This window comes from Chitinophaga silvatica (genome assembly GCF_003419895.1).
GTDB lineage: Bacteria > Bacteroidota > Bacteroidia > Chitinophagales > Chitinophagaceae > Chitinophaga > Chitinophaga silvatica.
Genome location: NZ_QPMM01000006.1, coordinates 57,672 through 173,014, shown reverse-complemented (window position 1 = coordinate 173,014; position 115,343 = coordinate 57,672). Strand labels below are relative to the sequence as shown.

Here is a 115,343-nt window from a genome sequence, read left to right as displayed (position 1 = left end):
GTGATAATCCGGAGATAAATGATCCATCATTTTCTCTACTGTCGTATTCAGCATTTCAGTAATAAAAACCACTGCAATAGCCAGAATAATAAACAGCCATTCTACTTTGGTAATCTTATACCAGCAACCGGCTGCAATTACTACAAGCGTTGCAATAACATGAATTTTAGCATGCGCCTCACTTTTTACAAAAGCAGCAATTCCATTGAATGCATAGCCAAAACTAGCCACCCGTTTGCTGATATAAGAACGAACCATTATAATTACTATTAATGAATAATACTCTTATTGTTTGTTTTGTTTCCTAACTGTTGCCAGTTAATTTTGGTACTAACATACATTACAACTGCAAGAATAAGGAAAAGACCAAGACTACCCATCAATAATGCCTGATCGTCGGCACTAATAACTACAAATATAAATCCGTAAAGCAAAGCTAAGGCCACGCCAATAGTAATTCCAATACGTTTACTTCTTAATGCAGCTGCCGTATATACAACAATCAGTCCTATTGTTAGTACACTAGCTATAAGGTACGCTAACATAAAGTTAATTTGTTCTGAAATAGAGATCAGTAATGTGTAAAAAATGCATAAAGCCAGTCCTATAAGGGTATACTGCAATGGATGAAGGGCCAGGCGTTGACTTAATTCAAGGAAATAGAAAATCAAAAATGTTAACCCAATGATAAGAATGGCATACTTAATTGCGCGGGTCGACATTTGATAGACTTCCGTAGGAAGAAAAAGTTTCACTCCGAAGTCGGAAGCATGAATATTAAATTTATCACCTACCCATGCCTGTGGGAAACTGCGGTTGAGATGCTGGGCTTCCCATGTGGCCGCAAAGCCATTTTCATCAACCCGCCTGGTGGCAGGTGGAAACGCTTCATCGAAAGATGGGTTAGTCCAGCTCGAATTAAGCGCTACTTTGGTTGTTTTACCGATAGGAGAGAATTTAACGGATTGAGACCCACGGAATTTCAGATCGAAATTAAAGTTTCCATTTAATGCGGCAGTATCTCCGGGGCTCATTGGAAAAGGAGCCTGGATACTGCTGCTAAATGGTCCTTCAGGCAAGCTATTGGGGTTAAACTGTAGTTTTTTGTCGTTCCAATTGAGCACTACCTGGTTGCCAATGCCATTCAAATCAGTCAGCTCAATGAGTAACACTGCTTTTTGCCAGTTAAGGGCGGAAGGAGAAACAGATAAACTGTTGAAGGCATCTGAGCTAAAGTTACCACTGAGCTGAAGTTTTGCATTATAAACGGCTACACTAAAAATTCCACGGCGAAGTTTTTCGGGGATTATTTCCCCATTGATTCTAAGATTCTCGGGCAGAATATAGGCATACTGTGTTTTTGTAGTATCTCCCAGATATGGGATAGCGATTACGGGGCCGGTTACCTGTTGTTCTTTTCCCCAGCTGTGGGAAATCTGTTCGGTAACTTCTTCCTGTCTGTTGTTCCGTTCCCGGATGATGCTGTCTACCATTGTTGTTGGTATAAGCAGCACCAAAACAAGAACTACAATTATAAATGCTTTGATTGCATAGCTATTGATATCAAAAAATGAACGGGGAGGGTTTGTTGAAGGTTCCATAATTTATTTTTTAAAAGTACTTTGTATTTCAAAGTATAAAGACAAAAAAAATTAACGTGTGAATTTGATCATATGCTCCAATGCTGCTAAATGGCCTTTAAAGGCTTTTTCACCAGCGGGAGTAATTGCATAGGTGGTATTGGTTTTTCGACCAATAAAGCCCTTATGCACTTTGAGATAACCGTTCTCTTCAAGGGTATTGAGATGAGAGGCCAGATTTCCATCTGTTACTTCCAACATCTGTTTCAGATCATTGAAATTCACCTCTTCATTTACCATTAGGATGCTCATAACACCAAGTCGGATACGGCTTTCAAAAATCTTATTTAAATTACCTATCGGGTTCATGATAAAAATTAAAGCGACAGTTTTCGTTCGTACTTCCACCACATCAGAATGCCATAGACGATGTGTAATAACCCGAAACCTAAAGCCCAAAAATACAGGCCTTTACGCAAAAAGAAAAGATTTATCAATCCTACTGCCGTTTCACATATCCCTAAGTAACGAACATCGGAAAAAGTGTACTTACTGGTATTGATCAATGCAAGGCCATAAAAAACCAGAGATGCCGGGGCTACCAATGCATCCACATGATTATAAATTAACCCTGCAATAAAAATACCTCCAACTCCCAAGGGGATCATCATGTTGATCAGCAATTTCCTGGCACTAAGATCCCAGAGGGATACCTTCATGCGTTTAACTCTTCTCAGTGTGAAAAAGGCACCGCTTCCCAAAGCTGCCAGCAAAACACCCAGCCCCAGTAAGATCAGGTTAAGCTTTAATGACTGGAAATCGGCATCGTTGTACCCATTTCGCTGCGTCCAGCGGTCATAATAGGCTTCAAACATCAGTTTGGCAATATAGGCACCAACTAAACCGCAAATGCCTGCACATACCCCACTCAATCCACTCAAGGATATGAATCGGCTGCTCCTTTCCATTATGCGTTTAATGTCTGTTATTGCTTCGAGATGTTGTTGATCATTCATATAAAAAGCACTTTGCAATACAAAGCTAAAACAAAATCTGATAATTCAAAATATAATTTTTCTTTATAACTACGTTTCCTTCAGGTTACCAGTATAAAGAATCGGGATAAATACTATAATATTGTCGAAGATTATGGTTGCCTGGAATAGAATATTAGTATTATTTATCGGTATAAGCGTTTGGAGCCAGTGCCTGTGGGCACAGCAATATAAGATCAGTGGGATTGTTAAAGATGCTCATTCCCAGGAAATTATCCCTTTCGCAACCCTCCAGTTTGTACATACTCAAACCGGAATGGTTAGTAATGCAGAAGGCAAATACTTATTCGAATTAAATGTTATCCCATCCGATTCCATACTGGTACGGGTAATGGGATACAATCTCCTCATTTTACCAGTCGACAAATCCCGTAAAGAACAAACCATCAACTTTGAAGTAACCCGCTCTGATGTTTCTCTACGCGTTCATGAAGTGAAAGCAAATGTCAACTGGGGCCTGATCCTGCTCCGGCAAATCATCAAACATAAGCCAGAAAATAACTACAATAAGCTCAATAGCTATAAGTATGAGGTCTATAATAAGTTGGAACTGGATATGAAAAACCTGAATAAAGAAAAACTTGGTAAAAACAGATTTACCAAACCATTTGCCTTTATTCTCGAAAATATAGACAGCACATCGGAAGACAAGCCATTCCTGCCCATCTTCCTCACAGAAACACTATCTGATTATTATTTTCAATCCAATCCCCGCAAAACAAAAGAAGTTATTAAAGCTGCACGCACTTCAGGAATTGATAATGAAAGCGTTACCAAATTCCTGGGAGGTATGTATCAAAATATAAACATCTACGATAATTTCATCCCCGTTTTCGACAAACAATTTGTAAGCCCTATCCATCACAATGGCTCTTTCTACTACGACTATTCCATTGCAGATACCCAATACATCAGCGGGCAAAGGTTTATCAAACTAAACTTTACGCCTAAACGTAAAGGGGAAAATACTTTTATCGGTGACCTATGGGTACACGATACTACCTACGCAGTTTATAAAACCACTCTTTCGGTTCCTAAAGACGCTAATATCAACTTCGTTCACCGTATTAGTATGGTACAGGAATTCAGACAACTGCCCGATAGCTCCTGGTTCCTCTTTAAGGATAAGTTTATCGCCGATTTCTGGGCCCCAAGTCCAAGACCCGGCAAGAACTTCGACTTCATAGGCCGTAAAACCACTACATATAGCGATGTTATTACCAACGATACTTCTGCTACCAATATCTTTGGCGACAGAAAATATCCTGAAAATATAGTTGTACTGGATAGTGCACGTATCAGAAAAGAATCTTTCTGGGTAGATAACAGGCCTGAAGACCTCAGCAGAAATGAAGAAGGTATTTATAAAATGGTAGATACCCTCCAAAAAATGCCGCTGTTCAAAACATACAGCAATACAATTAAATTCCTCGCCACTGGCTATAAACCTATAGGTCCAATTGAGTGGGGCCCATACTATTATCTGTTTTCTCAAAATAGGCTCGAAGGTTTCAGGTTAAGACTGGATTTAGGAACTACTCCTCAATTCAATAAAAATATTTATCTGTATGGCTACCTGGCATACGGATTTGGCGATAAAGTGTATAAAGGAAAAATGTCGGCGCTCTGGTTGTTGAAAAAGCATCCACGTACTTATTTATATGCCGCCTACACAAAAGATCTGGATAATGGTACTCACTATTATGATGAAGTTGGAACAGATAACATATTTACACTGGCAATCAGAAAGAATGGGGTACCTCAGAAATTCCTGATGGTTGATGAAAAACGATTCGAATTTTTTAAAGAATATTATAGTGGTTTTTCTCATCAACTTTCTCTGATTCACAAACAGGTGAGACCATATGATCCATTACCAACATCTGCTTATTATCCGAAAAATGCGAATGGACAAGACCCGCTTACCACTACGGAAGTAGAAGTAAAAATCAGGTATGCGTTTCAGGAAAAATTCCTGGAAGGCAACTATTACCGTATCAGTTTAGGTAGTAAATATCCAATTGCAGAACTGAAGCTGGCAGCAGGTATTCCGGGAATCGCACAAAGCGGACAACAATACCAGAAAGTAAGCTTTGGGGTTTCTGATTATTTTAAATTACCTCCTTTCGGATCTTTCTATTATAATGTTTTTGGTGGGAAAATTTTCGGAACAGTGCCTTATACTTCACTTGAAGTACATCCAGGAAATGAGATCTATTATTATAACAAATATGCTTTTAACATGATGAACAGATTTGAGTTCATCAGTGATCAATATGCCGGTTTCAATGTAGAACATACAATCGGCAATGGTATATTTACTTATATTCCCCTTATCAAAAAATTAAAATGGCGCCAATTCTGGACTGCCAAAGGTGTTATTGGTTCTTTATCCAATGCCAATAAAAATCTCAACCTATACAATGGTTTTCCGTTTAAAACACTGGAAGGAAATCCGTACCTGGAGCTAGGTACCGGCGTAGAAAATATCTTTAAATTCCTCAGGGTTGACTTCATCTGGCGCGTAACACCTGATGAAGTCACCGGTGAGCCTGCCAGCAAGCGATTTGGCGTATTTGGCAGCTTTAAGTTACAATTCTAAGTAAATACATTTTTTCGCAGAAACGCAAAGATTAATATTAAGGATTTTGTAGCTGACAGACATCTACACTATAATATTTACCTCCTATTTTCTTTGCTTCCTTTAGCCCTTTGCGTGAAACTCAGCAGCCTCACAAATTATACTGCACGCCCATTTAATTTCTTCGGGAGTAATAATTAATGGCGGAACAATTCGCATACATTCTGCAGCAAATAAAAACCAATCGGTTAATACTCCTTTGCTAATACAATAGTCGATTACTTTTTTATTAGTTTCGAAGTTCTCAAATTCAACAGCAATCATTAAGCCTACAGATCGCACAGCTTTGATTACAGGGTGTTTGAGGTGTTGCAGAAAGAGCGTTTCTTTTTCTTTTACTACACTAATAAGATTGGATTCGAGTAAAGCTTCAAAAGCTGCCAGTCCAGCTGCACAGTTAACCGGATGTCCTCCAAACGTAGTGATATGGCCTAATACAGGGCTATTGGTTAATGACCACATTATTTCTTTATTGGCGATAAAGGCCCCCATAGGCATACCACCACCCAATGCCTTACCCAGAAGCAGGATATCGGGAACTATATCAAATTGCTGAAATGCCCATAACGATCCATTTCTACCAAATCCGCACTGGATCTCATCCAGGATCAATAATGCGCCGGTTTCAGTACAACGGTTTCTGAGTGCGTGTAACCATTCCCGTTGTGGAGCATTTACTCCTCCTTCCGCCTGCACACTCTCGGCGATAACAGCAGCTGTATCGGTAGTAATTTCATTCAGTGATTCAAAGTCGTTGTAGGTTAATCGCCTGATTCCTGGTAGGAGAGGGCGGTAGGCATTACGCCAATATTCATCACCCAAAATGCTCAAAGCTCCCTGAGTAGAGCCATGGTAACTGCGATTAAACGATGCTATTTCAGTTCTGCCGGTAAAACGTTTGGCCAGTTTCATAGCTCCTTCAACTGCTTCTGCTCCTGAATTTGTAAAATACACACAGTTCAAAGTCTCCGGAAGATGTTTGGTAAGCAGGGTAGCATATGCTACCTGAGGTGACTGCACAAATTCGCCATACACCAATAAATGCATGTATTGCTGCACCTGGTCCTGCACTGCTTTTACAACAGCAGGATGGCAATGCCCCATATTGCAAACGCTGATACCTGCGATAAGATCAAGGTATTTTTTGTTGTTTACATCCCACATATACATTCCCTCTGCTTTCACAATTTCCAATGCTAAAGGAGCATCAGAAGTTTGTGCCACATGCTGCAAAAAAAGTTGCCTGTTATTCATATCGCATTTAAACTATTAGCTGCGAAGTTAGAAAACAACTGCTAATTAGTAATTGTTATATTTGTGAAGAACCATTTAAACTATCTATTATGGCATATATTATTCCTCTTAATGGTAAGACTCCTGAGATTCCTGAAGGCTGCTTTGTAGCGCCTAATGCAACTGTTGTTGGCGATGTAGTTGTAGGCAAAGGATGTACTATCTGGTTTAATGCAGTAGTACGTGGCGATGTTAATAGCATCAAATTAGGTGATAATGTAAATGTTCAGGATGGTGCAGTAATCCATTGTACCTATCAGAAATCCAAAACCATTGTTGGTAATAATGTATCTATAGGCCATAATGCTATTTTACACGGCTGTACAGTAGATGACAATGTTTTAATTGGCATGGGCGCCATTGTAATGGACAATGCAAGGATAGACAGTAACAGTATCATTGCCGCCGGTGCTGTTGTACTAAGTGGAACCCATGTGGAAGCCGGCACTATTTACGCTGGTGTTCCGGCCAAAAAAGTAAAAGATATAGATATGGCCCTGATCAATGGGGAAATAAACCGTATCTCTAAAAATTATCTGATGTATGCTTCCTGGTATGAGGAAGCAGCTACGAAATAGAACTTATTACAAAAAATAGCTATATTGCAGATAAATACCTATCTACCTATGAAGAGAGTTATTTATCTGCTTTTAGCAAGCAGCATCCTATTTCCGTCTTGCGCCTCGCAAAAAACAGGATGTCCTGCTTCTAACTACTACACTAAGGATATTAAGCAACAAAATCGTAAAGCAGGCAAACAAATGAGCCGTCTGTTTTAAAATCCCTGTTTATGCGAAAAGTTGTTGTTATTCTGATAATCCTGATTGGTTTTACAGCCTGCCATACCCAAAAGAAAGGATGTCCACAGCCTCGCCGGAACTGGGGTGCAGAAAAAGTGCTTGATGAATTGGGAAAACCGAAGCGTTAATCAGTAGGTTTCTTCCTGAATAGAATCCAGTATTGTGGCATAGCTGACATATCTGTCAACATCTATAATCCCTTCTTCCACGGCTGCTTTTACAGCACATCCAGGCTCATTTAAATGCAGACAGTTATTGAACTGGCACTGTGAAATAAATGGTTGCATTTCAAGAAAATAGTGGGATAGCTCAGTTTTGGGGATATCCACAATTCCAAATTCTCTTACTCCCGGAGTATCAATTAAACTACCACCAAAAGGCAAATCGTGCATTTCTGCGAAGGTAGTAGTATGTAAACCTTTACCACTCCATCCACTAACCTCTTTGGTTTTAATATCCAAACCCGGCATCAAATCGTTAATAAGACTGGATTTACCAACGCCTGAATGCCCGGACATCAGTGTGGTTTTATCTTTAAGTAAAGCCTCGAGTTCCGGAATTCCTTCCTTTGTTTTGGCAGATACCAGCAATACCTGATAACCTATGTTGGTATATAATTCTTCTATGGCCTCAAATTTCTCTAATTCCTTTTCCTTATAAATATCCATTTTATTGAATACCAGGATAACAGGGATATGATAAGCTGCAGCAGTTACCAAAAAACGATCTATAAATCCCTGGGAAGTACGAGGTTCCTTAACTGTGCATACTAATACAGCCTGGTCGAGATTGGCAGCTACAATATGCTTTTTGTTTTTGCCATGAGGTGAGCTTCTTACAATATAGTTTGTGCGGGGAAGAATATCCGTGATCATAGCATTCTTTGCATTGGCATCGCTATCATCAGCCTCAATAGTTACGTGGTCACCAACCGCGATCGGATTGGTAGAGGTAATATCATCATTCTTCTTAAAGATTCCTTTCATACGTGCCTGAAAGGTTTCTCCATCAGCTGTTTTAACTGTGTACCAGCTGCCCGTAGATTTATAAACTGTTGCTTGCAAGAATCCTTATTTTACTTGGAAACCCAAAGGTAAGAAATATATAGCTCGCGTTGCTCGCTGTTTCACACAGAGGCGCAGAGATTAATATTAAGTAGCATAAAGATTAAAGCGAGCATTATTAAGGAAAATCATATGAAATTCCTGAATAATACTCGCTTTAATACTTTTTATCTTAAAAAAATCCTTTGCGCCTTAATATTAATCTCTGCGCCATTGCGAGAAACAGTATACTACGGCAAGCTTCTGAATAAGCTATACCGAAGTACTACTTCCAGCAGAATACAACCCAATGCAATCATTGCCAGCGGGAAGAAATGCTCAGCAAATTTCTTGTAGGAAGTAATCTCTACTTTGGTTTTTTCTAACTGATCGATCTCATTATAAATACTCTTAAGATCGTTGGTATTGGTAGCTCTGAAGTACTTACCTCCGGTTTCTTTGGAAATCTTTTTCATGAGAGGCTCATCTATCTGTACATCCTGCATAACAGTTTGCACACTGCCGTCAGACATAGGCATTGGGAATGGTGCTTTACCAATTGTTCCAACACCTATAGTATAAACCCTTATTTTAAAAGCTTTTGCTATTTCCAATGCAGTAAGCGGATCTATAAGTCCGGTGTTGTTTACACCATCAGTAAGCAGAATGATTACTTTGCTCTTGGCATGACTATTACGCAGCCTGTCGACCGAGGTGGCAAGGCCCATCCCGATAGCTGTACCATCTTGTAGCATACCGCTTTTCACCTGCATGATCTGGTTTTTCAACACAGCATGATCGGTGGTGATAGGGCATTGGGTAAAACTTTCGCCGGAAAATACAACTAAGCCGATACGGTCGCTGATACGTTTATCCACAAATTCGGCAGCCACTCTTTTTGCAGCTTCCATTCTGTTTGGCTGCAGATCTTCTGCCAGCATACTTCCGGATATATCTAAAGCCAGTACAATGTCGATACCTTCACTATCGATACTTTCTGAAGTATTAGAGGTCTGTGGGCGAGCCAGAGCCACTATAAGTGCTATAATCGCCAATAATCGCAATATCAGTAGTAAGGGTCTGAAACGCACCTTCCAGGAAACAGGCAAGCCTTTGAGACCTTCAACAGAAGATACCATCATTACAGCTTGCTTCTTCTTTCTTTTAGCGTAGTACCAATAGGCTAGTATTGGCACCAGTAATAGCAGCCATAAGAAAGCCGGATAAGCAAATTCAATATTTTTCCACGTTAGCAGCTCCATTCTTTCTTAATTAAGGATTTTCGCTTTTAGGACTTTGTTCGGCCGGTTCTTCTTTTGGCCGGGTCCATTCCAATATTTCTTCAGCCTTAAGCATACACGCTTCATGTTCATCGGCCGTTGGTTCCAGTTTGGCAAATTTTGCCAGATCTGCAATGGCTAATAAGCTGCGAAGTTTATCGCGTTGCTGGTTCAATTTTGTAACAGGCTTGATATTGGCCAGGAGTTCTTCACTGGTCTGCTCCAGGGCCGCAATACCAAATTCATGTTCAAAATAAGTTCGAAGAATATCAGTTAAGCGGGTATAGTATTGTTTGATATCGCCTTGCTGCCAAACTTTTTCGTCTTTCAATGCTTTCAGATTATGTACGGCTACTTCATAAGGAGAAATAGTAGGTACTTTTTCTTCAGGCATTGGCTTCTTACGTTTGCTGAAATACAACCAGATTCCTAATCCCAGCAGTACAATACCTGCTCCTATTGCGATATACATCCAATAATCCATGATATTCCATGGCACTGCTTCAACCGCCTTAATCGGCTTAAAAGCTTTTGTAGTATCTACCGCAACAGTGTTTACATCAATCCCGATAGGTTGAGTAAATGCAGAATCACCGGCTGCTCCATTGATAACATCAAAACGAAGAGGAGGAAATTGCCAGTGGCCGGAGTCGAAACTTGTAATAGTAAACGTTTGATGCAGCAAGTGGCGGCCTCCATCCTGAACGGTGTCGAGAGGCGAGCGGGTAACGACTTCAAAATGTTCTATAGAGTCGGGCAATACAGGGAAAGCTACTTTAAAATTAGCATCATTGAATTGAGCCGGCGTTAAAATAGCAGTCAGTTGTAATTTTACCTGTTCACCAATCCGAATACTATTCGTATCTGTTTGGGCCATTACCGAAATTTGCTGGGCCATTAAGTGAAATGGCAGCAGCAAACCGAGCAGGCAAAATAAAAATATACGTTTGGTAACTTGATTATACATTGATCTTCTCTCCTTTTATGCTCTATTCAGGAAAAATGTCTGTAATGCTTTAACATAATCTTCATCTGTACGAATGCTCATAAGTTCAGCCCCACTTTTCAGAAATGCATTTTTACAATAATGAGAGTGTTGAAGAAACTGATGCTCGTAATGATGTCTGATTGCTTTATCGGAGGTATCGATCCATTGAGTAGCACCTGTTTCTGCGTCGGCAACCTGAATCATGCCAACATCAGGAAGTTCTCTATCTCGCTGATCATATACCTGTATTCCAACTACATCATGTCTTTTAGCTGCAATATTTAAAGCATCCTGATAATTCCCTGATAAGAAATCGCTGAGCACAAATACGATACTACGTTTTTTGGTAGCATTGTTAAAGAAGCGGAGCGTCTCTTTTATATTGGTTCCTTTTCGTTTAGGAGTGAATGAAAGTAATTCTCTAATTATGAAAAGAATATGTGATTTTCCTTTTTTAGGAGGAATATATTTTTCCATTCCATCACTGAAGAAAATCACTCCCACTTTATCATTGTTATTGATGGCAGAAAATGCCAATACAGCACATAACTCTGTAATAAGGTTTCTCTTATCCTGTTTTTTGGTACCGAAGGCCGAGCTTTCGCTTACGTCCACCAGTAACATTACAGTAAGTTCTCTTTCCTCTTCAAAAACCTTAACGAAAGGATGATTAAAACGAGCCGTTACATTCCAATCGATAGACCTTACGTCATCTCCGAAATGATAATCCCTAACTTCGCTGAACGACATACCACGACCTTTGAAAGCGCTGTGATATTCGCCTGCAAAAATGTGATTGGTAAGACCTTTAGTCTTGATTTCAATTTGTCTTACCTTTTTTAATATATCAGCTGTATCCACCAGGAAAAAAATTAAGCGTGATCAATATTGTTTGCTGAGAAGATTGCTTAAGGCACTTCAACAGCGTTCAGGATTTCGCTCAGGATATTTTCGCTGGTTACATTTTCAGCTTCAGCTTCATAGGTAAGACCAACACGGTGGCGCATTACATCAAAGCAGATATTGCGAACGTCTTCAGGGATTACATAACCTCTGCGTTTCATAAACGCATAAGCTTTAGCCGCCCATGCCAGGTTAATGCTGGCTCTTGGAGATCCACCGTAGGAGATCAGCGGTTTCAGTTTATTGAGCTTATAATCTTCCGGATGACGGGTAGCGAATACTATATCCAGGATATATTTCTCGATCTTTTCGTCCATATACACCTCACGAACCAGTTTTCTGGCTTCCAGGATATCGGAAGGCTGAATAACCGGGCGAATGCTTGAATTGGTATCTGGATTAAGATTTTGACGTATGATTAATTTTTCCTCTTCCTTCGTAGGGTAGCCGATTACTACTTTAAGCATGAAACGATCTACCTGCGCTTCAGGAAGGGTATAAGTACCTTCTTGCTCGATAGGGTTTTGAGTAGCGAGTACCAGGAACGGTTCATCTAATTTGAAAGTAGTATCACCGATGGTAATCTGGCGTTCTTGCATGGCTTCGAGCAAGGCACTCTGAACTTTAGCAGGGGCACGGTTGATCTCATCTGCCAGGATAAAGTTGGCGAAAATTGGTCCTCTTCTTACTACAAACTCATTTTTTTGCTGATTGTAGATCATTGTACCGATAACGTCGGCCGGTAAGAGGTCCGGGGTAAACTGAATCCGGCTAAATTTAGCGTTGATAGCTGATGACAGAGATTTGATAGATAAGGTTTTTGCCAGACCGGGCACCCCTTCCAGAAGTACGTGACCCTGGGCCAGTAAGCCGATAAGCAATCTTTCCACCATATAACGTTGGCCAACGATTACTTTACCTAACTCCATATTGAGTAAGTCCACAAATGCACTTGCCTGGTGGATCTTCTCATTTAATTGACGGATGTCGGTAGATGTATTTTCCATGCTATTAATTTTTCAGGTTTGCTAAAATAAACATTCTCTTGTCAATTAAAACTTATTACTATGTGAAGGAGCCGTTAAAATGCTGTTAAACTTGCCACAGTGGCCGATTTATCTTTAAATCCTTTTTTGGGGGCCAACCGAAATTAATAAAGAAGGCATATTTATGCAATAATTTCCTATAATGTACCTTTGCCGAAAGCAGCAATCAATCACCCATTAAAAAATTAGCTATGGAAGAATTTGAGCAGCGTTGGAAAGAAGTGGAGAAAATGCTGGCAGAAAGATTTGGTAAAACACCAAATATGGAAGCTATCTTGTTCCTCATTGGACTAAACGAACTTAATAGCCTTACAAAAAAGAAATATACCAAAGAACAGAAACAAGACTTAATGCATATAGCCGTTTGCTCTTTATTAAGCAGAAGCGGGTATTTCGAGCTGGAAGGTCTTGATAAGGATGGATGGCCACATTTTAAGGAGATACATCCGGTTCCGAAATTAGGGATGGAAGAACAGGAACACTTCCTCAAGGAGCACATTATTGATTATTTTACTGATCACGAAGTATAAAATATGCGCATGAAACGATTTCTACTTCTTTTTAGCCTGGTACTGATAGCCTCTTTTGCCCATGCCAAAAACAGGAAAGTAAAAGTAACTACACCTTATGGAGTCATGATCATTAAACTGTATGACCAAACCCCTAAGCACCGTAACAACTTTATTAAGCTTAGCAAAAAGCATTTTTATGATAGCACGTTATTTCATCGTGTAATCAAAAACTTTATGATACAGGGAGGTGATCCGGATTCCAAACATGCCAAGCCCGGAGCCTTGCTGGGAGAAGGTGATGTAGGATATACGATACCGGCCGAATTTCAGTTAGATCTGTTTCACAGGAAAGGAGCCCTGGCGGCGGCGCGGGAAGACAGGCCCGATAAAGCATCTTCAGGTTGCCAGTTTTATATAGTACAAGGAAAAGTGTTTACAGATCAGGAATTGGATAATTTAGAAAAGAACAGATTAGGGGGAAGAAAGATTCCGGTAGATCAAAGAACCATTTATAAAACAGAAGGTGGTTCTCCGCACCTGGATCAAAGCTATACTGTATTTGGGCAGGTAATTAAAGGGATGGATGTGATAGATAAAATAGCAGCTGTACAAACAGACGGAAACAACAGACCAACAACTGATGTGCCGATGAAAATCAGGCTTGTTAAGAAATGGCTGTTTTTCTAGCGATTTTTATTAATTCCGGCAATCTCCGTATTTTTATGGCTCAAAATCAAACTTGATATGAATTTTCCATCAAATCTACGTTACACCAAAGATCACGAATGGGTTTTATTAGAGGGTAGTACAGCTACTATCGGTATTACTGAATTTGCACAACGCGAATTAGGAGATATCGTTTTCGTAGATATCCCTACATTAAATAAGCGTATAGAGGCAGAACATGTATTTGGTACTGTAGAAGCAGTAAAAACCGTATCTGATCTTTTTATGCCTGTAACTGGTGTTATTGCCGGTATTAATGAAGAACTGGAAGGAACTCCTGAATTAGTTAATACAGATCCTTATGGCGATGGATGGATGGTTAAAGTAACAGTAGACAATCCGGATGATGTAAATGGATTATTAGATGCAGCTGCATACAAAGCTTTAATCGGAGAATAATTGATTCTTATTTTTTTCAAATAACCAGGACAACAGGGTACTCTAAACGAAACCTGTTGTCCTTTTTATTGTTATAACCTTTTGCCAATAATATAGCCGAAAGTCAGATATGAAAAAGACGCTGTACCATCTGCCAGCCATTGTATGGATATCGATAATATTAATCCTCTGCCTTATGCCAGGCGACGATGTACCTACCAATTCATTCCTTGAAAAAATTCATTTCGATAAAGTTGTTCATTTTGGGATGTTTGGAGGAATCGTATTTCTTATTGCCCTGGGAATCTTTTGGCAAAAACAAAAAGTTACCAACCTTACTCTTTTCCTATTGGTTGTTCTGGCCGCCTTATATGGTTTTGCAATTGAACTCATGCAAAAATATTGGGCAGTAGGCAGAAGTTTCGACCTGTACGATTTACTGGCTGATACGCTGGGGGCTATTGGCGGAGCAGTTTTTTTTAAACTGGTTATTCACTGGTACAAAACCAAAAACAGTAAGAAATAAAAATCCCTCCTGTAAACAGGAGGGAATATATATCTGCTTATGAGAAATAAGTGTATTCTATCGAATATCTTTATTGCTTACCTGCTTCTTTCTCCGCATCGGCCTTCATCTTATCATTTGCAGAGATAGAGAATTCGCAACGACGGTTAATAGCGCGGTTAGCATCTGAATCATTAGGTACTTTAGGTTGTGATTTACCATACCAGAAACCTTGGATACGCTTAGGATCAATACCCTGTGCTTCCAGATACTTAATCACAGATTTAGTTCTTTTTTCAGAAAGCGTCATGTTATAAGCATCTGTACCTTTATCATCTGTATGGCCTTCTACACGTACGTCTGTATCAGGATATTTATTCAGAATCTTTGCCAAATCCTTAACACTTTGCTGAGCCGCCGGAGACAAATCTGATTTATCAAATCCAAATAAAATTCCAGCATCAAAAGTTACATTAATCCCTTCGCCTACACGCTCCACAGTTGCATTAGGTATTTCAGTCTTGATTTCCTGTGCCTGTTTATCCATCTTCTTTCCAATCAATGCACCACCAGCACCACCTACTGCAGCTCCAATGATGGCTCCTAATGCTGTATTTCCGGCAGCTTTACCAATAATAGCGCCGGCAGCAGCACCACCACCTACTCCAATAGCAGCTCCTTTCTTAGTATTATCCATGCTTTGCCAGGTTTTACAGCTAAATAGCATGGTCACAGATAAAAGCATCGCTACCAGAACATTGAGTTTTTTCATCGTAAAAATTTTAAACATGAAGTTTTTTATGAATTAATTCTGTTGGCAAAATTAACTGAATTCCGGATGAAACAAATATTTTGCCAAATTGTTTATTCAGCAATAAATAATTGACAAACAATTCAATTAAATATATTGTAAATAAATAATTTGATACTTTGTAGTAAAATTATTACACAACTCAACCAAACAAATTCTTTAGCATTCCTCCTAATCCTTCATTAGAGTTATTGCTTCCTCCTTCTCCTTGTTTTTTTGCTCCATTGGATAATAAACTGGTAAGATCATCCAGATTTACTTTGCCATCTCCATTCTTGTCTAAACCTCCTGATAAACTTCCCAAAATTCCCTGCAGATTAAGCCCTTGTGCCGCTCCACCTGTCAATGAATTTAAAATACCTTCAAGATTAAAACTCTTGTCGGAAGAATCATTGGTCTTCTTTGTCAATGCCCCCAAAACTGTAGGGATCAGAGAAGCCGTAATTTGCTGCGCCATCCCTTTATCCAGATGCAGCTTTTCCAAAAGGGCAGACATAAAGTTGTTGGAAATCCCACTTACCAAAGGATTAGCAGTGGTATCTGCACTCCCATTAAAAAGTGCTAATACATCAGAAGCCTGACCATTGGCAAGGGCCTGTTGCAAACCTGTTGTAATAGACGTTGCCGCTGCTCCAATAACTGCTTCATTGTGTTCATTTGGAATAGCAGAATTGTTTACCACAGATGTTTGTGCATGTTCTCGAACGAGATCCATTAATTGATCTAACATGAAAAGTAAGTTTTAGGAAGAAAAGAATGGTGTCTAACAATTAGCGGGGTTGAAGTTACCGCCTTAATAAATGTAGGAATTTTCGGTAAAATAGAAGGATTTCTCGCAAAGTGGCTAAGGTTTTTAAAGAGGCATAAGAATATCTTATACTTCTTAAAAAAACTTACCCGCTTTGCGAGCTATATTTTAACTGCCTTGTTTCAGTTTTTCCGCATTTTCTGCAAATTGTAGTGCAGAAATCATTTCCTTAATCTCTCCGTTCATAAATGCATCCATATTATAGACGGTCATCCCGATACGGTGATCAGTTACACGGCCCTGAGGATAATTATAGGTACGGATCTTCGCAGAACGGTCGCCGGTCGACACCAAACTTTTACGTTGACTGGCAATAGCATCTTCATGTTTGCGCACTGCCGCTTCATAAATACGGGTACGCAGCATTTTCATTGCTATTTCACGGTTCGAGTGCTGGCTACGACCTTCCTGGCATTCTACAATCACTCCTGTTGGTATATGCGTTAAACGCACCGCCGATTCTGTTTTATTTACGTGCTGTCCACCAGCGCCTGATGAACGGAATGTATCCATTTTAATATCGGCTTCTCTGATATCCACATCCACCTCTTCCGCTTCCGGCAATACTGCTACAGTTGCGGCCGAGGTATGCACCCTTCCGGAGGCTTCTGTTGCCGGAACCCTTTGCACACGATGTACGCCGGATTCGAACTTCAAAGTGCCATATACATCTTCACCGCTTATTTCCAATACTATTTCCTTATATCCGCCAACTGAACCAGCATTTTCATTCAACAGGGAGGTAGACCAACCCTGTAATTCACAGAAGCGCAGGTACATACGGAATAAGTCGCCCGCAAACAAGCTGGCCTCATCTCCACCAGTTCCTGCACGAATCTCCAGAATGGCATTTTTCTCATCCTGTGGATCTTTCGGAATCAGAAGATTGCGAATCTCTTCTTCCTGAGCTACTTTCTGCTCCTGCAAGGTTTCAGTTTCCGCTTTTGCCAATTCACGCATTTCGTCGTCACCACTATCCAATACTTCCTTGTTAAAAGCAATATTATCCAGCGTGTTGCGGTAGGCATTATAAGCCTTTACAATCTTCTCAAGCTGACGGTATTCTTTACTCAACTGGCCAAATTTCTTGTTATCGCTAACCACTTCCGGGTTGGTTAACGCCAGCGATACCTGCTCGAATCGACCTTTTATAGCTTCCAGTTTGTCTATCATAATTATATTTGACTTTTGAGTTACTTCCAATAACCGGGAAAATAACGGAGTCAATTGGGATGCAAAATTAACATCATTAACTTAAATTAAACAGCAGGAGATTGAAACAGATCAAATTAAAAGGAAAAGATATATTTAACGGCGTTAAATTCCTGGGGTCAGAAAACGTACTGATCACAGACCAGACGGGCATTATAATCGATATTCTCCCTACCTCAAAAGCTGGAAATGATGTGCAGGAAGTAGACGGAATTTTATGCCCGGGCTTTATAAATACCCATTGTCATCTCGAATTATCCCATATGAAAGGGCAAATTCCTGAGCATACCGGGTTACCCGCCTTTCTTACCAAGGTAATGGAAACCAGAAATCAACCAGCTGATCTTGCCGAAAAAATTGATGCTGCCGAACAGGCAATGTGGGAGTCCGGTATCGTGGCAGTTGGAGATATCTGCAATACCACCAATACCCTGGTTAAAAAACAACAGGAAAGAATGTATTACCATTCTTTTGTCGAATGTATGGGAGTGGCCGATATGGCTGCAACCCAGCGCTACGATTATAGTATGGGGGTATTAAACTCCTTTCAGGAGATTGTGGGCCCTTTCAATAAATGCAGTATTGTGCCTCATGCTCCCTATTCTGTGAGCAAAACCCTTTTCAACCTGTTGGCTTCCACTCCGGACAATATTCCTGTGAGCATCCATAACCAGGAAACTGCTGCCGAAAATGAATTATTCCAACAGAAATCCGGTGCTTTCATCGATTTTTATAATCATTTTAAGATGAATGCCGATAGCTTCCAACCATCCAACACCAATAGCCTGGAAGCATTTCTTCCTTATTTCAATAATCAAAAAATCATACTTGTACATAACACCTTTACAACTGAAGCTGATGCAACCTTTGCTCAACGTCAGCTGACTGATGTTTGGTGGTGTTTATGCCCGAATGCCAACCTATACATAGAGAACAGGTTACCCGATATTCAGATGTTGCGAAAATTAAACTGTAATATTACGCTTGGAACCGATAGCCTGGCCTCTAACCATCAATTATCTATTTGGGAAGAAATCAGCACTATCCGCAGCCATTATCCGGAAATACCACTGGCTGAAATCTTGCAATGGGCCACTTATAACGGTGCTAAAGCACTGGGAATACAAGATAACTATGGCACTTTCAAAGTCGGTAGCCAACCCGGCATTATTTTAATCAATGAAAAAAGCAAAAGAATCATTTAAGTAAAAAATGAAAGAATTTCTTAATACGGTGATCTTAGATAATCCTGTAAGAGATTATCTGATGTTGATAGGCGTTTTATTATTTGTATCATTCATAAAACGATATATCTCTAAAGGCTTTGCTGCTATACTGTTTCGACTGGTAAAGCACTGGTCGCCCAACCTGGATGAAAAAGATTTTGTTAGCCTGTTGCTACGCCCCCTGGAATATTTCTTCCTCTTGGTCACTTTTATGGTGACGATAGATAAATTTACCTTCCCAACCGCCCTTAACGTTCATATCTACAATAAGATCAGACTTCAGGATGCAACAGACACCATACTAAGCCTGGCGCTAAGTATGAGCGTAATCTGGATTATGCTGAGGCTAATCGATTTTGTTGCATTGGTATTAAAACATAAGGCCAGCCTGACAGCAGACAAAACAGATGATCAGTTTGTGATTTTTTTCAGAGACTTTTTTAAAGCGATAGTTTTTATTCTTGGTGCCATTGCCTTTATTAAGATTCTTTTCGGAACAGGACTGGTAGAGAAGATCGTTGCGGGTCTTGGTATCGGTGCTGCAGCCCTGGCATTAGCTGCTAAAGAAAGTATAGAGAACCTCATCGGATCATTTATTATATTTTCAGACAAACCGTTCAGGGTAGGCGATACCGTGAAAGTAGACAGTTTTCAGGGAAGTGTTGAAAAGATAGGCCTTCGCAGTACCCGTATCCGCACCCTTGAAAAAACATTTGTAACAGTTCCCAATAAAAAGATGGTAGATAGTGTGCTCGACAACTTATCTCAACGCACGCAGCAAAGAGTGGCTTTGAAAGTGGAACTGGGAAGCGATATTCCTTCAGCCACGATCTATGCTTTTCTGCAGGAGGTACGATCATTACTTAAGAACAATCATAATATTCTTGATAACTATGTGGTAAACCTGAACGACTTCACGAAGGATACCTATGTGATTCAGGTGGTTTTCAACACTTATATCATTGATGGTAGCCAATATGCTGCATTACGGGAAAGTGTGAATTTATCTATCATCCAGTTATTGGAGAGCAAGGGAATTAGACTTCCGTCTACTTCTACCAATATTACTATTAACAATAAAGAATAACGTTGTTAGCAATAAAAAGATAAAGCCTGCCAGGATCTGGCAGGCTTTATCTTTTTATTAAAAGGAACCTCGGATTAGTTCTCTTTATCTTTTTCTTTTTTGCTGCTGTTGAGCAGGATGCGGCATAATTCTGCTTCTACAGTTTCTTTAGGAGTACCTACGATACGTCCTTCTTCTTTACCTTCTCTGTAAACGATGATGGTAGGAAGTTTTTTCACTTTATAATCTACCGGGGCATCTGTTTGCAATTTCTGATCGGCGGCAAACATTACGATTTGCTCTTCAGGGCTACCACCGGTGATCATTACTTTATAAAGTGCCGGAACAATATTTTTACTGGCATCATCCCAGGTGCTCATTACAACAACCATATTGAAGTTGGAACGATTGCTCTTAATATAATTGAGCATATTTTCATTAGGCTGATAATCGTTTACCCCTTTATAGAACCAAGCGGTAGATGGATCATTCATAAGGGTTTTCATATCTATTTTGCCCTTGATGGATTTTTCGTTCTGAGCCCAAACCAGGGTTGAGCACAACAAGCTACCACCCAGGAGTAAAGTTTTTAATCGCATAATGATTTTTTTATAATTGATCTTTCAATTCGGAAAGAAATCCTCGCACTTTTAGCAAAGCTTGTACCATTTCGAAATTTCGGGCTGCCAATTTATGATCTTCTTTTAATTTTTGCTTAGCACCCTCGATGGTGTACTTTCTTTCACGAAGAAGGTGATAAATAACTTTGAGATAATGAATATCCTCTTGTCTGAAGAGTCTATCGCCTTTTCTGTTTTTTTTAGGTTGAAGAATATCAAATTCGTTCTCCCAATAGCGTATGAGCGAAGTATTCACCTTAAACATGGCGGCTACTTCACTGATAGAATAATATTGTTTATCGAGTGTTAGTTTGTCCAATTCCATAATCAGATCTGGGTCATCTGAAAAATCTTTCAGTGATTTACGTCCCCGTTTCTTACCTGGTAGGGAAGGCGGAGTAATGGCAGCTTTAGGGCTGCTTGTCTTTACTTTAACTTTAGGCGTCGAAACCGCAGCTTCCGTTAGATGCGGTAATCCAGGTGTCGAGAATAGGTCTAGCTGGTGCATCGAGTAAAAAACAAGGTGACAAAAAACTTTTACACGATGAAGTTAAGCTTTTCGTGCTTGCTTTCAGCTAGCAGACCTGAGATTTTTTGGATGTGACAACAAATGAATGATCAATCGAATGACTGGTTGCCGGATCTGGCGAGTTTAAGCATTTTGTCGAACTGCTCAGGAGTGAGATCTGTCACGAAATAATATACAGGATCTACTTTTTCGCCATTTTTAATTACTTCATAGTGGCAGTGAGGCCCGGTAGATTTACCGGTGCTACCTACCCAACCCAGTACATCTCCACGCTTTACAGCCTGCCCCGATTTCACTTTCATTCTCAGCATGTGACCATACAGGGTTTTATAACCATATCCATGTCGTACTACCACGTGGTTACCATAACCAACATCACTTAAACTGGCTTCCTCTACTACACCATCACCGGTAGAATAGATAGGAGTGCCGCTGGGAGCTGCAAAGTCGAGCCCCGCATGATATTTCATTGTTTTATAGATAGGATCAATACGATATCCAAAACCGGATGCAATATGTTTTAATTCTTTATTGGCGACAGGTTGAATAGCAGGGATAGAGGCCAACATTTGCTGCTTATTCTTGATCATTTTATCGATTTCCTCGTAAGATTTCTCCTGTGCTTTAATTCTGTTTGTAAGTTCTTTCAATAAAACCCCTGTTGATGCTACTATTTCGGCACTGGCAAATGATTGAAGCTGCGACGCCTCTTCATCACGCTTTACTTTACCCATACGTGAACTATCCGGAACAGGTGATGCTTCGAAGATTACTCTGTAAATCTCATTATCCCGATCCTGCAGATCGGCCAATGTACCCTTCATTTCCTTCATACGGCCCTGCAATGCCTCGTATTTCTCCTTCATACCTTCCAGCTCGGAACGCAACGACTTTTCTTTTGGTGAATCCACCAACCGATAAGCCACTGAAAGAAAAATGGCACCAGTAACAATAGCTGCCGATAAAAAGCCCAATATCCTCAGGACTTTTACCCGCAACGAAACTACCAGCTTCTCGTATTTTAATGTTTGGGTGTTATAAAAATATTTTACCTTCTTCATGCACCGGGTGTACTTTATGCGCCATAATGCGCAAAACGCTATGACAGCAGATTTATTTCACGAGGCACAAACTGATGGATGCTAGAGTTTTAGTTGGCATTTCTGCTCCTCCCACATAAGTTATTTTAGGGTAATACAACCTGTTTTTGCATAATCTTACAGGTTTCAATATTTTTGCACTCCCCTTTAATACGGCGGGAAAATCAGGCGCACAAACCTAATGTAATTAGATTAAAACATCAACCTTTTGAATGTCTAATTTCTAACTACTTTGTAAGAGCTTGATAAACAAAGCACAAGCACCTCATAAACCGAGGTGTTTATATAAAATAAAAAATACATATTAATTCATACCAATATATATGACAGCGTCAGAAATAAGACAGCAATTCTTGGATTTTTTTGCGTCTAAAGGGCATCAGATAGTTCCATCGGCCCCAATCGTTATTAAAAATGACCCTACCCTGATGTTTACCAACGCCGGTATGAATCAGTTTAAAGACTATTTTTTAGGTAATCGCGTTCCTCCTCACAAAAGAGTAGCCGATACCCAAAAATGCTTGCGCGTTAGTGGAAAACAAAACGATCTGGAAGAAGTAGGTATAGATACCTACCACCATACCATGTTTGAAATGCTTGGTAACTGGAGCTTTGGCGACTATTTCAAGAAAGAAGCCATCGCCATGAGCTGGGAACTGCTCACCGAAGTTTATAAACTTTCAAAAGATAGATTATACGTTACAGTTTTTGAAGGCGACTCCAAAGAAAACATCCCTAAAGATGATGAAGCCTACAATTTCTGGAAAGAACATATCGCGGAAGACAGAATCCTCCTCGGAAACAAAAAAGATAACTTCTGGGAAATGGGAGATACCGGCCCTTGCGGACCTTGCTCCGAAATTCATGTCGACTGCCGGCCAGACTCGGAAAGAAAACTCGTAGATGGTAAAACCCTCGTAAATGCCGACCATCCACAGGTGATTGAAATCTGGAACAATGTATTCATGCAGTTCAACAGGCAAAAAGATGGTTCCCTGGTTACACTCCCTGCAAAGCATGTAGATACCGGTATGGGCCTCGAAAGGCTAGTAAGGGTCTTACAAGGCAAAACCAGCAACTACGATACTGATCTGTTTACCAATACCATCCACTTTACCGAAACATTAGTAGGTAAAAAATATACTTTCAGTGATGATAAAAAAGATGTTGCCTTCCGCGTAATCGCCGATCACGTTAGGGCCATCTCCTTTACCATCGCCGATGGACAGCTCCCTGCCAGCAACGGTGCAGGTTATGTTATCCGTCGTATCCTCCGCAGAGCCGTACGTTACTACTTCTCCTTCCTGGATGTAAGAAAACCGCTGCTCCATGAAATCGTACCAGTACTGGCTGCCCAGTTTTCCAATGTATTCCCTGAACTGGAAGCACAAGTCGATTTTGTGAAAAAAGTGATTTTTGAAGAAGAAAATAACTTCCTACGTACTCTCGAAAGTGGTATCCGCAGAATCGAAGACTTCATGCAGCATGCAACCTCCAAAGTAATTGATGGCGCTACCGCATTTGAACTCAACGATACTTACGGATTCCCATTAGATCTTACAAACCTGATTGCCGCCGAAAACGGATTCACAGTTGACGAGAAAGGCTTCGAAGTAGCTATGCAGCAACAAAAGGACCGTTCCCGCGCTGCTACCGAATTAGATACCGGCGACTGGGTTGTTTTGGATGAAACTCCCAATTCGATCTTTGTTGGTTACGAACAACTGGAATCCACTACCAAACTGCTGAAATACCGTACCGTTAAAGCAAAAGGTAAAGAACAGTTCCAGCTGGTACTGGGGCAAACTCCTTTCTATGCTGAAAGCGGCGGACAAGTAGGAGATCATGGTATCCTCCAGTTCGACGATGAAACCATCCACGTTTCTGATACCAAAAAAGAAAATAATCTGACTATTCATTTTGCAGATAAACTTCCTTCTAATCCTAAGGCTGTTGTTAAAGCTAAAGTAGATAAGGAAACAAGAGCAAATACAGAACGCCATCACAGTGCTACCCACCTGCTGCATTCCGCATTACGCCAGGTATTGGGTACACACGTCGCACAAAAAGGTTCTCTGGTGAATGCAGAAGCCCTGCGTTTCGACTTCTCTCATTTTGCTAAAGTTTCTGACGAAGAACTGGCGCAAATTGAAGCCATTGTCAACAAAAAAATCAGAGAAAACGTACCTGTTGTAATAAAGGAAATGTCTAAGGACGAAGCCCTGCAACTTGGTGCCATGGCTTTGTTTGGCGAAAAATACGGAGATACTGTAAGAGTGGTGATTATGGACCCTTCCTATAGCGTTGAACTTTGCGGCGGAACCCACGTTGGAGCAACAGGAGAACTCGGACAATTCAAATTTGTTTCTGAAGCCGCTGTAGCAGCAGGTGTACGTAGAGTGGAAGCCGTAACTGGTAGTAAAGCTGAAGCATATATCAACGAGCAACTGCAACAACTAAAAGAAATTAAGGCCACCCTGAAAAATCCAAAGGAACCAGTTAAAACCGTAGAAACGCTGTTACAGGACAAATCTTCTCTGGAAAAACAACTGGAAGCCCTGGAACTGGAAAAGGTACGTACACTGGCCAACAGTCTGCGCTCGCAGGCCGAGCAGATCAATGGAATCAATTTCCTTGGAAAAGTTGTGCATGTAAGTAATGCAGAAGGTTTAAAACAACTCTCTATTCAATTAAAGAGCGAAATACCTGACCATGTGTTAATTTTTGCAGCCAACATCGGAGGGAAAGCAAGCGTAGCACTAACAATTGACGAGAAATTAGTAGCCGATAAAGGCTGGGAAGCTCCGAAAATTATTAAAGAGCGTATTGCACCATTAATCAAAGGCGGAGGCGGCGGACAAAAAACTTTTGCTACCGCAGGCGGACAGGAAACCGATAAATTAGATCAGGTTGTTTCCGCTATCAAACAATTATTATAACTCTTTCATTATAAAGGCGCTCGTAATAAAAAAGACTATTACGGGCGCTTTTTTATTGCTCTCTGCGGTACAACAAAATCCAGCGCTATAGTGTAATCATTAGTATAACCCACTTTTTTAACTTTTTCTTACCTAACCCTCCCATTAATTTTGTCGGACTAGTTGATTTTTACTTAAACAAAATTTCGTTGTGATATGACCAGGTTACTACAACTCCTCTCGTTGGCGGGTTTTATATTCCTATTACCTGATACAACATATGCACAAACCAGGAGTAAACAAAGTACACAACTTGGCGAGTTTGATGAAATTGTGATCAAACACAAGAATTCTAAAAACGCCAGTGTTAATGTTGAAATTAAAGATGGTGAAGTGTTCGTGGATGGTAAAAAATTAGATCAGTTCTCGAATCCCGATATTTCTGTATTCAGGAGAAAGATTACTCCCAGGGATGGAAATGCTGTAAACTTCAATAATTTCAATGGTTTTGGAAATTTTGGATTTGCAGATGATGAAGAAAGCAATGAGATTATCCCAAATAAAGCTGTTTTGGGCGTAATCACAGAAAAGAAAGCGGCTACTGGTGTTACCATTAAAACAATAGGAAAAGGAACTCCTGCTGAAAAAGCGGGGCTAAAAACCGGCGATATTATTACTGCCATTGATGACGAAAAAATCAATGAACCAGAAGAACTATTCGAAAAAATAAGTGAATACAAGCCACAAGATAAAATTACAGTAAGCTATCTAAGAAGTGGCAAATCAAATAAAGTTGCTGTAACCCTTGGTGAACGCAAATCTGTAAAATCAGAAGATCTGGGTGTTTTTCCAGGTCCACGAATCTTTACATTACCTCCGGGAGGCGGAAATCGTGGCCAGGGAGGCGATTGGTTCAGCCTGGGCGATAATAGCACCAAACTAGGCTTGCAGGTACAAGATACTCAGGATGGAGAAGGGGCTGAAGTAATTAATGTTACACCGGATTCCCCTGCAGAAAAAGCTGGTTTCCAGGAAGAAGATATTGTTATTGAGTTAGCCGGTAAGCCAATCAAATCGGCCAGCGAGTTATCCAAAACCTACAAGGAAAATCAGGAGAAAACCGAAGTAACGGCGAAGGTTAAACGTGATGGACAAGTAGCGCCAATTTCAATAAAAATACCTAAGAAACTACATCGAGCAGATCTGTAGTTGTAAAATATTAATAAAACAGGCTGTTTCAGATTATTTCTGAAACAGCCTGTTTTTATGTTTGGTAATCGTTATTAATACCCAAAATTCTGGTACATTTTTTCCGGATTGAGTTTATACTCATCAAAAGGAATTGGAAAGTAGCGGTCTTTTTCTGTAAAGTTAGACAGTTTTGCATTTCCATAGTTGGCCTGTGACTTCTCTTTGAAAAAAGTAACCAGCTCCTTAGTAGTAAAGAATCTCAGCAGGTCGAACCACCTTTGGTGTTCGAATGCCAACTCTACTCTACGTTCATGTAAAATAGCCAGTTTCAGTGTTGGATACTTAGCCTTATAATCAGGGTCCAATTTTGCCACTGCATATAAAGGCATACCTGCTCTTTCACGAACCATATCCAGGAATGTAATAGCTTCAGCATCGTTACCCTGCAGCATATTTACTTCTGCAAGCATAAGTATAATATCGGCATATCTCATTATCGGCATATCATTTCCTCCATAACCATTAACACCGGCAGCATCGCTGGCATCACGATATTTGGTTACAAACCAATCCTGTACCTGCGTATTGGCAGCAAATTTTACAGAGAAAGTTTTCCTCAGATCATTTGGTTCATAATCGAGAATCAGATCATGCTTAACATTTCCACCAACACCCAATGCTTTCTTTTGTGAGTTGATAGTTTCTCCCAACGCCTGATTATTGGCAGCAATGCTGGAACCGTAAGTGATATCACCCTGTTTGTAAACAATCTGGAAAATCATCTCCTTATTGCCTACTTTCTTGCTAACATCAAAAACATCAGCATAAGAAATCTCACTCAGTTTACCGAACGCACGCATATTATAGGCAGCTGTCAGGTACGTTTTGGCATTAGTCAGGTTTTCGGCTTTATTGTTGTCAAAAGTCGTAGCCATTGTCAGATACACCTGTCCGAGTAGTCCATTGATTGCGGCTTTGGAAGCACGCCCAACACCCGCTCCGGTTTGCAGATCAGGCAGCTTACTTTGTAAGGCATCTTTTAAATCAGATACGATCTGTGCATACACCGTTGCCTGAGGCTGACGGTAAGTATTTGCAGTGATCTCTTCCGTACTGTTCAGTGTTTTTGTGATCAATGGCACATCACCCCATTTCCTTACCAGGTGAAAATAGATCATCGCACGTATAAACTTTGCTTCTGCCAGGTATTGAGCTTTAGTATCCTGGTTAGCAAAACTAACTTTATCGATGTTTGTGGTAATGGTGTTACATTGAGTTATAGTCTGGTATAAACTCAGCCAATGCCTTTTCAGGTATGTATTACCAGGAAGCAGGCTGAAGTCGTTGAACTGAAATGGTTCTCCGGCATTTGACTGCGCATCATCACGTCCGGTATCATCAGAACGTTCGTCGGTATATAAGCCACTGTTTTCTCCGATATTATCACTTCCCCTCAAGGTGCTGTATGCTCCGTTTACGGCCAGCAATACACTATTCTCGGATGTGAAGAAATCATTCACGGTAGTACCGTTTGGATTGTTCTTCTCTATAAAATCTTTACTGCACGATACCAGTGATATTGTAGCCAGCATTAATATGCTTGTATATCTTCTCATTGCTATTTTTTTGAATGGACTTTAGAATGTTAATTTAGCTCCCAGGTTAAATGTTCTTGCTAATGGATAGTTACCATAATCGACACCTGGAGTGAGGTTAACGCCGGCATTGTAATCCACATCCGGGTTATATCCTTTGTATTTAGTCCAGGTAACTACGTTATCAATACTTCCATACACCCTTATATTTTCAATACGTTTACCGAAGACTTTAGGAATAGTGTAGCCTAACGCGATGTTAGTAAGTCTCAGATATGAACCATCCTGTAAATAGAAGGAAGACAAACGAGTGCTGTTACTTTGAGTACCGGCTCTGGATGCACGATAGTTTAAACCGCTACCAGGCTGAGAAGGATTTCTGTATCTGTCGGCTACCTGCACATACTGGTTACCGGAACCTTCGAAGTTATACAGGTAATAATCCTGTCCGTCTAATATCTGGTTGCCATAAGACCCATTGAATGAAGCACGGATATCGAATGATTTATAGTTGGCAGAGAGATTAAAGCCATAAGTGAATTTAGCATAAGGGCTTCCGATTATTTGTTTGTCCTTATCGTTGATCACTCCATCATGATTTACATCTTCAAAGTAGAGATCACCAACTTTCAGCGGATTAGTGTTAGCAGCTGATGGTGCTACTTTGCCAAGCAGATCTTCAGTTACCCTACCAAGTACTTTATACCCATAGAACATACCAATAGGTTGACCCGCCTGTGTTATGTGTGTTTGATAAGAGCGTTCTGCACCTGTGGAGATAATAGAGCTGGCAGCTCCCAAATCCAATACCTTGTTACGGTTGATGGAAATATTACCGCCTACGTTAACACTGAAATCTTTCTTTCTGATAACCTGCCCATCCAGTTGAATGTCGAACCCTTTGTTTTGTACTTTACTATCTTTCAGGTTGGTCAGGATAGAAGAACTACCTGAAATAGCTGAAATAGGTTGGTTATATAACAGATTGAAGGAACGGCTCAGATAATAGTTAACAATAACGGATAAACGATTATCGAACACCGTAACATCCGCACCCAGGTTATATTGAGAAGTAGACTCCCATCCCAGACGCTGATCTTTTACGCCACCAATTGTTACAGCAGAAGCAATGGTGTTAGCTCCAAAAATGGCGCCGGTAGGAGAGTTTACAGTTTGAATGGCATTGTAGTTTCCAATGTTGTTGTTTCCACTTAATCCCCAGCTCATTCTTAATTTTACGCTTGAATTTCTACCAAGGAAATCGTTATACCAGTTTTCCTGTGAGAGGCTCCATCCTGCAGCAATAGATGGGAAAGTTCCCCATTTGTTCAGAGGTCCGAACCTTGAAGATCCATCTCTACGCATTGATCCTGTAAGGAAATATTTGCCGGCATAATTATAACTAATACGACCGAAGTAAGAAAGGAGGGTATTAGCAGATTTACCTGTATTGTTGTTATCTAATGTAAATAAACTTGGGTCGGCACCCTTGTCGGTGATCTCACCAATCAAATCGCTGGTGAAGCCTTTAGCTACCAATCTGATTTTATCTGAAGTAGTTTCCTGTGCAGAATATCCGGCCAAAGCGCTAAGACTATGTTTATTAAAAGTCTTGTTATAGTTTAGCGTGAATTCTGCCAGTTTATCTATCTGTGTCAGTGTTTGAGCAACAGCGTTTGCAGCAGCGATGGAAGATGGAGAATAAGGAGGATTACCGCCACCATTACTTAAACTGGTAGGAAGGTAGTAATCATATTTTTCGTTATAGAACTGTGTACCCAGGTTAGCCTTGAACGAGAGATTATCTATGATTTCATATGTTGCATTGGCATTGATAGTTCCTCTGTAGCCTAATCTGTTACTTTTGGTTTCCATTACAGAAGCCAGAGGGTTTTCAATTCCCTGGAATCCGAATTGGTTCGCCAATTCGTTCATACCATATTTAATATAATTTCCCTTGTCGTCAAATGCCGGTAAATATGGAATATACAGGAGAGAAGCCATCATTGGACTAAATCTTCCTTCTCCTACTTCTTTGCTTGAAGTTGAAGTATAAGATGCATTACCATTTATTTTCAGTTTTTTTGAAACATCAGCATCGATGTTAGAACGGAAGTTGATGGTTTTCATGCCGGTGTTAGACACGATTCCATTCTGATCCTGATATCCACCACTCATGTAGTATCTCACATCTTTCCCACCACCGGAGAATGAGAGGTTATGACGTTGAAACGGCGCGTTTCTGTAAAGTACATTTTGCCAATCTGTATTGTATTTTGCGTCGATACGTTTCTGATTTTTGAAATCGTAAATATCTTCCGGGATACTTACGCTGGAGCCATTACCAACTTTAGATATCCTGGTAGCATTATCATCTGAGAACATACCATCATTCCATGGTTTACCAGAATTTACAACCAGATCTTTATACGCATTGTTACGTCCATCGATCACCAGATCGATAAATTGGTTAGCATCCAACAATTTTACTTTTTTCTCCAGGTTGCTGAAACCAGCTTGTACATCGTACTGGAATCTGCCTTTGCCATCCTTACCTCTTTTGGTAGTGATCATCACCACACCACCGGAGGCTCTGGAACCATAGATAGCTGCAGACGCAGCGTCTTTTAATATGTCTATTGTCTCAATATCTTCAGGATTAATGAAGACGTTGTTACCAGCAGGATATCCGTCGATTACATACAAAGGATCCGAACTGGCAGTCAGGGAACCGATACCACGTACACGGATTTTAGTTCCGGCATATGGAGCTCCACTGGTTTGGGAAACCTGTACACCTGCCACTTTACCAACCAAAGCCTGACTAACAGTAGGTGCTGTAAGGTTAAGTTCTGAATTTTTCACACTGCTGATAGCACCAGTAACATCCGATTTTCTGATCTTTTGATAACCAATAGCTACCACTTCAGAAAGTTGACTATTACTAACCTTCATAACAAGATTGATCACAGATTTGCCATTTACTACAACTTCCTGTGAATCGTACCCTATATAAGTAAATACTAATGTTGTACCTTCTTCTACCGTAATTGAATATTGTCCGTTTATCTTTGTTACTGTTCCTTTCTTACTCTGTTTATCATAAACTGTTACACCAGGTAACGGTTGTTTTTGAGAATCTGTAACTACACCAGTAATCGTAATCTCCGATCTTTTCAGACGCGGGGCAGTGAAGGAATATTCATTCCCCATTGCCATTACCGGCAAATTGCACATCGTTACGAAACCGACAGGCAATAACAAGTTCCTGCAAACATTTTTCATGTTTGCGGTTAGACTAGTTAAACACATTTGATTTTTAATTAAATGATTTCTTGGTGTACTAAATCGATTTAGCTTTTTACGGGTGTAAAACTACTTTCTGTTTCTTAAGAGTTCCTATCTGCATCATTAACTTATCGTGAACAAACTGTAAACACATTTACTGCTTGCCATCCTTGTATAGTTTTGCATCATGTTTAAAATAAGATATACGATTACGTTATTATGCATATATGCGATCCCGTTTTATGCCAATGCTCAGAAATCATTACCCAATAGGCAGTACAGGTTATTTAGTGACACTGCTGATTTTGTTCAGCATAAAAATTTTTACCTGCTTAGTTTATTTACCGAATTACCGGAAGTAAGAGAGTTGTTGGAAAATGATAAAGTATTGAAAGGATTATCAATCCAAAAACAACAGCTGATAGATACAGCCCTTAAGAACTGCGGAAGCGATTATGCTTGTTATTCATCTTCTGTGATTATTAGTGATGCAGAAATAAAAACAGTAGGAGAAAGATTAGCTGCATTATATAAGACAGGGCAACCATTAGATAAACTAATAAAGGATCATCTGATTCCATCCGGATGTTACATATTGTATGCAGATCTTCCTGCGAAGGAAATGCTGGTAAAGGCCTGGGAGCAGGAAGCCCGCGCTGTGAATCATACCATTGCAGTATATGTAAACGGAGAAAAGCCTAATTATCCCAATATTGATTCCATCAGTTTTAATGTAAGGAAGAAAAGTTATTCAGAATTAGTTGCAGTAAACCTTCAGTTGGCCAGATCAACTCAGCATCCGTTGTTTTTCACATCATCAATGCAATTTGCATTGGAAGCACTTGAACTGAATGGAAGAAAAGAAGCTGCAGACTATGAACCAATGACAACCACAGTTAATAAAGCTGCTATTGCAAAAGTAGCAAATACCTCCTGGAGTAAATATCCATATTCAGTGATTCTTGTTCCGGGTGAAGGTCCTGAAGATAATATCACTGCATTGAGTGCAGGTGGAATGTTGAGGTGTCGGCTTGCTGCTAACCAGTATAATAAAGGAATGGCTCCGTTTATTGTTGTTTCAGGTGGCCGTGTGCATCCTTACAGAACAAAATATAGTGAAGCATTCGAAATGAAGGAATTTCTTATTAATGAATTGCATATCCCGGAATCAGCTATTATTATGGAACCACATGCCAGGCATACAACCACTAATATGAGAAACTGTGTCAGGTTGCTGTTCAGATACGGTATGCCGTTAGACAAACCTGCACTAACGGTTACTATTCCATCTCAAAGTTTTTACATCAGTGAAACATTGCTGGAAAGATGCAAAAAGGAATTAGGATATTATCCATATAAAAATGGTAAAAGACTATCATCAACTGAAATGGAGTTCTATCCAGACATTCTTTCTTTACAATTAGACAACGACGAACCGCTTGATCCATGAAAATACTAAACATAGTACTTGCACTAACAGGCTTGCTGGCATTCACCCACAATGCTCCTGAAATGAGTATCAGGAATAGTTATACGCTCGACTCCTTAGGCGCCTGCCAGGGTGTTTCTTTACAGAATGGTAAATATTTCCTCTATGGTGACAGGGAAGTAGGAGTAATGCGAGAATACAGGTTGGAGAATAATACACTCAAATATCAACACAAGGAATACCGCTTTACCAGCCAGGATAGTAATATTATCAAACATCCCACTGGAATAGCCTGGCATAAGGGGCTTCCTGTTTTTATAGGTAATTCAGTAAGATTAAATAAAGAAGGAACCAGCTGGAAAGCACTTATTTATTGTATTAACTGGGATGGATTTTTAAAAAACCGTACCCTTGATGGAAATCTGATAAACACTATACACGATGATATTTGCATACAGGGCACCAGGCCAGAGTATGTCGAGTATCAGGGTAAATGGTATGTAGCTACTGCAGATTATGGCGCTAAAGCCAATGAAGTACGGTTATATGATCCGGTTGCCTTACAGAAAGCATCAAAAACCACCGAGCAAGGAGTTTTGGTAACGAAGTTTAAATGTTCTCCATGGGTACAAAACCTGCATTGGGTGGCCAATAAAGGAATTTTAATTCTTATTCAGAACCAAACGGAAGGAAGAGGTTGGAGATTTACGTATGTGGATCTGAAACAGTCAATAGAACAGGGAAAAGAAAAAGTGCTGAAGATCGTAGACATTGAAAAACCTGATGAACTGGAAGGATTTACTCTAACAAATGATCCTGCAATCGGCATAGGGGTAAGTTCTTCAGGAAAAGATAATGTTAGCCAGATTGATCTGAAATGGAAATGATCAGGCACAAATTAGCTTAGCAGTAGTTTTTAGTAAAATAGCCTTGCAATTTTTTGCAGGGCTATTTTAGCTGGCTTAAAGTACCGATTTCACATAATCTCTTTATTAGGTAAGAAAATTTTGCATTTTTTCCGCATATTGAAATAGAGTTCCCTTCAATGGCCCAATACAATAACTAACACATAATCAATATATTATAAAAAAACAACTACCTCTATTACTTCATTATTTGTTTAATCATTTTCAGCTTATTCCCAAATGGCGGGTATTTAATCGGAACATCCAGCCATGTACCAGTTTTTAACATCCCTTTCAGATGAGTAAAAGTATCAAAGCTGTACTTCCCATGATAGCGCCCCATTCCGCTATAACCATGTCCTCCGAATGGCAGATCAGGATTCGTAAGATGTACAATGGTATTATTTATACATCCACCTCCAAATCTTAGCTGTTCTATTACCATACGCTCAACCTTCCTTTGCTTGGTGAATACATACATAGCTAAAGGATAAGGATGCTGCTGGATGGCTGCTATGGCCTGCGGAAGCTCTGTATACGTTAGTACTGGCAGCACTGGCCCAAAAATTTCTTCCTGCATTATAGGATCGGACCATTCAACATCTTCGAGAATAGTGGGTGCTATGTATAATTGATCCCTGTCTGTTTTTCCACCGTGCACTATGTGACCTTCTTTCAGGTAATTGGCTACTGTATCAAATCTCCGGGTATTGATCATTCGGGCATAATCCGGGCTTTTAGCCGGATCCTCTCCAAAAAACTTCACAATTGCATCTTTCATAGCATCAACCAATTGCTGTTTTACAGATTGATGTACGAGCACATAATCTGGCGCAACGCAAGTCTGGCCGGCATTCCAGTATTTTCCCCAGACAATTCGTTTGGCAGCTACCGATATATTTACCTTTTCATCTACCAGGCAGGGCGATTTCCCTCCCAGTTCAAGCGTTACCGGAGTTAGGTGTGGCACCGCCATTTCCATGATTTTTTTACCCACAGGAATGCTGCCGGTAAAGAACACATGATCAAAACGGTGACTCATCAGGCCAGGAATAACTTCGGCCCCATCACCCTGCACCACAGTAATATAAGCCGGATCGAATACTTCTTTAATCAATTCAGCTGTAACTACCGCAGTATTCGGAGCCAGTTCTGATGGCTTAATAATCGCACAATTTCCGCCGGCTATAGCCCCCAGTAGAGGACTGATAAGCAGCATAAAAGGATAATTCCAGGGGCCAATGATTAAAGTAAGACCTAAAGGCTGCTTATAAACCCGGCTGCTGCTGGGATACGTGACGAATGGAGAACTTACTATCTCTGGCTCCATCCAGCTCTTTAGGTTCTCCAACATATAATTAATCTCTTCATATAAAAAACCCACTTCACTACTATATGCTTCCACCGGGTGTTTGCGCAGATCGGCCTGGAGGGCAGACAAAATCCGCTCCTCAAATTTCTTAATCCCCTTTTTCAACAACTTTAGCTGCTGCCGCCGAAAAGAGTAGGGGAGAGTGGCGCCTGATTGAAAGTAATTTTGCTGCGCCTGATAAAGCTGACTAACCTGGGCCATATTAATCATAGGTAAAATTTATTGGTATCTATCTCAATTTATGGATTTATTGGCAGCGAATAGCCTAAAATCCCGGTATTATTTGAATATATTTGTGGGAATCAGTACGGAAATATGAGCGATATATATAGCAAATATGAAACGGTGATAGGGTTAGAAGTACATGCCCAATTGCTTACCGAAAGTAAATTATTCTGTAGCGACAGTGCCGCCTTTGGAGGCGCACCTAATACGCATATCAGCCCAATTACCATGGGCCATCCGGGAACTTTGCCCCGGATGAACCGTAAAGCAGCCGAATACGCCATTAAACTAGGATTAGCCTGCCACTGCGATATTGAAAAAGATAATTATTTCGCCAGAAAAAATTATTTCTATCCGGATTTGCCTAAAGGCTACCAGATTTCGCAGCATACTGCTCCTATTTGTAAAAGCGGATACCTTACTATTACAACAGATGCCGGAACCCGGCAGGTAAAATTAAATCGTATTCACTTAGAAGAAGATGCCGGCAAATTACTACACGATCAGGACCCTAACTACAGTTATGTAGACCTCAACAGGGCGGGTGTTCCTTTGGTTGAAATAGTAACAGAACCAGATATCCATAATAGTGAGGAGGCATATGCCTACCTGACAGAAATGCGCCGACTCGTTCGCTATCTTGAAGTCTGCGATGGAAATATGGAAGAAGGAAGTATGAGATGTGATGCGAATATTTCAGTCAGACTTAAAGGCGTTACCACTCTGGGCACTAAGGTAGAGGTTAAAAACATGAACTCTATTCGCAGTGTTAAAAGAGCTATTGATAATGAAGTAAAAAGACAGATAGATTTAATCGAAAGCGGTGGTACCATTGTGCAGGAAACACGTAGCTTCGATGCGGCAACAGGCAGCTCTTTCTCTATGAGATCCAAAGAGGAAGCTAATGATTACCGGTATTTTCCGGAGCCCGACCTGGCCCCTTTTCATCTGACCGATGAATTTATTAATCATATTAAAGCAACATTACCTGCTTTACCTGAAGAATTAATTGAACGATATACCTCCCAATTTGGTTTAACAGAGTATGATGCACGGGTGATTTGTGATGATAAAGCTACAGCACTCTATTTTGAAGAAGTCTTAAAAGAAACTTCCCATTATAAAGCTGCTGCGAACTGGCTGGCTGGCCCCGTTAAATCATGGTTAAACGAGCAATCAGGTGACATTTCACAATTTCCGGTAACGCCAAAACTATTGGCATCCCTAATCAATTTAGTTGATGCAGGAAAAGTTAGCTTCTCCATTGCTTCCTCTAAAATATTACCGGCAATGATTGAAGCTCCGGGCGAGCCACTGGAAATTGCAACAAAACTGAATCTGTTACAGGATACAAATGCAGATAATATTGCTCCAATTATAGATGAAGTATTGGCAAAATACCCCGATAAAGTAGCCGCCTTTAAAGGAGGTAAAAAAGGATTGATGTCTCTATTCGTTGGTGAAGTAATGAAATTATCAAAAGGGAAAGCAGACCCTCGTTTAACCAATGAATTATTGGCAGAAAGATTAAAAAGTTAGTTATTGAATAGGTCTTGAGAATGTTAAAAATTAATCCATGAAAAAAATCTTACTGTGGTTGGCCGCCGGAATTATTATCGCTGGCTGTAACACTCAATCGGAAAAAGGGGAATTCAAAATTGAAGGTCACCTAAGTAATGCACCTGTTGGACCAGTAGTATTGGAAGAACTAACCCTCGAAAATGTAAAGGTTGTAGATTCTACTACTGTGAAAGATGCAAGTGGCAAATTTACACTGAAAGGTAGTGTACCAGAGCAAGGACTTTACAGAGTTGTATTTCCTAATAATAAATTCATCCTGTTATCTCTCGATGCCGGTACAATGAAAATAGAAGGTGATCTTAACAAACCTGAAGATCTGAAATTCAGCGGTTCTGAGGCCACCAGCGAGTTACAACAATTCATGAAGGATATCAGCGCACAATCTATTACCTTAACTGAAGAGATGAGGAAATTGGACAGTTTGCATGGTACCATGCCTGATAGCCTGTTCCAAACAGAGGTTGCCGCTTTCCAAAAGAAGGAAAAAGATTTTGAAGAAGGATTCTTTTTAATGGCTGATAAAACTAAAAATCCTGCTAACGCAGTTTTTGCCCTTAGCCAGGTTAGAAGTGGTGAAGAGTTTCTGGCTCACAAACAAGTACTCACTAACCTCTCTACACGTTTCCCTAAAAACACGCTGGTTAAAAGCATGACAGATAAAATTGCTCAATTGGAGAAGTCTAATGCTACCGCCGGAGCTGCTGAAGAAAGTGATATGCCAGCTGGCATGAAAGTAGGAGAAGTTGCGAAAGATTTCAGCTTACCGGATGTTAATGGCAAATCAGTAAGTTTAAGTTCTTTCAAAGGGAAATATGTGCTGGTAGATTTTTGGGCAAGCTGGTGCGGTCCGTGCCGTCAGGAAAATCCAAACGTTGTTAGTGCGTATAATCAGTACAAGAATAAGAACTTCACAGTGCTTGGAGTATCTTTGGATAAGTCTAAAGACAAATGGTTACAAGCCATTAAAGATGATGGGTTGGCATGGCCACAAGTTAGTGACCTGAAACAATGGGATGCTGCTGTAGTTAGTTTATACGGTATCAATTCTATTCCTACTAATATGCTGCTCGATCCTCAGGGAAAAATCATCGCTGTTGGATTACGCGGTCCAGCTTTGGAAGCTAAGCTGAAAGAAGTAATTAAATAAGAAAGTTATATTCTTAATAAAATAGAAAAGGTTGGATATTGCTATCCAACCTTTTCTATTAAGAGTAAAAAAGCCTGTCACAAAAAAACGCGAATGAAAATATCATCCGCGTTTTTTGTTTTTTATGACTAGCTATTATGGGTGTACGACTGTTTGCGTTATAGGAGCAAATGACCCTTGATCTACTGAGAATGTTAGCTTTAGTGTCATGGTATTATTACATGCGTTAACAGTACCTGTTCCTACCACATTCCAGTTTGTATAACTATAACCATCAATTGTTGGTCCTAAGAACTGCTTATCTACTACCAACGTTTGTGATTTAGGAATTACCCTGATGGTTAGCACCATATTAGGCATTTCGGAATATCCTTTCAATTTAATAATACTATCTGTTACAGTTGCTGTTACAGGATAAGTAGCCTCTACCAGGTCAGGATCCTGTACCAGTAACTGTCCTCCGTTCCCTACATTTGCAAGGCTGTCGATATCCAAACTACAAACCTTAGCATATGTAAGTGTAGTATTGGCTCCTGGATTATTTAGCGCATCTGCGCCATAAGGGCTGATAGGCACTACTGTAGTACCATCCAAATAGTAATCAAATGCGTGTATTACCGTTCCATCCTGTAAAGTTACATCTGGACCAATGGTAAAATCATCTCCTACTGCTACCTGATCAGGAGTTAATCCAAACAATTGGGCTAACTGTGTTCCTGTTACATTTATTTTGGTAGGAAAGCTTGTAATATTTGCCTGTAGTGTTTTTACCACTTGATAATTACCGTTCATAATCACCTGCAGATCCATCTTTTGCGGAACCGGATTAGGGTAGTATAATCCGAGAGTAAATGCAGTAGAGAAAGCAGTGACATCCTGAATCAGTTCATCACCATTTGGATCCTGAGTAAGCAGTGGAAAAACCCCGGTCTGAATTCCTTCCGGAAGCTTAGGGTTATCGTTTTTCCGACAACTGTAGAAGCTCGTGACTACGGTTAATAATATCAATATGCTTGTTATTATCTTCTTCATAGAGTCATTTTTAAAGTGCGTGAATGCAGTTACTGTTTATCCCAGAAAACGAAATAAGAATCCGGAGTCTTTTGAGGCGGAGCGTTTGGATTTACGTTCAGCTCTGTTGCAGGCCAAGGCAATGATACTGGGTATTTGCGCAGGCAAACTACCCTAACCTTAGGCTGCGGAACTCCCGGATTGGAGGGATCTCCATTAATTGGTGGCTGAGCATATCCGCCCGGTGCCATTTGAGGATTATTAGGATCAAAAATGATTGGATAGCCTGTTCTTCTGTAGTCGGTATACTGATCACCGCTAAATCCAAAACTTTGGATCCATTTCTCCGTTATAATTATTTCAAGTCTTCTGGTCGCAGTAGTTGCTGCATCATATACTGCCAACACCTGATTGGTATATGCTGTATCAGGCCCGCCTACTAATTTTGGAATAGTCTGACCTCCGTTGGCCAGGTTCACTACATTATCTACCTGAGAGAAAGATTCGAGAATTGCGCTTTTTAATGTTGCACGGGCATCTCCGCCAATGAGGCCTACGTTCATCAACTCCGCTTCGATATATAATACATCAGCGTAGGTAAGCAAACGTAATGGAGCAGCACCGGTACCACTGGAAGCATTTACAACAATATGATCACCTTGGTCATAACGTCCGCCAACCGGATAAATACCAAAAACTGTCATACTCTGATCCTGTGACTTATCTCTGTTTGGACCAGTAGAACCAAAGTAGATGGAGATAAAAGCACTATCCCTATAATCGGTTCCAAGACCCTGAGATACGCCATCTACGGTATTCTGATTATAAAAATAGTATGGAATACGAGGATCGGTAATACCAGTGAAGATATTTGGATTAATACCTTTCAGAATTTCAAAGAACCATGGACTCTGATAGTGAGATTTCTGAGTGGCGAAATACTCGCTGAAACCAGGGTTTCTGTCATCTGGTGAAGGATTCTTTCCATACTTCATGAGAAAGCTTTGACTCCAGCTGCTAATGAGGTTCCCGCTATTAACCAGTGCTGTTACTTCAGCAGAAACATTAGTGGTTAATCTGATCTGATTATAGAGCTTTAACTTAATAGTGTTTGCTAATCTGATCCAGGCAGCAGGACTTCCTCCGTAGAATAAATCATCTGCAGAAGGTACAAGTTCATTTCCTCCGGTAGCCTGCAGTTCGGCAATCCCCTGATCCAGTTGTTTGAACAGATCAGTATATATATCCTGTCCTTTATCAAATTTCGGATAACGAAGACCGTTAGTTGCAAACTGATTAGCTTCAGAATAAGGAACATCCGCAAAAGCATCAACAAACTGACTCACACCATAGGCTCTCATTATGCGGCCAATTCCGGCGTAGATATGATTTCCCCCGGCTTCAGCCTGTGCAATCATCACGCTAATATTTTCCAGGCATCCCACATAATCAGGTAAACCATTTACACTCTGAGCACTGTAAAAATCATTCCATGAATTATTGATACTAAAATCAGTTCCGGTAGCGCCATACTGGTCCTGATCTTCCCTTACTGTTACCTGGTGCATGTATACAGATAATACTTCTGTTAAACCCCTGGCACCACGATTATCATTATTAAAGCCCATGTCGTAAGCCAAACCTTGTTGGGCAGCTACCAACATTTGTGGCAATGACGCTACAGTTGGATTGTTAGGATCTGTATTGATATCCAACCATCCTTTCTTACAGCCAACCATGGCTGCAAACGTGACTAGTAGTATATAGCTTAATCTTTTCATTGGTTCAATAGTTTTCGTGAATTAGAACGTCACTTTCAGGTTAGCACCAAATCTACGGGTGGTAGGAGCACCAGATAATTCAATACCTTGAACATTGGTAGAACCAAAGCTTCCGGCTTCCGGATTGAAGTGGCTATACCTAGGCATATATGGCGCATAAAACCAAAGATTACGTGCTGTAAAGGAGAGTGTTAAACTTCCGATTGGTGTTTTATCAAACCAATTTTTCGGAAAATCATATCCAAAACCTAATTCGCGGAAAGTCCACACTGTAGCATCGTATACATTCCATTCAGAAGCTGAGTTGATTGCGAAGCTTTCACCAAAATAGCTTTCGAATAAACTGATTTGAGTATGATTTGGAATTTCATTTCCGTGGCTATCCAGTATTGGAGTACCAGGAGAGTTAACATCTCCATAGTATCCAGGAATAATAATAACCTTTTCACGATCCTTGGTATCTAAGGTTACACCACGTCCAAGAAGCGAGCTAACTGTAGTTGAGTAAACATCTCCTCCTCTGGTCAGATCCCAGAGAATGTTCAGGAAAAACCCTTTATAGTTTACGGTGGTACTTAAGCCAGTTTTGAAATCAGGGTTAGGATCCCCAATCATTCTTTGATCCAGTGCGCGAATCAGAAGGCCGGAAGATGGATCGATCAGCAGATGTCCATTAGCATCTCTTGCATCAGCAGTACCACGGAGATATCCGTATGGTTTGCCAGCTTCCAGATATGGACTTATTGCATCCAATACTCCCTGAAGTTCCAACCTGTCGACACCTGGTTTCAGTTCTTTTACGATACTTCTGTTTTTAGTAAAGATCCAGTGGAAATTCCAGGTCACTTCTTTAGATCTTACAGCTACAACATTTAAATCTACTTCTATACCCTTGTTGGATAATTTTCCGTAGTTGTCAAACACCTGTGTAAAACCAGAAGAACCAGGGAGAGTAAGAGGTGCAATCAGGTTAGTAGAAATACGGCTATACCATGCGAAATCGAGTGCCACTCTTCTATCGAAAAACTCGAGGTTAGTACCTACCTCAAAGTCTGTGGTAAATTCCGGTTTCAGTTGGTTATTACCACCTACAGGGAATTGGATTACGCCAGATTGACCCAGGAAGGTTGAGTTTACATTAAAGATATTGGCCAGTTTGTAAGGATCGGCATCCCTACCTACTCTTGCCCAACCTGCTCTCAATTTACCGAAGGTTAGCACTTTACTATCCATCTTCAAAGCATCAGTAAATATCCAGCTGGCAGATACACTAGGATAGAAGTAGCTGCGATTGTCGGATGGTAGGGTAGAAGACCAGTCGTTACGGCCAGTTACGTTTACGAATAACCATTTTTTATAGTCAAAGTCCACCTCTCCAAAAAGCCCCCATAATCTTCTGCGATAAAAGACATCTTCGGTTGGAAGAACGCTCTTAGTATTACTGAGAGAGTAAATACCAGGAGCCACAATGTTTTTACCGGTGTAAATTTGAGATTTGGTGGTACGTTGGTTAACGTTATGACCTACTATGATTTTAAGACCGAAGTCTTCATTTTTAAGTTTTGGATTGAATGTACCGATCAGGTTAGACTCAATTTCAGTGAATCTATAGTTTTGTTGTACGATCTGACCAACGCCTTCAGCACCTCTGGAACCTATATCCACAATTTCCTTACGCAGGAAGTTTTGAGCGTTTATACCTAACTGATAGCTTGCGCTAAACCATGGAGTAATATCATCGTAGTTGAATTTCAACCCTGAAACATACCTGTCTGTTGCTGTATTTACAGTATTATGCAGGAATGCCCACAGTGGGTTATCGTATTGTGCAGGGTTGGTAGAAACTGGTTTTCCATCAGCAGTTTGGAATGGTAATCCGGCAATATTCCAGTTTCTTCCCAGGAAGAGGTTACGGGCAAAGGAGGATGTAGATCCATCTACCTGGTTTTCACCAAATGTACTACCGGCCTGGGCGCTGGTGCTATAGCTGAAGTTTCCGCTTGCAGTCAGCCCATTTGTTAACCTGGTAATACCACCGATAGCCAAACTACCTCTGTTGAAATCGGAATGTGGAACATACCCATTCTGGCTCAGATAGGAAGCAGTTACACTGACTGAAGATTTTTCAGTACCACCATTTGCAGTAACTGAGTTTTCAGACAGGAACCCGGTTCTGAACAGGTCTCTTACGTTGTTGGGAACTGCTTCATATTTCATGTTTCCTGAAGCAGGGAATAGTTCAGGAAATGCTTTCAGATAGGCAGGCCATACGGGTACAGAATCCTGTGAAGAAAAAGCAGAACCCCAGGAACCATTGGAGTTTGGATTATAGGTAAAATCACTACCTGTTCCATAGAGATTCTGATACTTAGGATAACTGGCTATTGTTTCAAAGGCGATGGAACTGGAATATGAAACTTCCAGTTTCTTACGTCCTATTGATGCACTACCTGATTTGGTAGTGATGATAATAGCACCGTTGGAAGCTCTTGATCCGTATAACGCAGCAGCAGCAGCACCTTTCAGTACTGTCATACTGGCAATATCGTTAGGATCGAGAGAAGATAAACCACTGGAATATGCACCACCGCCGGAAGTCTGGTTGGTAGTGGTAACCTGGTCATTATTATAAGGAATCCCATCTACTACGATCAGGGGTTCATTATTCCCAAAGAAGGAGGTATTACCACGGATTTGAATACGGGTAGCCGCACCCGGAGTACCTTGGGAAGTACGTATATCCACACCTGCTACTTTACCTTGCAGACCTTTCAACATATCAGGTTCTGATTTTTGTAGGATCTGATCTGGTTTTACAGTAGCAACGGAATAACCCAGAGAGTTTTCATTACGTTTTAACCCCACTGCAGTTACTACAACTTCGCCCAGTTGTTTTTTATCTGCTGCGAGAGTAACGTTTATTGTACTTTCTGTACCGACAGTTATTTCTTTAGTGAGATAACCTATAAAGGAGAATACCAATGTTTCACCATTAGCAACATTACTGATTCGGTAAGTACCATCACCAGAAGTCATTGCTCCTCTGGTTGTGCCCTTTACCACAACTGTTACACCGGGAAGAGGTGACCCGTCATTTGCATCAGTAACTGTTCCGCTAATCGTTCGGGACTGCGAGAAAGCGTTGAGAACGCCGCAGCATAAAAACAGCCATAGTAGTAGCTCTTTTTTCATAAGCGACTGGTTTTGATTGACTAAATAGAAGTTAACAAGAATTAAATTACGATAAAAAAAGCATAAATAATATCAGTAATAGATAAAATAATATCAATCAATTACTAATAAATTGTTATATATCGGAATGTAGATATTTGTTAAATAACAGCTAAATAACACGGAGGAGTTTGGATTTGTTGAGAAAAAAGCAGGTTAACCTGATATTTTTTTTATCTCTATTTATAAGAGATTCTTACAAAAATTTTTTTTGGGGTAAGGAAGGAAAACCAGCAAAAAAAAGAGGCTATACTTTTCGTATAGCCTCTTAAGTTTTTATGGACAGGTATAATATTAATATCCTGGATTTTGAACCATATTAGGATTGGTATCAATTTCTGTTTGAGGAATTGGATACGCCACTTTATCACCTGAAGGTTTAAGTTCACTAGATCTGAGAGCATTAGCATCAGGAATATCACGGGTATCGTTCTTACGGAACAAATCAAACATTCCGAAGCCTTCACCAACCAGTTCAATTCTTCTTTGCTTTTTGATTTCAGCTCTGATATCATCTTGATTTGAACTTACAAAAGGAGTAAGACCACGATTTGCTCTCAGGCTATTTACGTCAGCGACAGCAAGTCCTAAGTCTCCTTTTTCATTGTATGCTTCAGCACGGTTGAGCAGAACTTCGCTGATTCTTAAAACACGTACATTCACCAAACCTACCTGACCTTGGGCAAGATTACCTGAAAATTTCATCAGATAATTGTTTGCTCCATTATCCAAAGGCAAGATCTGTCCTTTACGTGCATCATTTTCCTCAAATAATTTCATGAATCCTTCAGTTAGTCTGATATCACCATATCCACCATTTGCCTGAGCAACATAAATATAACCGAAGTTGTTAGAACCGAGACCATTATTAACGGTGTTGCGAACAGAGAAGATTTCTTCACTGGTAGCACCATCAGCATTGAAGATATTTACTACTTCACTAGCTTTATACAGTTCGTATTTACCGATCAATTTACTTGATTCAGTAATTACATTATCCCAGCTTTTCATAGCGAGATAAGCACGACTCAGTAAAGCTGTAGCAGCGTCTTTAGAGCCTTTGAATACACCTGATTTACCAGGAGTACTGGTAGGTGCTTTTTCCTGTGCAACTTTCAAATCTGCGATGATAGCATTATAAGTTTCTTCCAGTGTACTACGACTTGGTTTATAAGCATTAGGATCGCTAACCGATGTTGTTACTAAAGCAATACCGGTATTTGGTGAGTTAACACCTACAGTTTGTGCCTTTTCGTTAGAATAAGGTCTGCAATACCTTCTTGCTAGGTCAAAATTCGCCAATGCACGCATGAAATAAGCTTCTCCACGAATAGAAGAGGTATTGCTATTTTCAGCGATCTGATTGATCAGTACATTTGCCTGGTTTACCACTCTGTAGGCATTCAGGAAAGTATTGGATTGTGGAGCAACCAACGGCGTATAAAGCAATTGGAACTCATTGAGAAATCTACTTGAGTTCTGGGATGTGATCTTCATATCCACACCACCCAAATCTGATACGACCATGAAATCACGACCATAATATTCGAGAGTTTGCATACGAGAATACATACCATTTGCCAGGATACGGGCATTTGCTTCCGTTACTGCATCTTTATCGCTCAGTGATGACTGTGGGTCCTGATCCAGTTTGCTGCAAGCAGAAAACATACCAGCAGTAGCCAAAGCCAATATTGAGAGTTTAGAATATTTAAACATAATCAATTCTTAAATTTTTGTTTTACTCAATTACAGACCCACGTTAATACCGAAAGTGAAAATCCTTGAAGTAGGATAACGGTAAAAATCTACACCACCATTAGATACAGCAACGTTTGCGGTACTGGTTGGAGCTGCAGGATTAGTATTCACATCAGGATCCCATCCTTTATACTTAGTTAAAGTAAACAGGTTCTCTGCTTGTGCATATACTCTTAAGTTTTGAAGTTTAGTTCTGCTTATCAGAGATTTAGGAAGGTTGTAACCTAAGGTTACATTTCTCAATTTAGCGTAGGAAACGTCTTCTAAGAAACGGGTAGAAGTGCTGGTAGAGCTGGTGCTGTTACCCCAAATAACTTTAGGTCTGTCGGAGATTTGGCCTTCATATTGCCAGTGATCCAACGCGTCTTTAGCCTGGTTACCGGTGGTATTGTTACCATCGCTCTCTAAATTAGCACGGTTTGAGTTGTAAGCTTTGTTACCTGCACTGAATGTAATAAATACAGACAGATCGAATTCTTTGTAATTGAATTTATTGGTGAACCCTCCGGTGATTTTAGGCAATGCCTGACCAGCATATTGTCTTGCTGCCTGAGAGTAAACAGTGGTAACTTTACCATCTTTATCGAGCCACTGTGCCGAACCAGTCTTAGGATCTACACCAGCCCATATTGGTAAATACCAGGAGCCAAAAGGCATACCAACTTCAATACGTTGACGAGTACCAGCAGGGATGAACTGATCACCACCTAATGATAATACTTTGTTTTTAAGTGTAGCAAAGTTTAAGTCGGAAGTCCAGGTAAAGTTTTTAGTAGCTACAGGAACACCACCAATGGTAATTTCAAAACCTTGGTTCATCATTTGACCAACGTTCATGTTCATTGTTGCGTAACCAGTAGTCATAGACAATGGTTTCTCAAGCAATAATGCAGAAGAACGTTTGTCGTAGAAACCGAAGCTACCAAATAAGCGTCTGTTCAGAACAGAAACATCGATACCTACATCGAAGAGGTTTTGTTTTTCCCATCCAAGGTTAGGGTTACCTGGTTGTTTCTGATAAGCAACAGATTGGCCATCGTAAGCACCCAACAGGCTAAACAGCGGTTGATAAGGGTAGTTACCCAAACCTTCAGCATTACCCATAACACCATAGCTAGAACGGAGTTTCAGGTCATTTAACCAGGAAATATTCTTTGCAAAATCTTCTTCAGTAATACGCCATGCAGCACCTATAGAGTAGAAGTTACCATAACGGCTGTCTTTAGGGAAACGGCTTGAACCATCTCTTCTATAGCTACCGCTTAGGAAATATTTGTTTTTATAGTCGTAATCTACTTTACCAATTAAAGCCTGGAAAGCATAGTTCAACTCATCACCAGCCATATCGAAATAGGTAGAACCAGCATCTGGTACCTGAGATGATTGGCTAGGGAAACCATTCTTAGCACTGTAGTTCCATACTCTGTTAGAGAACGAGTATTCATTACCTGCTAACAAACGGATATTATGATCTTTAGCAATGGAAAAGTTGTAAGTCAACAATTGTTGAGTAGTATACAGCCCCATATTGGTATTCACGTTATAGAGGTAACCACCATAGTTACGACCATCATATGAATTAGGAGAAGTCCATTGTTTCTCACGGATATTAGTGATTTCAGCATTTCCTTTCACTACAAAACGTAAACCGTCAATGATGTTATATCCTAAAGCAACGTTGAATACAGTTTGAGCAGTGTTGCTCTTGTTGTAGTTGTTTTCAACAGTGCTAAGGAAGTTACCACCACGAAGAACCGGACGTAAAGAACTAGGAATGCTAGACAAATCAGCCCAGGTAGTAGTACCAGGTTGACCAGCAGTATAACCATTGTAAGGTTTACCGTTAGCATCATAGGCTGGTATATAAGGAACGTTACCAAGAGCTCCCATCAATGGAGAAGAGTAGCTGTTACCAGCACTGGCACTTCTCATATCAGTATAGGAACCATTTACTTTGAAGCTCAGATCAAATTTATCATTGAATTTGTGATCTACATTCAAACGGCCATTATAGCGGCTAAAGTTTGAACCAATCAGGATACCTTCCTGTTTGAAGTAATCACCGGAAGCATAGTATAATGTTTTGTCATTACCACCGCTTGCATTAATACCGTAAGACTGAGTTTTACCAGTATGGAAAGCAAGACCAGCCCAATCTGTGTTTACATTCTTCAACATATCCGGACGGTTAGCCAATACTTGTTCTTCAGTATAAAGCTTAGAACCATCTTTGTTGGTAGCGTTTCTCATACCTTCACGTTGGTACTCCAGTAACTCTGCAGAACTCATCATTGGGATGCTGCGAGCTAAATTCTGGAAACCATACTTACCATTGAAGTTGATTTTGTTGGTACCTTTTTTACCACTCTTAGTTGTAATAACTATCACACCATTAGAACCGCGAGAACCATACAAAGCAGTAGCAGAAGCGTCTTTCAGTACTGTAATGTTTTCGATGTCGGCTGGGTTGATAGTAGAGATAACATCTGAAGTAGCAGTGTTTTGAGTGAAGTCACCAGACGATACAATTACCCCATCTACAACATAGATAGGAGCATTGCTGGCAGAAATAGAACCGATACCACGGATTCTTACTTCAGTTTTAGCACCCGGCTGACCGGAGTTGGTAGAAACTGCAACACCAGGAGCGTTACCTTGCAGCATCTGATTTACATCAGGTAATGCTACGTTGTTGATCTTTGCACCACTGATAGTAGAAGCAGCAATTGTAGAATTGACCTTCTTTTCTATGGTGTAACCAGTTACGATTACTTCTTCCAGACTCTTGGAATCTGTTTTCAGTGCTACATTCACAGTGGATACATTACCTGTAGCTACTTCTTTCTGCTCGAATCCGATGAAAGAAACAACTAAAGTAACATTACCATCTACCTGTAAAGTGAAAGACCCTTGCGGATTCGTAACAGTTCCTTTACTGGTGCCTTTAATTTGTACGGTGGCACCGGGAATACCTGAGCCATCTTTGGCATCAGTCACTCTCCCTGTTACAGTGCGACTTTGCGCATAGACCTGTCCGCCCAGGAATAGAACGGACAGGAGGAGAAATAGAACTTTCCTCATAAGCATGATTTTGTTTCCTTAACCTTAAAAAATAAAAAACAGTCTAAGACTTTTAAGCCTTAATAATTTTGGTTCCCGTAAATGAATCGAAAAAATATTTAGTAAACTAAGCTGGCGAGTTGGCAGTAATAGATCTTTCTATGTTTTGGCATCTTTTTTAATAGAACGCAATTGATTTATTACTTTTCTTGCAATTCATTCAATGAATCACACGAAAGTGTAATAAACTTCCTTCTCATAAGCAGTTTCCTTAGCAAAATTTCAATCGGCTTCAAATATAAACTTTCTTAACAAAAAATTAAGCTAGAAAAGTTGCCGATAACATTACGATAACAGTCTTTTAACTTTTCTTTAACAGATTATATAAAAACATAATGCGTAATGGCATGAAAATAAAACAAGCGGCAAGACTACCGCCTGTACTCATCAACCAAAATCTAAATCGAGATTAATGTTGCCCCACATAAATGGGGCTAAATATCTTAGGATAATGACAGTGGATAGATCTTTAACAACTCTATCAGCGCATTAAACAAGTCCTCGTTGCGATAATTAAACCGGTATTCACACTCTTTCAAATGTAAATACGCCGTATTACGGTTCAATCCTTTAAACTTCGCTAAACGATGCTTGGTCAGGCCCCAGAATGCATCCACATCATCCATCTGATGAGAATCAGTCGATTGACCTAATCGGTATAACCGATATTGCCCCAAGTCAACAACCCCGTTATACTTACGTAAACGCTCCGACGAACTTTGTGTTTCCAAAACAGAACGTCCCCGCGTTGCCGCATGAATCATAGAACGGGTTACATCGGGCAGAATCTCTGTATGGACTCTCTCTCCGCTTCTGCAAATACCGAAAATAACAGGCTTCACAACCTTGTCAACTTCCGTTTTCACAGCTACTAAAGTTTCTCCATCATTGTCTGCAGCCGATACTAATTGTCGAGGCTCAAAAGAAAGGATAGGGGCAGGCACAGGATGCAACGTCTCACAATAACGTGCAATCTGCTGTCTTAACTTCTTCAGATAACTATTGATCGTTACCCTACTTACGCCACTGATATTCGCTATCTGCGTGGCAGTCAGATCATCGGCAAACAGCCGCAAGATCTCCTTAAATTTGCGCTCAGATAAGTGAGCACCCTTTAAGTACTTATTTTTCATGAACTATGTGGTTAGAATGGCATTATAAACCTCTCACTTTTTACTTATATTATATGCTCATTTTTTACAAACGGCCATACAAGTATTTAAGCGCCTCCCACTAGATCAATTGACCATCTAACCCATACAGAGCCTGAATCTCTTATGAAATTTTCTCACAAAGGCGCAGAGATTAATATTAAGGGGCAAAAGATTTTTATAAAAAAGCGAATGTTTTTAAGAATTGCTGAGAAGTTTGTTCTAAACCAGAAACTAACCAGCAATTCTTAAAAACATTCGCGTTAATCTAAAAAAATCTTTTGCCCCTTAATATTAATCTCTGCCCCTTTGCGAGCAATCTAATCGCGATTCTCTATTCCCAACTCCGCAACATCAATATCCGCCTCGTCATCCAACGTCTTCCACAACTCTTTCTTCTTCGCCTTCTTCAACAATGCCTTCTCCATCCAAAGCAATAACGCCGGCAAAATTGTCAGATTCGTAATCATTGCCATCACCAACGTGAGGGAGGTTAACCATCCTAATGCTTTGGTTCCTCCAAAATCAGAGAAACTAAAGATCATAAACCCTGCAAACAGAATCGCAGATGTATAGATAATACTTAAGCCTGTTTCATGAATTGTTTGTTTCACCGTTGCACTAATATCAAATTCATTGCGCGGCAACTCCTGCTTAAAGTTTACCAGGAACCTGATAGTAACATCTATCGCAATTCCCAAAGCCACACTAAATACCAACACCGTAGAAGGCTTCAATGCAACTCCTGCCCATCCCATTACTCCGGCTGTTACAACCAATGGAATCACATTAGGAATCAATGAAATCAACAACATCCTCCAGGAACGGAATAAATAGAGCATACAGAACATGATCAGCACAAATGCCAATACTATACTTTCCATCAACCCATTAATAATAAAACGGGAACCTTCCTGAAAAATAACACTGGTACCCGTAAACGTTACTTTATAATGTGCCGTATCAAATATTTTTGCTACCTGTGGTTGTAATGAATCCAATAACTGAGGCAAACGTTGAGAACCTACATCCTTCATATTCACACTCAATCTCGCTACCTGCTTGGTACTATCCATATACGATGAAACAAGTTTGGTAAATGTTGAAGCTTCTCCTCCCGCATTAGCCGCTCCTTTCATTCTCAGGTAAGGCGCCAGAAATCCTAAATCGAATTGATTCGGCACCGCATAGTTAGAACTATCCCCGTTATAGTAAGCCTGCTTCGCAAACTTAATACCTTCCACAACAGACAACGGACGACCAAAATCCGGTTGCGCTGCAATAAACTGAGTTAGTTCATCTAACTTATTAAGAGTTGTCAGATTAATAACTCCGTTCTTCTTTTTTGTATCTACCGAAATCTCCAATGGCATTACTCCTTTGAAGTTCGATTCCAGAAACTTAAGATCTGTATATAGCTTATCAGTATGCGGAATATCATCAAGCATATAACCTACCGACTGCAACTTATTCATTCCTATTCCGGCAAGTATCAGCAACACAGCACTAACTCCATAAACCCACGGACGATACTTAAACACCAATGTGGTTAGGAAATCTAATATAGATATGAAGAAACGGTTTTCCAGGTAATTGGTATGCTTGCTTTTCGGTGGAGGTAAATAACTTAAAACTGCTGGCAGAAACACGAATGAAATCATGAAAATAAACATGATATTCATTCCGGCTACGGCACCAAATTCCTTCAAAATAGCACTATTTGTAAAACAGAAAACTCCGAATCCGATAGCTGCTGTAATATTGGTAAACAGCGTTACAATTCCCATGCGCTGTATCATATGCACCAATGCCCTCGACTTGTTCTGGTCTTTGGCATACTCGGCATGATACTTACTGAGAAAATAAACACAATTGGGAATTCCTATCACGACTATCAGGGAAGGGATCAACCCTGTTAACAAAGTAATTTTATATCCCATCAATACGATAGTAGCTACCGACCAGATTACTCCAATCGCCACCACAATCATCGACATAAGTACTGCACTGAAAGAACGGAAGAATGAGAACAATATGAGAGCTGTCAGCAGGAATGAAATCTTTAAAAATAATTTGAGTTCATCTGCCACTTTTACTGCCATTACTGTTCTGATCAGGGGTAATCCGCTTAAACGGACTTCCGAATTATGCTTCTCCTGAAAATTGTTGGCCAGCTTTGTAATCTCCTTTACAACATCCGTACGTTTAGGAGAATTAAATACGTCTTTATTTACATAAATAGCCATCAGGTATGCATGGCTATCGGGGTTATACAAAAGGCCTTTATAAAAGGGAAGTTGATAGAATTTATTAGCCAGACTATCTATTACGGCCTGATCCGATAAATCGCCGCTAAATAGTTGCCGGGCTTCCAGCTTTTGCGTGCTATCATTTTTAACAAGATTAATAGCCATTGGCACGCTCATAATATTTTCGACAGAAAAAACATTTTTCATGTCTTTATTGAGCTGCACATAATCCTGGAAGAAATCTTTTGAGAAGAATTTATCTGTTTGTACTGCCAGCATCAACACATTGCCATCTCCCCCAAATTTTTGCTTAAACTCCTGAAACTCAAGATACTTAGGATTATCTTTTGGTATGGTAGCCACATAATCGTAAGACATCTGCACTTTACTGGCATAATAACCCATTATCCCGGTACTGATAAATAGCAGAACAAGTAGTATTAATCTATATTTGAGCACAAAGCTGGCTAACCGTTGCCACATAAGGACTTCCAATTTTAGTAGGGCGTAAAGGTAAATAAAAATAGCCATTAGCTGTTAACCCCGGAATCGTATAACTGGTAGAAACAAACCTGTTTAATTCTCGTAAATTGCACTTTTATTGATACTTATTAAATGCTTCATAAAACGCGCGGCATCGTTCTTCGTGCGGTTAAGTATGGAGATACAAGCCTGATACTGAGTGTATTCACTGAGCTATTTGGATTACAATCATATATCGTAAATGGCGCCAGATCTTCCAAACCTAAAGCTGCAAAAGGGAATTTGCTTCAACCAGGCAATATCCTGGAAATGGTGGTATATCACCAGGATATAAAAAATATACACCGTATCTCCGAATTTAAATTGGGATACATATATACTTCTATACAACTGAACGTTGTAAAAAACACAGTTGCATTATATATTATAGAATTATTACAGAAATGTCTCAAACAGCCTGAGCAGCATCTGGATCTTTATTATTTTACTGAAAACACCCTGCAATTGCTAGATATGGCCCCCATGCCGGCTATAGCTAATTTACCATTGTATTATACCTTGAAAGTAGGGGAGCAGCTGGGATTTAAATTGAATGGCAGGTTCACGGAATATACACCGTATCTGGATTTGCAGGAAGGTAACTTTACCGACTTACCACCCCATCATAGTTATCATTTAGATCCGGATTGCAGCGAGTTAACAGATAAATTATTTCAGTGTGCCCAGATGCAGGATTTGATTACTGTTACGATGAGTAAGGATAAAAGGAGAAAACTGTTATATGCGTATCTCGATTTCTTCCAGCTTCACTTACCAGATTTTACGGAGATGCATTCTCCGCCTATTCTTCACGAAATCTTAGATGCCTGATCTGCTGCCTGTTTGCCCTGTTCTGTAAAAAATTTCAGTGCTACATCCTGTCCATCGAATTCGGCATAGGAAAAGTAATTTATCCAATCGCCGAGGTTAATATATCTGCTATTATCTTTTAGCTTGATGTCGAGCGGCAGGTGTCTGTGGCCAAAAATAAAGAAGTCGAAATGTTCTTTTTGCAACACTTCCTTACTGTAAATAGCCAACCATTCATTTTCTTCGCCCAGGAAATGTTCCAATTCCTGACCGGTTGCGGCCCGGCTTTTTCTGCTGAAATAATTGGCCAGAGAGATGCCCCATGAAGGGTGAATGGCAGAAAATAACAGGCGGCAAAAGGGGTTTCTGAATATCTTTTTCAGAAATTTATATCCATGGTCACCAGGTCCGAGACCATCGCCGTGTCCTATATAGAAATGTTTGGTGCCTATGGTGTAGGTTTGAGGTTCGTAGTAAACGGGGATATCCAGTTCGTCTTCAAAATATCCATTCATCCACATATCGTGGTTTCCAATGAATACGGAAATACCAATTCCTTTATCTCTGAGGGCGGCCAAACGTCCTAATACTCTGGTATAGCCTTTTGGGATAACGTGTTTGTATTCGAACCAGAAATCAAAAATATCACCTACCAGGAAGATGTGTGCAGCATCTTGCTCTATCTGATCAAACCATTGTAACAGGAGTTTTTCCCGCTGTCTGCTGGTTGCCGGATCTGGTACTCCCAGGTGGAAATCTGAAGCAAAATAAACTTTCTTGTTAGCTGGTAAATTGATATTCATCTCTTAAAAAAGTAATAGCCTTTAGTTATTAGCTTTTAGTATACCACCATGATATTACTAAAATCCACAACTAAAGGCTACAAGTTATTTCATCTATTCGTCTACTAAAAATACATACACCTCTTTGGGGCCATGTATTCCTACTACTAAAGTTTTTTCGATGTCGGCTGTCCGGCTTGGCCCTGTAGCAAAAGATATAGCTGAGGGTAAATCATTACCATACTTATCTTTCAGCTTACTGAGTGCATCTTTCAGATCAAAAACCAGTTGATGCGTATAGGCAACAATGATATGAACAGGAGCATATACCGGTAATGCGCGTCCGCTGGGTTGTGCAGCACTTAATGCCACGGTTCCTGTGCGGGCAATCAGGTATTCGCAATCGGTGATAGCTGCATCAGCTTCGTGCATGGTACCACGGTTCAGTGCCGATAATTCTTCCTGGTGAATGATCTTTAAAAGAGCAGGAGTCTGACAAAATACATTATGCCAATCTTTATGTTCACATAATGCTCTCAGGCTATCCAGCAATTCATTTTTGCTGCTGCAGAAAACGAATTTGCCCTGAAGGCGGGCAAATTCTTCGGCGAACTTCAATTCCAAACTCTCATTCTCCGTACGAAAAACGAACGAGTTGCCCTCCGAATTAGGGAAGGGCAACTGGACTGGCTGACTGAGGGCATTTCGCACTCTTTTCAGAATATTTTCCTTAGCAGGAGAAATCTTCATACCACTTTTAAGCATTAGCTGGTGAAGGTGAAGGATTAATGATATCGGATGGTTGAACCCCATCTGTAGTCAATCCTTCATTCAGAGGATGTTCTTTATGCGTATCAAAAGGGCGTTTACCGATCAGACGTTCTAAGTCGGCCTGGTAAAGCACTTCTTTCTTCAGTAATTCCTGAGCCAGCGCTTTCACCTGCTCCATTTTTTCGGTGAGCAGTTTTTTAGTTCTGTCATATGCCCCTTCGATGAGTTTGCGTACTTCTTCGTCGATCAGGCGGGAAGTTTCTTCTGAATATGGTTTAGTGAAAGATTGTTCGCTGTTTGGATCGTAGAACGATACATTACCGATTTTTTCATTCATACCATATACAGTAACCATTGCGTAGGCCATGCGGGTGATTACCTGCAGGTCGTTTTGTGCGCCGGTTGAAATTTTTCCGAATACCAGTTCTTCTACTGCACGTCCACCGAGGGTCATACAGATATCATCCATCAATTGCTCAGTGTTGTAGAGATATTGTTCTTTAGGAAGATATTGAGCATAACCTAAGGCAGCCACACCACGAGGCACGATAGTAACTTTAACCAGCGGGTTAGCATGTTCTAAATACCAACCGCAGATAGCATGACCGGCTTCGTGATATGCGATTACTTCTTTCTCTTCTGGAGAGATGATTTTATTTTTCTTTTCCAGACCACCGATTACACGGTCGATAGCATCGTTGAAATCTTCCATTTCTACCTGATTCTTTCCTTTACGGGCAGCGATCAATGCAGCTTCGTTACAAACGTTAGCTATATCGGCGCCTGCGAAACCAGGAGTCATGGAAGCCAGTTTCTTGATATCAAGATTTGGAGAAGTTTTGATTGGTTTCAGGTGTACTTCGAAAATGGTTTCTCTTCCGGCCAGATCTGGTTTATCGATAGAGATCTGACGGTCGAAACGTCCCGGGCGCAATAAAGCGCTATCCAGTACATCCGGGCGGTTGGTAGCAGCAAGGATAATGATACCGCTATCAGTTCCGAAACCATCCATTTCTACCAGCAACTGGTTGAGGGTATTTTCACGCTCATCGTTGCTCATCATTACGTTTTTACCTCTGGCACGTCCGATAGCATCAATTTCATCGATGAAGATGATACATGGTGCTTTTTCTCTTGCCTGTTTGAAGAGGTCACGTACACGGCTTGCACCCACACCTACGAAAAGTTCAACGAAATCGGAACCCGACATAGAGAAGAAAGGTACTTGTGCTTCACCGGCCATAGCTTTGGCCAATAAAGTTTTACCCGTACCCGGAGGGCCTACCAGTAAAGCTCCTTTAGGGATCTTACCACCGAGGGAAGTATATTTTTTTGGATTCTTGAGGAAATCCACAATTTCCATTACTTCTACTTTGGCTTCATCCAGACCGGCAACATCATTGAAGGTGATATTAACTCTGGTACCTTTATCGAAGAGAGTAGCTTTAGATTTACCAATATTGAAGATGCCACCCGGGCCACCGCTACCACCAGCAGGACCACCCATTTTTCTCATGAGCAAGATCCACAATCCTATGATCAGTATGATAGGTAACAGCAACTGGAAGATAGGTTCGAACCAACCGGTGCGTTCATCGTAAGATATTTTCACCTGATTTTCGATAGGAATACCTTCCTGGGCTTTATCAATGTCTTTTTTGAAGCTTTCTTCACTACCAATAGTAAAGCGATAGTGAGGGCCTGGGTTTTCGTTACCAAATTTAGTTTTACTAACCGGATTGAATTTCTGAAGTTTCAGAGAATCCGGTTTGATGTAGACTTCTACATACTTCTTGTTAACAACCACCAGACGATCAACGTCTCCTGGTTTCAGATAGTTGACCTGAAACTCCTGGAAACTGATTTCTTTGCTAGGAGATTTCCAATCTCCTGCTAAGTTCATTGCTAGCAGGGCAATGCCAATAAAGGCATACACCCAGTATATATTGAACTTCGGTCCTTTTTTAGGTGCTTTTTCTGAACCCTTGTTGAAGTTATTGCCTCCTTTTTCCATAATCTTACGCTCCTTTACGGATGTTTATTGCTAACAGAATAATATGAATAATTAACAATTGCTTTTGCTTAGTCTTCGGTGTGGTCCATTCTATCGGCATCGCTCCACATTTCTTCCAGATTATAGAATTTCCGGTTTTCAGGTTGGAATACATGCACTACCACATTCACATAATCAACCAATACCCATTGTTGTGAATTAAATCCTTCGTGTTTATATGGTGATTCAGATGTATATTTTTCTACTTCCTCCTCCACATAATCAGCGATCGCTTTCACCTGGGTGCCTGAATTGGCCTCACATAAAATAAAGAAATCGGCCACTGCTTCAGGAATCTGGCGTAGATCCAGGGATACGATATTTTCCCCCTTCTTATCCTGTATGGCCTTTATGATGGTGGTAAAAATTTCACTTTCTCTGGTCAGGCGTTGTTGCGCCTTCTTTCTAGTACTCAGAACGGTTAAGGGTGCCAATAAATCTCGTTTTTGTTAAAAATAATCTTTAATTGTCAAAGTTACTAAACAAGCAGTAATATAACATGTTTAATATCATTCACGGGGGCCAATATTTGTTAAGAAAATAATAAAATGAATTACTTTTCAGGCTGGAATTAAGACTAAAAAAGTTTCATGTGATTGGATACCCGTTTTATATACTAAACGAAGTGGATAGCACCAACAATTATGCCATGGAGATGGTAAATGCAGGCCATGTGACATCCGGAACTGCCTGGTTTACCACCAACCAAACTGCTGGTAAGGGAACCCGGGGTAAAACCTGGCTGGCAAAACCTGGCGATATCAGTGCTTTAAGTGTTGCCTTACAACCATCTATGCTGCCCCTTTCCAGACAATTTATGCTAAGCATCGCTGTGGCCCTCGCCGCCGCCGATTGCTTCGCCTCTTATGCAGGTGATGAAACCGTAATCAAATGGCCTAATGATATTTATTGGCGTGACAGAAAGGCAGGTGGAATTCTGATTGAAAACGTTTTGCGTGGCAATATCTGGCAATATGCCATTATTGGAATTGGTTTTAATGTCAATCAACCTTCTTTTCCGGCAGAATTACCCAATGCTGTGTCGTTATTGCAAATAACCGGACAAAAACGAGAATCGGTAGATGTAGCCAAAAATCTTTGCACTCATCTGAATACCAGAATCCAACAAATTCATCCATCAAATTATGAAGCCATGCTCGAAGAATATACTTCCCGACTTTTCAGATGGCAAAAACCTGCTATGTATAAAAAAGATAATGAGATCTTCATGGGCATCATCAGGGAAATACAACCCGATGGATACATGCGCCTTGAAAAAGAAGATGGCTCCATGCTTACATTAGGCTTCGGTGAAATTGAATTTCTTATTACCCGTTAATAGGCTGCATAATTTCCCTGCTTTTTACTCAATAATGCTCTAAACTTATTCTTTACTTCCGGCGAAAAATCCGACAGGAGGTAAACCTCCGTTTGCCAATCACGCTCCCTGGAATAAGGTGTTGCCAGTTTACCAATTGTTTCTATTTTGCCGATCAATTTCAGGAAGCCTGAATCCGGAGCATGCCCAACTCTCAGCACATAATGAATGGAATCTGTTTTAGGGAACCAGAACACATAATCGGCTTCCATTGCTACGGCAGGTGGAGTTTTCCCTTTATTGAAATAATTTAAAGCGCCTGCCTGACCATAATTATCACAAAGAATCAGGGCATTCTTTCTTTCATTTTCGGGAATTTTCTCCCAGGCCTGCTGCGCAAGTTCAGCCATTTCCCGCCACCCAAGCATATCTGCAAAATCCTGCGGAATTTCATGATCCTTTCCATCTTCCCATTTCAAAATACCCAGCATCCTATATTTTTCTCCTTCCCTGGCTATCTCTTCGGGGGTCAATACCGGAAAAATTGCCTTAAATATCAAAAAGAAAGGAAGTACAATAATTACTAACCAGGCAACCCGTCCGTAGCGGAAACGATTGAATAATTGCTCCCACCAGGTGCTCCCGAAAGCAAAAATTATTGGATATAAACCCAGTGAGTAGTAGCTCTTCGCTCTAAAATATACAAACAACGAAATGGTAATTGTAAAAATGATCAAAACTATCCTGTATGCTCTGAAGGGTTTATAAAATAATAAACTAATCAGGCCAGCCAGGATTAAAAAAGCCCCTCCGAGAAAGAAAATAAACTGATCGATGATAAATCCTATACGGCTTACATTCACCAACTGACTACTACTGAGTTCCTTCATGTGATGAATGACAGGAAACCCATGCCTGAACTGCCAGACCAAATTAGGAGATATGATGATAAGGGCTAATAAAACGCCAGCATAAAAAGCTCTTCTGGTAAATACTTCCCGGTATTTTGTTAATAATAACCCTGCTACTACTCCAAGAACCAGAAAAATAATGTTGTATTTATTCAATATACCAACACCTACAACTATTCCTATCCATATTAAATAAGTATCCTTGGGTTGACGGATATATTTCATCAAAAGCCAGAATACAATCGTCCAGCTTAGTATATCCACTGAATTAGGTTGATAAAAAATCTGCAACCGGGTCATGCCCGAAAAAAGAAATGTAAAAGCAGCCAACAATTGCGCAAAGATGCCACCTCCGGCCATTTCAATCATCTTCCACATCAGTAGCATTGTCAATGCCCCATAAAAGGCAGGAAAAAATCTTACCCAAAAAATTCCATTCCCTAACCATTGAATCAAAACTGAGTTCCAAGAGATAAACGGAGGAACTGAAATATATCCTCCGGCAAGATGATTTGCCATATCCAAATGCAAATACTCATCTCTTTGCAAATCGTAATTTGAGTTAACTACCCAATATTGTAATACAATTTTAGTCAACATCAAAAGAATCAGTATCCAGATCGGGGATGTTCTTGAGGGCGCAGTATTTATTGGCATGTAGGTGATATTAAAATAGAAAGCGGAAATACTACTTTTACAAGCTAGGTATTTCCGCTAAAATTATATCTTGTTCTTTGGCAATTGCGTAATCTCAGATTACATAGCATCATTTCAAAGCTCGAAACGATAACAAGATTTTGGTTGATAAAGGCGTTAACAAATTGTGAAATTTTTTCTATTTAATCAAAAATGAAATTGCAACTTAGTTGCAATAAATAATACAGACTCTCAAAAAAAGAATTACAATGATTAAATTTGAGTATGTCTAACCACAAAAGCACATCTATTGCATTAAGAACCATTGAAGACTTCAATGAAGCCGTTCTTCTTTACAGTCGCACTACTTTTCTTCCCCAAGCGCCATTAAAAGGCAGCTTTGCAGTGCATGAACGATCAGAGCATCCGGCAGTTGATGAAGTAGTGGCCAGTAGAAGAGACTATTATAAAATTACCTTGTTATCAAGCGCAAAAGGTACTATTACACTTGGCGATGAAACACTCTCCATGTCTGGCCCCACTCTTATATTTCTTAATCCACATGAAATAAAATCATGGGAATTTGAAGGGCCGGAACCTGTAGGGTATTATTGTCTTTTTACCGATCTATTATTCAGGAGCCATCCTGAGTACCAGGATAATTTATTGAATCACCCTCTGCTGCAAGTAGGCGCCAGAGGAGTGTTTTCATTAACCGTTGAGCAATGTGGATATTTAGAATCCATTTTTCGGCAGCTCATCCGTGAATACAGAGAAAATACTGCTTTTAAACTGGAAGCCATCGTAATATATCTGAAACTTCTCATGTTGGAAGGCAAACGACTTGTTGCCCAACGTCACGACTATTCCAGAACCCTTTCTGCCGGGCAGGTTCTGGCCAATAAGTTTACAGACAAATTGGAAAAGCAATTCCCGATCGACTCACCAAAGCGCCAGATAAAATTAAAAACAGTAAAAGAATTTGCCGCCGAGTTAAATACACATCCCAATCATCTCAATGCCAGCGTTAAACAAACTACCGGGCGTACTGTTAGTGAGCATATCCGGCAACGCATTTTGCTGGAAGCACGTTTATTGCTCATGCATACCGATTGGCAAATTGCTGAAATAGCTTGGTGTCTTGGGTTTGAAGACCCTGGTAATTTTACCCACTTCTTTAAAAACCATGGAGGTGTAGCCCCACATATCTACCGGGGAACTACAGTTCTTTGATTTTTACAATTAATACTTTACTACTTACAATTTAGTTCCCTGTATCTGCCCCTAATTTTGTTACACTAAATTTTAATCAATATGCAGTACAGAAAACTAGGAAATACAAACGAGTCAGTTTCAGCAATAGGACTGGGTTGCATGGGAATGTCATTTGCCTATGGTGATACCACAGATTTCAATGACACAGAGTCATTAGCTACCTTGGAACTGGCCCTGGAATTAGGTATCAACTTTCTTGACACCGCAGACTATTATGGATTTGGTTCCAATGAAATATTGCTGTCAAAACTCTTAGCTACAAAACGCGATAAGGTATTCATAGCTACCAAATTTGGTTTCCGTTTGAACGAAGAAAATAATACTACTTATTTCGATGGTTCTCCTAAATACCTGAAACAGGCCTGTGAAGCCAGTTTAAAACGACTGAATGTAGATGTTATAGACCTCTACTATGCTCACAGAATTGACGACAAAGTTCCAGTAGAAGAAATGGTGGGTGCAATGGCTGATCTGGTAAAAGAAGGAAAAGTAAAATATCTTGGATTATCGGAAGCCAGTAGTGAATCTATCAGAAAAGCAGTTGCCGTACATCCTATTGCAGCTTTGCAATCTGAATACTCTTTGTTTACCCGCGATGTAGAATCTGGTATCTTAAATACCACCAGAGAATTAGGTATCAGCCTTGTTGCCTATAGCCCATTAGGAAGAGGCATGACTACAGGCGCATTGAACAATAGCAAGCTGAGTGATGGTGATTTCAGAAAAAATCTGCCACGTTTCCAGGGTAATAACTTTGAGCAAAATCTCCAAACCGTTAATGCTTTGGAATCATTTGCCAAAGAAAAAGGAATCACGGCTGCTCAACTTTCCTTAGCCTGGTTACTCGCACAAGGAGAAGATATTATTCCAATTCCGGGCACTAAGCGCAGAAAATATCTACAGGAAAATGCAGCGGCAGCAGATGTTAAATTATCGGCAGCAGATCTTGAAACGATTGATCGTATTTTAAATGAACATGCGATTGCAGGAGAACGCTATTCAGAAGGAGGTATGAAACTGGTTAATCGCTAGGGCCGGAAGACATCTTGGGGCTGATCAATTATTGATCAGCCCTAATTTAAAAAAGTTACTTATTATTAGTAGGCAATTCTTTAGGTAGCCCCCATTTATTTAGTGATTCTTTTGCTTTTTCAAGCTTCTTTACAAAATATTCCTCCTCACTAAAATCTTTCATTGATTTACAAAGAGTAATATCTTTTTCTTTGCGAGTTTTTTTCTTTTCTTTCTTTGATAAAAACATAAAAATCTTCGCTTTAAATAATTAATAAAGTTAAAATTATTTCTTCACAATTAAAAAGGCTTCATAATTTTGAACTGGTTCAAATCTTCTCCATACATCATTAAATACACCATATATAATAAACAAATTTTCAACTTCAGAAAGATTAGCATTGAGCCCCATTTGATAAAGTCGGGTTCTTGCCGGAGTACTTCCTTGCGCAAAAATTGGCAAATTCCCATGAACGCTACAGTATGAAAGAATTGTCCAAGCTACTGTTGCCAGAACCTTGTTTTTATCTAAATTATTGGAAATTGATGAATCATCTACTGTCTGTTTTTCAACATTCCAATCACCAAATCCTAAATTGACAACCTGTTTTCCTGCCCAAACAAAGCCATGAATTGGTTGATAACTAACAATTTTTGTTATTGTCCCATTAGGACCAACACTTTGAAAAGAATAGCTGGTATGCGTTGGGTTTTTAAAACAATCGTATTTTTCCAGGTTCATCCCTAACTCTTTTTGAAGGAGGCTGCAATATATACATTGTTAGGTATCCTGTTTTATTAAAATATTATAATAATAGTAAAAGGAATAGGGCACTTTATTTGTGCCCTATTCCTTTTACTATTATTAATTAAATTATTTCGTTTTCTTATATCCCCAATCCTGCAACCACTTCACTATCTTCTCTTTATAGTCGCCCTGAATAAGGATTTCGCCATCTTTAACACTACCACCGGTTCCACATTTTGTTTTTAATTCTTTCCCTAATTTTTGCAGATCGTCTTCCTGTCCAACGAAGCCGGTTACTAAAGTTACCACTTTACCTGCGCGTTGTTTTTTATCTAAAATCACTCTCAGTATCTGCTCTGCGGGAGCAAGTGTATTAACCTCTTCTTCATGTTCTGGTTCAAATGAAAAGTTAGGATTTGTAGAGTACACTATTCCATTCCCGGAGTTATTTTTCTTTTTAGACATTGTCGTAAGATTTAAAGGTTATTTATTCACTACAATAGAGAGGGCAGCAGGTTGAATACGTATATTAACCGTACCATCAGTTGTAAGCGGAACTGAATCACCATCCACTTGCAGATATTTCAAATCATTGCTGCGGATAGTAATTTCTTTTCCAACATAGTGTTTAAGATAACGTGTTTTATCGATGTTTCCCATTAAGGAGAAAATGCTCATTGGCACTAATCCTAAAAGTCCAACTGGCGGTACAACGCAGAGGTCGAGATGCCCATCGAAGACATTGGCTTTTGGTGCCAGCTTAAATTCGTAGCCAAATTGATTTCCATTTGCAACGGTCAACAGAAATGCCTGTGTAGAAATTGAGTTACCATCTATTTCAATCTCATAGGTAGATGGATTGTAGCTATTGAAACTATTTACGACCAGCTTTGCATATCCACTAAGTCCACGCTTTGTTTTATGTCTGAACTGCTCTGCTACCAATGCATCAAATCCAACTCCGGCATTGCTCAGGAAGAGATGTTCGTTGGCGTATCCAACATCAATTTTGCGTTGTTTATTTGTAGCTATTAAGCCTAGTGCTTTATCTACATTTAAAGGAATCTTGAGTGCACGTGCCAGGCCATTACCACTACCTAATGGTAAAATTGCCATGGCGGTATTGCTACCTACAAGCCCTTGGGCGATCTCATTAATTGAACCATCGCCACCTACTGCAACAACAGTGTCTACACCATTCTTAACCGCTTCCCGGCCCAAATCGGTTCCATGGCCCAAATAGGCCAGGTATTCGATACTTACCGAATACTGATCAGCAGGAAAGTGTTTATTGATCGCGTTTCCAAGTTTCTTCTCTCTATCCGTTCCGGCCTTACGATTTATGATAAATAATATCTTCTTCAAAAGAACTGTTTTATAGTATAATGGCTTTTAGACTTAAGTCGAGACTTACTGCATGATGAATAATTGCACCTACAGAAATATAATCTACTCCTGTTTTTGCATACTCTTCAATATTCTCAATTGTTATTCCTCCTGATGCTTCGGTTTCATATTTACCATTAATCAATTCAAGAGCAGTAACAATATCGGCAGGTTTAAAGTTGTCGAGCATAATACGGTCTACCTGTCCAACAGCCAATACTTCTTTTACATCTTCGATGTTGCGGGTTTCGACTTCAATTTTAAGTGGAAGTTTTCTTTCTTTGAGATATGCCACAGTGTTGGTAATTGCAGGGGTAATGCCACCTGAAAAATCGATATGATTATCTTTAAGCATAATCATATCATACAGGCCCATTCTATGATTAACGCCACCGCCTATACGAACTGCTTCTTTCTCTAGTAACCGGAAGTTGGGGGTAGTTTTTCTGGTATCTAATATTTTGGTATGATATCCTTTGAGTTTCTCCACGTATTGATGGGTAAGGGTAGCAATACCGCTCATTCGCTGCATGCAATTGAGAATAAGGCGTTCGCCCATGAGCAGGGAATGAACTGCTGCTTCGGCTTCGAAGGCAATTTCGCCTGCTTTCATTGGTTCCCCATCTTTTTTGTAGGGGGTAAAAACGGTGAACATATCCAGCCATTTGAGGATGGCTTCTGCTACCTGCATACCGGCCATGATACCGTCTTCCTTTATTTTCAGAACGGCTTTGCCTTTGGCGGTAGGAGGTATACAAGCCATTGTAGAATGGTCTCCGCTTCCTATATCTTCTGTTAAAGCACTTCTAATGAAGGCATTCAATGCTGCTTCTTCTAACATAACTGACTAGATTATCCAGGCGTCCAAGTTAACAATCTTTCTACCCCTGGAGCTAAAATTTGTCAAAAATAAAAAGTGCTTCGCAATAAATGCGAAGCACTGGGGCTTTTCAATTAATTTATGTTGGCATTTTATTTATTCTCGAAGCGCAATTCATTGAGCACCATGGCAGTACCTTTCTTCTGAAGGAAAAAAGTCACGCGATAATTTCCGCCGCTGGTTGTCAGATTTCCAATTCCAAATTTGGAGTTATCCCCACCCTGGTGTACTAATTCAAAGGATTTAACCTGGTTTTTAGCAAAGAAATCCTTTAAGATAATTTCAGCCTGTGCTTTACTGTACGAATTAGATTTTCCGGCCATATTGATTTCAACGTTACTGTCGAAATACCGGGTTAAAGCGTTAACATCGCCTTGTTTCAGCGCAGCAGCAACGTCATCGATTGGCCCGGTAGCCACTGCAAAAACGGTTGATTTAGCAGATAATGTTAACGTTGTAAAAACACCTCCCAACAACATAATCCCCAGCACAATCAAAAGCTTCTTCATTGTCAGTTATTTTATTAAAAATGTGATTTCGCAAACACAAATTAAAAGCGAAAACTATGCCAAACGAGCTGCAAATCAACAAAATCACATTATCGTGGTAGCTATTAAGCAGTAAGTAATTAAGGTAGATTCAAATATAATATAGTTAAAATATATCATCGCCATCATCTTTCTATTTTTGAAATTATCTTACTTATTAGCCTTTAACTTTATTTTTGTAAAATATTTAAACCCTTTATAATTACTTTCACATCTTCTGTGTGAATTTTATTAAAATCTGATAGGATATGGAAAAAAAACGAGCCATTCTCATTATAATGGATGGATGGGGCGAAGGTAAAGTACCGTCTGCCGATGCAATTGCTCATGCTAAAACGCCTTTTGTAAGCAGTTTATACAAGAAATATCCACATAGCAACCTTGTTACCTGTGGCGAGGCAGTAGGATTACCTGATGGTCAGATGGGTAACTCTGAAGTTGGTCACCTGAATATAGGCGCCGGCAGAATCGTTTATCAGGAATTACAACGTATTAATGTTGCCATCAGAGATGGCGAACTGGCGAATAACCCGGTATTGTTAGAAACCATGGCGCACGCCAAAAAAAATAACAAAGCGCTGCATCTGATCGGCTTAGTTAGTGATGGCGGAGTGCATTCGCATATAGAACACGTAAAGGCATTGGCTACCATCGCTAAGGCAAACGGCCTCGAAAAGGTATTTGTACATGCCTTTACAGATGGTAGAGATACTGATCCTAAAAGCGGTTTGGGTTTCCTCGAAGACCTATCTGCACACCTCGATAAAACAGTAGGAAAAATTGCTTCTGTTACCGGCCGCTATTATGCAATGGACAGAGACAAGCGTTGGGAAAGAGTTAAACTCGCCTATGATGCTATGGTGAATGGTGTTGGTACGTTTACTCAGGACGTTCCTGCTGCAATTAAAGCATCCTATGCTGAAGGGGTGACCGACGAATTTATCAAGCCCATTATCGTTACTGAAGATGGTAGCACTCCAATTGCAACTATCCAGGAAGATGATGCTGTTTTATGCTTCAACTTCCGTACGGATCGTTGCCGCGAAATCTCTCAGGTACTTACTCAGGAAGCCTTCCCTGATTTCGGCATGTCACCGCTGAAACTCTACTATACTACAATGACCGAGTACGATAAAACCTATAAGAATGTACACGTTATCTTCGAAAACGATAACCTGAACATGACGCTGGGTGAAGTATTGGAAAAAGATGGGCTGACGCAGATCAGAATCGCTGAAACCGAAAAATATCCGCACGTTTCGTTCTTCTTCTCCGGTGGCCGTGAGAAGGAATTCAACGGAGAACGTCGTATGATTGTTTCTTCACCGAAGGTTGCTACCTACGATCTGCAACCGGAGATGAGTGCCTATGAAGTAACCAGCACCATCGTTCCTGAACTGGAAAAAAAATCAGCTGATTTTGTGGTTCTCAATTTCGCCAATGCCGACATGGTTGGTCATACAGGTGTTTTTGATGCTGTAATTAAAGCCGTGGAAACTGTAGACAGCTGCGTTGAACGCGTTGTTAATGCTGCATTGGCAAGTGATTACACAATATTCCTGACTGCCGATCACGGAAATGCCGATTTCATGATCAATTCTGATGGTTCTCCTAATACTGCGCACTCACTGAACCTGGTTCCTTTCTTTGTTATCAGCAAAGATTTTCAAGGGCCGGTTAAAGACGGTAAACTCGGAGATATTGCCCCTACCATCCTTAAATTCTTAGGGCTGCCAATTCCTAAGGAAATGACAGGTACAGTACTGGCGTAAAGATTCCTCGCAAAAGCGCAAAGATTAATATTAAGGCGCAAAGGATTTTTATAGAATTAAGGACTGTGGCGAATGTTTTTAAATTACTAATAAGTTTATATTCTAAAACGAAACTTATTGGAAATCAATAAAAATATTCGCTTCAGTCCTTTTTTGTCTTTAAAAAATCCTTTGCGCCTTAATATTAATCTTTGCGCTTTTGCGAGGAAAAATTTTTTACACGAGCTGTAACATTTCGTTTATGCCTCCCGTTTAACTATCGACCCCGAAAAGTCTCGGCTCTTGTAGCCGTAATATATATTTTTAGTGCTCTCGACAGATTTGCTCATGCATCGATGCGCCGTTTTCACGGCGCATTTTTTATGACCCACATTTAAGTATTAATTTTGCGCCTATGATAAAATATTGGTTAATAACAGCATTGTTTACAACGATTAGCCTGGCAGCATGCAATTTAAACTCGTCTTCTCCCGACAGAAAGGCAACAGATAAGTTTTTAAACCTGCAAGCCTATTTCCAAAATGAAAGTAAATATTTAGGATCAGGAAATTACACATTAAATAAATCAATTGTATTAAATAATAAGCAGGATCTAGTCAGTACGCCGGGCGACAGTACAGCTATCCACGACCTGTTTAAGCCGTTCATGGATGTTGATCTGAATAAACCCTCTCTGAGAGAAGAGTATGATACTTCCAGTATCTATGATCCTTTTTCCGGAAAAACCACGGTGATTTACAATTCAAAAGGGAAACAAACTTCTCCTTCTGAGATCACAATGGAACTTGACAAACAAGGAAATATCCAGCAGATCCATGTTCATTCCTATACTACCAATCTGGTGTATGAATACCGGCAGGATTTGCAATATCTGCAACACAAACAAGTTCGGATGACTACTTATCAAAAAATTGCATTTCTTCAACCTAAGATATTAGAGGCAGTTGTTAGCATAGCACCTAAAACAGGGAATTAGTTATGACAGGAGCAGAATTTCAACAAATTTCGCATACGATACCTGTAGATGCAGGTATTTATAAGTACTACGACAAAGATGGTACTTTACTCTATGTGGGCAAGGCTAAAAGCCTAAGGAAAAGAGTAAGTTCTTACTTTGTTAAAAATCATGATAATTACAAAACCAGGAAACTGGTTGAACATATCCATCATATAGAATTTACAATTGTAGATTCTGAACAGGATGCTTTCTTGTTAGAGAATTCATTGATCAAACAATTTAAGCCTAAGTATAATATCGAATTAAAGGACGATAAAACTTATCCTTACATTGTTATTAAGCATGAAGCTTTTCCAAGGGTTTTCCTTACCCGAAATGTAATTAAAGACGGTTCTGAATACCTCGGGCCTTTTACTTCCGTTGGTAAAGTCCGCGAACTGCTAGACATCATTAAATACAATATTCCACTCAGAACCTGCAATCTCAATCTCTCAGCCGACAATGTTCGTAAAGGAAAGTATAAAGTTTGCCTCGAGTATCATTTGGGTAATTGTAAGGGGCCCTGTGAAGGATTACAGTCTGAAGAAGATTATAGAGAAGGATTACAACAGGTAAGAAATATCCTAAAAGGTAATCTTAGCCCGATAGTTAATCTGTTTAAAGAACAGATGATGGAGCATGTTTCCAAAATGGAATTCGAAAAGGCTGAAATCATGAAGAAAAAGATCGAAAGCCTGGAAACCTATTCTGCAAAATCTACTATTGTAAATACCCGCATGGGCAATGTAGATGTATTCTCTATCATTAGTGAAGGCAACCATGCTTATGTGAATTACCTGAGAATTTTGAACGGCACTATTGCTGATACTAAAACAGTTACACTCGAAAAACAACTGGAAGAAACTGATGAAGAAGTAATGGTTTATGCTATTGCCTATCTCAGAGATGTTTTCAAAAGTATTACTCATGAAATCATTGTTCCGTTTGCGATTTCTTATCCTGAAAGTAGTGTTACCATTACAGTTCCCAAAGGAGGAGATAAAAAGAAATTACTCGAGCTTTCTGAGAAGAATGTAAATTATTTTAAGGAAGAATTATTTAGAAAGAAAATTCTTCATCTCGAAGGCAAGTCTGATTTTGAAAGGAAACAGGTGCTATACCAATTGCAAGCCGATCTGGAACTTCCTGTACTTCCAACGCATATAGAGTGCTTTGATAACTCTAACTTCCAGGGCAGCTATCCTGTGGCTGCCTGTGTGGTATTCAAAGACGGTGTTGCCTCTAAAAAAGATTACAGGCATTTCAATATAAAGACTGTTGAAGGAATTAATGATTTCGCTTCTATGAAGGAAATCGTTTACCGCCGGTATAATCGCCTGTTGGCAGAGCAACAGCCATTACCTCAACTTGTTATTATTGATGGTGGTAAAGGGCAATTGGGGTCGGCTATGGAGAGTATTCGGGCACTAGACCTGATAGGTAGCATGACCGTAGTAGGATTAGCCAAAAATGAGGAAGAAATTTTCTTTCCTGGCGATTCTGAAAGTATCAAACTACCATACAATAGTGAGAGCCTTAAACTTATCAGACGGGTCCGCGATGAAGTACACCGGTTTGGAATTACTTTCCATCGCCAGAAAAGAAGCAAGGGCACCTTTAAAAATGAACTCGAAAGCATTAAAGGTATTGGTCAGAATACGGCAACACAGCTGTTAAAAACCTTCCGTTCTGTTGCCAAAATCAAGTTGCTAACACAGGAGGATCTGGCAAAAGAGGTTGGTTTGTCGAAAGCTACCCTTATTTGGCAACACTTTCATAAGGCGTAGCAACACCTATAGCTTTTTCTGCCTGTAATACGTGCCTGCGGATATGAGCAATTAAAAACCCGAATGTATCTCCCAATGATAGTTTAATAAAACGGGAGAGAGAGGTAGGGATTTTAATTTTTTGTATGTTGATCTTTTCTGCACGCTGCAACAGTACTTCCATTTTATCTTGTTGCTCCAGGAATTCGTTCACTACAGAATTTGCATCTAAAGAAGCAGAAGGTCTGTGATCTTTTGGCGCCTGCATTTTGGATATTGACCCATCTGCTTTTGGTTCCATCATATTTGTGAACCAGGCACCCAAAATACCGCTTTTAAAATTTGGCTGCGCATGCAGGTTTGCTGCTTCAGCCTTTTCAATAGCCTGTTCTATTGCCGGTAAATAAACACGGCCATAAGAGTTTAAATGCTCAAGACATTGCAACGCATTCCATTTACCTGGTTGCGGTGCCTGCTGCAGATTATAGGCCGGAGTTGCGCTGGCATAAGATTCTACTTTGCAACGAATAACTCCTACTTTTTTTCTCAGATTCTGGAGATGTACCAGACTTTTTATGTGGGGCATATTATTGATATTTTGACACAAAACTAGGTCAGATGAACTTGAAAAATCTTTGTGTAGATCAAGATTTTTTAAAGCTTAATAGTATTGAGTAGTTTGCTAAAGGTAGCCGGATCTATACCCAGATAGCTGGCAAGGTATTTATGCGGAATGATTTGCAAAACATGAGGGCTACGCCCCAGCAGCGTTCTGAATTTCTTTTCTGCTGAATAGGAAATCAGTTCATTATAGCGCTCTAAAACACCTGCCATGGCATCAACTGTTCCCAAACGAGCCCATTTCTGTAATAAAGGGTATTGTTCGGTGAGTTGGTAGAAGTCGGCATAACTTAATCTTAAAAACTCGCTTTCCGTTAAGGTTTCCAGATAATAAGGAGTAGTTCTTTGTAATTGAAAAGAATCTAATATTCCTGAAAAGGAACCTTTATAGGTAAAAAGGATCGTTGTTTCTTTATCTCCTTCCAGGGAAAAAAGTCGTTGAGCTCCGCTTAATACAAAATATATAGATCTTTCTACATCTCCGGCAGCAGTCATGATTGTTTTGCGCTTGTATTGAACAGGTGTCCAACATCGCGCTAAAGCTTCCCATTCTGCCTGAGGAAGAGGTAAAATAGCGTTTGATATTTTATAGAGTAAGTCGAGCGACATATCCGAAAGATAACAAAAAAGCGAATGATCCGGGATCATTCGCTTTTTTGTTTATAAGGTGCAATTGATATTAATATTGCCAGAGATCCTGTTCTTTATTAAAGATACGGTCTTTAATTGCCTGACCTTCGAGGAGGCGCATAACGCCATCTTTAATATAGTCTTTGATTTCGCGGTTATAGGTATTGTTTTCCTTTACGATATAGCTACCGAAGAAGCGCATTTCGAAAAGGTCTTCCCAACTGATAGTAGAGGCGTCGTTGTTTTGGTTATAAACATCGTGTTTAGCCAGTACTGCGCGGCAGTCGGGATAGTACACCCAGAACAAAGGAATGGAAGCACGGATGGAACCATCTTCGTTTACGCGGGATACCATTGGAGCAATACCCAGTATGCGAACTTTAAGGGCAGAAGCTTCTTTGTCGAATACCCAAACTTCTTTGATTTTGTACTGTTTGATGGTACGAGGATCGAAGTCGTCGCGGGTGCTGACCATTTTTTCTTCGCCGGTTACAGGGTCAATACTTCTTACAGTTCTTTCTTCACCGCTAAGTTTATTCTGGATTTCGGAATAAGGCATCACGGTGGTGAAACGGTCGTCGATTGCGCTAAAAGCTTCAACCTCTTTATTTTTGATTGCGTCTAGCAGAATATTGATAAACAGTTGGTTAATACCGCTTTCATCTTCCACATTGTATTGGAATGGAAGGTTGATTTTTTCCCGCACGTCGATTACCTGCCAAACACGTTTTTCCCAGAATCTATCATCTTCGCGGATATAGTCATAGGCGATAGGAATACGTTCTCTTGCGAGGGCGCGTTCAACCACCCCGTCTACGCGGAGGGATTTGCGGGGAGTGTCAACTACCGGGCCACCTGCAGTAGGTGCACCGGAAGGAGGAGCGGCAGGAGGAGGAGCAACAGCGTTACCGGTAGCAGGATTCACTACAGAGGCGTCCTGTGTTGGTTCTGCATTGGTAGCGGTTCTACGACGAGTAGTACCACGACGTTGTGCATCAGCAGCTGTTGCCAGCATAACCAACAATAAGGTGCACCAACCAATTCTGTTAAATATTACTGCTCGCATAATTCAGTAATTAATGACCGTTAGTTTAATTTAAAGATAGTGCTAGGCATAGAACGAACAACGTTGTCCGGGCCTTTCACTTTTACGTTTTCAAAGAAAACCTCATCACCTGGGCGAAGTGCGCGGATAGACGCAGCAACGTTTCCTGGGAAGTAAGCAGAAGTAGCGTCACCTTCCTGGTATTCTTTACCTTTAGCAGAGATACCAACGCGATAACCTACAACTTCGTATTTCACACCTTCGAATTCAAAATCTTCCAGATCAGCGCGCAGACCACCTTGTACTTTAAAGTCGGCAGCTTTCATGCTACCACCTTTATTAGCACCAACTTTCAGGATTGGATCCGGAACGCGTTTTACGCGGAATTCTTTTTGACCGAGAGATTTGGTTTTACCATCAACATTAGCAACAACATTGATAACAGCTTTACCTGGTGAGGTAACAGTTACCACGTATTCGCCTGAGCCACGTTTGGTGATATTACCACCATTGATTGTAGCAGATACCTGTTCGGCAGGTACACCAGCAGCAGAGATAGAAATTGGGTTCTGCAGACCGATATACAATACGTTCATTTTATCTGCGGAGATGGAGGTGGTTGAAGCACCTACATTATAAGTTTCGGAAAAGGGATAGGACTCAGGAGCACCGCCGTTAGGGCTAGGAAGAGTGATGGTACCTGTGATTGTTTTTTCACCGATGCCGGCAGCAGGGATATTTACAGTTCCCAAACCGTCTTTAGCTTCGATAGACTGACCATTAACAATGATAGTAGGATTTACAGTAGTACTGTAGGCACCCACAGCGATGTTTGCGGTCAGCGTCTGACCAACCATCAGGTTTTTAGAATTCAGAGATACGAAAGGTCTTACTTTATCAAATTTGAAAGAGCTAGCCTCGATCTGACGGAATAAGTCATCAATGATAGCTGATTCAGAGTTTTTGATATCGTTTTGGAATTTACCCAGGATGGTAACAGCAGCAATGGTAGGCACCATGTTGAAATGGTAGGTAGTCCAGGTTTTAGGACCGCCACCATGACCGTCGTTGCTTTTACCTACTTCAATTTTCAGAGGTAAAGTTTTTTCAAATTGATCTTTTTTCTTAGGATCAACATAAGAGAGCAGTTGTTTACGCAGCTCAGTTAATTTTGATTCCAGTTCAGGACCTTTTTTATTATTTTCCATGATGCGGGTAGGGCCATCCAGGTCGGATTTGGATTTGATGTCACCATGTTCATCTAATCCACCACTTGCATCAATGATAGTTTTTTTCAGATCTTCAATGTATTCGTACATGCTAGCAGAGATCTTTTTTACCTGCAGTGCTTTCTCGCGGAAAGGTGCGGTTTTAGGACCGTTATCCTTCATCTGTTCATCAAACTGACTGTAGATGAAAGAGTTTTTATCGGCCAAAGATTTATTAGATGTAACGATAGAATCATTTACGATATTAAAAGCGTTCAATATTTCGGCAGAGACGTTCAACGCGAGCATGGCCGTTAAGACCAAGTACATGATGTTGATCATCTTCTGCCTGGGATCTTTAGGTAGTGCCATAGTTTGATTTCAGATTTAATTCAAGTTGATAATTGAAACTATTAGCTATACCTTATCTGCCACCGTTCATAGCAGCCAGCATGTTGCCGTAGATTGAATTCAGGTTGCCGAGGTTTTTAGCCAGCAGAGCAATTTGTTCCTGAGTTTTCTTAGCATCATCGATGCTACCGCTCATTGCTACTGAAGCATTCTGCAGATTGCTGTAGAATTTGTTCATAGCTTTCAGGTGGTTGTTGGTATCCTGCAGTTCCAGTTCATAGATTGCGTTAAGGGAAGCCAGGTTTTTGGTCATACCCTGCATTTGAACATGGAAATCTTTAGTTGACTCAGAAGCACTATTGAAAGAAGAAACAGCAGCAGCAGCAGTGGTATAAGCACTAGCTACGTTACCGATAGCGCTGGCAGCTTCTCTTGTTTTTTGAGTGTAATCACCAGTTGCAGCAACAACGTCACTGATGTCTCTCATTTTGTCAACTGTTGTACCTAACTTTTGGAAATTTTCGCTGAGGCGTTGCAGGTTAGCCGGAGTGATATCAGCTTCCTGAAGCATTTTGTCGAGGCCAGCCACAGCAGGGCTACCAGCAACAGCAACGGCTTGTCCTTCTGCATGACCGCCAGAATCTGGAACGAATGCATAAACGAAGAAGATGAGGGCTTCAGTGCTCAGACCTAAGATCAAAGCGATATCTGCTCCCTGCCAGTGTTGCAGTTTAAATAATGCTCCAATAATTACCACAGAAGCAGCAACGCATACAAAAAAATTCAGCCATTTAGCTTTGTTAGGATTCATAGCCATAGGTTAAAATTTACTGGTTAAAGTGTTTAAAGTTAAAGTCTGTATGGAATAGTTGATTCTCAACGATTTGATAATAATAGTATGTATCATAATACAAAGATTTAGTTTCTCTGGTTATAATTATACAGGCTATTATACATTTTGGTTTAAACTATCGGTGCTTTGCTCTTCTACTCAGGGCAATAGTACATCTAAATCCTACATATGATTTAGAGCTATCCTGATATTCATATGTTCTCGTACCTGTTTGCAGGAAGTAACCTACATCTTTCCAGGATCCACCTCTGATGGCTTTACGTTTCATTTTAGGAGGTGCATCGTCCGGAACATCCATTGTCAGATATGGGTTCATATCTGAAGTAAAGGAGTAGGCATTTTCATAAAAGATATCGGCTGTCCACTCAGCAACGTTTCCGGCCATATTATACAAACCGTAGTCGTTAGGCCAATAAGCGTCGGCACGTACAGTATAGAAACCGCCATCTTCAGGATAATTACCTCTACCAGGTTTAAAGTTTGCCAGTAAGCAACCTTTCTTATTTCTGATATAGTAACCTCCCCAAGGATAAGGAGTTTGTTCTCTACCGCCGCGGGCAGCGTATTCCCACTGTGCCTCAGAAGGCAGCTGGAATTTATCTTCAGTGAATAATTTATGGGCAGAACGATAATCTTCCCAGAACCGGCTTCTCCACTCACAGAAAGCAGTAGCCTGGTGCCAGTTAACCCCTACAACCGGATAGTTATCGAAAGCCGGATGCCAGAAATACATACGGGTCATTGGCTCGTTATAGGCGTAAGAGAAGTCTCTGATCCAGCAAAGAGTATCCGGATAGATAGGAACGTCTTTCTTCACGATAAAGGTAGAACGAGGTTTACCCGCATTCTCTCTCAGTTTAGCTTTATCCCAGTTAAATTTCTCCTGGTGGTAGATCAGTTTTCCAACGTCAATATCTTTACGACCGTACAACCGATCAGCTTCAGCATAAACCATAGCATCCAGTTTCTCAACTGTGCCTTTATCCTTATAATTGATTTTCTGTTTCCAGTCGATAATATCAACACCATCATCAGACTTTACATGGCCCAACAGAATGTGTGCAATAGAATCCTGCACCCAGTTCACAAATTGACGATACTCATTGTTCGTAATTTCAGTGGCATCCATATAGAAACCTGAAATGGAAATAGACTTGTTACGAGCGGTGTAAGCATAGTTTACATCCTCGTCACTGGGTCCCATGTGAAAAGTTCCAGCAGGAACATAAACCATTCCATAAGGTACGGGAGGGGTGTACTTTGGTCTTGGGCTCACGCCGATCAGTTGCCCTTGTGCGTTCTTAGGGCTTTTACTACCGCCACAGCCGGCCAGCAGGGAAACCAGCATTACTGCCAACAGACCTTTTACATAGTTAAGCTTCATAAGGGTAGCTTTCATCAGAATATGTTTTTCTATTAACCAGCCTGGTGCATTTTACCTGTATGCAAGGGAACACAACTCTCATTTTTCACCCGCTTTGTTTATATGAAAGATAGCAAATGTAACAATTAATTTTAATCCGTAGTGACTTTTTATCCAACTTTTTCAATTCCTTCAAATCCTATCTGTAAGTAGTTTAAACGCGTGTTTTAACATTTTATTATATAAAGACATTAACATTTATTGAAACGCTACCAAAACACAACCATTTATGGCAGCAAGTTACATAATAATTATATTAAATTAATAATTTCTTTTATATAATGCATAGGTTTAATGCAATGATAATCTTTGCATAAATACACCAATGTCTCATTTGCCCTCTCACGATCATTTAGTAACGGAATCGCTTCCACATTTTCAGAAGAGCCGACCAACACCCTAAACGGGATAAACCAGTTACCCGCTTCATTCATTCTTTCCAAAAATGATTGACCAACAATTGCCAGTTCCGGGGTTCCACGTACGAACTGTAATAACTGGATAGCCCAAACGCCGAAAGAAGTAGGATAACGTACGGTCGTTTGCGATATTGCCGATATAGCTCCCAAACACCTCTCAGACCATGCTCTTTGATCAAAAACAACAGAAAGATACCAAAGGTTCTGCATCATAATCGCATTGCCACTTGGCACTGCTCCATCATAAATCTCTTTCTTCCTAACTATAACGTCATTCTGCCCTTCAATTGTATAATAAAAGAAAAGTTGTTGCTCATCTCCAAAGTTCTCTATCACAAACTCTATGATACTCTTTGCTTTATGCAAATAATCCAGATTTCCAGTAATCTCCTGCAACGATATCAATGCCCTTATTAAATAGGCATAATCATCTAAAAAGGCCGGATATTTTGCCACTCCATTCTTCCAGGTATGCTTAAATGCCTTACCATCTGCAAAAGCTGTAAGCAACCATTCCATCTGCGATACGGCAATCTGCCTATACTCCTCTCTCCCCAAAGCCGAAAAAGCCTTGCAATAGGAGTGTATCATCAATGCATTCCAACCAAGTATTATTTTATCATCCAATCCCGGGCGAATCCGGTTATCCCTTACCGCCATCAGTTTTTCCCTGCAACCTTGCAACATAGCCCCCAAAACGGCTGCATCATACCCTTTTTCAGCTGCAAACTCCTCTAATGGCTGCTGCACCCATAAAATATTGGTATGCTCCCAATTACCTTCTTCACTCACATCATAATACTCGCAAAAAGGCTTCGCCTGTTCGCCCAGTATATGGTGGATCTCTGCTTTGCTCCAGGTATAAAATTTTCCTTCCACTCCTTCCGAATCCGCATCCAATGCCGCGTAGAATCCTCCCTCCGGTGCAGTCATTTCCCGGGAAATAAATTCCAGCGTATCCCTCACAGTTGTAGCATACGATTCCTTGCGGGTCAACTGCCAGGCATCACATAAAACATCTATCAGTAGGGCATTATCATAAAGCATCTTTTCGAAGTGAGGAGCCAGCCATTTCTCATCTGTTGAATATCTTGCAAATCCACCTCCCAGCTGATCATAAATGCCACCCTGCAACATTTTATCAAGAGATAATAATGCCTGCTGCAAAGACTCCGGGTGTTTATAAAAATGATGATACCTAAGTAAATAACTTATAGCAAAAGTTTGAGGAAACTTTGGCGCACGGCCAAATCCACCCCATCTGGTATCTCCCTGCTTTAATAAATTTTCAGTGATAGTATCGCACTGCTGTTTGGTAAACAGCTCTTCTACAGGTAGGTTCAGAACAGGGGATTGTAATCCAAATTGAGAAGATTGATGTATATGACTTACCAGGTTCTCTGCCTGCCCCTCTATTTCTTCACGCTTGTTGGTGAAGGCATCTGAAATAGAATGGAGTACGTCCGTCCAGGATGGGCGGTTATACATCTTAGTGGGTGGGTAGTAAGTACCTCCGTAAAACGGTTTTTTATCAGGAGTAAGAAAAACATTCAATGGCCAGCCACCTGCTCCTGTCATAGCTGTAAGCGCATCCATGTATATATGATCCAGATCCGGCCGTTCTTCCCTATCTATTTTTATGTTGATGAAATGCTCATTCATGATAGCTGCTGTAGCTTCATTCTCAAAGCTTTCCCTTTCCATTACATGACACCAATGGCAAGCAGCGTAACCGATACTAACCAATATTGGTTTATCTTCCTTTTTTGCCCGCTCCAATGCCTCTTCCCCCCAGGGATACCAGTTTACTGGATTATGTGCATGTTGTAATAAATACGGACTTGTTTCATTAATAAGCTTATTCATGGCTACCGGCTTGACTTTGCTACAAATATTAGAATTTTTCCAAAAGGAGCAAAAGCTCTTTTGGGTTATTGCAAGAAACAAAAAAAGCGCCTCTACTTTGTAGAGACGCTTCAATATTTTTAAAATTTTTTTTACTTCTTACCTAATGAGGTGAGGTATTGTTCCAATGCAGCTACCATAGAAGGTGCCTGTGGTTGCGGAGCTTTTACATCCAGTCTTAATCCGGCTTCTTCTACAGCAGCAGAAGTAGTAGGACCAAATGCACCAATATGTGTTCCGTTCTGCACGAAGCCCGGTACATTTTCAAACAGTGATTTTACCCCGGAAGGACTGAAAAACACAATCATATCATAGCTGGTAGCACCCAATACTTCCTTTACATCAGTAGATACCGTCTTGTAAAGGGTAGCAGTTGCATACTCGCACTTATTGGCTTTCAACCACTCCTCAATATCCTTTTTCTGGCTATCAGAGCTAGGGAAAAGGAATTTTTCATTGTCCTTATGTTTATTCATTACTTCCAGTACACCTTTGGTAGAACCATCGGCACCGAAAAACACTTTACGCTTGCGGTAAAGAATAAACTTTTGAAGATACAACGCAACAGCTTCTGTAATACAAAAGTATTTGCAATCCTGCGACACTTTAATCTTCATTTCTTCACATATCCGGAAAAAGTGATCTACCGAGTTACGACTTGTAAAAATTACGGCCGTATAGCCAGGAATGTCGATTTTCTGTTTTCTAAACTCCTTAGCTGGCAAACCTTCTACCTTAATGAACGGGAAGAAATCCAACTTAACATTGAATTTTTTCGCCAGGTCGAAATAAGGCGATTTTTCTGTTTCAGGCTTAGGTTGAGAAATTAGGATTGACTGAATTTGTTTACCTTGCAAATCTTTTTTTGGCCCGCCTTTTATCATACGTTTTTTGCTCTTGTGTTAACAATAGGCGATAATCAGGGATTACCAGTTAACCAGATATTCTGTAACACCTTGATCAGAATCAAAACCGGTGCTACTTCGAATGCGCAAAGGTAAAGAAAAAAATGCAATTTACTGAAAGATAGGTATTGTTTAACCAAGGAATATGATCTAATATACCTATAAACAACGAGTAACGCAATAAAAAATAAAGATATATAGAGGAAAGTATTGGCAATTTGCGGCTTACAGAATGCCATTATCACTAAAAATGGCACTAGTAAAATACCCAAAACCTTATTTATCAGAAAAAGGATAAAAATATATGCATCTGCCAATTCAGAATTTCCAAACAACCATCCACAAAATCTCAATACAATATATTTAACCAGGTAGATAATCACCACCAGCAAAATCAACCCCGGAATCAATAACCACGGCTCTGCCTGCGGAAAAATCTGAAGGTTGAACAACACCAGATATAAATACAACCCTAGCGAAATAGCAAAGAATGCATTTAATAAAAAGTTCGGAAACGGAGATTGAGACAACTGGTCTTTCAACTGCCGCTGACTCAATGTAGGATTCAAAAAGGCTCTGAAAAGATCCGCAAAATATTTACGATATGATAAACGGATAATACTCAAAAGCAACACAACTCCGGCAATCAGGTAAATCAGCCAATCGATATCGCGATATGGCCTTTCCGGATTAGTATCAACAAACCTGTTTCTCCCGGGTTTCAGGAAATCATTTGTTGATGCCAGCTTCTGCAGGTAAATATCGAAATCACTGGGTGGCAATACTTTAGGAGTAGCTTTTGCCAAGCTATCCGCCAGCATAGCTGTATCCTTTGGCACATTTACCGAATCAGGCTTTGGAACAGCAGCCTGTACGGTGGCCCGATGAGTAGAATCTCTTTTAACAGGAATAGTCCTGGCAGCCGGTCGGCCTGAATCTGCCCCCACACGTTGCTGCAATGGTTTATGAATCACCGTCTTAGGAACTTCAGGAACAGTACTATCAGCTGTTTGAGCCTGCAGTGGCCAATAAATCAGAAAAAAGAATAGCGACAATAACCAGTTTCGCACCAGGAAAATATTTTTCAATGACTTTATAATCGGTTTTTCACAAATTTCAATTTCCCTTTTTTAAGGGAATATAGCAGCAATTAACACCGTCCTGTTCACAAAACAAAACTGCAACGTAAATTTGTCGTTTGCAAAGATATTAAAATAGTCCATAGTTGACCGGTCCACAAGACCCATTACAACAAGGTATTAAAATACAGATGTCCGGCATTTATTTACATATCCCGTTTTGTAAACAGGCTTGCTATTACTGCAATTTCCATTTTTCCACTTCCCGACAACATCAGGAAGATATGGTAAAAAGCATTCTGCAGGAAATGGAATATCAGCAACATTATTTAAATGATGCTGAAGTAGAAACCATTTATTTCGGCGGCGGAACTCCTAGTTTACTCACTTCGGCGGAGTTAGGTTCTTTACTCAGCCGCCTGAGAGAATTATTTCCGGTATCTCCAAATGCCGAAATAACCCTGGAAGCTAATCCGGACGACCTTTCCATTGAAAAGCTTAATGAGCTTAAAGCTGCTGGAATCAACCGATTAAGTATTGGTGTTCAGTCTTTTCTGGAGGCCGATCTGAAATGGATGAACAGAGCCCATGATAGCGAACAAGCCATTAATTGCATTCTGAATGCTAAATCAATCGGCTTTGAGAATATCACCATAGACCTTATTTACGGAGGTCCGACCCTCAGCAATGAAAGCTGGGAAGAGAATGTGAAACGTGCCATTTCTTTAGGTATCCCGCATCTTTCCTGCTATGCATTAACCGTAGAACCAGGAACAGCACTCGATCATTTCATCAAAAAGAAAAAAATGGAAGCAACAGATCCTGATAAGGCTGCCCTTCATTTTGAAATGCTTATGAAATGGTTGAAAGAAGCCGGTTATGAACATTACGAGATTTCCAACTTCGCCCTACCCGGATGGCACTCAAGACATAACAGCAGCTATTGGCAAGGCAAACATTATTTAGGTTTAGGCCCCTCTGCCCATTCATTTAACGGGGTAACCCGACAATGGAATGTGGCAAATAATGCCTTATATATAAAAAGTATTGAGGCTGGTAAAGTACCTTTTGAAATAGAGTCGCTCACCACCAGCATGCAATTCAATGAATATATTATGACCACCCTGCGCACTTCTGCCGGTTGTAACCTGGAATGGGTGGCGGAGAAATTCGGAAGAGAATATGTACTGCATTTATTAGCCCATAGTCAGCCTTTTATCGTAGCTGGTAAAATGGAAAAAATAGGGGAGAGCTTAAGGCTTACTAATGCCGGGAGATTGTTTGCAGATGGGATAGCGGGAGAGTTATTTGTATAAAAGAAGAAGCCTCAGAATTAATCTGAGGCTTCTTCTTTTATTTCGTGTCAAAGGACTTACCATCCCAGAATATACGCGAAGATCAGTGGAGCCACGATAGTAGCATCTGATTCAACGATAAATTTAGGTGTGTGAATATCCAGTTTACCCCAGGTGATTTTCTCATTAGGAACAGCTCCTGAATAAGAACCATAAGAGGTAGTAGAGTCAGAGATTTGGCAGAAGTAAGACCAGAAAGGAACATCTGTCCATTCGAGATCCTGGTACATCATTGGCACAACGCAAATAGGGAAGTCACCAGCGATACCACCACCGATCTGGAAGAAACCAACACCTTTACCACCGGAATTTTGACGATACCACTCAGACAGGAAGATCATGTATTCGATACCGCTCTTCATTGTACTGGTTTTGAGTTCGCCTTTTATGCAGTAAGAAGCGAAGATATTACCCATGGTGCTATCTTCCCATCCCGGAACGATGATAGGAATATTCTTCTCGGCAGCAGCCAGCATCCAGCTGTTTTTAGGATCGATCTCATAGTTTTCTTCCATTACACCACTCAGAAGGAGTTTGTACATAAACTCGTGAGGGAAGTAACGTTCGCCTTTTTCTTCAGCATCCTTCCATATTTTGTGGATATGTTTTTGAATGCGGCGGAAAGCTTCTTCTTCAGGAATACAGGTATCGGTTACGCGGTTAAATCCTTGCTCCAGCAAATCCCATTCTTCCTGCGGGCTAAGATCGCGGTAGTTAGGTACTCTTTTATAGTGAGTATGAGCCACCAAATTCATGATATCTTCTTCCAGGTTTGCACCAGTACAGGAAATGATATCAACTTTACCCTGACGGATCATTTCTGCGAAAGAAATGCCCAGTTCGGCCGTACTCATTGCACCGGCCAAAGTCACCATCATTTTACCGCCTTCCAGCAGGTGTGTTTCATATCCTTTGGCAGCATCCACTAATGCAGCAGCATTAAAGTGGCGATAATGGTGCTGGATAAATTGAGAAACGGGTCCCTTGTTCATGTCATTTAATCATTTATACATTAACAGTCTGGCTAATAAAGCCTTAATAGGTGGCAAAGTTAAGATAATTTAACAGCACAGCGTATGATATATAAGTAAAGTGCCTCCGGTGAAAACCGAAGGCACTGTATTTTTAACACTACTAAAACTAAATCAGGCTTTTTTCATCTTTTTGGTAGTACGAGCATTGCCTTCTTTATCGGCTTTTACTGTTATCCAACTATCCTTACTTTCCATTGTGATATAGAATACTGTTACATCATCAGCTGAATATTCAACGGCTGAGTAAACAGTACAGTCGGCATACTTCTTATTCAATTTGGTGAGTACATTGATAGGAAGCTGACTGCCGGTCAGAAAGCGGGAAGTAGCCAACAGGCTGCCATCTTCGCGATAATAAGCTGTTACTTTACTACTGTTTAAGGTAAACTTTGCAGTGAAGGTCTGATTATCATCAGTATACCATTTTACATCTTTAGCTCCTACAAAGTATTCATTAAAAGAAGAAGAAATCTTCTTGCTAACAGTAGTTTCATATGCGTTCGCAAAAAGCGAATTTGTGCAGAGAACGAGAGAAATACCCAGGATTGCAACTAGTTTTTTCATGGCGGAAAAAATTTTATTGTTTGTTTTTTAATGTTTGTTTTTGATTTCGGATCAAAGCTACATCTGAAACAGGCCCTATGACAAGTGATACTTTACTGGTGGGAACACAAGATTAGTTGAGCTATCCGATAATGGACGTCCGCCTGCCCGGCAATGCACATTACACTATATAAATAAGCCATAGCCTATCTGTTGGTTCTACTTTGCCAATGTTGCATCGGCCAAGGTTAAGATATTGTTAAAATGGATAAATTTTAAGGAAGGAGCTTACAAATGGTAATTGAACATTTTTAACATTAATAGCTTGATAATTACCTTGTTATAACATCAATCAAAAAAAGCAACCGCACTCATCATAAATCATTACCTTGCTTTTATGAACCATTTAGCCCATGCATATTTATCATTCAGGCAACCTGCCTTAATAACAGGAAACCTGATTGCGGATTTTGTGAAAGGCCGGGCTCAGCTTTCAGCTTATGCACCGGATATTCAATATGGTATTACTATTCATAGGGCAATAGACACCTTTACTGATCAACATCCTGTAACCCATAAGGCCAAAAGGTATTTTACACCTTCCTGCGGGCTTTATAGCGGCGTGTTTGTGGATCTGATTTATGATCATTTCCTGGCTACCGATCCTGAACGGTTTACCGATGACTCGCTGCGCCAATTTGCCAAATACGTTTACAGTGTGATCAATGAGCGGAAAAGTGAGCTACCTGAAACATTCCTCCGGATGTTCAAATCCATGGAGGAGTTCAACTGGCTATACAACTATCATTATATCGATGGGATTTTCAGATCCATGAGGGGCATTGCCATGAGAGCGCAGTACCTGGATACTGACCCGAATATTATCTACGCTGTATTTATGGAGCATTATGAAGGACTGAAATTATGTTATCAGGAATTCTTCCCCGATTTACAAAAACATGTAGAAAATTTATTGCTGCAGGAAAACCGCCAATAGCTTGTTAAAAGGCTGTTTAGCTCTTTTTCTATTCCTTAAAAATAGGTAGGTTTGTCCAGTCATTTTAAATAGAAAAACCTTTCCGGATGAGAAAATTTCGTTTGATTGCCTTCTTTGCCTGCTTATTGAGCATTCAAGTATTTGCCCAGGATAAAAAAATGCCGCCTTTAGATGCGAGCCCGATGGATATGGCTTATTATCCGGTTATGTATCCCTACACTGTAAAAGTTAAAGGAGAACCAGGTAGTTTAGTCGCCAGGGTTATATATAGTCGCCCGCAAACCAAAGGAAGAGAAATATTCGGTAACCTCGAAGAATATGGAAAAATCTGGAGATTAGGCGCCAATGAAGCCACAGAAATTGAATTCTTCAGACCTGTTGTTATCGCAGGGAAAAACATTCCGAAAGGAAGATATACCCTGTATGCAATTCCAACAGAAAAAACCTGGACAATCATCCTGAATAAGGAAACTGATATCTGGGGAGCATTTAAGTATGATGCTAAAAAGGATGTAGTTAGAACAGCATTGCCAGTATTAGCCTTAGATACGCCGGTAGATGCATTTACTATGGTATTTGAAAAAGGAGATCCGGGTGCTAATCTGATTATTGCCTGGGATAAAGTGAGTGTAAGTTTACCGATTAAATGGTCTGATGCCGTTGCCGGTAAGAAAAAATAAAAAAAAGAAAGGCGGTAAGAATACCGCCTTAAGAATTTTAACCATATCCTATGAAAAACCTAAACGAATTTAATTCGATTATTCGTTTCTGATATATAGTAATTGGTGAACGATATAAAAATGTTCGTAACCGTCGGGTTTTATACGATCATATTATAATATTATAGGAAAAGGGCAAATATTCTTAATCGAATTTGCCCTTTTTTATATCTGCTCAGCTACCTCCCACAATCATAAAAACACGGTATATTTGGAAACCACCAAAAAAGTCAATTGATGGTTAAAAATCAGAGCGATATGAAATTAGGTACCAAACTAATACATGCCGGTGTTTCCCCAGACCCTTCTACAGGCGCCATTATGACGCCCATTTTCCAGACATCTACCTATGTGCAGGCCGCCCCGGGCGATCATAAAGGTTACGAATATGCCAGAACCCAGAATCCCACCAGGGATGCTTTACAGAATGCACTGGCAGCTATTGAAAACGGAACCCACGGTATTTGTTTCGGAAGTGGAATGGCAGCCATTGACGCAATTGTAAAACTCCTGAAACCTGGCGATGAAGTAGTGGCTACCAATGATTTATATGGTGGAACATATCGCATATTTACCAAGGTATTTCAACCATTAGGCATTCATTTCAGGTTTATTGATATGTCTGATGCTGCCACTATAGAACAGCATCTCACCTCTCAAACCCGAATGATCTGGATTGAAACTCCTACTAATCCCTTATTAAAGATTATAGATATAGCTGCCTGCGCTAAAATTGCAGCCAAACATAAAGCCCTGCTGGCAATTGATAATACATTTGCCTCTCCATACCTGCAAAACCCTATAGACCTGGGTGCCGATATAGTATTACATTCTGCTACCAAGTACCTGGGCGGGCATAGTGACGTAGTTCACGGGGCTATTATCGTTAAGGATGAAGCTTTGGCTCAACAGCTTTATTTCCTGCAAAACTCATGTGGAGCAGTTCCCGGCCCTCAGGACTGTTTTTTAGTGCTGAGAGGAATTAAAACCCTGCATGTAAGAATGCAACGCCACTGTGAAAATGGTGCAGCCATTGCCCATTTCCTGCGCAATCATCCGAAAGTCGACAAGGTTTATTGGCCAGGCTTTACCGATCATCCCAATCATAAGATTGCAGCCAAACAAATGCGTGGGTTTGGGGGAATGATCTCCTTTACTCTGAAAAATGACAGTATGGAAGCCGCCAACCAGGTGTTAAGCAATACTCACCTGTTTTCATTGGCCGAATCACTGGGGGGAGTAGAGTCACTAATCGGCCACCCGGCCAGTATGACCCATGCATCCATTCCGAGAGAAGAAAGAATTAAAAACGGACTGGCCGACTCCTTGATAAGATTAAGTGTGGGCATAGAAGATGTGGATGATTTGATTGAGGACCTGAATAAAGCTATCGGATAATAAACTGATTTTTAGCCTTTGATAGAATTGATTTCTATTCTTATCCGGTAAAAATTATCTTTACCAACGCGTACATTTTTGCCCTAACCATATCCCGGGGTTCCTGATTGCCTTTACCGGTGATAAGGTATACCTGCCGATACACCAATAATATTATGAAGATCCAGTTATTACGGGAATTCTTAGATGCCAAAGCCGACTATTACAACAAACCGGACTTTATTACCAATGATCCTATTAGCGTTCCTCATCGGTTCAGTCAATTACAGGACATTGAAATAGCAGGCCTGTTTGCAGCAATTCTCGCCTGGGGCAATCGCACCAGCATTATTAATAAATGCACGTTGCTGATGAAAATGATGGATAATGCACCTTACGACTTTATCCGCAATCACCAGCCCAGAGACAGAATGAATCTGATGTCGTTTAGTCATCGGACCTTCAATGGTCTTGACCTGATGTATTTTGTTGAATTTCTGCAGCATTATTACTCCAATGTAACTTCATTGGAATTTGCTTTCAGCGGTCATATCAGCGCTGAAGACGAAGATGTTGAAAATGCATTAATAGGTTTCAGAAAAGTCTTCTTTGCATTGGAACATCCCGAAAGAACGGGAAAACATATTGCAACACCAGCCAAAAACTCGGCCTGTAAGCGTTTGAATATGTATTTACGCTGGATGGTAAGAAAAGATGAAAATGGCGTAGATTTTGGACTATGGCAACATATATCACCATCACAACTTGTATGTCCGGTAGACATACACGTTAGCAGAGTAGCTGCAAGACTTGGACTAATATCAGAAGCCAAATCTGACTGGAAAACAGCTACTGAACTAACACATGAACTAAGGAAATTAGATCCCGACGACCCGGCGAAATACGATTTCGCACTTTTCGGGTTAGGTGTGATCGAAAAGTATGTTTGATCAAATTAAATAGTAATGAAAAAAATTCTCGGCTTTTTTATTCTCTCTCTTGCTTTTGTAAATGCCAATGCACAGGGTTCTGCCTATCTCGATTTAAACTATACCTTCCATAAAGGTGAACAATTCGAACTGGAACAAAAAAGCAGAAGCGAAACCTATGTAACTGTAAACAGTATAGTACAACGCACAACCCGCGACTACAACAATATCATTAGCATAGATGTAACTAATATAGAACCGGGAAAAACATTGCTTACTTTTCGGTATAAAGATCTGAAATTCAACTTCAATGCAAAAAATCACAACATTTTTGTAGATGCAAAAGTGACCAATGATCAGGAACCATTTCAGGCCGGTCTGAAAAAAATCCTTGATCAGCCATTCACAGTTGAAATTCAGACTACAGGAATTATTAATAAAGTAGATGGATTGGATGCCTTACTTGAAAAAGCTGATGATGCATTCAATAACCTGAAAAAAGACGAACAGGAAGCCTACAAAAAACTAATGCAGGACCAGTTTGGAACAGACGCTTTCCGCGGCTGGCTCGAACAATTACTTGTAATGTACCCTGCTCATGGCGTTAAAACCGGCACACAATGGGAAGAAAACGTTCCTATGCGCGGTGGCCTGGTAGGAAGAATAGACCTCTACTGGACACTCCAAACCTGGGATTCTCAGACAGCAAAGATTAATGGTACTTCTAAAATAAAAACAGATAAAGTACAAACCCTGAAACTGGATGATGACATTAAAGCAACTGCAGCAATTAGTGGTACTACCAGTTCTAATTACCTGATTAATCTTAGTAGCGGATTCCCTTCCATCTGTGTACAAAACACTGAAATGTCCGGAGAATACACCTACTTAGCCAAAAAAATGAAGAATTATAAGAAGGTACCGGTTAAGATTATAACCAATGCCTCCTACAAAATAAAACAAATGAAGTAATGACATCATTACCAGCAAAATATCTACAGGAAACAGTACTCTGGACACAGGATAATTTTCATATCAGTGTACCGGATAACGTTAGTTTTGATCAATTGCTGGATTTGTTGGCAGGAAAGCTGGAAACTATGATCAGTAATGATTTTCAGCAATTCGTTTATTTGCTCTACAGGGTAGATGTCGCAGAAAAAAAGGTAAAGCAATTACTGAATGAAGCTGCAGCAATGGGTATTGATCCTTACAGACCAATAGCTAGCTTAATTGTTGAGCGACAATTACAAAAAATAATTTCGAGGGCAACCTACAAACAACAGGATTTGCCGGATGATGAAGAAAGATGGTAATAAAAAAAGAAGGGAATATCCCTTCTTTTTTTATTAGAACATTAATTCCTTAACCTTCTCCTTGTCTTCCTTTTCCTTATTATCGAAAAAGGTTCCAAAAACATGATCCCAAATTGAAGAACTCACACCAAAACCTTTGTCTTCACTTTTATAATGATGCAGGTGATGGTTTCTCCATAATGGTTTCATAAATCGGAATGGAGGGTTCCAGGCATGTATGGCATAATGCATACTGCCATAAATGAGGTAGCCCAGCAAAAAGCCCGGGAAAAACATAAATGTGATCTGGCGCAGGAAAATATATTGTGCACCAAATATAACTGATGCTAAGATCAGACTTGGTACCGGAGGCATGAATAACCTTTGCTTATCTCGGGGATACTCATGGTGGTTACCATGCATAACATAAATAAAACGTTGCACTTTGGGGCTATCACTAGCAAAATGGAAAATGAATCTGTGCATGATATACTCAAAAAAAGACCAGAAAAACATGGCCCCAAAGAATATGGCTGCAACTGTTCCAACTTTAAACCCTAAAGCTGCATGGCTATAATACAACATATAACCAATAATGGGTAAATACATACCCCAGATCACTAATGGATGCGTTTTGGTTAGCATCTCCAGATACTGGCTTTCAAATAATCTTGCCTGTCCTTTGTTCTTAATCTTTTCAAACTTCATAACTCCCAAATTTTGAGTGCAGTTACGGGATATGAATAAAACCTTTCTAAAATACCTGACCGAAAATTCAAAAATGATAAAAAATTTGAATACAACGGCTTGATTGGCATGCAAAAATACAACGTTCATGTATTATTTCGCTCAATCCGCTAATTGATTTAGTTGGGTTAATTCCTCCCATATTTCATTTTGAATGACTGAAGGTTTGGCCTATACTTTCTTTTGCGCTCTAACTCATACTGATAAATGATTTCACCTATCTCTTTAAAAAACGGGTATCCTTCCTCCTCGTATTCATACTTGTTATCGTTCAATATCCCGTCGCGGTTAACATACAAAGTTCCCGTCAGCATAAATTCGATATCATGTTTAAAATCAACGATATAGGAAGCATCCGTTAAAAAACCATATGACCATCCAGCTTTATTAAATACACGAATAACAGATGGAATGTTCTGCTTTCCCGCCTTGAAAAAGAAGAACTTCGTAAAACTATCGTAGTACTCTGCGGTATCATATCGGGGCCAGGAAGTCTCCGAAGGATACTGAGACATAAAACGATATAACAAATCATAATCTTCCTTTCCTAAATCAAACCTTTCTCTTTCTGCAACAGAAGCCGGAAACATCACTGTTTGCAACATATGCTGCAATGATGTTAAAGGGAAAATATTGTGCCGGGTAAAATCCATAGGCTGCAGAACGAGTTGATCATTTTTATCCAAATACCCATTACCAATCAGAATCTGTCGGCTAAAATCAAATGTTAAAGTATCATATGCAGGAGGCTGCGAATAAATTAAGCGATCATCGCTAACAAACCTTATCGGATTGGTATTCCTGTTTTCCTCTTCCGTTAAAGGCATAAACCGCCTTAATATTCTGACGCCTTTATAGCCCTTTACCCCTATGCTCTCATTTACAGATTGCTGCCCAATAAACTCATAAAGCCTGTTATAGGCATCATTATCACTGATCAGAAATATTTTTTTAATGTAATGAGCAACTGAAGGCAATCCATTTTCTGCAGTGGTATCCTGTAATACCCTTACTTGTTCTGCTCTTATGCTATCAGTTAACATTGTTGTATTAGCATTCAGACCCGGGATCTTTAACTTTCTTAATTTCTCTAAAGCCAGCAGTGCTATCGGCAATTTAACCGTGCTGGCAGGATTAAAATATTGATTATCATTTACCGAAAAATAACGGTTCGTAAATGATGGAACGTTATGTTTATTTCTATCGATCTGCGTATAAATAAGCTGATATCTGAAGGAATCGGGATACTGCAATATATGCCTTAACCCCGGGGATGCTTTCTGCCAGATTAGGTTCCTTAATAATGAATCGTCGGGCACCTGAGCTACAGCTATAGAATAATAACAAATCAAACAACCTATCAGAAAACTGTGACGCATATACGATAGTTCGGTACATAAATATACCTTTTTTCGTTGGATAGAATGCTACCAATGATGCTGCATTAATCTTATATTTGGCACTTTCATACACCCAGAACAAGCAACTATATGAAACTTGTAAGTTATTTAAGAGAAGAATCAGATCAACTAGCCATTCTGCACGACGGCTTACTTTACAATACACAGGACTTGCATCCAGACCTGCCCAACAATATGGGCATGTTTTTAATGATGTGGGAAGATGTAATAGAAATCGCCCGCCAGGCCGATACAATGCTCAAAAATGGTAAGCATCCGGGCGGTGCTACCGGAATCCCTGTAAGTGCTGTTGAACTGCTTTCACCTGTTCCATTCCCAACTTCCTGCCGCGATGGATATGCATTCCGCCAACACGTGGCTGCAGCACGCAGAAACAGGAAAGTACCGATGATTCCTGAATTCGATCAATATCCGATTTTCTATTTTACCAATCATAATGCAATTCAGGGCCCCGGTGCAATCCCCTGCATGCCCGATCATTTCCAGAAACTGGATTTTGAACTGGAAGTAGCTATAGTAATCTGTAAACCAGGCAGAAATATTACAGCAGCTGAAGCAGATGACTATATCGGTGGTTATATGATCATGAATGATATGAGCGCACGTACCCTGCAAATGGAAGAAATGCTCCTGAATCTGGGGCCGGCAAAAGGGAAAGATTTTAGCACTGTTGTAGGCCCGATGTTAGTAACTCCCGACGAACTGGAACAATATAAAATACCTGCAAAACCAGGACATACCGGAAATAATTATAACCTGAAAATGACCTGCAAAGTAAATGGTATTCAGGTCAGTGAAGGCAATATGGGCGATATGGACTGGACATTTGCCGAAATCGTAGAACGCTGCGCATACGGAGCTAATATTTTGCCCGGCGATATCATTGGAAGTGGTACAGTAGGCACCGGATGCTTCCTGGAGCTCAATGGTACAGGAAAGCTCAATGATCCTGATTATAAAGAACAATGGCTGCAACCCAATGATGTTGTTGAAATGGAAGTAACTGGTTTGGGGCAATTAATTAATACCATTGCGAAAGAAGACAGTGATTTCTCTATCCTTGCATTAAAGAAAAAAGCATAATTATGCAGATAGATCCTTCACTAATTAAAACCAGCGAGCTACATGCCTATTTACTGGGTGCAGTAGCTCCACGACCTATCTGCTTTGCCAGCACCATAGATCAGGACGGCAGGCCAAACCTCTCGCCATTCAGCTTCTTTAACGTTTTTGGGTCTAACCCTGCTACCCTTATTTTCTCCCCGGCCAGAAGAGTCAGAGATAATACGGTGAAGCATACACTGGAAAATGTATATGCTACAAAGGAAGTTGTTATTAATGTGGTGAATTATAACATGGTACAACAAACCTCTTTAGCCAGTTGTGAATATCCGGCTGGAGTAAACGAGTTTGAGAAAGCCGGATTTACCCCTTTACCCTCTGAAAAAATTAAACCTTTCAGAGTAAAAGAAAGCCCGGTACAAATAGAATGTATCGTTAAAGAAATAATTGAAACCGGCCAGGAAGGTGGTGCAGGTAACCTTGTTATCTGTGAACCCGTAATGCTGCATATAAACGATGAGATCCTAAACGCCAACGGCAAAATTGATCCACACAAGATAGACCTTGTAGCCCGTATGGGAGGCGATTTCTATTGTCGTGCTTCCGGCGATGCCGTATTTGAGGTAGCCAAACCAAATACAAAACTGGGGATCGGCGTAGATGCCTTACCTGCCAATATTCGCAACAGCAATATTCTGACAGGCAATAACCTTGGTCAGTTAGGTAATGTTCATGAAATGCCGTTTATAGACCCGGCTTTCCATGACGATCATCTAAAAAATATCATTCAATATTACAGCGTAACGCCAGACGAGATGGAAAAAGAACTACATGCCTACGCTAAAACACTTTTAGACCAGGGTAGGGTAGAGGCAGCGTGGCAGGTGTTGCTGGCGGGGTGAGCTCGCGTTGCTCGCTTTTGTTTCTCGCAGAGAAGCAGAGATTAATATTAAGAGGCATAAGGATCGAAGCGAATATTTTTAAGAACTGCTGAATGGTTTCTATTTGTATTGAAACCTATCCGAAGTCCTTAAGACCATTCGCTTCGATCCTTATGCCTCTTAATATTAATCTCTGCTTCTCTGCGAGAAACAAGCGAGCCAGCGAGCTATTTAGCGCCGAATACTTTTTGCAGTAACTCAGTAGTTCTGGCAGCAGGATTAGCCCTGATAGACTGTTCCTCTTTACCAATCTGATCGAACAAGGCATTAACAGCCATAGTTGTTACGTAATCTTTCAGATCCGGATTTGCTTTTGTAAAGGTAGTAGGCAGCTTGTTATATGTATTTACGATATCAGTGTAATAACGGGTAGCAGCTGTACTATCCAGTGTTTTTTGAATAATAGGCGAGAAGGCCGATTTCAGCTCATCTGTAGTTTTGCCTTTGAAATAATCTGTCGCAGAAGTGTTTCCTCCTTTAATCAGATTAACAGCATCTGTCAGTGTCATTTGCTTGATAGCGTTCACGAAAATCGGAGCTGCATATCCTACAGCTTTTTCGGCAGAACGGTTGATCTGCAGAATTGCTTTATCTACCTGACTTCCCAGACCAATAGATCTTAAAGTATTTTCTATTTTAACAGCATCTGGAGGGAGCAATACTTTATAAATATCACTTCCAAAGAAACCATTTGTTTTATTAAGTTTAGCGATACCAGCGGAAACACCTTTTGAAAGCGCTTCTTTAATTGCAGAACCGGCATCTGATTCCGTTAAACTGGCAAGAGAAATAGTGGAGCTGCTGTTACTGGAACTATCTTTTTTAGTAGCTGTTTCTAATTTCTTTCCCAGCTTTTTTAACAACTGGGCATTACTAACTTGCGTAAGGAGTAAACATCCTAGCAATACCGATAATGAACGTTTAAGCATAGTATTATTATGAACTTTAATGTAAGTCAAATGTAAATATTATTCGCGTAATGTCAACAAAGGAATATGTGTTTGATAAGCCAGTTTTGAAGTTCTGCTTCTGGTGAAAATGCTTTGGAACAAACCACGTTTTTTAGGAATAGTGATGATAAGGTCTGCTTTGTTGGCATCTGCAAAATGCATTATACCCTCAACAATATTTTTATCATCAATAAAATGAAAAATCGGATTAAACTTTTCCAAAATAGTATCCAGCATCAATGTTTCGTAGGGCGTATCTGAATTGAAATTTTTATTCTTGTGATCAATATTTAACACGTGTACTTCGGCGTTAAACATATCAAGAAATTTGATTAACAAATCAATTGGGGTTGTTTCCACTATCTTTTGCAAATCTGTAGCAAATACAATTTTACTAACAGGTTTAAAAGTTCCCTGACCAGGCACTATTAAAACCGGATAATTAGTTGTTTTTACCACGTCAATTGTATTAGACCCCACCAGTACTTCTTCTAATTTAGTACCTCCTGTAATACCCATTACGATCAGATCTACTTCTTCACTTTTACATACTTCCTCAATGGTGGCTGCCAGTAAAGTATTATCTGCCCTTACAACTATTGCAATACCAGGATTGAGGAGATCCTGGAGTTCCTTCTGCATTTTTTCCAGACCCTCCATGCTCGCAGCTTTCAGATCGTCCGGATTCACCATCGGTACCATGGTAGGCACATCTGGGATAGGAACAATAAGCTCATAGGCATGGTACAACACAATGCGTGATGCACCATAATTATTTGCCAGAGAGATGGCATATACTGCAGCATTATAAGCTGTATCTGAAAAATCTGTTGGAACGAGAATAGTTTTCATATGCTAACTTTTTGATACGATGGCCAATAAACGATGTAACGTTTTAATAGCGCTTTTGTTTAATATGTGTTCAAATCCTCTTAAATAAAAAAAGAGCGAAGGTTATTAACCTCCGCTCTTACCGTTTAAATTATCTACAGATTGTAAATTTTTATGCCTGTTCAGGTCTCATCTGTGGGAAGAACAACACATCCTGAATGGATGGTTGATTTGTCATCAGCATTGTTAACCTATCGATTCCGATACCGATACCAGAAGTTGGTGGCATACCATATTCCAGGGCACGGAGGAAATCATAATCGATATACATTGCTTCATCGTCGCCTCTTTCCATCAGTTTAACCTGTTCTTCAAAGCGTTCGCGTTGATCGAGCGGATCGTTAAGCTCACTATAAGCATTAGCAATTTCCTTACCATTTACTATCAGCTCGAAGCGCTCAACCAATCCTGGTTTGCTACGGTGCTTTTTAGTTAATGGGCTCATTTCTACCGGATAATCTGTGATGAAAGTAGGCTGAACGTAATGTCCTTCACATTTTTCACCAAAGATTTCGTCTATCAGTTTAGACTTTCCGTATTTAGCATCTACGTGTATACCTAATTGTTTGCAAACGTCTCTGAGTTGTGCTTCATCCATTCCTGAGATATCGAATCCAGTATGCTCCTTAATGGCGTCATACATGGTTACACGGCGGAACGGAGCTTTGAAGTCGATAGTTTTCTCCCCTACCTGAACTTCAGTAGTTCCGTGAAGGGTAAGTGCTACTTTTTCCAACAGGGATTCAGTGGTACGCATCATCCACTCATAATCTTTATAAGCAGCGTACATTTCCATTACTGTAAACTCAGGGTTGTGGGTACGATCCATCCCTTCGTTGCGGAAATCCTTCGCAAATTCATAAACGCCATCAAATCCACCTACTATCAAACGCTTCAGATACAACTCGTTAGCGATTCTCAGGTATAAAGGAATATCCAGTGCATTGTGATGTGTAATAAACGGACGGGCAGTAGCTCCGCCAGGGATTGGTTGCAAAATAGGCGTTTCTACTTCCAGGTAACCCAGGTTGTTATAGAAATCGCGGATCGTTTGCATAATCTTGGTACGTTTGATGAAAGCATCTTTCACACCAGGATTAATTACCATATCTGCATAGCGCTGACGGTATTTGAACTCAGGATCTGAAACCGCGTCAAATACTTCTCCATCCTTTTCCTTTACAATCGGGAACGGGCGCAATGATTTGGATAACAGGGAGATTTCTTTAGCGTGAATAGAGGTTTCCCCGGTTTTAGTCACAAAAGCATAGCCTTTTACCCCAACGATATCACCGATATCCATCAGTTTTTTGAATACAACATCGTAGAAAGACTTATCCTCACCCGGACAAATTTCATCGCGTTTCAAATAAACCTGGATACGGCCAGTGCTATCCTGGATCTTGATAAAGTTTGCCTTCCCTCTATCATTAACACTCATAATACGGCCAGCCAGGCAAACGTCCTGGAATTTGTCTTTAGTTTCCTCCGAATAGTTATTTAAAATATTAACGGAAGTATCATTTACCGGATACTCGGCTGCCGGATAGGGGTCGATCCCTAAATTATGCAGCTCCTGCAGTTTTTCCCGGCGGATAATCTCTTGCTCAGATAATTGTGTCATGTTATTTATTCCCTATTGGAGTGCAAAAATAATAAAAAGGGCTGTAAGACTACAGCCCTCTTATTTTTTGACCATATCCTATGAAAACCAGCTTAAAGATAACGGGCATCACTGCTATTTATAAGCTTTCTTCACATTTGACATAAAATGGGGCGTAAATGGAGGAAAATGACCGATGGTTGGCAATATGCGCCGCCTAATGTAAAATGTTCACGCTATTATAGAGTTATGCTTATTTTCGCCAGCTAACTTTTTACAACAAAACCACCTCAGTTATATTATTTTTTTATGAGAAGCGAACGATGGTTTAAACCAACCACTATTCAGACACTTGCTTTACTGGTACTAACTGCCTCCAATTTGAGCGCCCAGCAAAAGCAAGACTTTACCTACGAAGAAGCCTTCAAGGATAAGCCAACTAATGTAACTAAGCCATTGCCCCATATTCCTAAATGGGCGGATGCTGAGCATTATATAGAAATGCGGCCTGAAGGTGGCAAAATGCAGGCATATTCAATAGACGCACGCACTGGTGCAGCCACTATTTACACAGCTCCTGTTTTAGGTCCTACTGTTAGCGTTGTAGACAATGATATCCTTTATAAAGGCATGGATGGTGTTAGCATCCGCTTAACCAATGATGCCGCAGAAGAAAAAAATCCAACTCTTTCTCCTGACGGTAAATACGTGGCCTACACCAAAAACAATGATTTATACAGTGTTGAAGTAGCCACTAAAAAAGAAACAAGGTATACCACTGACGGGTCAGATGTAGTATACAACGGATGGGCATCCTGGGTATATTATGAAGAAATTTTAGGCAGACCGACTAAATATCGTGCATTCTGGTGGAGCCCCGATAGTCGTAAAATTGCCTACATGCACTTTAACGACAGTAAGGTGCCGGTTTTCCCAATTTATAGTGAAAAAGGCCAGCATGGCTACCTCGAAAATACCCGCTACCCTAAAGCCGGCGATCCTAATCCTGCGGTAAAGTTGGGAGTAGTGCCTGTTACAGGAGGAGCAACCACCTGGGCAGATTTCAATGAAAACGACGACCAGTATTTTGGAACTCCTTTCTGGACAGAGGATAGCCGCCAGTTGTGGATTCAGTGGATGAACAGAGGCCAGGATAACCTGAAAATCTATAGCATCAACCCGGATAACGGTAGTAAAAAAGTAATCTATAACGAAGAGCAAAAAACCTGGATCGATTGGTTTGATGCCGTTCCATTCCTCGCCAATAACCAGGGTTTCTTGCTGCAAAGCGATAAAACCGGCTGGTCGCACCTCTACTGGCACAACATGGATGGCTCACTGAAAAAGCAACTTACAACCGGTAACTGGACTGTAAAAGAAGTGCTGCATATAGACGATAAAAACCTGGTAGTATACTTTACAGCACGTAAGGAAAAGTCGACCCGCTTCGATCTGTATAAAGTAAACATGAAATCGGGCGCAATGACCCGTTTAACAGCCGGGGAGTTCAACAACGTTATTAACATGGCTCCCGGAGGTAAATACTACATTAATACCTATTCCAACCTTCAAACCCCATCTAAAATGGCGTTGATGGATAGTAATGGTAAACTTATCAGGGAATTAGGCGATAGCAAGGGAAGTAATTTCGACAATTACAACCTGGCTAAAACCGCGCTTCAGACCTATACCACCAGAGATGGACTGGTATTACCGTTGACGATCACTATGCCGGTGCATATGGAAGCAGGAAAGAAATATCCGATTCTGATCAGTATTTATGGCGGACCAAATGCCGGTACTGTTTACGATACCTGGAAATTCAATGGCACCCAGCAATGGTGGGCGCAGGAAGGCGTTATTCAGGTAGCTATAGACAACCGCAGCAGTGGTCAGTTGGGCAAAATGGGAATGAATTATATCCATCGCCAGTTGGGTAAACACGAGATTGAAGATTACATGGATGCAGCAATCTGGTTGCGTAGTCAAACCTGGGCAGATCCCAACAAGATTTGCATGACCGGAGGTAGCTTTGGCGGTTATATGACCTGTATGGCATTGACCTACGGAGCTGATGTATTTAATTATGGAATGGCCAATTTTGCGGTTACAGACTGGAAGTTATATGATAGTCATTATACCGAAAGGTATATGGATACTCCCGCAGAAAACCCTGAGGGCTATAAGGCAACATCGGTAATGACATATGCAGATAAATACAAGGGGCTTATGCGTATTGTACATGGAACCATGGATGATAATGTGCATATGCAGAACGCTATCCAGTTGATTGATACACTGGAAAACCTTAATAAGCATTTCGAATTTATGTTATATCCTGGCGAGCGTCATGGATGGAGAAGTATTAAAAGTGCACATTCCAATAGCGAAAGCTATCGCTTTATCTATAATAATTTGCTGAACAAAGCATACCCTGCAAGTTTCACAAAGTAAAATCATTAATAATCAATAAGTTGGATTTATGAGTCTGGGAAACCGGATTTGTAAATCCAATTTTTTTTGATGTTGACTGATAGAAGGAGATATAAAAGTGGGAGGTCCTAAAATAGAAACAGGGCTGCAAGACTACAGCCCCGAAAAATTTTAACCATATCTTTATTGAAAAACCTAAACCAAAGGTGGCCGTTTTTATTGAATATAAAGTTCTGATTCTAGTGAATGATGCATTTTATCCCGTGAACGTCTCAAAAAAGAAGGTGAACGTATAAGACTAAAAAACGCTTCATGATAAGAATATATATAAGCAAAAAGTGCTAAGATATTGATTCATAAGAGAATCGATGTTTAAACACCTATCAGGGAGAATTTGGGGGGTAAGGAAATAAAAAAAGGGTGGTAAGAATACCGCCCTTGTAATAATTTTAACCATATCCTATGAAAAACCTAGAACAAAGATATATCGTCGAATTTTCTTCTGGGTTTCATTTCCGTGAACGATATATTATTGTTCGTAAACAGAGGATAATCGTTAATTAATTTTTATATTATTTTATTTGTAATATTATTAAAATTTAAAATTGAATATTATAACAATGTGTATGTTGATGTAAATCAATAAAACTATGCAATTCGCTGTCCGTTCATCACTTTTTTACCAGGTTGAAGCAGCGTCACCTCTTTTTCAGGCCCTACAGCACCCAATACCAAACATTCCGACATGAAGTTGGCAATCTGTTTTGGTGGGAAGTTCACAACCGCCACAACCTGCTGTCCCACCAACTCTTCTTTCTGGTATAATTGGGTAATTTGAGCCGAGGATTTACGCAAACCGATCTCCGGACCAAAATCGATCACCAACTGATAGGAAGGATTACGTGCTTTAGGGAAATCATTGACTTCCAGAATTGTTCCTACCCGCATTTCTACTTTCTCAAAATCAGCCCAATTAATTGTTTCCATGTTACTATCATTTTATGGAAAAATAGTAAAAACGCATTGGTTTCCAAATTTTTAGGCAGAAACATTCCCCATTATCAGGTCTATTTCTTCCATAATATTGAGTGTCAGGGAAGGATACAAATCAGCTGCTTTCAAATTCTCCGTCAGTTGAGTTTCTTTGGTGGCACCCAGAATAGCTGTAGTAACATTGGGATTACGAATACACCAGGCAATAGATAATATTGGCAGGGTAGTACCTAATTGATCTGCTACCTTTTCCAATTGCTTTACTTTATCGATCTTTTCCTTAACCAGGGTTTTATCTTTTAACCATTGAAATCCCTCCAGGCCTAAACGAGAATCAGGAGGTACATCATTATTGTACTTTCCGGTCAGTAACCCCGAAGCCAGCGGGCTCCAGATAGTAGTTCCCAATCCAATATTCCTATAAATATTCGCGAACTCAACTTCAACCTTCCGGCGATTAAATAGATTGTATTCCGGCTGCTCCATTGCAGGGCCAATTAAATGATTTTCACGTGCCACCATATGTGCTTCCATGATTTCCTGTGCGCTCCACTCGGAAGTGCCCCAATACAATATCTTACCTTGTTGCAGGAGAATGTTCATGGTCCAAACCACTTCTTCGATTGGAGTTTCAGGATCGGGGCGATGGCAAAAGAAAAGATCGAGGTATTCTACCTGTAATCGTTGCAGTGATTCGTGGCAGGCTTCAACAATATGTTTACGGCTCAGACCAATCTGATTGGGTTTATTTTCTTTATGTGCACCAAAAAAAACTTTACTTGAAACGTTGAAGGCACTACGTTCCCAGTATTTTTGCTTTAATACACGCCCCATCATTTTCTCTGATTCGCCACGGGCGTAGGATTCTGCATTGTCGAAGAAATTAATTCCGTTATCATATGCAATGCCCATCAATCTATCTACCAAATTATCATCTATCTGTTTATGAAATGTTACCCAGCTACCGAGAGAAAGGATGCTAAGCTGAAGCCCAGTGCGGCCTAATCTTCTGTATTCCATTTACTTCAGGTTTATAGTTAACAAAACATGATCACCACTTAGATAACAAGGATGGAGTATAAATGTTATGAACGGTAGAAATCATTACCAGATATTCTAATAACTGGCATAATTATTGAAAAATTAAGATCAAATTTTAGGTTAAAAAATAGGTTAAAGCGAAAGAACCCCACCTGCAGAGGTGGGGTTCTTTCGTTTATGCAATTAAGTTACTACTGTTGCGCCATACTAATAGCCTTTTCCAACACTTCATCCCGTTCTTCTGCGATTCCTTTCACACTTGGTTTTACCAATATATCCGGTACAATTCCAGTTAAATGATGTTTACTACCATCATGATTTTTTACTAGCATCCCTGTCCAGGAAACATTATAGCCTCCGGGTAAAGTAAAAGGATTAATATTCCCATTAGTACCTGCTGTTGGAGAACCGATGATTGTAGCTAATTTGAAATCCTTGATAAAACCCATATAACTCTCGGCATAACTGATTGCCTGGCCATCTGTCAGGAAATAAATCTTAGCGCTTAAATAGGGCGATTGGGGTTTAAGGTTCCATCCAAATCCTATAAAATCTGGTTCCTGATAATTTGGATAAATAATCTTTGGTACAAACATCCATTTAGTATCTTCTTCCTTCTTCAACAGATGGGTGATCAATTCATGATTACTGTTAGGATATCCTCGAAGATCACAGATGATAGCTTTTGCTTTTGTTAGATCATTCATCCGCGCCTTAATGGAGTCCATAGGCTCAGCATCCAGATCCAGGTAATAAATATCCGGTTTGATCCATCCTGCCGGAACTCTTTGTTTAGAACCTTTGACGTAAGCCTCCCAGGCGCTATTTCGTGTAACCTCAATAGTTACCTTGTTTCCCTTATGTAACAGCGTTAAATTATTAACAGGAAAATAAGAATCTCTGGAAAGTCTGGCAAACGCCATAACATCCTTGTATTGCGACGAACCTGAAACTCTCTCTTTCATCTCATTGATTACTTCTTCAACCGGTCGGCCATTAATTGCAGTTACTATATCTCCGGGAGCCACTCTATCAAGCAATGTGCTGTCGATTATCGATTTTACAACTACTTTATCATCCCCACGTGCCAGTATAACCGGCAGAAATTTCATCTCTCCACTACCTGGCAGGTATACCCTCATATGACCATCATGCAGTTTGCCGAGCATGCGTTCCAGGGTAACTCTGAAATCTTCAGCCGTTTTATCAGAAACTGAGGCCAGGAGGGTTGAGTGCAATAATTCATCTGGCTGTACGGAGGCATCATTCCAGTAAGGAAAAAAGTGGCGGAAGATATTCCAGGATATAATAACTCCGGCTAATCTTACGTCTAGTGAGTCGCCTGATCTTTTGTTACTTGCGAAGGAAATATATTTAGAATGCAGTGTTTCTAAGTCGTTGTTATCGGCAGTAGGATAGGTATGATCGTTATCTCCATATAATGCTAATGGAACCGAGCAGGATATTCCTGAAACCAGTGTTTGACGGATATACTCACCTGGCTTAGGGTATTTATCAAAAATAGGTTTGGCCAGCTTTCCATTGTCAAGGAATTCGGTAATACTGGAAATTAACAATGCCGATTTACCTTCTTTTTTCTCTTGTTGCTGGCAAATCAGCCGGTAGTTTGTTTTATTGGGAGTCCACCAATTATCTGGTTTGTTGTTTTCATCGTGATTCTCAAAGCTGCCATTTTCCAATGGCACTTCTTTCCAGTTATTTCCTTCCTTAACTTTCAGATGCAAATCATCTATCCAAACGTCTCCTTCTCCAATCAGCATAGCTCCAAGCACCAGCTGTTCTGCATCTTTGTCTATTATCCCTTCTATCGTATATTGTTTCCAGGTATTTTCGGAGGCCGGACGATTACCCATATTATCAAAGAAGCCGGGGCCATACTTTTTATCTACACGAGCAAATAGAGCACCCGTACCAACTGCATTTACTTTTAGCCAGCCCGTAAAGGAAAATGCCTTGCCACGAAGAGAATCTGTATTAATTGCAATAGAAGTAGGTGCAAAACCATCATTTCCTTCACTAATCTTAATTACAGGTCTGTTAATTCTTATGCTTTTATAGGTTCCGCTTTTTGCATTGTAGCTGTTTTTAACTCCCACACCAGTATGTTGCCATGCGACAATGTTATAGTCATTTTTGTTGATAGGATTAATATTAGGAAGAGAAGGTTCTTTGCCTTTATATATCAGGGCGGCCGGAGCAATTGGTTTGAATAGTTCATTCAGTACGCCCAACAATTGGTCATCATCTTTTGCACTCATTACTTTATTAACTCCATAAATGGCAAATTGATCCCAGGAAGTAGTAGCAGACTCATCCGATGGATGGAAATACTGAACATAACCATACATTTTTGCAAAGGCTGTCAGATTTCTTTCCTGTTGATCGGTTAACTGTGCCAGGGCAGGTTGACATACCAGGGCCAAAATGGCAAGGGAATAAAGGAATAGGGTAATCCTTTTTTTCATGTTCTTTTTGGGTTTTAGATTAATTAGATCCTGATCTAATATAACGCCTTATCTTCTTTGATATTTAACAAAAACCTAAACGTAAAGCTAAAAAATGAGGATTATTATCTTGATGGGGTGTATCAAAAAGGTAGAACTACATAGACAAAAAATCTCCTGGGTAACAGAATTAATAATTTTAGAAGAAGGTGTAAATACAGTATGGCAATACAGGTGAATTTGAAGTAACCAAAACTTTATCAACAGGTACCTAATTAAAAAAGCTGTATCATTTTTCTGATACAGCTTTCTGAATATTTTTAATCTCGTGGTTATTGTAATGAGGTAGAATCTTCCACGGTAATAGGTCCGCTTACTTTCAGGATCTTCTTCACGGTGAAATCTTCATTTGCTTCGAGGCCCCAGCCATGGAGAGAGTCGGTAGGGGTTTTAATAAATACTTCTTCTCTTGAATAGAAGATTTTTCGTTTAGAATCCCAGTTTAGTTCTTTGGTATCTAGTCTTTCTCCTTTTTTATTTATTACAATTACGCTATCGGAGAGGAATACATCTCCATCGTCTTCCAGGTATTTCCCTTTTTTGGCGGAAAGGGTGCTTTCCAGCCCAAGGGTATCGTTGTACATAAATACTTTTAATCCGCTATTGAATAATACGAAAGGAGGTTTATCCAGTTTGCGTTCCATAGAAGGAGCAACCAACCGGGCGGTCACTCGGCCACCCTGGCTAAACAGCACAACGATATCCTGCCCATTTTCCGTTGCTGCTTTTTTGGAATCCAGGTCCATAACGGCCTGAATGTCGTTTTCACAACTTGCGGCAGCTATAGCTATAATAAATAATAAAAATAATCTCTTAATCATCGGATCAATAATAGGCAAAGGTACAAAAGAGCTTTTAAAGCATTTTTTGATAAACTCCTAAAATTTGAAAAGCAGCAAAGAGATAATTTTATCCGCTCCTTGCTGCTTTAATATTTTTGATAACAGATTTACTGCTTAATCGTATTTACGTTTAATAAACCATTTATCGCTCAGCGTAAACCCGATGGTAGCGCGATAAACTGTTTCCTTGAGGATAGTTTCATTATTTCCACGGTGTGCCACTTCAAAAGCCACGTTGATCATACTATATTGGTTAGAGTATGGTAAACGGCGCACCGGAAGGCCGGCACCCACGGTAAAGCCTATAATAGGCATATTTTTACCATTGAAACGGAAATAATCCAGTCCATAATAGCCACCAAGACGATAAGCTACACGGTTCCAGTATCCGCTCAGGGCGTTGAGATTAGGAACGAATTGACCACCTACAGCCAGTTTCCAGGAATTTTGAACAGAATCCGGTTTGTCGAAGCTTCTGTACTGATCCCACTGGGAAGAGGTAAAATCGGCACCTACCTGCCATTTATCGTATTTTCTTAATACGAAACCTGCTCCGAATTCAGCCGGATAAACAACGGTTCCTATAGCACCTTTCGAATAATTTACTGTATCCTGGGTGATAAAGTTATCGCTGGTTGCATCATATATCATGGTTTCCTGCAATACTTCCTGGCGTGCGGTCATATCCTGTTTCAGGCTTCCGGTAGCTCCGAAAGTCAGATCCATATCTTTATTCAGCTTCGCTCTGTACTGAACACCCACTTTGTAGAAGAAGCTACTGTAGGTAGTACGAAGCATCTGATGAGATGCATAAATATCCGAAGTAGGGAATATCAGGCGGGTATTAGCTTCAACGTTTCCGAAGAGATAGCCAAGGTTTGCACCGATACTAAAGTTACCAATACGAACACCGGTACCAACATAGAACTGGTATAAACCACCACTTCCTTCATATCTGTTGGAGAGAGGTAATTTGAGAGTGTCGAAATACGTGCCGGTAGCACCTTGTTGTATGTTATAGGAAACACGGGTAACAGGGCGTAAACCGAAGTTTAATCCCCATCTGTTCCTGATAACCGGTACGCCCAATTGTAGATAGGAGAGAGTTCCAAAACCGGAAGTAAACTTAGCTCCGTTTTGGTTGATAGCTCTTGCGCCACCTTCTACACCTATGTCTAATGTTGTCAACATTAGATTATGATAACTGGCAGGGTTGATAAAATTCACTGCCTGTGCATCATTATAACCTTGAGAAATGCCACCCATACCACGGTTTACCGCATTCTGGTTATTGTTCAAATCCCCTAACCCATAGCGGGAATATGGTGAATTATCTTGTGCGCTTACCGAATTTGCCAACAGGAAAATTGTCCCGAACAAGCAAAGAATACTGACTTTTGTCCAATGCATTGAGTATCAGAATTGAGTTTAAGCCCTATTCTATTAAAAATATGGGTCTGCAAATATCTACTTTTTAAAGCGGGAAGCAAAAAAAACCAAAAAACAGCCTGTTAAATACAAGTTAAAGTTCCCTTATATAAGCCCTAAAATGCTTACCTGGTAAGCGTTTGAAAAATTTTAAATATCGCCGGCAGTAAGATTCTTAAAATGACCGTTTAGCCGTACCCGCTCCTTCAACCGTTCCATTTCGGCCATCATAGGAATTACTTTATACAAATGGCGCTTCAAATATTCTAGTCGCTGGGCTTCATATAAAAGTTGTAGCAACTCATATTCTTCATTCAATGACAATCCTGCATGGTGTGCCAAATCGTAGGCCGATAGCTGGTTATCTTCCTTCTTAAAGGTTTTATGAATCTGAAGTATTGTATGCAATTCTCTGACTCCCTGCAAAACCTCCCTTTGTAACCTGGTATTTGGCAGATCTTCATTATTTGGATAATTGACAATAGCCCCACCATATAATTTATCCGGAATCTGTTTTACCTGCTCCAGAATTCTAAATACATTCTCACCCACCGTAATTATGTCCATCTCCCCGTTCGGATACATCTTCTCAACTTTTTTGATATGCACAGTTGTTCCGTATTCCATTATTTTACTATCTATAACAGTCGGAATACCAAAAGATTTATTCTCTGCCAAACAGGAGGTAATTAATTGCTTATAACGAGGTTCGAAAATATGCAAGTTCAATTGTTCCCCAGGATACACTACAATGCCAAGCGGAAATATGGAAATAAAGTTCGTCATCAGTATAATATTACGTAATTACACTGACAACCAAAACGAAGTAAGCGGAGTTTTATATATCTTTCTTTAGAAGGATGCCTATTTTTGCTTTTAAATTATCAGCAAATCGAAAGATGTATCAGGAATATTTAACTGGTTTATTGAATGGAGATATAAGGTCGCTGGCCCGTTGCATTTCTCTTGTCGAAAATGAGGCAACAGGATATGAACAATTATTGGAACAACTTCCGGTGAATGACCATACGAAAGTAGTAGGCATAACCGGCCCTCCGGGTGCCGGAAAAAGCACACTTGTAAATTCATTGATCTCCTCTTTGCTGCATGACAATAAAAGTGTAGCCATTATTGCTGTTGACCCTTCAAGCCCATTTAATTTTGGTGCCTTATTGGGCGACAGAATCAGAATGAGTCAACATTTCAACCACCCAAACGTATTCATCCGCTCAATGGCCAGCAGAGGTGCGTTAGGTGGACTAAGCCCCAAAATTATTGAGGTAAGTGATCTGATTAAGGCAGCTGCCTTTGACTACCTGTTTATTGAAACAGTAGGAGTGGGGCAAAGTGAGGTAGAAGTTGCCGGAATTGCTGATACTACTGTTGTAGTGGTGGTTCCTGAAGCCGGCGATGAAATCCAAACAATGAAAGCCGGATTAATGGAAATAGCAGATGTATTTGTTGTTAATAAATCAGACAGAGCAAATGCTGATATTTTTGTAAAGAATTTAAGACTGTTAGCACACAGTAAACATCAGCCCGGAGGCTGGGAAATCCCGGTTGTTAAATCCGTAGCCACAAAAGATATAGGTATTACAGATCTCATCAACGCAATAAATCAACATCATATTACCATCACCGAACAACCCCAAAAACAATTAATCCTACTGGCCGACAGAGCATATCAACTCATTCAACATAAACGAATGAAAGACATCAACAAACCACAATTAATGCAGGAAATCAAAACATTAATTGAAAAAAAATCGTTTAACCTCTATCGTTATATTCAATCTAAAAATTAAGAAGCTATCATGCTCCATTCTTAACATTGGTGTAACATTGCTATTGTACATTTATAGGGCTAAAAATGCCAGTTTTCGAAATGCCTGATAGCCCTGTCCAATCACCGTTTGAAGCTCTCTTTACTGCCAACAACGAGAAAATATTTCGGTTTGCATTAAAACTGACAGGAGATCCTTTACGCGCTCAGGAAATTACCCAACAATGTTTCATAAAACTCTGGGAAAACATTCATAAAGTGCAGGAAGGACAGGATATTTTTCCCTTGCTATTCGTATACGTTAAACATATCGTAATCGATGAAGCACGCAAACACTACAGAGAACAAAAATTATTGTCAGAAGTAGCTGCCACCCAAATAACCGAACCCTCCGAAGAAACTGTAGACAAATACTACATCAGAAAAGAATTTGACCTGCAATTATCAAAAGCCATTGAACTACTTCCGGAACAAAGACGAAATGTATATCTTCTAAGCCGGCAGTCGGGCCTCAGCAACAAACAAATAGCCAATAAATTGAGCATCTCCGTTTCCACCGTTAAAAATCACCTTGGTAGCGCTCTTCAATCTATCAAACAACAAATGAATACGACCTTCGACCTGAATGATTAAAAATAAAAAGGGTTGCCTCTACAAAAGACAACCCCATTACAGTAATCAATCAATATACCTCTATAAGCCAATCACAGACGACGCCATAGTTCCCGACCTATCCGTCAGATTTACTATATAAAACCCCGGATATTGAGGCCTGGCAAACAAAAAATAGTAAGGACTTTTAGGTGTAGGAATAACCTCATTGGTAGCGGGATCTATCAGATAAGCACCGTAAGAAATGGCTGCCCCACGATCATCTTTATGTTTAAATGTGATAATCTCAGAAGATAAATGTTTATTCTTCAACCCTTTTACTACCAATTCATCCACAAAGACATTTCCAGGTTGTCTTATTGAAATAATCTTCAAATCTATTGTTGAGTATTTATAATAGTCACTCAGGTTACAATAGACTTGCAACTTTATAGAATCTGGACTTATATCCATTACTGGTACTGCAAATCCACTCATCCCCAATGTAGTACTGGCAAGAATTTTAAAGCTTAATGTATTGTTCATTGGAACTGTGATCACCGTGTCTGCAATCAAATCATTACTTCCTGCAACAGTGTAGCTCAATTTGCCAGATTGCCCTGCAGGTAAGGTAATTGATCTTACTCCACTCATCAAAGAATCCATGACAACGCCGTTCCATTTAATATTTATCATAGGAGTACCAGGTAAATTGGCCACTGTAGAGGAAACACTCCCGAAATACTTATGCGTAGGCATTTCACCTTTCCGACAGCTCATCACCACGATTAATGAAACTATCAGTATTAAAACATTCTTACTTTTCATTTATAAATCAGTTTAATATTTTTATTAGTATTCCTTACTTAATTAAAATCTATATGAAATAGTAGTACTAAACGCTCTTCCAGGAGTTCCTCTGAAATTGATAAAATCTTTACCCTCCTGATATTTCATATCTGATTTACCAACATCTTTCCATTGGTCGGGATACTCGTTAAAAGTTTTTTCATAGATAAGGTTGAAGCTATTCAACAGATTAGAGATGCTGAGTTTTGCTTCTAATCTATTCTTCAAAAACTTGAATGCTACTTGTGCATCCAGCGCTTTCAATGGTTGTTCGTATAAAGAAAACTGCCAGAGATCAGCTGGTCTGAAAGTTCTGTTAGTTACATAGTTATAATTCAGGCTCAAAGACACTATTGGCAGATCATAAAATAATCCGGCATTCAACATCAGATTACTTGCTCCACTTTGTGGTCTCGGTTCTTCATCGCCAACGGTTTCTTTAAGATGTAATTTTGCAATATCATCCGGGTCATGAGTTACCTCTGTTGAAAGTCTTCTTACTTTAGAATCCATATACGAGAAATTACCGTATACCGTGAGGTTCTTAAGCACAGGGAGTTTCGTAAAAGCAAATGATTTACGTAGTTCAACTTCCAGCCCTTTATTAACTGCCGATTTATTATTCTTCATTATATAAACCCTGTTGCCTCCCTGTTTATAAATCTCCATGGGATAAGCCATATCTTTTTGGTAAAGCGAAAAAGAAATTACATCTCCGGGAGCAGGATACCATTCATATCTGAAATCATAGTTCTTAATATTGGTAGAATGCACTACCCCTTCTGCCCAATAATCGCCACCCAATTCAAAATCATATTCACGGAAGTAAGAAAGTTCTCTGATATCCGGTCTGATAATACTTTCAGAATAAGCCAATCTGAAATTCATTGCAGGAGTAAGGCTGTATGTTAGGTTCGCTGAGGGAAAGAAACGAAGATTCGGTTCTCTGTTATATAGTTCACTTGCATCAATCGGTCGGCCAACTTGTCCGCTTTGCGCGTCTATTGTTTCCTGTAACATACTGTTTACATCATTCAGATTATAATACTCTGCTCTTGCCCCCCAAACCAATCTGAATTTGCCCCATTTATTATCCAACATAGCATACCAGGAACTTAATGTAACATTTGCCTTGAAGTCTTTACCTCCATCTGTCAGTTTAGTAGTGGTTGATGAATCTGTAAAATACTCATCCAGTGGAATGTAATACTCAGACCCCATGGCCCTTGATGATGAATTTGCTACATAAAAAGTCCTATCTTTATTCCAACCGGCCGATCCGATTTTTGCAATATTTTTAAGAGGTCCTAAGTCGAACGGTGCTGAAACAGCTATATCCCAGTTAAAATTCTTCTCTCTGGCACGGCTATACCAGCGCAGGGTACCTTCTCTACCAGTTGTATACGCACCTCTCACACTTAAATCGGTAACTGCATAAGTAGAATCCTTGTAATAATTTCCCATATAGAAGTGATTGTCTGGCCTTAATTTATCCAATGTTGTATAGCCTGCCAGCCACTTTACTTTTATACCTTTATTACCGATGAGATGCTCACCTTTCAACTGATTTTGTAATATTTTACTAACTGTAGTAATATCCTGTAAACGCATTGTATTAGGGCCTAAATCATCATGCGTACCATATCCCATAGTCAGTTGCTGATCTAGTACCTGCAGGTAAAGGCCCTGAAAACTGATTTTATGCTTTTTATTTCTGTATCCTACTCCCCATAATCCGTTAATATTAGTAGTGAATCCATATCTCGAACCATTAAACAGCAATGAATCTTTACCATCTCCTCCAGTTCCAAGCATAAAGCCATCGCGTGATGACGTTACATCCTGAGTTGCAAAAGTGTTTCTGTATCCTAGTGAGGCAACAAAACCGAAATGGTTATTGAATACCTTTCCTCCACTAAAATTAAAGTTGGGAGAAAGCGGAGCTTTCATGTAAGTAGGAATCCAGTTGTTCTCGAAAAATGGTTTGGATTTATCGGCTTTATCACCGGCAGCAACCAAATCTGCTTTGGTTTTCCAGTCAGTAGATCCCAGCCATGCGCGATGGGTCGAAACTTTAGCCAGGTATTCCTGACCTTCCAGTGGGAGCGAAAAAAATGTTTTACCGGTTGTTTTGTTGTTATAACTTCCGCCAATGGAAGCATTAAAAAAATCTTCAGTAGGAATATCGGTGGTATTTACTTCTATCAATCCACCTCCAAACTCAGCACTTCTATCTGGAGTCAGGGTTTTTACTACCGTAACATTTTCTATGATGTTTGTTGGTATAATATCGTAGTTGAAATTTTTTCTATTGAGCTCTGTGCTTGGCATTATCTGTCCGTTCAGAATTGCCTGATTGTATCTTTCACTCAATCCTCTCACTACCACATACTTATTTTCAAGAGTAGATAATCCGCTTACTCTTTTCAATGTTTCACCTACGTTCTTATCGGGAGTACGGCCAATCTGCTCCGCACTGATCCCATCACTAATTCCGGCATTATTCTTTTGAATAGCATATAATCCCTCAACAGAATTACGTTTATACGTTGCTGTTACAGTAACTTCCTTTAGTTTAGAACTGTTATTTTTCATTACAACATTCAGGGGCACTATAGCTTTAGAAGTAACAATTACATCTGTTACTGTCTTTTGATCGAAAGATATAAATGAGAAGGTAAGTGTATAGGTACCTGGTTCCAGCTGCAGATCAAATGTTCCATCGATATTGCTTACTGTACCCGTTCCATTGCTTGCCTGAATACTAACTCCGGGTAATGGTTCGTTTTTAGTATCCAGTACTTTTCCTGTAACCCTGCCATTAGCTCTGTTGGCAGGTTTATCGGCTTTCCCTTTCTTCAGTGCAATAGTTTTTGAAGTAGTTAGTTCTATGTCTATTGGTGCATTATTATCGAGATACTCCAATACAGTACTTACAGGTGTTTCAGCAAACTTAACGGCACCTACAGAGCATTGCTGCATAAATTCGGGATCATATACAAAGGTATAGGGTGTTTGTTGTTGCAATGCCTTAACAATATCCAGACCATTTGACTTATCGAACCGTATAGAAACTTTATCATTCAAGGATTTGTATGATTGGGCATAAATGCTGGTAGTAGCTATCGATAGTAGAAGTAAAGCCAGTGTTTTTACAGGCATACGCTTCCCTCTACAAAATCTTAGTAAAGATTTTTGCATAATTCTTATTTAAGAAAATTGATTAGTTTATTTTTTTATGTTGATCAGGAATGTGTGATCGTTTGTCTTTTTTAAATCGAGATTGTGTACATAAACCAATGCTTCCAGAATCTCATTTACAGAGGTATTTATCTTGAATTCTCCTGATACCTTTTTTGTTCCCAATGTTTTATCTGCCAATACAATTTCTTTATTGAACCGTTGGCTTAATCGCGTTACAGCATCAGCAAGTGAAGTTTTATTAAAGATGATCTTATCATTTTTCCAATCCAGGATTTCGTTGCTATCGAAAGGTTTGATGACAGGCCTGTCGTTTAACGCATGAGTGAGCATTTCACCGGGATGCAAAATCTTTGTGAATCCATTTTCATTTGTCACGGCTACCTTTCCTTCCAGCAGGCTTACCTGTATACTTCCATCAGCCAGGTTATTGGTAGCAACCTGGAAGGTGGTACCTAATACTTGTGTAGTAAGGTGACGTGTATGAACATTAAAAGGTTGATCTGATTGTGAAGCTACTTTAAACAAGGCTTCTCCCTGCAGCCAGATTTCCCGGCCCTGTTTATTGTATGTTGTATTAAAAGCAAGTTTACTATTCGCATTCAGCCAGATTTCAGAACCATCAGGGAACTTGTATAGTTTTGCCTTATTGCTGTTATTATAGATGGTATCTGTTGCCAGGGCAATGGTGGCTGTTTGAGCAGGTTTATTAACCAGGAAAAAACATAAAATACCGATTACTGATGCAGCAACTGCTGATGCAGCAGCATACCAAAGCTTGAATACTCTGGCTGGCGGATTATTAACCTCCATCCAGGTATTTACAAGCACTGCATCCAATTCTGGATGTTCCTTTTCTTCAAGGTATGCCTCTACCAATAGCTGTTCTTCCTCTGTGCAGGTGCCTTTAAAATACTTTTCCAGTATGGATTTGCTGATGTTCATACAAATAGAGTACGAATCAAAAAAGTAAATGGCCTATTGCAAATACCGGAGTTAACAATTTGGTAATGTTTGACAATTCTTATGCCTTATCTTTACTGGTATGGCAACATCGTATTTCGATCACATCAAACACATACTGGAAGGAGCAGCCAACAGTGAAAATGCTGGCCCCATGAAAGCATATATGAGAAATCAGTTCGAGTTTCTGGGCACTAAAACTCCTGAACGTAATGTGGCTTTCAAATCTTTGATTAGCAATCATGGTCTTCCGGCCGCAGATAGTATGCACCAGCTGATCACTAAGCTGTGGCAACAACCGGAAAGAGAGTATCAATATGTTGCAATGTCATTATTGGCAAAGATTCATAAACAGTGGACAGAAAAAGATATTGCATTATTTGAGTTTATGATTGTTAATAAATCGTGGTGGGATACGGTAGATGCTATAGCTACTCTACTGGTTGGGCCCTGGTTTAAAAAGTTTCCGGCATTTCAACCTGCTACAACAAATAAATGGATTGATAGTGATAATATGTGGTTGCAACGTGCTGCTATCATCTTTCAAAATGGTTACAAGAAAAGTACAGATGAGCAGTTGTTGTTTAGGTATATTATTCAATGTTCGGCCGACAAGGAATTTTTTATTCAGAAAGCAATTGGGTGGGCCTTGCGTGAATATTCAAAAACTAATCCGGCCAGTGTCAAAAAGTTTGTTAGTAATACTACATTGGCACCATTAAGTAGCAGGGAAGCACTAAAGAGAATTATTAAGTAAAAAATGCTATCTTCGCCCCATGCGTTTTACTTCATTTGGCATATCAATTATTTACGCAGTTTTCAACTACGGTCTCTGATCCTCCAGGGAACGATATTTCGCGCATTCTATTTCCTAAATTATTTATTTATTTTTTCACTTATAAATCTGGTATTATGCCTTGGTTATTCCTTGTCATTGGTGGATTATTTGAGATTGGTTTTACTGTATCATTGAAGTATTCAGAAAACTTTACAAAGCTGTGGCCATCAATAAGCTTTGCGATATGTATTAGTTTGAGCTTCTATTTCCTTAATAAAGCTATTAACGGTGGATTACCTATTGGTACATCCTATGCTGTGTGGACAGGTATTGGCGCTGCAGGTACTGCAATTGCCGGTATGTTGTTCTTTAAGGAGCCTGCAGTTTTCTGGCGTCTGTTCTTTTTAGTTTTATTGATTGGGTCGATTGTCGGATTGAAATTTGTTTCAGATAATCATTAATGTTTTGGGAAGAAGCATAAGGTTGATCTTATGCTTCTTCTATTTTATGTTTCTTTCTTAATATTAATAGAGGCAGGGAGTAAGAGACTATCGCAACCATTATAATTGGAAGCGTTACTTCCCATTTGTGCGTTAATTCCAAAGAAAAAATTATAGCAGCAACTACACCTCGAGAGGTTCCTGCCAGCATAGCAGTCATTCCTAACAACACAATGAGTCCTGCATCAATTTTTATTGCAGGAAATATTAATTGTAACAACACTCCTGCAAATAACGCAAAGGCCCCTCCGCTTAAAAGCAATGGAACAATACCAGTTCCTGTTTTAAAAAACGAGTTATATAAAATCCAGGAAAGCCATTTCAGAATGGCCAGGGAAAAAAGCATAAATAAAGTTACGCGGGCATGTAATAAAGCGTCTAAGTAGCTATATGTATTATTGACTCCCGAAGGAGAGTAGTAATAAATTAAAGTGAGTGCCAAAGCAGGAATTAGCAACCACCAATAGTTTTTTTGTTTCAGATAGTTTAGCGCTCTTGTTGTTAATTTTGTAAGGCTTATTGTTAATGTAGCCCATAATCCCATGATGATACCAATAGCAATGTAGATATTCCAGGTAAATTCATTGGATGTAATGGAAGTAGTAAATACCGGAATGGAATCGTGAATCAGGTAACTAAAAGCAGCGCCAATAGTGCTTCCTATAACTATGGGCAGTATGGAAACTATTGTCCATTCGAGCAGCCAAACTTCCAATGCAAAACAAAGAGCGGCAACAGGAGCGCCGAAAGCTGTAGCAATTACTCCTGCTATTGCGCTATAGTAAAAGATAGTTTGATCCTGTTTGGTGAATTTATTTGCCAATGCCTTACTAAAAATGAAGCCGGAGGT

At 40.0% G+C, this 115,343-nt stretch carries 100 protein-coding genes (2 of these 100 cut by a window edge); 37 read left to right on the top strand and 63 right to left on the bottom strand.

Annotated elements, in window-relative coordinates:
- The 4 genes in view from DVR12_RS11850 to DVR12_RS11835 are tightly spaced (at most 51 nt apart) and all read right to left on the bottom strand, a layout consistent with a single transcriptional unit that may run on beyond the window.
- Window positions 1-258 carry the 5' portion of a diacylglycerol kinase family protein gene (locus tag DVR12_RS11850; RefSeq protein WP_116975886.1) on the bottom strand. Its footprint begins 123 nt before the window's first position, so the window shows 258 of its 381 coding nt (coding positions 1-258); its start codon is at window positions 256-258; its stop codon lies beyond the left edge, outside the window.
- An 11-nt stretch (window positions 259-269) separates the two neighbouring features.
- Window positions 270-1,601 (bottom strand): cell envelope integrity protein CreD, encoded by a 1,332-nt coding sequence (creD, locus tag DVR12_RS11845; RefSeq protein WP_116975885.1) that lies wholly within the window; start codon window positions 1,599-1,601, stop codon window positions 270-272.
- Window positions 1,602-1,652: 51 nt separating this feature from the next.
- Window positions 1,653-1,949, bottom strand: a complete 297-nt coding sequence (locus tag DVR12_RS11840; protein WP_089763906.1) for a winged helix-turn-helix domain-containing protein — start codon at window positions 1,947-1,949, stop codon at window positions 1,653-1,655.
- 8 nt (window positions 1,950-1,957) lie between these two features.
- Window positions 1,958-2,596, bottom strand: coding sequence for a hypothetical protein (locus DVR12_RS11835; protein ID WP_116975884.1), 639 nt, complete (start codon window positions 2,594-2,596; stop codon window positions 1,958-1,960).
- Window positions 2,597-2,717: 121 nt separating this feature from the next.
- Between DVR12_RS11835 and DVR12_RS11830 the strand changes: the two genes are divergently transcribed.
- Window positions 2,718-5,237: a DUF5686 family protein gene (locus tag DVR12_RS11830; RefSeq protein WP_147323448.1), complete on the top strand. Its 2,520-nt coding sequence runs from the start codon at window positions 2,718-2,720 to the stop codon at window positions 5,235-5,237.
- A 102-nt stretch (window positions 5,238-5,339) separates the two neighbouring features.
- On the opposite strand, the gene DVR12_RS11825 is transcribed toward DVR12_RS11830, so the two are convergent.
- Entirely contained in the window at window positions 5,340-6,530 is a 1,191-nt protein-coding gene (locus DVR12_RS11825) for an aspartate aminotransferase family protein (protein WP_116975882.1), read from the bottom strand.
- An 89-nt stretch (window positions 6,531-6,619) separates the two neighbouring features.
- Here DVR12_RS11825 and DVR12_RS11820 point away from each other — a divergent pair, with 89 nt between their 5' ends.
- From DVR12_RS11820 to DVR12_RS27575, 3 genes are read left to right on the top strand one after another with little or no spacing between them, the layout of a single operon-like run.
- Window positions 6,620-7,147 carry a gamma carbonic anhydrase family protein gene (locus DVR12_RS11820; RefSeq protein ID WP_116975881.1) on the top strand — a complete coding sequence of 176 codons (528 nt, stop codon included), beginning with the start codon at window positions 6,620-6,622 and terminating at the stop codon, window positions 7,145-7,147.
- Between the two features lie 48 nt (window positions 7,148-7,195).
- The gene (locus DVR12_RS27580) at window positions 7,196-7,348 is read left to right on the top strand and encodes a hypothetical protein (RefSeq protein WP_158563259.1); all 153 of its coding nucleotides are present in this window, start codon (window positions 7,196-7,198) and stop codon (window positions 7,346-7,348) included.
- Between the two features lie 11 nt (window positions 7,349-7,359).
- Entirely contained in the window at window positions 7,360-7,497 is a 138-nt protein-coding gene (locus tag DVR12_RS27575; RefSeq protein ID WP_158563258.1) for a hypothetical protein, read from the top strand.
- Here the strand turns inward: DVR12_RS27575 and rsgA are convergent, their stop codons facing one another.
- The 5 genes from rsgA to DVR12_RS11795 all read right to left on the bottom strand — a co-directional run bounded on the left by rsgA (window position 7,498) and on the right by DVR12_RS11795 (window position 12,590).
- Entirely contained in the window at window positions 7,498-8,433 is a 936-nt protein-coding gene (rsgA, locus tag DVR12_RS11815) for a ribosome small subunit-dependent GTPase A (protein WP_116975880.1), read from the bottom strand. It abuts the gene before it with no gap.
- 230 nt (window positions 8,434-8,663) lie between these two features.
- Window positions 8,664-9,674: a vWA domain-containing protein gene (locus DVR12_RS11810; RefSeq protein WP_199417091.1), complete on the bottom strand. Its 1,011-nt coding sequence runs from the start codon at window positions 9,672-9,674 to the stop codon at window positions 8,664-8,666.
- Between the two features lie 10 nt (window positions 9,675-9,684).
- Complete coding sequence (locus tag DVR12_RS11805) at window positions 9,685-10,659, bottom strand: cell envelope integrity protein TolA (protein WP_116975879.1); 975 nt, start codon at window positions 10,657-10,659, stop codon at window positions 9,685-9,687.
- A gap of 15 nt (window positions 10,660-10,674) precedes the next feature.
- Entirely contained in the window at window positions 10,675-11,541 is an 867-nt protein-coding gene (locus DVR12_RS11800; protein ID WP_199417090.1) for a DUF58 domain-containing protein, read from the bottom strand.
- Window positions 11,542-11,588: 47 nt separating this feature from the next.
- Complete coding sequence (locus DVR12_RS11795; RefSeq protein WP_116975877.1) at window positions 11,589-12,590, bottom strand: AAA family ATPase; 1,002 nt, start codon at window positions 12,588-12,590, stop codon at window positions 11,589-11,591.
- A 230-nt stretch (window positions 12,591-12,820) separates the two neighbouring features.
- On the opposite strand from DVR12_RS11795, the gene DVR12_RS11790 reads away from it, so the two are divergent.
- The 4 genes from DVR12_RS11790 (at window position 12,821) to DVR12_RS11775 (ending at window position 14,771) form a co-directional block, all read left to right on the top strand.
- Window positions 12,821-13,159, top strand: a complete 339-nt coding sequence (locus DVR12_RS11790; protein ID WP_116975876.1) for a hypothetical protein — start codon at window positions 12,821-12,823, stop codon at window positions 13,157-13,159.
- 9 nt (window positions 13,160-13,168) lie between these two features.
- The gene (locus DVR12_RS11785; RefSeq protein WP_116975875.1) at window positions 13,169-13,828 is read left to right on the top strand and encodes a peptidylprolyl isomerase; all 660 of its coding nucleotides are present in this window, start codon (window positions 13,169-13,171) and stop codon (window positions 13,826-13,828) included.
- Between the two features lie 57 nt (window positions 13,829-13,885).
- Complete coding sequence (gcvH, locus tag DVR12_RS11780; protein WP_116975874.1) at window positions 13,886-14,266, top strand: glycine cleavage system protein GcvH; 381 nt, start codon at window positions 13,886-13,888, stop codon at window positions 14,264-14,266.
- Between the two features lie 109 nt (window positions 14,267-14,375).
- Window positions 14,376-14,771 (top strand): VanZ family protein, encoded by a 396-nt coding sequence (locus tag DVR12_RS11775; RefSeq protein WP_116975873.1) that lies wholly within the window; start codon window positions 14,376-14,378, stop codon window positions 14,769-14,771.
- Window positions 14,772-14,841: 70 nt separating this feature from the next.
- Here DVR12_RS11775 and DVR12_RS11770 read toward each other — a convergent pair whose 3' ends face one another.
- The 3 genes from DVR12_RS11770 to prfA form a co-directional block, all read right to left on the bottom strand.
- On the bottom strand, window positions 14,842-15,522 hold the full coding sequence (locus tag DVR12_RS11770) for an OmpA family protein (protein WP_116975872.1): 681 nt from the start codon (window positions 15,520-15,522) through the stop codon (window positions 14,842-14,844).
- A 181-nt stretch (window positions 15,523-15,703) separates the two neighbouring features.
- Complete coding sequence (locus tag DVR12_RS11765; protein WP_116975871.1) at window positions 15,704-16,291, bottom strand: hypothetical protein; 588 nt, start codon at window positions 16,289-16,291, stop codon at window positions 15,704-15,706.
- A 186-nt stretch (window positions 16,292-16,477) separates the two neighbouring features.
- A complete protein-coding gene (prfA, locus tag DVR12_RS11760) occupies window positions 16,478-17,542 on the bottom strand; it encodes a peptide chain release factor 1 (protein WP_116975870.1) in 1,065 nt (354 codons plus the stop codon).
- 101 nt (window positions 17,543-17,643) lie between these two features.
- On the opposite strand from prfA, the gene DVR12_RS11755 reads away from it, so the two are divergent.
- Both DVR12_RS11755 and DVR12_RS11750 read left to right on the top strand, forming a co-directional pair.
- Window positions 17,644-18,786, top strand: a complete 1,143-nt coding sequence (locus tag DVR12_RS11755) for an amidohydrolase family protein (RefSeq protein ID WP_116975869.1) — start codon at window positions 17,644-17,646, stop codon at window positions 18,784-18,786.
- Between the two features lie 7 nt (window positions 18,787-18,793).
- Entirely contained in the window at window positions 18,794-19,894 is a 1,101-nt protein-coding gene (locus DVR12_RS11750) for a mechanosensitive ion channel family protein (RefSeq protein ID WP_116975868.1), read from the top strand.
- A gap of 74 nt (window positions 19,895-19,968) precedes the next feature.
- Here the strand turns inward: DVR12_RS11750 and DVR12_RS11745 are convergent, their stop codons facing one another.
- From DVR12_RS11745 to DVR12_RS11735, 3 genes are all read right to left on the bottom strand, one after another.
- On the bottom strand, window positions 19,969-20,472 hold the full coding sequence (locus DVR12_RS11745) for a thioredoxin domain-containing protein (protein ID WP_116975867.1): 504 nt from the start codon (window positions 20,470-20,472) through the stop codon (window positions 19,969-19,971).
- 10 nt (window positions 20,473-20,482) lie between these two features.
- A complete protein-coding gene (locus tag DVR12_RS27885) occupies window positions 20,483-21,001 on the bottom strand; it encodes a MerR family transcriptional regulator (protein WP_233522377.1) in 519 nt (172 codons plus the stop codon).
- A 110-nt stretch (window positions 21,002-21,111) separates the two neighbouring features.
- Window positions 21,112-22,083: a M23 family metallopeptidase gene (locus DVR12_RS11735; protein ID WP_116975866.1), complete on the bottom strand. Its 972-nt coding sequence runs from the start codon at window positions 22,081-22,083 to the stop codon at window positions 21,112-21,114.
- 362 nt (window positions 22,084-22,445) lie between these two features.
- On the opposite strand from DVR12_RS11735, the gene alaS reads away from it, so the two are divergent.
- Together alaS and DVR12_RS11725 are read left to right on the top strand one after the other, a co-directional pair.
- Window positions 22,446-25,061: an alanine--tRNA ligase gene (alaS, locus tag DVR12_RS11730; RefSeq protein WP_116975865.1), complete on the top strand. Its 2,616-nt coding sequence runs from the start codon at window positions 22,446-22,448 to the stop codon at window positions 25,059-25,061.
- A 195-nt stretch (window positions 25,062-25,256) separates the two neighbouring features.
- Window positions 25,257-26,249 (top strand): PDZ domain-containing protein, encoded by a 993-nt coding sequence (locus DVR12_RS11725; protein ID WP_116975864.1) that lies wholly within the window; start codon window positions 25,257-25,259, stop codon window positions 26,247-26,249.
- A 74-nt stretch (window positions 26,250-26,323) separates the two neighbouring features.
- On the opposite strand, the gene DVR12_RS11720 is transcribed toward DVR12_RS11725, so the two are convergent.
- Both DVR12_RS11720 and DVR12_RS11715 read right to left on the bottom strand, forming a co-directional pair.
- Entirely contained in the window at window positions 26,324-27,847 is a 1,524-nt protein-coding gene (locus DVR12_RS11720) for a RagB/SusD family nutrient uptake outer membrane protein (RefSeq protein WP_116975863.1), read from the bottom strand.
- A 21-nt stretch (window positions 27,848-27,868) separates the two neighbouring features.
- The gene (locus DVR12_RS11715; RefSeq protein ID WP_233522371.1) at window positions 27,869-31,111 is read right to left on the bottom strand and encodes a SusC/RagA family TonB-linked outer membrane protein; all 3,243 of its coding nucleotides are present in this window, start codon (window positions 31,109-31,111) and stop codon (window positions 27,869-27,871) included.
- A 190-nt stretch (window positions 31,112-31,301) separates the two neighbouring features.
- On the opposite strand from DVR12_RS11715, the gene DVR12_RS11710 reads away from it, so the two are divergent.
- Complete coding sequence (locus DVR12_RS11710; protein WP_233522363.1) at window positions 31,302-32,564, top strand: YdcF family protein; 1,263 nt, start codon at window positions 31,302-31,304, stop codon at window positions 32,562-32,564.
- Window positions 32,561-33,430, top strand: a complete 870-nt coding sequence (locus DVR12_RS11705) for a hypothetical protein (RefSeq protein WP_116975862.1) — start codon at window positions 32,561-32,563, stop codon at window positions 33,428-33,430. The genes DVR12_RS11710 and DVR12_RS11705 overlap by 4 nt, the downstream gene beginning before the upstream one ends.
- Before the next feature lie 217 nt (window positions 33,431-33,647).
- Here DVR12_RS11705 and DVR12_RS11700 read toward each other — a convergent pair whose 3' ends face one another.
- Window positions 33,648-35,030 carry an aldehyde dehydrogenase gene (locus DVR12_RS11700; RefSeq protein ID WP_233522354.1) on the bottom strand — a complete coding sequence of 461 codons (1,383 nt, stop codon included), beginning with the start codon at window positions 35,028-35,030 and terminating at the stop codon, window positions 33,648-33,650.
- 105 nt (window positions 35,031-35,135) lie between these two features.
- Here DVR12_RS11700 and gatB point away from each other — a divergent pair, with 105 nt between their 5' ends.
- Window positions 35,136-36,584, top strand: coding sequence for an Asp-tRNA(Asn)/Glu-tRNA(Gln) amidotransferase subunit GatB (gatB, locus tag DVR12_RS11695; RefSeq protein WP_116975861.1), 1,449 nt, complete (start codon window positions 35,136-35,138; stop codon window positions 36,582-36,584).
- A 37-nt stretch (window positions 36,585-36,621) separates the two neighbouring features.
- Window positions 36,622-37,773 (top strand): TlpA disulfide reductase family protein, encoded by a 1,152-nt coding sequence (locus DVR12_RS11690; RefSeq protein ID WP_233522352.1) that lies wholly within the window; start codon window positions 36,622-36,624, stop codon window positions 37,771-37,773.
- A 135-nt stretch (window positions 37,774-37,908) separates the two neighbouring features.
- On the opposite strand, the gene DVR12_RS11685 is transcribed toward DVR12_RS11690, so the two are convergent.
- From DVR12_RS11685 to DVR12_RS11655, 7 genes are all read right to left on the bottom strand, one after another.
- Entirely contained in the window at window positions 37,909-38,805 is an 897-nt protein-coding gene (locus DVR12_RS11685) for a hypothetical protein (RefSeq protein ID WP_116975860.1), read from the bottom strand.
- Window positions 38,806-38,834: 29 nt separating this feature from the next.
- Window positions 38,835-40,565 carry a SusD/RagB family nutrient-binding outer membrane lipoprotein gene (locus DVR12_RS11680; RefSeq protein ID WP_116975859.1) on the bottom strand — a complete coding sequence of 577 codons (1,731 nt, stop codon included), beginning with the start codon at window positions 40,563-40,565 and terminating at the stop codon, window positions 38,835-38,837.
- A 21-nt stretch (window positions 40,566-40,586) separates the two neighbouring features.
- Entirely contained in the window at window positions 40,587-43,757 is a 3,171-nt protein-coding gene (locus tag DVR12_RS11675; protein WP_116975858.1) for a SusC/RagA family TonB-linked outer membrane protein, read from the bottom strand.
- 333 nt (window positions 43,758-44,090) lie between these two features.
- Window positions 44,091-45,515, bottom strand: a complete 1,425-nt coding sequence (locus DVR12_RS11670) for a RagB/SusD family nutrient uptake outer membrane protein (protein WP_116975857.1) — start codon at window positions 45,513-45,515, stop codon at window positions 44,091-44,093.
- A gap of 30 nt (window positions 45,516-45,545) precedes the next feature.
- The gene (locus tag DVR12_RS11665; RefSeq protein ID WP_158563257.1) at window positions 45,546-48,638 is read right to left on the bottom strand and encodes a SusC/RagA family TonB-linked outer membrane protein; all 3,093 of its coding nucleotides are present in this window, start codon (window positions 48,636-48,638) and stop codon (window positions 45,546-45,548) included.
- Window positions 48,639-49,120: 482 nt separating this feature from the next.
- On the bottom strand, window positions 49,121-49,810 hold the full coding sequence (locus DVR12_RS11660; protein WP_116975855.1) for a hypothetical protein: 690 nt from the start codon (window positions 49,808-49,810) through the stop codon (window positions 49,121-49,123).
- Window positions 49,811-50,148: 338 nt separating this feature from the next.
- Window positions 50,149-52,560 carry an efflux RND transporter permease subunit gene (locus DVR12_RS11655; RefSeq protein ID WP_116975854.1) on the bottom strand — a complete coding sequence of 804 codons (2,412 nt, stop codon included), beginning with the start codon at window positions 52,558-52,560 and terminating at the stop codon, window positions 50,149-50,151.
- 132 nt (window positions 52,561-52,692) lie between these two features.
- Between DVR12_RS11655 and recO the strand changes: the two genes are divergently transcribed.
- On the top strand, window positions 52,693-53,430 hold the full coding sequence (recO, locus tag DVR12_RS11650) for a DNA repair protein RecO (RefSeq protein ID WP_116975853.1): 738 nt from the start codon (window positions 52,693-52,695) through the stop codon (window positions 53,428-53,430).
- Here the strand turns inward: recO and DVR12_RS11645 are convergent.
- The 4 genes from DVR12_RS11645 to rsfS all read right to left on the bottom strand — a co-directional run bounded on the left by DVR12_RS11645 (window position 53,409) and on the right by rsfS (window position 57,449).
- Window positions 53,409-54,212 (bottom strand): UDP-2,3-diacylglucosamine diphosphatase, encoded by an 804-nt coding sequence (locus DVR12_RS11645; RefSeq protein ID WP_116975852.1) that lies wholly within the window; start codon window positions 54,210-54,212, stop codon window positions 53,409-53,411. The two genes, recO and DVR12_RS11645, sit on opposite strands and share 22 nt — an antisense overlap.
- A gap of 93 nt (window positions 54,213-54,305) precedes the next feature.
- Window positions 54,306-54,941 carry a LutC/YkgG family protein gene (locus DVR12_RS11640; protein WP_116976214.1) on the bottom strand — a complete coding sequence of 212 codons (636 nt, stop codon included), beginning with the start codon at window positions 54,939-54,941 and terminating at the stop codon, window positions 54,306-54,308.
- Window positions 54,942-54,948: 7 nt separating this feature from the next.
- Window positions 54,949-56,976: an ATP-dependent zinc metalloprotease FtsH gene (gene ftsH, locus DVR12_RS11635; RefSeq protein ID WP_116975851.1), complete on the bottom strand. Its 2,028-nt coding sequence runs from the start codon at window positions 56,974-56,976 to the stop codon at window positions 54,949-54,951.
- A 68-nt stretch (window positions 56,977-57,044) separates the two neighbouring features.
- Window positions 57,045-57,449 (bottom strand): ribosome silencing factor, encoded by a 405-nt coding sequence (rsfS, locus tag DVR12_RS11630; protein ID WP_116975850.1) that lies wholly within the window; start codon window positions 57,447-57,449, stop codon window positions 57,045-57,047.
- A gap of 158 nt (window positions 57,450-57,607) precedes the next feature.
- Between rsfS and DVR12_RS11625 the strand changes: the two genes are divergently transcribed.
- Window positions 57,608-58,354, top strand: coding sequence for a biotin--[acetyl-CoA-carboxylase] ligase (locus DVR12_RS11625; protein ID WP_116975849.1), 747 nt, complete (start codon window positions 57,608-57,610; stop codon window positions 58,352-58,354).
- Here DVR12_RS11625 and DVR12_RS11620 read toward each other — a convergent pair.
- Window positions 58,351-59,844 carry a glycosyltransferase family 39 protein gene (locus tag DVR12_RS11620; protein WP_158563256.1) on the bottom strand — a complete coding sequence of 498 codons (1,494 nt, stop codon included), beginning with the start codon at window positions 59,842-59,844 and terminating at the stop codon, window positions 58,351-58,353. The genes DVR12_RS11625 and DVR12_RS11620 overlap by 4 nt on opposite strands.
- 321 nt (window positions 59,845-60,165) lie before the next feature.
- Between DVR12_RS11620 and DVR12_RS11615 the strand changes: the two genes are divergently transcribed.
- A complete protein-coding gene (locus DVR12_RS11615; RefSeq protein WP_116975847.1) occupies window positions 60,166-61,113 on the top strand; it encodes a helix-turn-helix transcriptional regulator in 948 nt (315 codons plus the stop codon).
- 81 nt (window positions 61,114-61,194) lie between these two features.
- Window positions 61,195-62,187 carry an aldo/keto reductase gene (locus tag DVR12_RS11610; RefSeq protein WP_116975846.1) on the top strand — a complete coding sequence of 331 codons (993 nt, stop codon included), beginning with the start codon at window positions 61,195-61,197 and terminating at the stop codon, window positions 62,185-62,187.
- A gap of 55 nt (window positions 62,188-62,242) precedes the next feature.
- Here the strand turns inward: DVR12_RS11610 and DVR12_RS27570 are convergent, their stop codons facing one another.
- The 6 genes from DVR12_RS27570 to DVR12_RS11585 form a co-directional block, all read right to left on the bottom strand.
- The gene (locus DVR12_RS27570) at window positions 62,243-62,416 is read right to left on the bottom strand and encodes a hypothetical protein (protein ID WP_158563255.1); all 174 of its coding nucleotides are present in this window, start codon (window positions 62,414-62,416) and stop codon (window positions 62,243-62,245) included.
- A gap of 36 nt (window positions 62,417-62,452) precedes the next feature.
- On the bottom strand, window positions 62,453-62,908 hold the full coding sequence (locus DVR12_RS11605; RefSeq protein WP_116975845.1) for a DUF6934 family protein: 456 nt from the start codon (window positions 62,906-62,908) through the stop codon (window positions 62,453-62,455).
- Between the two features lie 132 nt (window positions 62,909-63,040).
- Entirely contained in the window at window positions 63,041-63,379 is a 339-nt protein-coding gene (locus tag DVR12_RS11600) for a translation initiation factor (RefSeq protein ID WP_116975844.1), read from the bottom strand.
- A gap of 18 nt (window positions 63,380-63,397) precedes the next feature.
- A complete protein-coding gene (locus DVR12_RS11595) occupies window positions 63,398-64,279 on the bottom strand; it encodes a diacylglycerol/lipid kinase family protein (protein ID WP_116975843.1) in 882 nt (293 codons plus the stop codon).
- Between the two features lie 10 nt (window positions 64,280-64,289).
- Window positions 64,290-65,141: a carboxylating nicotinate-nucleotide diphosphorylase gene (gene nadC, locus DVR12_RS11590; RefSeq protein ID WP_116975842.1), complete on the bottom strand. Its 852-nt coding sequence runs from the start codon at window positions 65,139-65,141 to the stop codon at window positions 64,290-64,292.
- A gap of 131 nt (window positions 65,142-65,272) precedes the next feature.
- A complete protein-coding gene (locus DVR12_RS11585) occupies window positions 65,273-65,689 on the bottom strand; it encodes a DUF4783 domain-containing protein (protein WP_116975841.1) in 417 nt (138 codons plus the stop codon).
- Window positions 65,690-65,976: 287 nt separating this feature from the next.
- Here DVR12_RS11585 and gpmI point away from each other — a divergent pair, with 287 nt between their 5' ends.
- The 3 genes from gpmI (at window position 65,977) to uvrC (ending at window position 70,284) form a co-directional block, all read left to right on the top strand.
- Window positions 65,977-67,500, top strand: coding sequence for a 2,3-bisphosphoglycerate-independent phosphoglycerate mutase (gene gpmI, locus DVR12_RS11580; protein WP_116975840.1), 1,524 nt, complete (start codon window positions 65,977-65,979; stop codon window positions 67,498-67,500).
- A 394-nt stretch (window positions 67,501-67,894) separates the two neighbouring features.
- Window positions 67,895-68,476 carry a hypothetical protein gene (locus tag DVR12_RS11575; protein ID WP_116975839.1) on the top strand — a complete coding sequence of 194 codons (582 nt, stop codon included), beginning with the start codon at window positions 67,895-67,897 and terminating at the stop codon, window positions 68,474-68,476.
- Window positions 68,477-68,478: 2 nt separating this feature from the next.
- Entirely contained in the window at window positions 68,479-70,284 is a 1,806-nt protein-coding gene (uvrC, locus tag DVR12_RS11570) for an excinuclease ABC subunit UvrC (protein ID WP_116975838.1), read from the top strand.
- Here uvrC and DVR12_RS11565 read toward each other — a convergent pair.
- The 9 genes from DVR12_RS11565 to DVR12_RS11525 all read right to left on the bottom strand — a co-directional run bounded on the left by DVR12_RS11565 (window position 70,256) and on the right by DVR12_RS11525 (window position 80,711).
- On the bottom strand, window positions 70,256-70,849 hold the full coding sequence (locus DVR12_RS11565) for a DinB family protein (RefSeq protein WP_116975837.1): 594 nt from the start codon (window positions 70,847-70,849) through the stop codon (window positions 70,256-70,258). The genes uvrC and DVR12_RS11565 overlap by 29 nt on opposite strands.
- Before the next feature lie 68 nt (window positions 70,850-70,917).
- A complete protein-coding gene (locus tag DVR12_RS11560) occupies window positions 70,918-71,493 on the bottom strand; it encodes a Crp/Fnr family transcriptional regulator (RefSeq protein WP_116976213.1) in 576 nt (191 codons plus the stop codon).
- Window positions 71,494-71,563: 70 nt separating this feature from the next.
- On the bottom strand, window positions 71,564-72,580 hold the full coding sequence (gene porN / locus DVR12_RS11555) for a type IX secretion system ring subunit PorN/GldN (RefSeq protein ID WP_116975836.1): 1,017 nt from the start codon (window positions 72,578-72,580) through the stop codon (window positions 71,564-71,566).
- A 20-nt stretch (window positions 72,581-72,600) separates the two neighbouring features.
- Window positions 72,601-74,139: a type IX secretion system motor protein PorM/GldM gene (gene porM / locus DVR12_RS11550; protein WP_116975835.1), complete on the bottom strand. Its 1,539-nt coding sequence runs from the start codon at window positions 74,137-74,139 to the stop codon at window positions 72,601-72,603.
- 52 nt (window positions 74,140-74,191) lie between these two features.
- Window positions 74,192-74,929, bottom strand: coding sequence for a type IX secretion system motor protein PorL/GldL (porL, locus tag DVR12_RS11545; protein ID WP_233522351.1), 738 nt, complete (start codon window positions 74,927-74,929; stop codon window positions 74,192-74,194).
- A 157-nt stretch (window positions 74,930-75,086) separates the two neighbouring features.
- Entirely contained in the window at window positions 75,087-76,370 is a 1,284-nt protein-coding gene (gene porK / locus DVR12_RS11540; RefSeq protein WP_233522349.1) for a T9SS ring complex lipoprotein PorK/GldK, read from the bottom strand.
- Window positions 76,371-76,645: 275 nt separating this feature from the next.
- Complete coding sequence (locus tag DVR12_RS11535; protein ID WP_116975833.1) at window positions 76,646-78,679, bottom strand: thioredoxin domain-containing protein; 2,034 nt, start codon at window positions 78,677-78,679, stop codon at window positions 76,646-76,648.
- Window positions 78,680-78,810: 131 nt separating this feature from the next.
- Window positions 78,811-79,575: a uroporphyrinogen-III synthase gene (locus DVR12_RS11530; protein ID WP_233522329.1), complete on the bottom strand. Its 765-nt coding sequence runs from the start codon at window positions 79,573-79,575 to the stop codon at window positions 78,811-78,813.
- 62 nt (window positions 79,576-79,637) lie between these two features.
- Window positions 79,638-80,711: a DUF4271 domain-containing protein gene (locus tag DVR12_RS11525; protein WP_116975831.1), complete on the bottom strand. Its 1,074-nt coding sequence runs from the start codon at window positions 80,709-80,711 to the stop codon at window positions 79,638-79,640.
- 137 nt (window positions 80,712-80,848) lie between these two features.
- On the opposite strand from DVR12_RS11525, the gene hemW reads away from it, so the two are divergent.
- The gene (gene hemW / locus DVR12_RS11520; protein ID WP_233522321.1) at window positions 80,849-82,018 is read left to right on the top strand and encodes a radical SAM family heme chaperone HemW; all 1,170 of its coding nucleotides are present in this window, start codon (window positions 80,849-80,851) and stop codon (window positions 82,016-82,018) included.
- Window positions 82,019-82,074: 56 nt separating this feature from the next.
- Here hemW and DVR12_RS11515 read toward each other — a convergent pair whose 3' ends face one another.
- Window positions 82,075-83,049 (bottom strand): deoxyhypusine synthase family protein, encoded by a 975-nt coding sequence (locus tag DVR12_RS11515; protein WP_116975830.1) that lies wholly within the window; start codon window positions 83,047-83,049, stop codon window positions 82,075-82,077.
- 153 nt (window positions 83,050-83,202) lie between these two features.
- Window positions 83,203-83,655, bottom strand: a complete 453-nt coding sequence (locus DVR12_RS11510) for a hypothetical protein (protein WP_116975829.1) — start codon at window positions 83,653-83,655, stop codon at window positions 83,203-83,205.
- A 376-nt stretch (window positions 83,656-84,031) separates the two neighbouring features.
- Here DVR12_RS11510 and DVR12_RS11505 point away from each other — a divergent pair, with 376 nt between their 5' ends.
- The 6 genes from DVR12_RS11505 (at window position 84,032) to DVR12_RS11480 (ending at window position 88,972) form a co-directional block, all read left to right on the top strand.
- Window positions 84,032-84,631 (top strand): acyl carrier protein phosphodiesterase, encoded by a 600-nt coding sequence (locus tag DVR12_RS11505; protein ID WP_116975828.1) that lies wholly within the window; start codon window positions 84,032-84,034, stop codon window positions 84,629-84,631.
- A gap of 86 nt (window positions 84,632-84,717) precedes the next feature.
- A complete protein-coding gene (locus DVR12_RS11500; RefSeq protein ID WP_116975827.1) occupies window positions 84,718-85,311 on the top strand; it encodes a DUF2911 domain-containing protein in 594 nt (197 codons plus the stop codon).
- 276 nt (window positions 85,312-85,587) lie between these two features.
- A complete protein-coding gene (locus DVR12_RS11495) occupies window positions 85,588-86,748 on the top strand; it encodes a cystathionine gamma-synthase (RefSeq protein WP_116975826.1) in 1,161 nt (386 codons plus the stop codon).
- A 155-nt stretch (window positions 86,749-86,903) separates the two neighbouring features.
- The gene (locus tag DVR12_RS11490; protein ID WP_116975825.1) at window positions 86,904-87,677 is read left to right on the top strand and encodes a TIGR02757 family protein; all 774 of its coding nucleotides are present in this window, start codon (window positions 86,904-86,906) and stop codon (window positions 87,675-87,677) included.
- Window positions 87,678-87,692: 15 nt separating this feature from the next.
- Window positions 87,693-88,628 carry a DUF6263 family protein gene (locus tag DVR12_RS11485; RefSeq protein ID WP_116975824.1) on the top strand — a complete coding sequence of 312 codons (936 nt, stop codon included), beginning with the start codon at window positions 87,693-87,695 and terminating at the stop codon, window positions 88,626-88,628.
- Entirely contained in the window at window positions 88,628-88,972 is a 345-nt protein-coding gene (locus DVR12_RS11480) for a hypothetical protein (protein WP_116975823.1), read from the top strand. Before DVR12_RS11485 ends, DVR12_RS11480 begins: the two co-directional genes overlap by 1 nt.
- Window positions 88,973-89,005: 33 nt before the next feature.
- On the opposite strand, the gene DVR12_RS11475 is transcribed toward DVR12_RS11480, so the two are convergent.
- Together DVR12_RS11475 and DVR12_RS11470 are read right to left on the bottom strand one after the other, a co-directional pair.
- Window positions 89,006-89,659, bottom strand: coding sequence for a sterol desaturase family protein (locus tag DVR12_RS11475; protein ID WP_116976210.1), 654 nt, complete (start codon window positions 89,657-89,659; stop codon window positions 89,006-89,008).
- Window positions 89,660-89,826: 167 nt separating this feature from the next.
- Window positions 89,827-91,077 (bottom strand): serine hydrolase, encoded by a 1,251-nt coding sequence (locus DVR12_RS11470; RefSeq protein ID WP_116975822.1) that lies wholly within the window; start codon window positions 91,075-91,077, stop codon window positions 89,827-89,829.
- 111 nt (window positions 91,078-91,188) lie between these two features.
- Here DVR12_RS11470 and DVR12_RS11465 point away from each other — a divergent pair, with 111 nt between their 5' ends.
- Together DVR12_RS11465 and DVR12_RS11460 are read left to right on the top strand one after the other, a co-directional pair.
- Complete coding sequence (locus DVR12_RS11465) at window positions 91,189-92,202, top strand: fumarylacetoacetate hydrolase family protein (RefSeq protein WP_116975821.1); 1,014 nt, start codon at window positions 91,189-91,191, stop codon at window positions 92,200-92,202.
- A gap of 2 nt (window positions 92,203-92,204) precedes the next feature.
- Complete coding sequence (locus DVR12_RS11460) at window positions 92,205-93,083, top strand: flavin reductase family protein (protein WP_199417088.1); 879 nt, start codon at window positions 92,205-92,207, stop codon at window positions 93,081-93,083.
- 206 nt (window positions 93,084-93,289) lie between these two features.
- On the opposite strand, the gene DVR12_RS11455 is transcribed toward DVR12_RS11460, so the two are convergent.
- The 3 genes from DVR12_RS11455 to lysS form a co-directional block, all read right to left on the bottom strand.
- Window positions 93,290-94,051, bottom strand: coding sequence for a DUF4197 domain-containing protein (locus DVR12_RS11455; RefSeq protein ID WP_116975819.1), 762 nt, complete (start codon window positions 94,049-94,051; stop codon window positions 93,290-93,292).
- A 39-nt stretch (window positions 94,052-94,090) separates the two neighbouring features.
- Window positions 94,091-94,924, bottom strand: coding sequence for a universal stress protein (locus DVR12_RS11450; protein ID WP_116975818.1), 834 nt, complete (start codon window positions 94,922-94,924; stop codon window positions 94,091-94,093).
- A 151-nt stretch (window positions 94,925-95,075) separates the two neighbouring features.
- Window positions 95,076-96,587 (bottom strand): lysine--tRNA ligase, encoded by a 1,512-nt coding sequence (gene lysS / locus DVR12_RS11445; RefSeq protein ID WP_116975817.1) that lies wholly within the window; start codon window positions 96,585-96,587, stop codon window positions 95,076-95,078.
- Between the two features lie 288 nt (window positions 96,588-96,875).
- Between lysS and DVR12_RS11440 the strand changes: the two genes are divergently transcribed.
- Window positions 96,876-99,020, top strand: coding sequence for a S9 family peptidase (locus DVR12_RS11440; RefSeq protein ID WP_116975816.1), 2,145 nt, complete (start codon window positions 96,876-96,878; stop codon window positions 99,018-99,020).
- Between the two features lie 627 nt (window positions 99,021-99,647).
- Here DVR12_RS11440 and DVR12_RS11435 read toward each other — a convergent pair.
- The 6 genes from DVR12_RS11435 to DVR12_RS11410 form a co-directional block, all read right to left on the bottom strand.
- Entirely contained in the window at window positions 99,648-99,986 is a 339-nt protein-coding gene (locus tag DVR12_RS11435) for a tRNA-binding protein (protein ID WP_116975815.1), read from the bottom strand.
- Window positions 99,987-100,037: 51 nt separating this feature from the next.
- A complete protein-coding gene (locus tag DVR12_RS11430; protein WP_116975814.1) occupies window positions 100,038-101,012 on the bottom strand; it encodes a potassium channel beta subunit family protein in 975 nt (324 codons plus the stop codon).
- A 212-nt stretch (window positions 101,013-101,224) separates the two neighbouring features.
- Window positions 101,225-103,519 carry a S41 family peptidase gene (locus DVR12_RS11425; RefSeq protein WP_116975813.1) on the bottom strand — a complete coding sequence of 765 codons (2,295 nt, stop codon included), beginning with the start codon at window positions 103,517-103,519 and terminating at the stop codon, window positions 101,225-101,227.
- Window positions 103,520-103,830: 311 nt separating this feature from the next.
- A complete protein-coding gene (gene lptC, locus DVR12_RS11420) occupies window positions 103,831-104,379 on the bottom strand; it encodes an LPS export ABC transporter periplasmic protein LptC (RefSeq protein WP_116975812.1) in 549 nt (182 codons plus the stop codon).
- A gap of 135 nt (window positions 104,380-104,514) precedes the next feature.
- On the bottom strand, window positions 104,515-105,780 hold the full coding sequence (locus DVR12_RS11415) for a hypothetical protein (RefSeq protein WP_147323447.1): 1,266 nt from the start codon (window positions 105,778-105,780) through the stop codon (window positions 104,515-104,517).
- 198 nt (window positions 105,781-105,978) lie between these two features.
- Window positions 105,979-106,614 carry an LON peptidase substrate-binding domain-containing protein gene (locus DVR12_RS11410; protein WP_116975810.1) on the bottom strand — a complete coding sequence of 212 codons (636 nt, stop codon included), beginning with the start codon at window positions 106,612-106,614 and terminating at the stop codon, window positions 105,979-105,981.
- A 113-nt stretch (window positions 106,615-106,727) separates the two neighbouring features.
- Between DVR12_RS11410 and meaB the strand changes: the two genes are divergently transcribed.
- Complete coding sequence (gene meaB, locus DVR12_RS11405; RefSeq protein WP_116975809.1) at window positions 106,728-107,633, top strand: methylmalonyl Co-A mutase-associated GTPase MeaB; 906 nt, start codon at window positions 106,728-106,730, stop codon at window positions 107,631-107,633.
- 65 nt (window positions 107,634-107,698) lie between these two features.
- A complete protein-coding gene (locus tag DVR12_RS11400) occupies window positions 107,699-108,244 on the top strand; it encodes an RNA polymerase sigma-70 factor (RefSeq protein WP_116975808.1) in 546 nt (181 codons plus the stop codon).
- Window positions 108,245-108,304: 60 nt separating this feature from the next.
- Here the strand turns inward: DVR12_RS11400 and DVR12_RS11395 are convergent, their stop codons facing one another.
- Genes DVR12_RS11395 through DVR12_RS11385 form a run of 3 tightly spaced genes read right to left on the bottom strand, consistent with a single transcriptional unit; the run spans window position 108,305 to window position 113,197 of the window.
- Entirely contained in the window at window positions 108,305-109,030 is a 726-nt protein-coding gene (locus tag DVR12_RS11395) for a hypothetical protein (RefSeq protein ID WP_116975807.1), read from the bottom strand.
- 42 nt (window positions 109,031-109,072) lie between these two features.
- A complete protein-coding gene (locus DVR12_RS11390; protein ID WP_116975806.1) occupies window positions 109,073-112,252 on the bottom strand; it encodes a TonB-dependent receptor domain-containing protein in 3,180 nt (1,059 codons plus the stop codon).
- 27 nt (window positions 112,253-112,279) lie between these two features.
- Window positions 112,280-113,197, bottom strand: a complete 918-nt coding sequence (locus DVR12_RS11385; protein WP_116975805.1) for a FecR family protein — start codon at window positions 113,195-113,197, stop codon at window positions 112,280-112,282.
- Window positions 113,198-113,297: 100 nt separating this feature from the next.
- On the opposite strand from DVR12_RS11385, the gene DVR12_RS11380 reads away from it, so the two are divergent.
- Both DVR12_RS11380 and DVR12_RS11375 read left to right on the top strand, forming a co-directional pair.
- Complete coding sequence (locus DVR12_RS11380) at window positions 113,298-113,972, top strand: DNA alkylation repair protein (RefSeq protein WP_116975804.1); 675 nt, start codon at window positions 113,298-113,300, stop codon at window positions 113,970-113,972.
- Window positions 113,973-114,127: 155 nt separating this feature from the next.
- Window positions 114,128-114,454, top strand: coding sequence for a DMT family transporter (locus DVR12_RS11375; protein ID WP_116976209.1), 327 nt, complete (start codon window positions 114,128-114,130; stop codon window positions 114,452-114,454).
- Window positions 114,455-114,482: 28 nt separating this feature from the next.
- Here the strand turns inward: DVR12_RS11375 and DVR12_RS11370 are convergent, their stop codons facing one another.
- Window positions 114,483-115,343, bottom strand: partial view of a chloride channel protein gene (locus tag DVR12_RS11370; protein WP_116975803.1) — the 3' portion only. Its footprint extends 312 nt past the window's final position; only the last 861 of its 1,173 coding nucleotides appear in the window; its start codon lies off the right edge, out of view — the gene reads right to left on this strand; its stop codon occupies window positions 114,483-114,485.

Coding starts and splice junctions, on each gene's coding strand:
- creD (WP_116975885.1), bottom strand. CDS start 1,601: ATGGAACCTTCAACAAACCCTCCCCGTTCATTTTTTGATATCAATAGC.
- DVR12_RS11840 (WP_089763906.1), bottom strand. CDS start 1,949: ATGAACCCGATAGGTAATTTAAATAAGATTTTTGAAAGCCGTATCCGA.
- DVR12_RS11835 (WP_116975884.1), bottom strand. CDS start 2,596: ATGAATGATCAACAACATCTCGAAGCAATAACAGACATTAAACGCATA.
- DVR12_RS11825 (WP_116975882.1), bottom strand. CDS start 6,530: ATGAATAACAGGCAACTTTTTTTGCAGCATGTGGCACAAACTTCTGAT.
- DVR12_RS11820 (WP_116975881.1), top strand. CDS start 6,620: ATGGCATATATTATTCCTCTTAATGGTAAGACTCCTGAGATTCCTGAA.
- DVR12_RS27580 (WP_158563259.1), top strand. CDS start 7,196: ATGAAGAGAGTTATTTATCTGCTTTTAGCAAGCAGCATCCTATTTCCG.
- DVR12_RS27575 (WP_158563258.1), top strand. CDS start 7,360: ATGCGAAAAGTTGTTGTTATTCTGATAATCCTGATTGGTTTTACAGCC.
- DVR12_RS11810 (WP_199417091.1), bottom strand. CDS start 9,674: ATGGAGCTGCTAACGTGGAAAAATATTGAATTTGCTTATCCGGCTTTC.
- DVR12_RS11805 (WP_116975879.1), bottom strand. CDS start 10,659: ATGTATAATCAAGTTACCAAACGTATATTTTTATTTTGCCTGCTCGGT.
- DVR12_RS11795 (WP_116975877.1), bottom strand. CDS start 12,590: ATGGAAAATACATCTACCGACATCCGTCAATTAAATGAGAAGATCCAC.
- DVR12_RS11790 (WP_116975876.1), top strand. CDS start 12,821: ATGGAAGAATTTGAGCAGCGTTGGAAAGAAGTGGAGAAAATGCTGGCA.
- DVR12_RS11785 (WP_116975875.1), top strand. CDS start 13,169: ATGAAACGATTTCTACTTCTTTTTAGCCTGGTACTGATAGCCTCTTTT.
- gcvH (WP_116975874.1), top strand. CDS start 13,886: ATGAATTTTCCATCAAATCTACGTTACACCAAAGATCACGAATGGGTT.
- DVR12_RS11775 (WP_116975873.1), top strand. CDS start 14,376: ATGAAAAAGACGCTGTACCATCTGCCAGCCATTGTATGGATATCGATA.
- DVR12_RS11770 (WP_116975872.1), bottom strand. CDS start 15,522: ATGAAAAAACTCAATGTTCTGGTAGCGATGCTTTTATCTGTGACCATG.
- DVR12_RS11765 (WP_116975871.1), bottom strand. CDS start 16,291: ATGTTAGATCAATTAATGGATCTCGTTCGAGAACATGCACAAACATCT.
- prfA (WP_116975870.1), bottom strand. CDS start 17,542: ATGATAGACAAACTGGAAGCTATAAAAGGTCGATTCGAGCAGGTATCG.
- DVR12_RS11750 (WP_116975868.1), top strand. CDS start 18,794: ATGAAAGAATTTCTTAATACGGTGATCTTAGATAATCCTGTAAGAGAT.
- DVR12_RS11745 (WP_116975867.1), bottom strand. CDS start 20,472: ATGCGATTAAAAACTTTACTCCTGGGTGGTAGCTTGTTGTGCTCAACC.
- DVR12_RS27885 (WP_233522377.1), bottom strand. CDS start 21,001: ATGCACCAGCTAGACCTATTCTCGACACCTGGATTACCGCATCTAACG.
- DVR12_RS11735 (WP_116975866.1), bottom strand. CDS start 22,083: ATGAAGAAGGTAAAATATTTTTATAACACCCAAACATTAAAATACGAG.
- alaS (WP_116975865.1), top strand. CDS start 22,446: ATGACAGCGTCAGAAATAAGACAGCAATTCTTGGATTTTTTTGCGTCT.
- DVR12_RS11725 (WP_116975864.1), top strand. CDS start 25,257: ATGACCAGGTTACTACAACTCCTCTCGTTGGCGGGTTTTATATTCCTA.
- DVR12_RS11720 (WP_116975863.1), bottom strand. CDS start 27,847: ATGAGAAGATATACAAGCATATTAATGCTGGCTACAATATCACTGGTA.
- DVR12_RS11715 (WP_233522371.1), bottom strand. CDS start 31,111: ATGAAAAATGTTTGCAGGAACTTGTTATTGCCTGTCGGTTTCGTAACG.
- DVR12_RS11710 (WP_233522363.1), top strand. CDS start 31,302: ATGTTTAAAATAAGATATACGATTACGTTATTATGCATATATGCGATC.
- DVR12_RS11705 (WP_116975862.1), top strand. CDS start 32,561: ATGAAAATACTAAACATAGTACTTGCACTAACAGGCTTGCTGGCATTC.
- DVR12_RS11700 (WP_233522354.1), bottom strand. CDS start 35,030: ATGATTAATATGGCCCAGGTTAGTCAGCTTTATCAGGCGCAGCAAAAT.
- gatB (WP_116975861.1), top strand. CDS start 35,136: ATGAGCGATATATATAGCAAATATGAAACGGTGATAGGGTTAGAAGTA.
- DVR12_RS11690 (WP_233522352.1), top strand. CDS start 36,622: ATGAAAAAAATCTTACTGTGGTTGGCCGCCGGAATTATTATCGCTGGC.
- DVR12_RS11685 (WP_116975860.1), bottom strand. CDS start 38,805: ATGAAGAAGATAATAACAAGCATATTGATATTATTAACCGTAGTCACG.
- DVR12_RS11680 (WP_116975859.1), bottom strand. CDS start 40,565: ATGAAAAGATTAAGCTATATACTACTAGTCACGTTTGCAGCCATGGTT.
- DVR12_RS11675 (WP_116975858.1), bottom strand. CDS start 43,757: ATGAAAAAAGAGCTACTACTATGGCTGTTTTTATGCTGCGGCGTTCTC.
- DVR12_RS11670 (WP_116975857.1), bottom strand. CDS start 45,515: ATGTTTAAATATTCTAAACTCTCAATATTGGCTTTGGCTACTGCTGGT.
- DVR12_RS11665 (WP_158563257.1), bottom strand. CDS start 48,638: ATGAGGAAAGTTCTATTTCTCCTCCTGTCCGTTCTATTCCTGGGCGGA.
- DVR12_RS11660 (WP_116975855.1), bottom strand. CDS start 49,810: ATGAAAAATAAGTACTTAAAGGGTGCTCACTTATCTGAGCGCAAATTT.
- DVR12_RS11655 (WP_116975854.1), bottom strand. CDS start 52,560: ATGTGGCAACGGTTAGCCAGCTTTGTGCTCAAATATAGATTAATACTA.
- recO (WP_116975853.1), top strand. CDS start 52,693: ATGCTTCATAAAACGCGCGGCATCGTTCTTCGTGCGGTTAAGTATGGA.
- DVR12_RS11645 (WP_116975852.1), bottom strand. CDS start 54,212: ATGAATATCAATTTACCAGCTAACAAGAAAGTTTATTTTGCTTCAGAT.
- DVR12_RS11640 (WP_116976214.1), bottom strand. CDS start 54,941: ATGAAGATTTCTCCTGCTAAGGAAAATATTCTGAAAAGAGTGCGAAAT.
- ftsH (WP_116975851.1), bottom strand. CDS start 56,976: ATGGAAAAAGGAGGCAATAACTTCAACAAGGGTTCAGAAAAAGCACCT.
- DVR12_RS11620 (WP_158563256.1), bottom strand. CDS start 59,844: ATGTTGACTAAAATTGTATTACAATATTGGGTAGTTAACTCAAATTAC.
- DVR12_RS11615 (WP_116975847.1), top strand. CDS start 60,166: ATGTCTAACCACAAAAGCACATCTATTGCATTAAGAACCATTGAAGAC.
- DVR12_RS11610 (WP_116975846.1), top strand. CDS start 61,195: ATGCAGTACAGAAAACTAGGAAATACAAACGAGTCAGTTTCAGCAATA.
- DVR12_RS27570 (WP_158563255.1), bottom strand. CDS start 62,416: ATGTTTTTATCAAAGAAAGAAAAGAAAAAAACTCGCAAAGAAAAAGAT.
- DVR12_RS11605 (WP_116975845.1), bottom strand. CDS start 62,908: ATGAACCTGGAAAAATACGATTGTTTTAAAAACCCAACGCATACCAGC.
- DVR12_RS11600 (WP_116975844.1), bottom strand. CDS start 63,379: ATGTCTAAAAAGAAAAATAACTCCGGGAATGGAATAGTGTACTCTACA.
- nadC (WP_116975842.1), bottom strand. CDS start 65,141: ATGTTAGAAGAAGCAGCATTGAATGCCTTCATTAGAAGTGCTTTAACA.
- DVR12_RS11585 (WP_116975841.1), bottom strand. CDS start 65,689: ATGAAGAAGCTTTTGATTGTGCTGGGGATTATGTTGTTGGGAGGTGTT.
- gpmI (WP_116975840.1), top strand. CDS start 65,977: ATGGAAAAAAAACGAGCCATTCTCATTATAATGGATGGATGGGGCGAA.
- DVR12_RS11575 (WP_116975839.1), top strand. CDS start 67,895: ATGATAAAATATTGGTTAATAACAGCATTGTTTACAACGATTAGCCTG.
- uvrC (WP_116975838.1), top strand. CDS start 68,479: ATGACAGGAGCAGAATTTCAACAAATTTCGCATACGATACCTGTAGAT.
- DVR12_RS11565 (WP_116975837.1), bottom strand. CDS start 70,849: ATGCCCCACATAAAAAGTCTGGTACATCTCCAGAATCTGAGAAAAAAA.
- DVR12_RS11560 (WP_116976213.1), bottom strand. CDS start 71,493: ATGTCGCTCGACTTACTCTATAAAATATCAAACGCTATTTTACCTCTT.
- porN (WP_116975836.1), bottom strand. CDS start 72,580: ATGCGAGCAGTAATATTTAACAGAATTGGTTGGTGCACCTTATTGTTG.
- porM (WP_116975835.1), bottom strand. CDS start 74,139: ATGGCACTACCTAAAGATCCCAGGCAGAAGATGATCAACATCATGTAC.
- porL (WP_233522351.1), bottom strand. CDS start 74,929: ATGAATCCTAACAAAGCTAAATGGCTGAATTTTTTTGTATGCGTTGCT.
- porK (WP_233522349.1), bottom strand. CDS start 76,370: ATGAAAGCTACCCTTATGAAGCTTAACTATGTAAAAGGTCTGTTGGCA.
- DVR12_RS11535 (WP_116975833.1), bottom strand. CDS start 78,679: ATGAATAAGCTTATTAATGAAACAAGTCCGTATTTATTACAACATGCA.
- DVR12_RS11515 (WP_116975830.1), bottom strand. CDS start 83,049: ATGAACAAGGGACCCGTTTCTCAATTTATCCAGCACCATTATCGCCAC.
- DVR12_RS11510 (WP_116975829.1), bottom strand. CDS start 83,655: ATGAAAAAACTAGTTGCAATCCTGGGTATTTCTCTCGTTCTCTGCACA.
- DVR12_RS11505 (WP_116975828.1), top strand. CDS start 84,032: ATGAACCATTTAGCCCATGCATATTTATCATTCAGGCAACCTGCCTTA.
- DVR12_RS11500 (WP_116975827.1), top strand. CDS start 84,718: ATGAGAAAATTTCGTTTGATTGCCTTCTTTGCCTGCTTATTGAGCATT.
- DVR12_RS11495 (WP_116975826.1), top strand. CDS start 85,588: ATGGTTAAAAATCAGAGCGATATGAAATTAGGTACCAAACTAATACAT.
- DVR12_RS11490 (WP_116975825.1), top strand. CDS start 86,904: ATGAAGATCCAGTTATTACGGGAATTCTTAGATGCCAAAGCCGACTAT.
- DVR12_RS11485 (WP_116975824.1), top strand. CDS start 87,693: ATGAAAAAAATTCTCGGCTTTTTTATTCTCTCTCTTGCTTTTGTAAAT.
- DVR12_RS11480 (WP_116975823.1), top strand. CDS start 88,628: ATGACATCATTACCAGCAAAATATCTACAGGAAACAGTACTCTGGACA.
- DVR12_RS11475 (WP_116976210.1), bottom strand. CDS start 89,659: ATGAAGTTTGAAAAGATTAAGAACAAAGGACAGGCAAGATTATTTGAA.
- DVR12_RS11470 (WP_116975822.1), bottom strand. CDS start 91,077: ATGCGTCACAGTTTTCTGATAGGTTGTTTGATTTGTTATTATTCTATA.
- DVR12_RS11465 (WP_116975821.1), top strand. CDS start 91,189: ATGAAACTTGTAAGTTATTTAAGAGAAGAATCAGATCAACTAGCCATT.
- DVR12_RS11460 (WP_199417088.1), top strand. CDS start 92,205: ATGCAGATAGATCCTTCACTAATTAAAACCAGCGAGCTACATGCCTAT.
- DVR12_RS11455 (WP_116975819.1), bottom strand. CDS start 94,051: ATGCTTAAACGTTCATTATCGGTATTGCTAGGATGTTTACTCCTTACG.
- DVR12_RS11450 (WP_116975818.1), bottom strand. CDS start 94,924: ATGAAAACTATTCTCGTTCCAACAGATTTTTCAGATACAGCTTATAAT.
- lysS (WP_116975817.1), bottom strand. CDS start 96,587: ATGACACAATTATCTGAGCAAGAGATTATCCGCCGGGAAAAACTGCAG.
- DVR12_RS11440 (WP_116975816.1), top strand. CDS start 96,876: ATGAGAAGCGAACGATGGTTTAAACCAACCACTATTCAGACACTTGCT.
- DVR12_RS11435 (WP_116975815.1), bottom strand. CDS start 99,986: ATGGAAACAATTAATTGGGCTGATTTTGAGAAAGTAGAAATGCGGGTA.
- DVR12_RS11430 (WP_116975814.1), bottom strand. CDS start 101,012: ATGGAATACAGAAGATTAGGCCGCACTGGGCTTCAGCTTAGCATCCTT.
- DVR12_RS11425 (WP_116975813.1), bottom strand. CDS start 103,519: ATGAAAAAAAGGATTACCCTATTCCTTTATTCCCTTGCCATTTTGGCC.
- lptC (WP_116975812.1), bottom strand. CDS start 104,379: ATGATTAAGAGATTATTTTTATTATTTATTATAGCTATAGCTGCCGCA.
- DVR12_RS11410 (WP_116975810.1), bottom strand. CDS start 106,614: ATGACGAACTTTATTTCCATATTTCCGCTTGGCATTGTAGTGTATCCT.
- meaB (WP_116975809.1), top strand. CDS start 106,728: ATGTATCAGGAATATTTAACTGGTTTATTGAATGGAGATATAAGGTCG.
- DVR12_RS11400 (WP_116975808.1), top strand. CDS start 107,699: ATGCCAGTTTTCGAAATGCCTGATAGCCCTGTCCAATCACCGTTTGAA.
- DVR12_RS11395 (WP_116975807.1), bottom strand. CDS start 109,030: ATGAAAAGTAAGAATGTTTTAATACTGATAGTTTCATTAATCGTGGTG.
- DVR12_RS11390 (WP_116975806.1), bottom strand. CDS start 112,252: ATGCAAAAATCTTTACTAAGATTTTGTAGAGGGAAGCGTATGCCTGTA.
- DVR12_RS11385 (WP_116975805.1), bottom strand. CDS start 113,197: ATGAACATCAGCAAATCCATACTGGAAAAGTATTTTAAAGGCACCTGC.
- DVR12_RS11380 (WP_116975804.1), top strand. CDS start 113,298: ATGGCAACATCGTATTTCGATCACATCAAACACATACTGGAAGGAGCA.
- DVR12_RS11375 (WP_116976209.1), top strand. CDS start 114,128: ATGCCTTGGTTATTCCTTGTCATTGGTGGATTATTTGAGATTGGTTTT.